103 protein-coding genes, 20 pseudogenes and 1 riboswitch (1 of these 124 cut by a window edge) are annotated in these 111,229 nt (G+C 69.1%); of the genes and pseudogenes, 66 read left to right on the top strand and 57 right to left on the bottom strand.

Annotated elements, in window-relative coordinates:
- Together EDD90_RS54360 and EDD90_RS54355 are read right to left on the bottom strand one after the other, a co-directional pair.
- Positions 1-153, bottom strand: the start of a protein-coding gene (locus tag EDD90_RS54360; RefSeq protein WP_123982829.1) for a hypothetical protein. 1,950 nt of this gene lie to the left of the window's left edge; the window shows 153 of its 2,103 coding nt (coding positions 1-153); the start codon lies at positions 151-153; its stop codon lies off the left edge, out of view.
- 76 nt (positions 154-229) lie between these two features.
- Complete coding sequence (locus EDD90_RS54355) at positions 230-523, bottom strand: lactococcin 972 family bacteriocin (RefSeq protein ID WP_123982827.1); 294 nt, start codon at positions 521-523, stop codon at positions 230-232.
- Between the two features lie 377 nt (positions 524-900).
- On the opposite strand from EDD90_RS54355, the gene EDD90_RS54350 reads away from it, so the two are divergent.
- From EDD90_RS54350 to EDD90_RS54335, 4 genes are all read left to right on the top strand, one after another.
- Positions 901-2,325, top strand: coding sequence for a glycosyltransferase family 39 protein (locus EDD90_RS54350; RefSeq protein WP_123982825.1), 1,425 nt, complete (start codon positions 901-903; stop codon positions 2,323-2,325).
- A gap of 286 nt (positions 2,326-2,611) precedes the next feature.
- On the top strand, positions 2,612-3,085 hold the full coding sequence (locus tag EDD90_RS54345) for a transposase (protein ID WP_221305242.1): 474 nt from the start codon (positions 2,612-2,614) through the stop codon (positions 3,083-3,085).
- A gap of 304 nt (positions 3,086-3,389) precedes the next feature.
- Positions 3,390-4,472, top strand: coding sequence for an alpha/beta fold hydrolase (locus EDD90_RS54340; RefSeq protein WP_185149738.1), 1,083 nt, complete (start codon positions 3,390-3,392; stop codon positions 4,470-4,472).
- A 240-nt stretch (positions 4,473-4,712) separates the two neighbouring features.
- A complete protein-coding gene (locus EDD90_RS54335; protein ID WP_185149744.1) occupies positions 4,713-5,327 on the top strand; it encodes a hypothetical protein in 615 nt (204 codons plus the stop codon).
- On the opposite strand, the pseudogene EDD90_RS54330 reads toward EDD90_RS54335, so the two are convergent.
- Positions 5,290-5,610, bottom strand: a pseudogene (locus EDD90_RS54330) (helix-turn-helix domain-containing protein); the annotation flags it as partial. The gene EDD90_RS54335 and the pseudogene EDD90_RS54330 overlap by 38 nt on opposite strands.
- A gap of 50 nt (positions 5,611-5,660) precedes the next feature.
- On the opposite strand from EDD90_RS54330, the gene tnpA reads away from it, so the two are divergent.
- Positions 5,661-6,089, top strand: coding sequence for an IS200/IS605 family transposase (gene tnpA, locus EDD90_RS54325; RefSeq protein ID WP_123982820.1), 429 nt, complete (start codon positions 5,661-5,663; stop codon positions 6,087-6,089).
- A 251-nt stretch (positions 6,090-6,340) separates the two neighbouring features.
- On the opposite strand, the gene EDD90_RS54320 is transcribed toward tnpA, so the two are convergent.
- Positions 6,341-6,835, bottom strand: coding sequence for an NUDIX hydrolase (locus tag EDD90_RS54320; RefSeq protein WP_123982818.1), 495 nt, complete (start codon positions 6,833-6,835; stop codon positions 6,341-6,343).
- A 189-nt stretch (positions 6,836-7,024) separates the two neighbouring features.
- Between EDD90_RS54320 and EDD90_RS54315 the strand changes: the two genes are divergently transcribed.
- A complete protein-coding gene (locus tag EDD90_RS54315; RefSeq protein WP_260328869.1) occupies positions 7,025-7,333 on the top strand; it encodes a hypothetical protein in 309 nt (102 codons plus the stop codon).
- A 77-nt stretch (positions 7,334-7,410) separates the two neighbouring features.
- On the opposite strand, the gene EDD90_RS54310 is transcribed toward EDD90_RS54315, so the two are convergent.
- The gene (locus tag EDD90_RS54310; protein ID WP_123982816.1) at positions 7,411-9,558 is read right to left on the bottom strand and encodes a hypothetical protein; all 2,148 of its coding nucleotides are present in this window, start codon (positions 9,556-9,558) and stop codon (positions 7,411-7,413) included.
- Between EDD90_RS54310 and EDD90_RS54305 the strand changes: the two genes are divergently transcribed.
- Both EDD90_RS54305 and EDD90_RS54300 read left to right on the top strand, forming a co-directional pair.
- Positions 9,557-10,066, top strand: a complete 510-nt coding sequence (locus EDD90_RS54305; RefSeq protein ID WP_123982814.1) for a hypothetical protein — start codon at positions 9,557-9,559, stop codon at positions 10,064-10,066. The genes EDD90_RS54310 and EDD90_RS54305 overlap by 2 nt on opposite strands.
- Positions 10,063-10,671, top strand: a complete 609-nt coding sequence (locus tag EDD90_RS54300; protein WP_123982812.1) for a hypothetical protein — start codon at positions 10,063-10,065, stop codon at positions 10,669-10,671. The genes EDD90_RS54305 and EDD90_RS54300 overlap by 4 nt, the downstream gene beginning before the upstream one ends.
- Positions 10,672-10,911: 240 nt before the next feature.
- Here the strand turns inward: EDD90_RS54300 and EDD90_RS54295 are convergent, their stop codons facing one another.
- Complete coding sequence (locus tag EDD90_RS54295; RefSeq protein WP_123982810.1) at positions 10,912-11,562, bottom strand: response regulator transcription factor; 651 nt, start codon at positions 11,560-11,562, stop codon at positions 10,912-10,914.
- Positions 11,550-12,833, bottom strand: a complete 1,284-nt coding sequence (locus EDD90_RS54290; protein ID WP_123982808.1) for a sensor histidine kinase — start codon at positions 12,831-12,833, stop codon at positions 11,550-11,552. The genes EDD90_RS54295 and EDD90_RS54290 overlap by 13 nt, the downstream gene beginning before the upstream one ends.
- Positions 12,834-12,968: 135 nt before the next feature.
- Here EDD90_RS54290 and EDD90_RS54285 point away from each other — a divergent pair, with 135 nt between their 5' ends.
- The 3 genes and pseudogenes from EDD90_RS54285 to EDD90_RS59410 form a co-directional block, all read left to right on the top strand.
- A complete protein-coding gene (locus tag EDD90_RS54285) occupies positions 12,969-13,484 on the top strand; it encodes a hypothetical protein (RefSeq protein WP_123982806.1) in 516 nt (171 codons plus the stop codon).
- A 53-nt stretch (positions 13,485-13,537) separates the two neighbouring features.
- A complete protein-coding gene (locus tag EDD90_RS54280) occupies positions 13,538-14,254 on the top strand; it encodes a class I SAM-dependent methyltransferase (RefSeq protein WP_123982804.1) in 717 nt (238 codons plus the stop codon).
- 353 nt (positions 14,255-14,607) lie between these two features.
- Positions 14,608-14,715: pseudogene (locus tag EDD90_RS59410) on the top strand (IS5/IS1182 family transposase); the annotation flags it as partial.
- A gap of 651 nt (positions 14,716-15,366) precedes the next feature.
- Here the strand turns inward: EDD90_RS59410 and EDD90_RS54270 are convergent.
- Both EDD90_RS54270 and EDD90_RS54265 read right to left on the bottom strand, forming a co-directional pair.
- Complete coding sequence (locus EDD90_RS54270) at positions 15,367-15,924, bottom strand: hypothetical protein (protein ID WP_123982800.1); 558 nt, start codon at positions 15,922-15,924, stop codon at positions 15,367-15,369.
- Between the two features lie 315 nt (positions 15,925-16,239).
- Positions 16,240-16,872: an RICIN domain-containing protein gene (locus EDD90_RS54265; RefSeq protein WP_185149737.1), complete on the bottom strand. Its 633-nt coding sequence runs from the start codon at positions 16,870-16,872 to the stop codon at positions 16,240-16,242.
- A gap of 283 nt (positions 16,873-17,155) precedes the next feature.
- On the opposite strand from EDD90_RS54265, the gene EDD90_RS54260 reads away from it, so the two are divergent.
- A complete protein-coding gene (locus EDD90_RS54260) occupies positions 17,156-18,724 on the top strand; it encodes a helix-turn-helix domain-containing protein (RefSeq protein WP_260328868.1) in 1,569 nt (522 codons plus the stop codon).
- A gap of 46 nt (positions 18,725-18,770) precedes the next feature.
- On the opposite strand, the gene EDD90_RS54255 is transcribed toward EDD90_RS54260, so the two are convergent.
- A complete protein-coding gene (locus EDD90_RS54255; protein WP_123982796.1) occupies positions 18,771-19,580 on the bottom strand; it encodes a hypothetical protein in 810 nt (269 codons plus the stop codon).
- A 416-nt stretch (positions 19,581-19,996) separates the two neighbouring features.
- Here EDD90_RS54255 and EDD90_RS54250 point away from each other — a divergent pair, with 416 nt between their 5' ends.
- Positions 19,997-20,647: a GNAT family N-acetyltransferase gene (locus EDD90_RS54250; RefSeq protein WP_260328867.1), complete on the top strand. Its 651-nt coding sequence runs from the start codon at positions 19,997-19,999 to the stop codon at positions 20,645-20,647.
- Between the two features lie 264 nt (positions 20,648-20,911).
- Here the strand turns inward: EDD90_RS54250 and EDD90_RS54245 are convergent.
- The 3 genes and pseudogenes from EDD90_RS54245 to EDD90_RS58385 form a co-directional block, all read right to left on the bottom strand.
- Positions 20,912-21,252, bottom strand: a pseudogene (locus tag EDD90_RS54245) (5-methyltetrahydropteroyltriglutamate--homocysteine S-methyltransferase); the annotation flags it as partial.
- Positions 21,253-21,426: 174 nt separating this feature from the next.
- Positions 21,427-21,617, bottom strand: a riboswitch (cobalamin riboswitch).
- An 89-nt stretch (positions 21,618-21,706) separates the two neighbouring features.
- The gene (locus EDD90_RS54240; RefSeq protein ID WP_123982792.1) at positions 21,707-22,306 is read right to left on the bottom strand and encodes a cation transporter; all 600 of its coding nucleotides are present in this window, start codon (positions 22,304-22,306) and stop codon (positions 21,707-21,709) included.
- 100 nt (positions 22,307-22,406) lie between these two features.
- Positions 22,407-22,597, bottom strand: a pseudogene (locus EDD90_RS58385) (restriction endonuclease); the annotation flags it as partial.
- A gap of 39 nt (positions 22,598-22,636) precedes the next feature.
- On the opposite strand from EDD90_RS58385, the pseudogene EDD90_RS54230 reads away from it, so the two are divergent.
- The 4 genes and pseudogenes from EDD90_RS54230 to EDD90_RS58370 all read left to right on the top strand — a co-directional run.
- A pseudogene (locus EDD90_RS54230) lies at positions 22,637-22,863 on the top strand (site-specific integrase); the annotation flags it as partial.
- 99 nt (positions 22,864-22,962) lie between these two features.
- Positions 22,963-23,655, top strand: coding sequence for a hypothetical protein (locus tag EDD90_RS58380; RefSeq protein WP_260328866.1), 693 nt, complete (start codon positions 22,963-22,965; stop codon positions 23,653-23,655).
- Positions 23,656-23,667: 12 nt separating this feature from the next.
- Positions 23,668-23,814, top strand: a pseudogene (locus tag EDD90_RS58375) (hypothetical protein); the annotation flags it as partial.
- The gene (locus EDD90_RS58370) at positions 23,788-24,321 is read left to right on the top strand and encodes a GH32 C-terminal domain-containing protein (protein ID WP_260328876.1); all 534 of its coding nucleotides are present in this window, start codon (positions 23,788-23,790) and stop codon (positions 24,319-24,321) included. The pseudogene EDD90_RS58375 and the gene EDD90_RS58370, both read left to right, overlap by 27 nt.
- A 197-nt stretch (positions 24,322-24,518) precedes the next feature.
- Here the strand turns inward: EDD90_RS58370 and EDD90_RS54220 are convergent, their stop codons facing one another.
- The gene (locus EDD90_RS54220; RefSeq protein WP_260328865.1) at positions 24,519-25,589 is read right to left on the bottom strand and encodes a carbohydrate kinase; all 1,071 of its coding nucleotides are present in this window, start codon (positions 25,587-25,589) and stop codon (positions 24,519-24,521) included.
- The gene (locus EDD90_RS54215; protein ID WP_123982790.1) at positions 25,582-26,640 is read right to left on the bottom strand and encodes a LacI family DNA-binding transcriptional regulator; all 1,059 of its coding nucleotides are present in this window, start codon (positions 26,638-26,640) and stop codon (positions 25,582-25,584) included. Before EDD90_RS54215 ends, EDD90_RS54220 begins: the two co-directional genes overlap by 8 nt.
- A gap of 147 nt (positions 26,641-26,787) precedes the next feature.
- Between EDD90_RS54215 and EDD90_RS54210 the strand changes: the two genes are divergently transcribed.
- The 4 genes from EDD90_RS54210 to EDD90_RS54195 all read left to right on the top strand — a co-directional run bounded on the left by EDD90_RS54210 (position 26,788) and on the right by EDD90_RS54195 (position 30,871).
- Positions 26,788-27,924 (top strand): substrate-binding domain-containing protein, encoded by a 1,137-nt coding sequence (locus EDD90_RS54210; RefSeq protein WP_123982788.1) that lies wholly within the window; start codon positions 26,788-26,790, stop codon positions 27,922-27,924.
- A 103-nt stretch (positions 27,925-28,027) separates the two neighbouring features.
- Complete coding sequence (locus tag EDD90_RS54205; RefSeq protein WP_123982786.1) at positions 28,028-29,062, top strand: ABC transporter permease; 1,035 nt, start codon at positions 28,028-28,030, stop codon at positions 29,060-29,062.
- Positions 29,059-29,841 carry an ATP-binding cassette domain-containing protein gene (locus EDD90_RS54200; RefSeq protein ID WP_123982784.1) on the top strand — a complete coding sequence of 261 codons (783 nt, stop codon included), beginning with the start codon at positions 29,059-29,061 and terminating at the stop codon, positions 29,839-29,841. The genes EDD90_RS54205 and EDD90_RS54200 overlap by 4 nt, the downstream gene beginning before the upstream one ends.
- A gap of 16 nt (positions 29,842-29,857) precedes the next feature.
- Positions 29,858-30,871 (top strand): aldose 1-epimerase, encoded by a 1,014-nt coding sequence (locus tag EDD90_RS54195; RefSeq protein ID WP_123982782.1) that lies wholly within the window; start codon positions 29,858-29,860, stop codon positions 30,869-30,871.
- A 280-nt stretch (positions 30,872-31,151) separates the two neighbouring features.
- Here EDD90_RS54195 and EDD90_RS54190 read toward each other — a convergent pair whose 3' ends face one another.
- Entirely contained in the window at positions 31,152-32,057 is a 906-nt protein-coding gene (locus EDD90_RS54190) for a helix-turn-helix transcriptional regulator (RefSeq protein WP_123982780.1), read from the bottom strand.
- Between the two features lie 221 nt (positions 32,058-32,278).
- Between EDD90_RS54190 and EDD90_RS54185 the strand changes: the two genes are divergently transcribed.
- The 5 genes and pseudogenes from EDD90_RS54185 to EDD90_RS54170 all read left to right on the top strand — a co-directional run bounded on the left by EDD90_RS54185 (position 32,279) and on the right by EDD90_RS54170 (position 34,870).
- Positions 32,279-33,154 (top strand): helix-turn-helix transcriptional regulator, encoded by an 876-nt coding sequence (locus EDD90_RS54185; RefSeq protein ID WP_123982778.1) that lies wholly within the window; start codon positions 32,279-32,281, stop codon positions 33,152-33,154.
- Positions 33,155-33,280: 126 nt separating this feature from the next.
- Positions 33,281-33,855 (top strand): annotated as a pseudogene (locus EDD90_RS54180) (SDR family NAD(P)-dependent oxidoreductase).
- A 116-nt stretch (positions 33,856-33,971) separates the two neighbouring features.
- Positions 33,972-34,343, top strand: coding sequence for an SDR family oxidoreductase (locus tag EDD90_RS54175; protein ID WP_260328864.1), 372 nt, complete (start codon positions 33,972-33,974; stop codon positions 34,341-34,343).
- Between the two features lie 13 nt (positions 34,344-34,356).
- A complete protein-coding gene (locus EDD90_RS58365; RefSeq protein WP_260328863.1) occupies positions 34,357-34,482 on the top strand; it encodes a hypothetical protein in 126 nt (41 codons plus the stop codon).
- Positions 34,483-34,534: 52 nt separating this feature from the next.
- Positions 34,535-34,870: a hypothetical protein gene (locus tag EDD90_RS54170; protein WP_123982776.1), complete on the top strand. Its 336-nt coding sequence runs from the start codon at positions 34,535-34,537 to the stop codon at positions 34,868-34,870.
- Between the two features lie 43 nt (positions 34,871-34,913).
- Here EDD90_RS54170 and EDD90_RS54165 read toward each other — a convergent pair whose 3' ends face one another.
- A complete protein-coding gene (locus EDD90_RS54165; protein WP_123982774.1) occupies positions 34,914-37,814 on the bottom strand; it encodes an MGH1-like glycoside hydrolase domain-containing protein in 2,901 nt (966 codons plus the stop codon).
- Between the two features lie 594 nt (positions 37,815-38,408).
- Between EDD90_RS54165 and EDD90_RS54160 the strand changes: the two genes are divergently transcribed.
- On the top strand, positions 38,409-40,028 hold the full coding sequence (locus EDD90_RS54160) for a glycoside hydrolase family 76 protein (protein ID WP_260328875.1): 1,620 nt from the start codon (positions 38,409-38,411) through the stop codon (positions 40,026-40,028).
- A gap of 208 nt (positions 40,029-40,236) precedes the next feature.
- Here the strand turns inward: EDD90_RS54160 and EDD90_RS54155 are convergent, their stop codons facing one another.
- From EDD90_RS54155 to EDD90_RS54145, 3 genes and pseudogenes are all read right to left on the bottom strand, one after another.
- On the bottom strand, positions 40,237-40,452 hold the full coding sequence (locus EDD90_RS54155) for a hypothetical protein (protein WP_123982770.1): 216 nt from the start codon (positions 40,450-40,452) through the stop codon (positions 40,237-40,239).
- A 79-nt stretch (positions 40,453-40,531) separates the two neighbouring features.
- Positions 40,532-41,923, bottom strand: a complete 1,392-nt coding sequence (locus EDD90_RS54150) for an amidohydrolase family protein (protein WP_123982768.1) — start codon at positions 41,921-41,923, stop codon at positions 40,532-40,534.
- Positions 41,920-42,470, bottom strand: a pseudogene (locus EDD90_RS54145) (Atu4866 domain-containing protein). Before EDD90_RS54145 ends, EDD90_RS54150 begins: the two are co-directional and overlap by 4 nt.
- 546 nt (positions 42,471-43,016) lie before the next feature.
- On the opposite strand from EDD90_RS54145, the gene EDD90_RS54140 reads away from it, so the two are divergent.
- Positions 43,017-43,307, top strand: a complete 291-nt coding sequence (locus EDD90_RS54140; RefSeq protein ID WP_123982766.1) for an Atu4866 domain-containing protein — start codon at positions 43,017-43,019, stop codon at positions 43,305-43,307.
- A gap of 221 nt (positions 43,308-43,528) precedes the next feature.
- On the opposite strand, the gene EDD90_RS54135 is transcribed toward EDD90_RS54140, so the two are convergent.
- Together EDD90_RS54135 and EDD90_RS54130 are read right to left on the bottom strand one after the other, a co-directional pair.
- A complete protein-coding gene (locus EDD90_RS54135) occupies positions 43,529-44,635 on the bottom strand; it encodes a glycoside hydrolase family 19 protein (protein ID WP_221305241.1) in 1,107 nt (368 codons plus the stop codon).
- Positions 44,636-45,047: 412 nt separating this feature from the next.
- The gene (locus tag EDD90_RS54130) at positions 45,048-45,251 is read right to left on the bottom strand and encodes a hypothetical protein (protein WP_123982764.1); all 204 of its coding nucleotides are present in this window, start codon (positions 45,249-45,251) and stop codon (positions 45,048-45,050) included.
- 269 nt (positions 45,252-45,520) lie between these two features.
- Here EDD90_RS54130 and EDD90_RS56230 point away from each other — a divergent pair, with 269 nt between their 5' ends.
- A complete protein-coding gene (locus EDD90_RS56230) occupies positions 45,521-45,667 on the top strand; it encodes a hypothetical protein (protein WP_185149736.1) in 147 nt (48 codons plus the stop codon).
- A 680-nt stretch (positions 45,668-46,347) separates the two neighbouring features.
- Positions 46,348-47,028 carry an SMI1/KNR4 family protein gene (locus EDD90_RS54115; RefSeq protein WP_123982762.1) on the top strand — a complete coding sequence of 227 codons (681 nt, stop codon included), beginning with the start codon at positions 46,348-46,350 and terminating at the stop codon, positions 47,026-47,028.
- Positions 47,029-47,982: 954 nt separating this feature from the next.
- Here the strand turns inward: EDD90_RS54115 and EDD90_RS54110 are convergent.
- From EDD90_RS54110 to EDD90_RS54100, 3 genes are all read right to left on the bottom strand, one after another.
- Positions 47,983-48,390, bottom strand: coding sequence for a hypothetical protein (locus EDD90_RS54110; RefSeq protein WP_123982760.1), 408 nt, complete (start codon positions 48,388-48,390; stop codon positions 47,983-47,985).
- Between the two features lie 62 nt (positions 48,391-48,452).
- Positions 48,453-48,692, bottom strand: coding sequence for a hypothetical protein (locus EDD90_RS59405; RefSeq protein ID WP_123982758.1), 240 nt, complete (start codon positions 48,690-48,692; stop codon positions 48,453-48,455).
- 73 nt (positions 48,693-48,765) lie between these two features.
- Positions 48,766-49,776 carry a DUF6215 domain-containing protein gene (locus EDD90_RS54100; protein ID WP_123982865.1) on the bottom strand — a complete coding sequence of 337 codons (1,011 nt, stop codon included), beginning with the start codon at positions 49,774-49,776 and terminating at the stop codon, positions 48,766-48,768.
- A gap of 344 nt (positions 49,777-50,120) precedes the next feature.
- Between EDD90_RS54100 and EDD90_RS54095 the strand changes: the two are divergent.
- A pseudogene (locus tag EDD90_RS54095) lies at positions 50,121-50,415 on the top strand (transposase); the annotation flags it as partial.
- 19 nt (positions 50,416-50,434) lie between these two features.
- Here the strand turns inward: EDD90_RS54095 and EDD90_RS54090 are convergent.
- On the bottom strand, positions 50,435-51,088 hold the full coding sequence (locus EDD90_RS54090) for a helix-turn-helix transcriptional regulator (RefSeq protein WP_123982756.1): 654 nt from the start codon (positions 51,086-51,088) through the stop codon (positions 50,435-50,437).
- Between the two features lie 69 nt (positions 51,089-51,157).
- On the opposite strand from EDD90_RS54090, the gene EDD90_RS54085 reads away from it, so the two are divergent.
- The 6 genes from EDD90_RS54085 to EDD90_RS54060 all read left to right on the top strand — a co-directional run bounded on the left by EDD90_RS54085 (position 51,158) and on the right by EDD90_RS54060 (position 59,340).
- Positions 51,158-51,862, top strand: coding sequence for an ABC transporter ATP-binding protein (locus EDD90_RS54085; RefSeq protein ID WP_260328862.1), 705 nt, complete (start codon positions 51,158-51,160; stop codon positions 51,860-51,862).
- Positions 51,863-51,867: 5 nt separating this feature from the next.
- On the top strand, positions 51,868-54,690 hold the full coding sequence (locus EDD90_RS54080; protein WP_123982754.1) for an FtsX-like permease family protein: 2,823 nt from the start codon (positions 51,868-51,870) through the stop codon (positions 54,688-54,690).
- A 622-nt stretch (positions 54,691-55,312) separates the two neighbouring features.
- Positions 55,313-56,053 carry a class I SAM-dependent methyltransferase gene (locus EDD90_RS54070; RefSeq protein WP_123982750.1) on the top strand — a complete coding sequence of 247 codons (741 nt, stop codon included), beginning with the start codon at positions 55,313-55,315 and terminating at the stop codon, positions 56,051-56,053.
- A gap of 593 nt (positions 56,054-56,646) precedes the next feature.
- A complete protein-coding gene (locus EDD90_RS58355) occupies positions 56,647-56,808 on the top strand; it encodes a hypothetical protein (protein WP_260328861.1) in 162 nt (53 codons plus the stop codon).
- A 6-nt stretch (positions 56,809-56,814) separates the two neighbouring features.
- The gene (locus EDD90_RS54065) at positions 56,815-58,368 is read left to right on the top strand and encodes a HEAT repeat domain-containing protein (protein WP_260328860.1); all 1,554 of its coding nucleotides are present in this window, start codon (positions 56,815-56,817) and stop codon (positions 58,366-58,368) included.
- 18 nt (positions 58,369-58,386) lie between these two features.
- Positions 58,387-59,340 (top strand): DUF6924 domain-containing protein, encoded by a 954-nt coding sequence (locus EDD90_RS54060; RefSeq protein WP_123982748.1) that lies wholly within the window; start codon positions 58,387-58,389, stop codon positions 59,338-59,340.
- Between the two features lie 122 nt (positions 59,341-59,462).
- Here EDD90_RS54060 and imm45 read toward each other — a convergent pair whose 3' ends face one another.
- Positions 59,463-59,786, bottom strand: coding sequence for an Imm45 family immunity protein (imm45, locus tag EDD90_RS54055; protein ID WP_123982746.1), 324 nt, complete (start codon positions 59,784-59,786; stop codon positions 59,463-59,465).
- 588 nt (positions 59,787-60,374) lie between these two features.
- On the opposite strand from imm45, the gene EDD90_RS54050 reads away from it, so the two are divergent.
- Positions 60,375-61,526, top strand: coding sequence for an ATP-binding protein (locus EDD90_RS54050; protein WP_123982744.1), 1,152 nt, complete (start codon positions 60,375-60,377; stop codon positions 61,524-61,526).
- Positions 61,527-61,866: 340 nt separating this feature from the next.
- On the opposite strand, the gene EDD90_RS54045 is transcribed toward EDD90_RS54050, so the two are convergent.
- Positions 61,867-62,367, bottom strand: coding sequence for a GNAT family N-acetyltransferase (locus tag EDD90_RS54045; protein ID WP_123982742.1), 501 nt, complete (start codon positions 62,365-62,367; stop codon positions 61,867-61,869).
- A 220-nt stretch (positions 62,368-62,587) separates the two neighbouring features.
- Between EDD90_RS54045 and EDD90_RS59400 the strand changes: the two genes are divergently transcribed.
- A complete protein-coding gene (locus EDD90_RS59400; RefSeq protein ID WP_398929010.1) occupies positions 62,588-63,559 on the top strand; it encodes a hypothetical protein in 972 nt (323 codons plus the stop codon).
- Between the two features lie 214 nt (positions 63,560-63,773).
- Entirely contained in the window at positions 63,774-64,172 is a 399-nt protein-coding gene (locus tag EDD90_RS54030; protein ID WP_123982738.1) for a peptidase inhibitor family I36 protein, read from the top strand.
- Positions 64,173-64,556: 384 nt separating this feature from the next.
- Here EDD90_RS54030 and EDD90_RS54025 read toward each other — a convergent pair.
- A pseudogene (locus EDD90_RS54025) lies at positions 64,557-64,856 on the bottom strand (transposase family protein); the annotation flags it as partial.
- 300 nt (positions 64,857-65,156) lie between these two features.
- Here EDD90_RS54025 and EDD90_RS56225 point away from each other — a divergent pair.
- Positions 65,157-65,321, top strand: a complete 165-nt coding sequence (locus EDD90_RS56225; RefSeq protein WP_185149735.1) for a hypothetical protein — start codon at positions 65,157-65,159, stop codon at positions 65,319-65,321.
- 19 nt (positions 65,322-65,340) lie between these two features.
- Here the strand turns inward: EDD90_RS56225 and EDD90_RS54020 are convergent, their stop codons facing one another.
- From EDD90_RS54020 to EDD90_RS54010, 3 genes are read right to left on the bottom strand one after another with little or no spacing between them, the layout of a single operon-like run.
- Positions 65,341-65,634, bottom strand: a complete 294-nt coding sequence (locus EDD90_RS54020; protein ID WP_123982736.1) for a DUF1330 domain-containing protein — start codon at positions 65,632-65,634, stop codon at positions 65,341-65,343.
- A gap of 33 nt (positions 65,635-65,667) precedes the next feature.
- Positions 65,668-67,101, bottom strand: coding sequence for an MFS transporter (locus EDD90_RS54015; protein WP_123982734.1), 1,434 nt, complete (start codon positions 67,099-67,101; stop codon positions 65,668-65,670).
- A complete protein-coding gene (locus EDD90_RS54010; RefSeq protein ID WP_123982862.1) occupies positions 67,098-67,460 on the bottom strand; it encodes a MarR family winged helix-turn-helix transcriptional regulator in 363 nt (120 codons plus the stop codon). The genes EDD90_RS54015 and EDD90_RS54010 overlap by 4 nt, the downstream gene beginning before the upstream one ends.
- 135 nt (positions 67,461-67,595) lie before the next feature.
- On the opposite strand from EDD90_RS54010, the gene EDD90_RS54005 reads away from it, so the two are divergent.
- Together EDD90_RS54005 and EDD90_RS54000 are read left to right on the top strand one after the other, a co-directional pair.
- Positions 67,596-67,868, top strand: a complete 273-nt coding sequence (locus EDD90_RS54005) for a transposase (protein ID WP_123982732.1) — start codon at positions 67,596-67,598, stop codon at positions 67,866-67,868.
- 402 nt (positions 67,869-68,270) lie between these two features.
- On the top strand, positions 68,271-68,597 hold the full coding sequence (locus tag EDD90_RS54000; protein ID WP_123982730.1) for a hypothetical protein: 327 nt from the start codon (positions 68,271-68,273) through the stop codon (positions 68,595-68,597).
- Positions 68,598-69,148: 551 nt separating this feature from the next.
- Here EDD90_RS54000 and EDD90_RS53995 read toward each other — a convergent pair.
- The 6 genes and pseudogenes from EDD90_RS53995 to EDD90_RS58350 all read right to left on the bottom strand — a co-directional run bounded on the left by EDD90_RS53995 (position 69,149) and on the right by EDD90_RS58350 (position 72,556).
- Positions 69,149-69,541: a hypothetical protein gene (locus tag EDD90_RS53995; RefSeq protein ID WP_123982728.1), complete on the bottom strand. Its 393-nt coding sequence runs from the start codon at positions 69,539-69,541 to the stop codon at positions 69,149-69,151.
- Entirely contained in the window at positions 69,520-69,795 is a 276-nt protein-coding gene (locus tag EDD90_RS53990; protein WP_123982726.1) for a hypothetical protein, read from the bottom strand. The genes EDD90_RS53995 and EDD90_RS53990 overlap by 22 nt, the downstream gene beginning before the upstream one ends.
- 103 nt (positions 69,796-69,898) lie before the next feature.
- Positions 69,899-70,555 carry a rod shape-determining protein gene (locus tag EDD90_RS53985; RefSeq protein ID WP_185149734.1) on the bottom strand — a complete coding sequence of 219 codons (657 nt, stop codon included), beginning with the start codon at positions 70,553-70,555 and terminating at the stop codon, positions 69,899-69,901.
- Between the two features lie 384 nt (positions 70,556-70,939).
- Positions 70,940-71,308 (bottom strand): annotated as a pseudogene (locus tag EDD90_RS53980) (transposase family protein); the annotation flags it as partial.
- A gap of 87 nt (positions 71,309-71,395) precedes the next feature.
- Complete coding sequence (locus tag EDD90_RS53975; RefSeq protein WP_185149733.1) at positions 71,396-71,851, bottom strand: 3'-5' exonuclease; 456 nt, start codon at positions 71,849-71,851, stop codon at positions 71,396-71,398.
- Positions 71,852-72,427: 576 nt separating this feature from the next.
- The gene (locus tag EDD90_RS58350) at positions 72,428-72,556 is read right to left on the bottom strand and encodes a hypothetical protein (protein WP_260328858.1); all 129 of its coding nucleotides are present in this window, start codon (positions 72,554-72,556) and stop codon (positions 72,428-72,430) included.
- Between the two features lie 302 nt (positions 72,557-72,858).
- On the opposite strand from EDD90_RS58350, the gene EDD90_RS53970 reads away from it, so the two are divergent.
- Positions 72,859-73,305 carry a peptidoglycan-binding protein gene (locus tag EDD90_RS53970; protein WP_123982721.1) on the top strand — a complete coding sequence of 149 codons (447 nt, stop codon included), beginning with the start codon at positions 72,859-72,861 and terminating at the stop codon, positions 73,303-73,305.
- Positions 73,306-73,455: 150 nt separating this feature from the next.
- Here EDD90_RS53970 and EDD90_RS53965 read toward each other — a convergent pair whose 3' ends face one another.
- Positions 73,456-73,710: a hypothetical protein gene (locus EDD90_RS53965; RefSeq protein ID WP_123982719.1), complete on the bottom strand. Its 255-nt coding sequence runs from the start codon at positions 73,708-73,710 to the stop codon at positions 73,456-73,458.
- Positions 73,711-73,913: 203 nt separating this feature from the next.
- Entirely contained in the window at positions 73,914-74,213 is a 300-nt protein-coding gene (locus EDD90_RS53960) for a hypothetical protein (protein ID WP_123982717.1), read from the bottom strand.
- 306 nt (positions 74,214-74,519) lie between these two features.
- On the opposite strand from EDD90_RS53960, the gene EDD90_RS53955 reads away from it, so the two are divergent.
- Positions 74,520-76,142 (top strand): ISL3 family transposase, encoded by a 1,623-nt coding sequence (locus EDD90_RS53955; RefSeq protein WP_123982715.1) that lies wholly within the window; start codon positions 74,520-74,522, stop codon positions 76,140-76,142.
- Positions 76,143-76,187: 45 nt separating this feature from the next.
- Positions 76,188-76,427: pseudogene (locus tag EDD90_RS53950) on the top strand (transposase); the annotation flags it as partial.
- Positions 76,428-76,738: 311 nt separating this feature from the next.
- Here EDD90_RS53950 and EDD90_RS53945 read toward each other — a convergent pair.
- Positions 76,739-77,704, bottom strand: a complete 966-nt coding sequence (locus tag EDD90_RS53945; protein WP_123982712.1) for a YafY family protein — start codon at positions 77,702-77,704, stop codon at positions 76,739-76,741.
- A 92-nt stretch (positions 77,705-77,796) separates the two neighbouring features.
- On the opposite strand from EDD90_RS53945, the gene EDD90_RS53940 reads away from it, so the two are divergent.
- From EDD90_RS53940 to EDD90_RS59395, 4 genes and pseudogenes are all read left to right on the top strand, one after another.
- Positions 77,797-78,162 carry a VOC family protein gene (locus EDD90_RS53940; protein WP_123982711.1) on the top strand — a complete coding sequence of 122 codons (366 nt, stop codon included), beginning with the start codon at positions 77,797-77,799 and terminating at the stop codon, positions 78,160-78,162.
- 71 nt (positions 78,163-78,233) lie between these two features.
- Positions 78,234-78,335, top strand: a pseudogene (locus EDD90_RS53935) (IS481 family transposase); the annotation flags it as partial.
- A 151-nt stretch (positions 78,336-78,486) separates the two neighbouring features.
- A complete protein-coding gene (locus EDD90_RS53930; RefSeq protein ID WP_221305243.1) occupies positions 78,487-79,899 on the top strand; it encodes an NF041680 family putative transposase in 1,413 nt (470 codons plus the stop codon).
- Positions 79,900-79,918: 19 nt separating this feature from the next.
- Positions 79,919-80,137, top strand: a pseudogene (locus tag EDD90_RS59395) (helix-turn-helix domain-containing protein); the annotation flags it as partial.
- A 264-nt stretch (positions 80,138-80,401) separates the two neighbouring features.
- On the opposite strand, the gene EDD90_RS59390 reads toward EDD90_RS59395, so the two are convergent.
- Positions 80,402-80,737, bottom strand: coding sequence for a hypothetical protein (locus EDD90_RS59390; protein ID WP_398928997.1), 336 nt, complete (start codon positions 80,735-80,737; stop codon positions 80,402-80,404).
- A gap of 772 nt (positions 80,738-81,509) precedes the next feature.
- Here EDD90_RS59390 and EDD90_RS53915 point away from each other — a divergent pair.
- Positions 81,510-82,031, top strand: coding sequence for a hypothetical protein (locus EDD90_RS53915; RefSeq protein ID WP_123982709.1), 522 nt, complete (start codon positions 81,510-81,512; stop codon positions 82,029-82,031).
- A 282-nt stretch (positions 82,032-82,313) separates the two neighbouring features.
- On the opposite strand, the pseudogene EDD90_RS53910 reads toward EDD90_RS53915, so the two are convergent.
- The 3 genes and pseudogenes from EDD90_RS53910 to EDD90_RS53900 form a co-directional block, all read right to left on the bottom strand.
- A pseudogene (locus tag EDD90_RS53910) lies at positions 82,314-83,444 on the bottom strand (IS701 family transposase); the annotation flags it as partial.
- Between the two features lie 136 nt (positions 83,445-83,580).
- Entirely contained in the window at positions 83,581-83,820 is a 240-nt protein-coding gene (locus tag EDD90_RS53905) for a hypothetical protein (protein ID WP_123982707.1), read from the bottom strand.
- A 56-nt stretch (positions 83,821-83,876) separates the two neighbouring features.
- A complete protein-coding gene (locus tag EDD90_RS53900; protein WP_123982705.1) occupies positions 83,877-84,320 on the bottom strand; it encodes a DUF3291 domain-containing protein in 444 nt (147 codons plus the stop codon).
- Between the two features lie 120 nt (positions 84,321-84,440).
- On the opposite strand from EDD90_RS53900, the gene EDD90_RS53895 reads away from it, so the two are divergent.
- The gene (locus EDD90_RS53895) at positions 84,441-85,067 is read left to right on the top strand and encodes a MerR family transcriptional regulator (protein ID WP_123982703.1); all 627 of its coding nucleotides are present in this window, start codon (positions 84,441-84,443) and stop codon (positions 85,065-85,067) included.
- A gap of 565 nt (positions 85,068-85,632) precedes the next feature.
- Here EDD90_RS53895 and EDD90_RS53885 read toward each other — a convergent pair.
- Together EDD90_RS53885 and EDD90_RS53880 are read right to left on the bottom strand one after the other, a co-directional pair.
- Entirely contained in the window at positions 85,633-86,847 is a 1,215-nt protein-coding gene (locus EDD90_RS53885; RefSeq protein WP_260328857.1) for an IS701 family transposase, read from the bottom strand.
- A gap of 75 nt (positions 86,848-86,922) precedes the next feature.
- On the bottom strand, positions 86,923-87,345 hold the full coding sequence (locus tag EDD90_RS53880; protein WP_123982701.1) for an ester cyclase: 423 nt from the start codon (positions 87,343-87,345) through the stop codon (positions 86,923-86,925).
- 106 nt (positions 87,346-87,451) lie between these two features.
- On the opposite strand from EDD90_RS53880, the gene EDD90_RS53875 reads away from it, so the two are divergent.
- Positions 87,452-88,066: a TetR/AcrR family transcriptional regulator gene (locus tag EDD90_RS53875; protein ID WP_123982699.1), complete on the top strand. Its 615-nt coding sequence runs from the start codon at positions 87,452-87,454 to the stop codon at positions 88,064-88,066.
- 356 nt (positions 88,067-88,422) lie between these two features.
- Positions 88,423-88,566: pseudogene (locus EDD90_RS53870) on the top strand (AAA family ATPase); the annotation flags it as partial.
- Positions 88,567-88,941: 375 nt separating this feature from the next.
- Here EDD90_RS53870 and EDD90_RS53865 read toward each other — a convergent pair.
- Positions 88,942-89,772: a class I SAM-dependent methyltransferase gene (locus EDD90_RS53865; protein WP_185149731.1), complete on the bottom strand. Its 831-nt coding sequence runs from the start codon at positions 89,770-89,772 to the stop codon at positions 88,942-88,944.
- A 73-nt stretch (positions 89,773-89,845) separates the two neighbouring features.
- Between EDD90_RS53865 and EDD90_RS53860 the strand changes: the two genes are divergently transcribed.
- The 3 genes from EDD90_RS53860 to EDD90_RS59385 all read left to right on the top strand — a co-directional run bounded on the left by EDD90_RS53860 (position 89,846) and on the right by EDD90_RS59385 (position 91,443).
- Positions 89,846-90,433 carry a TetR/AcrR family transcriptional regulator gene (locus EDD90_RS53860; protein ID WP_123982697.1) on the top strand — a complete coding sequence of 196 codons (588 nt, stop codon included), beginning with the start codon at positions 89,846-89,848 and terminating at the stop codon, positions 90,431-90,433.
- Between the two features lie 540 nt (positions 90,434-90,973).
- Positions 90,974-91,201, top strand: a complete 228-nt coding sequence (locus tag EDD90_RS53855; protein ID WP_123982695.1) for a hypothetical protein — start codon at positions 90,974-90,976, stop codon at positions 91,199-91,201.
- On the top strand, positions 91,171-91,443 hold the full coding sequence (locus tag EDD90_RS59385; protein ID WP_398929057.1) for a DUF6192 family protein: 273 nt from the start codon (positions 91,171-91,173) through the stop codon (positions 91,441-91,443). The genes EDD90_RS53855 and EDD90_RS59385 overlap by 31 nt, the downstream gene beginning before the upstream one ends.
- A 157-nt stretch (positions 91,444-91,600) precedes the next feature.
- Here EDD90_RS59385 and EDD90_RS53850 read toward each other — a convergent pair whose 3' ends face one another.
- Both EDD90_RS53850 and EDD90_RS53845 read right to left on the bottom strand, forming a co-directional pair.
- Positions 91,601-92,719 (bottom strand): acyl-CoA desaturase, encoded by a 1,119-nt coding sequence (locus EDD90_RS53850; RefSeq protein ID WP_123982693.1) that lies wholly within the window; start codon positions 92,717-92,719, stop codon positions 91,601-91,603.
- A 7-nt stretch (positions 92,720-92,726) separates the two neighbouring features.
- Positions 92,727-93,782, bottom strand: a complete 1,056-nt coding sequence (locus tag EDD90_RS53845) for a ferredoxin reductase (protein WP_123982692.1) — start codon at positions 93,780-93,782, stop codon at positions 92,727-92,729.
- Positions 93,783-93,868: 86 nt separating this feature from the next.
- On the opposite strand from EDD90_RS53845, the gene EDD90_RS53840 reads away from it, so the two are divergent.
- Together EDD90_RS53840 and EDD90_RS53835 are read left to right on the top strand one after the other, a co-directional pair.
- Positions 93,869-95,008: a CdaR family transcriptional regulator gene (locus EDD90_RS53840; RefSeq protein WP_123982690.1), complete on the top strand. Its 1,140-nt coding sequence runs from the start codon at positions 93,869-93,871 to the stop codon at positions 95,006-95,008.
- A 276-nt stretch (positions 95,009-95,284) separates the two neighbouring features.
- Positions 95,285-95,837 (top strand): annotated as a pseudogene (locus EDD90_RS53835) (hypothetical protein).
- Here the strand turns inward: EDD90_RS53835 and EDD90_RS53830 are convergent.
- Complete coding sequence (locus EDD90_RS53830) at positions 95,794-96,252, bottom strand: transposase (RefSeq protein ID WP_260328856.1); 459 nt, start codon at positions 96,250-96,252, stop codon at positions 95,794-95,796. The pseudogene EDD90_RS53835 and the gene EDD90_RS53830 sit on opposite strands and share 44 nt — an antisense overlap.
- A 537-nt stretch (positions 96,253-96,789) precedes the next feature.
- On the opposite strand from EDD90_RS53830, the gene ltrA reads away from it, so the two are divergent.
- Positions 96,790-98,055, top strand: coding sequence for a group II intron reverse transcriptase/maturase (gene ltrA, locus EDD90_RS53825; RefSeq protein WP_123978653.1), 1,266 nt, complete (start codon positions 96,790-96,792; stop codon positions 98,053-98,055).
- Between the two features lie 294 nt (positions 98,056-98,349).
- Here ltrA and EDD90_RS58335 read toward each other — a convergent pair.
- A pseudogene (locus tag EDD90_RS58335) lies at positions 98,350-98,466 on the bottom strand (transposase); the annotation flags it as partial.
- A gap of 486 nt (positions 98,467-98,952) precedes the next feature.
- Here EDD90_RS58335 and EDD90_RS53815 point away from each other — a divergent pair.
- From EDD90_RS53815 to EDD90_RS53790, 5 genes and pseudogenes are all read left to right on the top strand, one after another.
- Positions 98,953-100,365, top strand: a complete 1,413-nt coding sequence (locus EDD90_RS53815) for an NF041680 family putative transposase (protein ID WP_221305243.1) — start codon at positions 98,953-98,955, stop codon at positions 100,363-100,365.
- A gap of 113 nt (positions 100,366-100,478) precedes the next feature.
- Positions 100,479-102,185: an IS1182 family transposase gene (locus EDD90_RS53810; protein WP_260328855.1), complete on the top strand. Its 1,707-nt coding sequence runs from the start codon at positions 100,479-100,481 to the stop codon at positions 102,183-102,185.
- 67 nt (positions 102,186-102,252) lie between these two features.
- Positions 102,253-102,827: pseudogene (locus EDD90_RS53805) on the top strand (IS607 family transposase).
- Entirely contained in the window at positions 102,820-104,637 is a 1,818-nt protein-coding gene (locus tag EDD90_RS53800; RefSeq protein WP_398928985.1) for an IS200/IS605 family accessory protein TnpB-related protein, read from the top strand. Before EDD90_RS53805 ends, EDD90_RS53800 begins: the two are co-directional and overlap by 8 nt.
- A gap of 270 nt (positions 104,638-104,907) precedes the next feature.
- Positions 104,908-105,246, top strand: coding sequence for a co-chaperone YbbN (locus tag EDD90_RS53790; RefSeq protein WP_123982682.1), 339 nt, complete (start codon positions 104,908-104,910; stop codon positions 105,244-105,246).
- A gap of 96 nt (positions 105,247-105,342) precedes the next feature.
- Here EDD90_RS53790 and EDD90_RS53785 read toward each other — a convergent pair whose 3' ends face one another.
- The 5 genes and pseudogenes from EDD90_RS53785 to EDD90_RS53760 all read right to left on the bottom strand — a co-directional run.
- Positions 105,343-105,531: a hypothetical protein gene (locus tag EDD90_RS53785; RefSeq protein WP_123982680.1), complete on the bottom strand. Its 189-nt coding sequence runs from the start codon at positions 105,529-105,531 to the stop codon at positions 105,343-105,345.
- Between the two features lie 208 nt (positions 105,532-105,739).
- Entirely contained in the window at positions 105,740-106,837 is a 1,098-nt protein-coding gene (locus tag EDD90_RS53780) for an alpha/beta fold hydrolase (protein ID WP_260328853.1), read from the bottom strand.
- A 129-nt stretch (positions 106,838-106,966) separates the two neighbouring features.
- Positions 106,967-108,070, bottom strand: coding sequence for a DUF1648 domain-containing protein (locus EDD90_RS53775; RefSeq protein ID WP_123982677.1), 1,104 nt, complete (start codon positions 108,068-108,070; stop codon positions 106,967-106,969).
- Entirely contained in the window at positions 108,067-108,507 is a 441-nt protein-coding gene (locus EDD90_RS53770; RefSeq protein WP_123982675.1) for a GntR family transcriptional regulator, read from the bottom strand. The genes EDD90_RS53775 and EDD90_RS53770 overlap by 4 nt, the downstream gene beginning before the upstream one ends.
- Before the next feature lie 405 nt (positions 108,508-108,912).
- Positions 108,913-109,337: pseudogene (locus EDD90_RS53760) on the bottom strand (transposase); the annotation flags it as partial.
- Positions 109,338-109,675: 338 nt separating this feature from the next.
- Here EDD90_RS53760 and EDD90_RS53755 point away from each other — a divergent pair.
- On the top strand, positions 109,676-111,157 hold the full coding sequence (locus tag EDD90_RS53755; protein ID WP_123982673.1) for a glycoside hydrolase family 3 N-terminal domain-containing protein: 1,482 nt from the start codon (positions 109,676-109,678) through the stop codon (positions 111,155-111,157).
- The last annotated feature ends 72 nt before the right edge of the window (positions 111,158-111,229 follow it).

Below are 111,229 nucleotides of genomic sequence, written 5' to 3'. Positions count from 1 at the left end.
TCCGCTTTTTGACCCGTCGGAGTCGATGACCTCGACCAGGGCCGAATTTCCCAGTACTCCGGTCTCGTCCAGGCCGCGTACGAAAAGAAAGGACAGCGCTGCGGCGAAGACCAGGACCGCGGCGTGGACGAATCTTGTGCCTCGATGCAGCATCTGATACCGATCCAGTTCAGTCCATAGGAAGAACGGCCGTGGGGGCGGGTGGCACCCGCCCCCACGGCCGTGCCGATCAGCAGCTCGGGTCGTAGTAGTACGAGATGCCGCCGCCGTTCTTGGTGCCCGATGCCAGCGACCACTGGCCCGGGGTAGTGCAGCCGCTCTTGAAGGACACGCTGCCGATCTTCACGGACGAAGCGTGCCAGTTCGACGGATGCTTGTAGTTCGACCACGCCGTGTTGGCGCCCTGGTCGTAGCTCCACTTTCCGCCGGACACGTCGACCGTCGTGGCGATTGCCGGAGTTGCCGCAGCGAAAATGATGGCAGCGGACGCGACGGCAGCCTTGACCACGTTTCTCCTGTGCATGGTGAAACACCTCTCACTGTGAGTTTCCCGTGGGCTTGCTGTGCACGGTTGAAAACTCTGAACGGGATGTGATCGCGACGCAACAACCCGATCATTCCGCGGTGCCGAGTTGGCTTAAAAGCGGCGGTTCACAAGGTAAAGCTGTCGCAAATCAGGTGGGGATCAAATTTGGACAGTGGCGTGAATGAATGGGTTGCGCCTGGGTTCGGAACAGGTACAACAACCCCCGGGCCAGGGCATTTAACCAAGGTGCTACGGTGCACAGTCGGCCGGTGACTTGTGACGGGCCACCCCTTCGACGACCGCTTCGGGAGCCCTTTTTCATGTCGACTGGCCGAAAGTCAGCGGCGGTATTCCGCTTTTCCCGGCCCGGAGCAATGCCCCACGTCTGGCTGCTGCCGCTGCTGTGGACATGCGCCTTCGGCATGTGGGGGCTGGCACGCCAGAACAGTGTGTGGCGGGACGAGGCCGCGACCTGGCAGGTGGCCCAGCGCTCCACGGCCGACATCTGGCACATGCTGGGGAACATCGACGTGGTCCACGGCCTCTACTACCTACTGATGCATGTGCTGTTCGAGTGCTTCGGTCCCAGCACCACGACCCTGCGGATGCCCTCGGTGCTGGCCACCGCGGTCGCGGCGGTCTGCGTGGCCGTGATCGGCCGCCGCCTGGCCGGCGCCTGGGCGGGCCTGGCCGGCGCAATGACGCTCGGACTGCTGCCGGCCGTGCAGTTCTACCTTCAGGAGGGGCGGCCGTACGCGCTGGTGGCGGCGGGGGCCGGCATCTCCACTCTGCTCCTCGTGACCGCCATCCAGCGCCGGGTTCCCGCGCGCCACTGGGTCGCCTACGGCATCGCCGTCCTCCTCATGGGCCTGCTGAACTGGCTTTCGCTCATGATTCTGACGGCGCATCTGGTCACCCTGCTCTGGAGCCGGGCCAGCCGTGCGGTCCTGGTCCGGTGGGCGGTGGCGGCCGGGTGCGCCACGGTCGGTGTGCTGCCGCTGATCGTGTTCAGCAGCGGCCAGTCCACCCAGGTGTCGTGGATACCGCCGCTGACCTGGCACATGCTGATCGGCCCCGGGGTGCTGCTGGCGATCGGCGGTGTCTGCGCGCTGCCGGACCGGGCACGGACGGGGCGGTTGTCGGCGGCGGCCGTGGGGTTGCCGCTGCTGGGACTGCCGCAGCTCGGCCTCGTCGCGCTGTCCCTGGTCCAGCCGCTGTTCCTGGACCGCTACGTCCTTTACAGCATGCTGGGCCTGGCGCTGCTGATCGGGGCGGCCGTCGGCGCGGCGGTACGGGCGGCCGCACCCCGCTTCCCGGCGGCGTCGGGATGGATCCTTCCCGTGGTGCTCGCGGTGGCCATGTCGGCCCTGCTCCCACAGTCACTGGCGAAGCGGTCCCCGGGAAGCAGGGTGGACGACGTCCTGGCGGTGGCCTCGGACGTACGGCATCTGAAGCGGACCGGAAACGCGGTGCTCTTCGTGCCCGCGGCCCGCAGGGACACCGAGTCCGTCTCGCCGGACGCCTTCGCGGGCCTGCGGGACATAGCCCTGATGGAGAGCCCGGAGAGGTCCGGCACCCTGAAGGGGGTGGAGGCGGCGCCGGATCGCATACGCGCCGCGATGCTCGCCGAGCGCCGCATACTCCTGGTGACCGACGTACCCCGGGTGGCCCGCCCGGTGACGGCCGCCCGGGACCGGGTGAAGACCCAGGTCCTGCGGGAGTACTTCACCCCGGTGGCCGACGAACAGATCCGCGGCCGCAGGGTCACGGTGTACGAACGCCGGGCGCCACGGCGGTAGCCGATCCGCCGCGACTCACGGCTGCGGACACGGGCGGGTGCGGGGCGCGGCGGTGGTGGCGTCATGAGTTCGGGCCGGGTGGTGCCGGTGGTTCGTGCGGTGTGGCTGGTGAGGACGAATCGGTTGGGTGTCACCTGTCCTTCATCTGAGTGCAGGCCTGCCGTCCCTGGGTGACCCTTGAGGGCATCCGATCCGGGCAGTTGGAAGTTCAGGAGCGGATCCGCGACCTGTTACGCGACAAGACCCGGCGTGCTGACGGCTGCAGTGCAGAGCCGACCGTGGGGTCGTGATCGACGCGCATAGCGCGAAGACTTCGGCGAACCTGGCCGAGACCAGCCAGGGCGTTGATGCCAACAAGAAGGTGAAAGGATGCAAGCGGCACCTGATCACCGTCACGCTCGGCCTGGTGCCGGCCGTCCTCGTCACCGCCGCGAACGTGCACGACATCGCAGGCGGCAAGCACCTTCTCGACGACCTGGCCGCCGCGGCCCATCCGAGCATGACCAAGAGCGTCAGCGTGGAAGTGCTCCAGCGACCACGGACGCAAGGGTTCGAGCCCCTGCCGAAGTGGTGGGTGATCGAGCGGCCCTTCGGCGGGCTGATGCAACACCACCGCCTGGCACGAGACTACGAAGCTCTCCCGCAGAGATCCCGGACAATGATCCACTGGGCGATGGCCGGCAAAATGTCCCGCGAAACCACCGGAGAATCCATACCAACCTGGCGAATCGCAACGGACATCCCGCTCGTATCTGCGTGAACACTGATCAGATGCGCTCTTGATGGGGGCGTACGAATGTCGCAGGGGGAGTCAACGCGCCTGCGTGTGCTTTCCGATAATGATGCTCGCGTACTGCCGAAGCCCCGTTCTGACCGACAGCCGCGGGGAGTTGCTCCTCCCGCGGGAGTACGCGCGCTGACGACTCCCGGTGGATGATCTCGGTCCCGCGTGGGGCGATTCTGTGGGGGTGGGTGCGGCAAGCGTTCTGTGTCTTGCCGCCTCTGCATCATCCGTGACCGTGGCAGTCGTGGGGACTGCCGGCGAGGACAGACAGGAAACCGACGTGGATACCGACTTGCAGCCCGGGCCGAGCAAGCCTCCGCCAGCGGATTCCGACCCCGCACTGCGCACATCACCACCGCGGCGTCGTCTGAGGATCAGGCGGTGGCTGCGACGTGCAGCGTTCGGCTGTGCCGTCCTGCTGGCCGTCGTCACCACGGCCTCCTTCACCTACAACGCCTTCACCGCAGGTCGCGCCGCACGCCCTCAGGGGCTGCGGTACATCCAGGCGGCCGATATCCGTACCCGCTACCAGACATGGGGTACGACCGGCTCGCCCATCGTCCTCGTCCACGGTGCCTTCGAGCAGGTGGACACCTGGTCACGACTGGCACCGCTCCTCGCGCACGATCACCGGGTCTACGCGCTCGATCTGACCGGGGACGGCTACAGCCAACGCCGCGGTCCCTACACCGTCGACCATTTCACCCGGCAACTCCTCGGCTTCCTCGGCGCCATGCACCTTGGCGCGCCGGGCGAGCGTCCCCTGCTGGTGGGCCACTCCAGCGGAGCCGCAGTCGTCGCAGAGGCGGCACTGCGCGCCCCGGGACGGATCGGGAGTGTGATGCTGCTCGACGGAGACGCCTTGGACACCGGCGCCGGTCCACCATCAGCCCTCAAATACCTGCTGATCGATCCCTACCGCACCAGCCTGTTGCGCATCGGCCTCCGGACAGACTGGCTGATCCGGTCCATATACGACGCCCAGTGCGGACCGGCCTGTCCGCGTCTCGACGCCGCCGGACTGGATCAGTGGCGTCGGCCGCTGCAGGTGCCGGGCGCCGAGGGGGCACTGTGGAGCATGCTCGGCCAGGGTGTGCCCGGTATCCCGGCGAACCAGGTGGCTCGTCTCGCCGCCCTCCACATCCCCAAGTCGGTCGTGTTCGGTGCGCAGGACGACGTGTTCAGCAAGAACACCCCGCAGCAGACCGCCCGGCGCATCGGCGCACCGTCCCCCACCCTCATACCTCGCGCCCGCCACCTGACCATGATCTCCAGCCCTCACGAGGTCGCGGCAGCCGTGGAAGCCCTGGCGGGCATACATCCCGCCGTGCCGCAAAGTGGCGCCGGCGCGGGACGCCAGTAGGCAAGGCCGACAACACACCACGGGAGGACCGGCGCTCGCGCCGAGCAAGAAGACGGAACTCGCTCGGGGATCTTGTGGGGGCACCGCGTACTGCGTGCCCGGTATCCAGAGAGATGATGACACCAGGTCGCAGCGGTGACAGGCGTGGTCCGCGCTGCGCCGTACACCGAGTTTGCCGTCGTCGGCGTGGCAGGGACGGCAGCGGTGCGGTCGGCGAAGAGGCGTGGGAGGGGAGTTCAGGTGGTCATACGGCGCAGGAGCGTTGTCTCGGCTGGTGTCTGCACCCTGCTCGCTGGGGTCTCGCTGTCCTGCGACGAAGGCTCCGCGCCCGCACGGGGGCCGGTGACGGACCTGATCGAGGGCCGGGACTGGGCCCACTTCGCCGGGGCGAAGCCGACGCGCTCAGGAGTTCGCATCACACGCCTCGACCGACGCATCACACAACAGGACGGCAGCGGTGGGCAGCCCAATCCGCCGGTGAACCTACGTGGTCCCCGCCTCGCGTTCAGAGGCGACATCCGGATCGAGGCACGCCTGACACGTCTGGACGGCACGGACGCCTACCTGCATCTGTACGGTGAGACTCCCGTCGTGTACGACGAATGGCGTCAGGAGCGGCGCGGCGTGCGGATCGGTGTGGCCGGCGGGCGGGTCCGATTCGACCGCTGGGACGGGGACTCGGACAAGCCCGCCATGACCCGTACCTTCGGCAAGGGCTTCGGGGAGGACGTCCGCCTCGCCGTCGAAGTGCGGGGGAACAGGCTGGTCCTGGAGGCCGACGGGGACATCGTGGGCATTGTTCCGGGGCGGGACGTCTTCGAAAGCGCGGATAGCCGGGCGTCTCACCGGACTTGACCCGACGGAAGAACGCGGCGAACGCCTTGTCAAGACGACGCAGGGTGGCCTGGTGCGAGCTGAAGGACCAGCGGCCCTGACGCTCCGGGTCGAACGCCCGGACATCCTTGAGCTGCGCCGACTGGCTGCCGTACTTGACGCTGGTTTTCGACGGGCGCCGCCAGGCGTCACGCCGCTCCTGCAAGGCCCCGTTGTAAAGGGAGCAGTGATCCCTCAGCATCTCGGACAGCGTCTGCGTCTGGCGGACGGTGGGCCGCAGGAGGAACTTGTACGCACGGATCATCCAACCCACCCCCTCCGGTCAAGTCCTCTCGATCCTAATACCCTTGGCGCATGTCACCACGGTGGGAACCAGATCCCGACATCAGACGGGGAAACCACGTCATCCACAACCTCCACGCCCACTTGGTATTCGTCACCAAATATCGGCGCGAGATCTTCAACGACGACATGCTGACGCGCTGCGAGGAGATCATGCGGGACGTGTGCCAGTCCTTCGAAGCCGAGCTGCGGGAGTTCAACGGCGAAGGCGATCACGTCCACCTGCTCGTGCACTACCCGCCGAAAATCGCCCTGTCCAAACTCGTCAACAGCCTCAAGGGCGTCAGCTCCCGCTACCTGCGCGCGGAGTACACCGGCCGGATCAACCGGATCGGCACAGGCTCGGTGTTCTGGTCCCCGTCGTATTTCGCGGGGTCCTGCGGCGGCGCACCACTGAGCATCGTCAAGGACTACATCGAGAGCCAGAAGCGGCCGGCCTGACCGTCACCCCAAAGAGCAGAGAACTCCGGCGCTTCGCGCCTCCGGGCCGAGGATCGCATTCCCGCCCGGCCTGAAGACCGGAATTCCCTGCGAAGACCAAGGGACGGAGGGCCGCGCCGGATTCCCACTTCTTCGAAAAGGCGTCCTTCTCGCCTGACGATGCGCAGCCGGGATACGGACCCGCAGCAGATCTGGAGCCCGGCTGCCCGACCACACGACCGGACCCGGAAGGCGTGACGGGCCGGTTCGCCTCACAGGCCGAGCAGCACCGGCTCCTCCGGAGCTCCTGAGGTGATCAATGAGCCCAGAGGTCCGGCGAGGTCCCGGGGAGAGAACAGGTCAAGACCGTGATAACCGGCGACGTCTCGCAAGGACCACCACTTCAGCCCGGTGATGTTCTCGGCCGCGAGTTCGTCGTCGGACATGGTCCCGCGAGGCTCGAACTGCGCAGTGCGCACGAGGAAGTAGTCATTGACCACGCCGTCGTAGCCCGCTGCGTGACCCGGCGCCACGACCTCCTGGTGCCAGACATGCGGCGGGTCTGTCTCGATCATGAGACCGACCTCTTCCCGCACTTCGCGACGCAACGCGCCGAGCGGCGTCTCACCTCGTTCGATCCCTCCGCCGGGAGTCGCCCACACGACTGTCCCCGCCGGGTCCGGGATCGCAAATCGGCACAGGAGGATGCGGTCATCTTCGTCGAGGATGATCGCGCGAACGGAATGACGCAGATTCACAGACGGCATCCGGAAAGCCTAGCCGTCGCTGCCAGAGCGTCAGTAACTCACCGTGACGGGTCGCGGAACTTGTGTCGGACGCCGAGCAGCGACTGCACTCGCGTTTCGCAGTGCCTCCTGCTCGGCGGGCAATCGCCCGATGCTGCCGGCGTCGGGGATGATCGAGGAAGGGCCTGGGCGTGATGGAGGGACGACGGGATGGCGATCAGCGGGCTTCATCCGGAGAGGACTGCTCGGCTTGAGGCGCTCGTCAACGAGTGCCGGCCGCTGCTGACGGGTGATGGCGGGAAGGCTGCTGTGCAGCGGCTGCTGAGTGAGCGCCGAGTCGAGGTACTCGATGCGGTGATGATCACGCGCGAGCTACGTGGGGTGGGTCCCGAAGCCCTTGGCGAGGCGAAGACCATCGTCCTGACGAGTCCAGGCAGGGGGCGCGAACTGCGGGTGCATGAGCAGTTCATGGATGCCGTCGAGCGGAATGGCGACCAAGGTGACCAAGCGGGCATCTGATCTGGGCCCTCTCTTTGGGATCTTCCTGGGCGCGCGGCGTTGGGCACCGGCAAGATCCGAAAGAGAGGACCTGGGCCTCAGGCGACCCGGTCGAGGACAGACGCCAGCGCGGCGCGCAGCTGTTCGTCCTCGCGGATCATCGCGTGGTCGGACCCGGAGACGACCAGGCGGCGGTCCCCGGTGGCGAGCGCGGCCAGCCGGTCGTGCTGCTCCGGCGTCAGGGCGGCGGCGCCGAGCGCCCGCAGGGCCTCGCAGGCGCCCTTGAGATCGGCGCGGGTCTCGGCCGAGTGCAGCACCGCCTCGGCGAGGCGGGCGCGGTCGAGGTCGGCCGGATCGGCGACGGCGAGCAGTCCGAGGACGGCCGAGGGTGCTTGGGCCGGGTCGTCGAGGAGAGCTTGGAGCCGAGCGGTCAGCGGGCGCCCGGCCGGGCCGAGCACGGCGATCTCGCGGGCGGCGCGGGCGGCCGTCCAGTGGAACCACCGCCGGCCCTCGCTTCTGTCGAACACCGAGGCCAGCACCGGGACGACCTCGGCCGCCGCACCGGTGATCCGCCACAGGGCGAGAGCCAGGGCGAGGTCGGTGTCCACCTCCGGCGTGGTGTCGCGGTCGATGGTGCGGCCGAGCGCCGTCCGCAGGGCCGGGGTGAGGCGGGCGGCCGCCGGGCCGAGGTCGGCCAAGACGCGGGCGGCTTCTCCGCCGCCGCGCGCACCGGTGGCGAGCGCCGCCTCGGCGGCGGCGAACAGCGGCCCGGTCTCGCCGGTCAGCTCGTGCAGTGCCTGCGCCACCAACAGCTTCCGGGCGTCGGCTCGCAGGGCGGTGGCGGTCTGCTCGCGCTGCTCCGGCCCGATGCCGGCGGCGACGGCGGTGATCGCGGTGGCCGCGTACTGGAACCGGGGCAGGACGGCGCACAGTTCGGGCAGCGCCTCGACGGCCTGTGGGCCCCATTGCCGCAGCAGGTGGACCAGTTGGGCGGTGTCGTTGTGGTCCTCGGTCGTCGAGCAACCGCAGTCCTTGCACCCCTCGGGACGCTCCAGCACCTTGGTGGCCAGGCGAGCGCGGACCGCAGCGAAGAGTTCCGGGTCGAACGGGAAGGGCGCATCGGCCGGAGCGTGGGAGCCGGCGGCGCACTGCATGGCGCGGGGGCGCCGGCCGAGGGCCCGGGCCAGCAGCGGGGCGGCGGCCTGCGGCGCCACCAGGACGAGCGCGGCGAGGGCCTGGTCGGCCGCCTCGTCGTCCGGCTGCGCGGCGAGTTCGACGAGGACGGGCGCGGCCTCAGCGGCCGCCGGGCCGATCTTGCCCAGCAGTTGGGCGGCCGCCCAGTCGGCGGCGAGCGGGGCGATCGCGGGGATCAGCCGCTGCGGAGCGCTGCGGGACAGGGTGCAGGCGCGGTCGGCCGCCCACAGGGCCTCGGCCCGCACCTCGGGACGCTCGTCACGCAGCGCGGCGTCGAGCAACGCGAGGGCACTCTCGCGGTCGGCGTCGGTGTCCCGCCCCAGCAGGATCCCGACGACAGTGCGCAGCGGCTCCCGGTGCTCGTCCGCGTAGCCGGACCTGGCCGTCTCGCGCGCGGGCAACAGGCCGAGGACGGCGTCGCGGTGCGCGGCGAGCCACGGCTCCTCGGCGTCCAACGCGGCGAACACGGCGGCCAGGCGCAGCGGCGCGGGCGTGTCCGGGCCGAGCAGGGCGCGGGCCTCGGCGACGGCGCCCGTGCGGTCCAACCGGCCGTACGCGGTGAGGAGTTCGGCCCGGACTGCGGGCTCGGTCTCGGCAGCCAGGCGGGCCCGGACGGCGGGCAGGGCGGTGCAGATGTCCCGGGTGTGGCCGACCGTCCAGCCGGCCGCCTGCCGGACGGCGGCGTCCTCATCGGCCAGCAGCGTTATGAGCAATGGCAGTTGGGCGGTCACGGCGGCCCGGACGGCACCCGGCTCGACGCCGTATTCGTCCTCGCTCTCGGCGAGACAGCCGAGCAGCCGAAGCGCGTCGACGGTCTGCCGGCCGGAGGCGGCGATGCGGGCGAGGTACGGGGCGGCGTCCACGCTGGCCGCGTACACGGTGCCCTGGTGCACGATCGAGCCGTACAGCTCGTCCAGCGCCTCCTCGGCGTCCGCACCGCCCTCGGCGAAGGTGCGCAACAACCCGGGCAGGTCCTCGGCGGGGCCGTAGGCGTGGTTGACGGTGGCCCAGGGGTGGGCGTCGAGCCCGGCGAGGGCGGTGAGGAGCTCCATGGCCGTGATCTTCGCAGGGACCTCTGACATCCGCTCAGACCAGGTGCCGCAGGTAGGCCTCGGGCCGTTGGAGGCCCAGCGGCGCGGCCTGGTCGCCGACGGCACCACGACAACCGAGCGCATCACGGCCATCTGCGACGGCGTCGGGCCGGGCAGCGCCGGGTGGCTCGGCGAACAGGTCGACCGCTCCGCGCTCCTGCGCACCGCCGCCTGCGCCCAGGCGATCCACGACCTTGCCGCCATCGATGCCCTGGCACCTGGCCGGCTCATCAGCCAGGCCCTGGCTGCCCTCGGCGTCCTCGACGACGTCCGGCACCGCTGGACCACCGGCACCCGCCCACCGTCACCGCCACCCTCGGCCCGGCGCGGCCCCTCTGCCGGCCCGCCGCCTGCGCAGATCCGCGCGGCCCGCGCCCGCAGCACGCCACCTGCTCCAGCACCGCCCCCTTCACCCGCCACGTCTCCCGCCGCACCGCCCGCCCGTCCACCGGCCCGGAGTCCCGCATGAACCAGCCACCCACCGTGTCCGCCCACCTGCACTACCTGGCCGACGCGTTCGAAGACCTCTCCCAGCGCCTGCCGCTCGCCTACAGCGCGCCGGGACCGGACGTGCAGCACCTGTCCGGCGCCCTCACCGAGCTCGCCACGCTGCTCCCCCTGGTGACCGCCCAAGGCCAGGACGTCCGTGTGGCTATGGCCGCCGGCGCTCCGGCTGCCCGCAAAGCTCACGCCCGTACCGCGACGGACCTCGCCCACACCGTCGCCGCCGCTGGCGGCGCGATCAACGCTCTCGGCGGCGCCCAGGCCGATCAGCTCTTCATCGACCACTTCACCTCGGCCTACGCCAACCCGCGCGCCAACGCCGACTTCGCCCGGAACCGGATCGCCCCCCCCACCTCACCGCCGCCCGCACAGCCCTGGCCGAAGCCACCAGCATGCTGCGCAGCGGCGCCAGGAGCGGGGACCTCGACGAGCAGCGCGTTCTCGCCGCACGAAAACGCAGCCCGCAGACGGTCTCGGCCGCTCCCGGCCAATCCTCCCCACCTCCGGCCGAATCCCCCGCACCGGCGCCGCCGAACCCGGGACGAAGGCGCTGACGCGACGCCGCCCTGACATCACGTCTGCTCCGGACATCGGCCGACCGGCCCGAGCCACCCCGCCCAACCCCCGAAGACTGCGAATACACCAGCGCTGACCGGCCCCACCCATGCCGTGGCCCTGCGCACCACGGCCACCGCCTTCGACGCCCACCGCGGCAAAGCCTGGTGAAGAGCACGGGTCCGAAGGCGCCGCATTCCCCACCAAATGGCGATCAGCACCATTGTCGACTGGGCATACGGGCAGGATCGCGCACTATGCGGTCGCAACGCCCAGGAAGCGCAGCACCGCCAGGACGCGGCGGTGGTCGGCGTCGGCCTTGGGCAGGTCGAGCTTGGTGAAGATGCTGTTGATGTGCTTGGCGACCGCGCTCTCGCTCACCACCAGCTCGGCGGCGATGCCGGAGTTGGACCGGCCGCCCGCCATCAGCTCCAGCACCTCCCGCTCGCGCGGCGTCAGCCGGTCGAGCGGATCGCTGTGCCGGCGCAGCAGCAGCTGCGCGACGACCTGCGGGTCGAGCGCGGTGCCGCCGGCCGCCACCCGGCGTACCGCCTCGGCGAACTCCTCGACGTCGGCGACCCGCTGCTTGAGCAGATAGCCGACGCCCGAGGTGTTGGCGGCGAGCAGATCGGCCGCGTACCGCTCCTCCACGTACTGCGACAGCAGGAGCACGGCGGTACGCGGGTACTGGCGGCGGATCACCAGCGCGGCGCGCACTCCCTCGTCGGTAAAGCCGGGCGGCATGCGCACGTCGACCACGGCGATGTCGGGCCGGTGCTCCTCGACGGCCGCCAGCAGCCCTTCTGCGTCGGCGACTTGCGCGCACATCTCGAAGCCGGCCGCCTCCAGCACCTTGACCACGCCGATGCGCAGCAAGAGGGAATCCTCGGCGATCACGGCGCGCACGGCAGCTCCACGGTGATGACGGTCGGCCCCCCGGCGGGGCTGCGGCAGGAAAACGTGCCGTCGACGGACGCGACGCGCTTGGCGAGCCCGGCGAGCCCGGTGCCGCCGGCCGCCGCGAGATCCGCGCCGCCCGCTCCGTCGTCCGCGACGACCACCAGCAGTGTCTCCCCGATCCGCTCCACGGTCACGTCCGCCCGGGTCGCCTGGGCGTGTTTGACCACGTTCGTCAGGGCTTCGGAGACCACGAAGTACGCGACGGCCTCGACCGTGGGTGAGGGGCGCTGCGGCAGGTCCACCGCCACGCGCACCGGGATCGGGAGGCGGGCGGCGACCCCGGACAGCGCGGCGTCGAGGCCGCGGTCCTCAAGGACGGCCGGATGCAGACCGCGCACCAGGTTGTTCAGCTCGGCGATCGCCTCCTTCGCCTCGCGGTGCGCCTCGTCGATCACCTTGCGGGCGTCCTCCGGCAGGTCGCCGAGGGTGGACCTGGCCAGGCCCAGGTTGACGGCGAGCGAGACGAGGCGCTGCTGCGCGCCGTCGTGCAGGTCGCGCTCGATCCGCCGCCGCTCGGTGTCGGCGGCGTCGAGCACTCCGGCCCGGCTCTCGGCGAGGTCGGCGACCCGGCGGGCCAGCTTCTCCGTGCGGCTCGGGCCGAGCAGGACCTCGGCCGCCCGGGTCTCCAGCCGCACCAGAGCGCCGGTCAGCCGGGGCCCGAGGAACAGCAGGGCGAGACCGCCGGCGGTGATGTACGCGGCCTGCGTGGTGTGCCCGACGTCGGTGACCCGCCACTGCGGGGGCAGCGCCCAGATCCACACGTAGATGGAGGCGGCCACGAGAGCGACGGCCCAGACGGCGAGGACGGCGAGGTCCAGGACGGCGAACAGCGGACCCGCCACGGCGTGGTAGCAGACCTGCCGCCACAAGGCCCGCGTGGTCAGCCGGCGCACCGCCGACTTCCAGTTGCGTCCCGGCCCGGGTACGGCGGGGCGCGGGAGGTCCTTGGCGACGAGCGCCCGGTAGCGCCGCCGCTGCCCGACGGTCAGCAGGGGTGTCACCACGAGCGTGAGCAGCACGGGCAGCGCCACGAGCGTGAGCAGCACGGGCAGCGGAGTCGGGGCCGGCACCAACGCCGCCATCGTGCCGAGCAGCCAGAGCCACAGTGGCACCACGGCGAGGTGGAGCGGCAGGCCGGCGGCGACGAGCGCGGTCCGGTGTCCCGCCCTGCGGAACGGCCGGCCCAGCACCAGCTGCAGCCACGTCGTGAGTTGCATGCGTCAAACGGTAAAGCCGCAGGCCATCCCCGTGCCATGACGCTCCCGCCCGGTTCGGGGGTGCACTTATCTCCACCCCGGGTCGGAACCCTGCGTGACTGACGGCGCCCTGCTGTGCGGCGGAGGGTGGAGCACGTGAAGGGGAGAGCCGGCGGGGAGCGGGGGAAGACGATGCGTCAACTGGATTTGTGCGATGCGGAAGTGGCCAGCGCCGAGGACTTCGGCGGCGCCGAGGTCATCCCGCTCCACGAAGAGGCGGAGGAGCCGCGCCCGGCGCGGGGCATGCGGCGGGCCGGGGGGCTGCTGGTCGCCTGCGGGCTCGCCCTGCTGCCGTGGCTGTACGTGCTGGCCACCGGCCTGCCGGCCACCGCGACCGCGGCGCACTGGCCGGTCGCCTGGGTCGGGCTCGACGCGCTGGAGGCGCTCGGCCTGATCGCCACCGGCCTCCTCGCCGCCCGCGGCGACCGGCGGCACGCCCTGACAGCCGCCGCGACTGCGACGCTGCTTGTGGTGGACGCCTGGTTCGACACCACGACCGCGGCCCCGGGCGGCGACTTCGCCACCGCGGTCGCCATGGCGCTCGGCGCCGAGCTGCCGCTCGCCGCGCTGTGCGGCCGGCTGGCGCTGCGGGCGTTGAGCCGGCCCGCGTGACGCCGACCGCCCGACTACGTACCACGGACCGAATCGATCCACCGGAGAACACCATGCACCGCATCACCACCGCCCCCGTCGCCCCGATCCCGGCCCGGACCCGCTGGGCGGTCGCCGCCGGCGCGGGCGCCGCGTTGGCCGCCGCCTGGTGGTTGGGCGACACGGCGCCCTATCCGTACGCCCAACGCGGCCTGCTCGACGTGCCGTTGCCGTTCCTGACAGCCGACCGGATGGACGCCGTACTGCGGCCGCGGCCGGGGGAGCGGATCCTGGAGATCGGCCCGGGGACAGGCCTGCAGTCGCTGCACGTCGCCCCGCAGCTCGGGCCGGAGGGACGGCTCGATGTGCTCGACATCCAGCAGGAGATGCTCGACCACGTGATGTGCCGCGCAGAGCGCGACGGCCTGGCGACGATCACGCCCACCCGCTCGGACGCACGTGAACTGCCCTACGCCGACGGGACATTCGACGCCGTATACGCCGTGGCCGCGCTCGGCGAGATCCCCGAGCCGGATCGGGTACTGCGCGAGGTGGCACGGGTGCTGGCACCAGGCGGGCGGCTGGTGATCGGCGAGTTCTTCGACCGGCACTGGATCCCCTTCGGCCGGCTGCACCGGCTCGCCGACGCCGCAGGCCTCCTCTTGACCGAGCGCCGCGGCCCAAGCCCGGCATACCTCGCCCGCTTCCGACCCTGCGGAGCCCACGCGCCCGTTCGCCAGGGCGAGCACCTCGCCGACGGCGACCGGGAAAGCGACGACGGGAAAGCGTGAGCACCACACGCAGGGACCGCGATCACCGAGCTGAACAACCTGGTGCGCGGTAGGCCGCTCCAAGAGGCGAGAGGGACACTGACCCGGCGAACACGACAGACTGGGACAACAGGGCCTCCCCGCACTCCGGTGACTCGACATCTCCGGGTTGTGCAGGAGGCCCTTCCTCCATGCGCCGGCCGGTACGCGATCACCCGAACGGGACCGAGAATCGAACCCCTGTCCGACCCCCACGCCCCGAGATCGCTTTGATCGCGGCTTTTTGGAGGTCCTAACGGAAGTTGTTGATCATGTGACTATTGGCCTGCAGGCTCGTTGGTCTGGTCGCGGGGAATCGTCAGTCGCGGCCGTGGATTGTGTCGGATGAACTGTGGTCGCTGATTGAGCCGTTGCTGCCCGAACAGGGTCCGAAGCTGGTCGAGGGCAGACCTCGGGTGCCGGACCGGCAGGCCTTGTGTGGGGATGGTGTCCCGCCGAGTGGTGTAGCAGCGATCAACGCATAGCCCCTGGTCATGGGGCGGCCATCGCGCAACTCACCGAGTAGAGAGGCTCGTTGAAGCGAGAGGTGACGCGATGGCCTTGTCCCCGCATGACTTACTCCGGCTGATGGAGTCACTGCGTACGGCGGACGGAATCGAGTTGGTCCGTGCCCTGGCCCAGCGGATCCTGCAGGAACTCAGCGAGGCGCATGCCTGACCGGGCTGCCGGCGCGGGAGCGGAACAAGACACCGCGGCGCCGAGTACGGAGTCCTCGTGGAGGGCGACTGGGGCGGCGAGGTGGTAGCCGACTGGTCAGCGTCGCTGCCGCTGGTGAGTAGTTTCAGAGGACCGCTGCTGATCGGTTGTGGAAGCTGACCCGCCCCGGACAACCAGCAGGACAAGCACAGTTGCCACGGGCCCCGGCCCTGGGCGCGGTGGTCCGGTGAGCCGGGGCACGCTCGGGTCCCCCCGGTCCTGTGCGTGATCTCGGTGACGTTCCTCGGTACGTCGGTGCGGATCGTCTGCTCACACACCAACGGGAAGGCGCCTGAGCTGCGTGGTGGGCTCAAGGGGGCGGCGCGGCGGTTCAGGCAGCTGTCATGACTCGGTGTGCCCCGCACCGTCAAAGATCTCTAGCAGATGCTCTGGCTGTCGAGGGCGGCATCCCACCCGCCTCCCGGGTCGCCTCCGGTCGAGTACTGGTGCCAGTCGGAGTCGAAGAACACGCTGTTCTCCTGGCTGCCGTCGGAGTAGGCGGTACGTACCCAGCCCCGAGCTTGGAAGGACTTGGGCGCCGGGTAGCTGTCGATGGCCTGGGTCGCACTCACGACGCCGTACCAGCGCTTGAATCCGTTGGAGTCACCGTGTGAGACGACGTGCCCGTTCTGGTCGACGAGGTCGACCGCGAGCCACCAACCCGGGCCCGACGGGAAGTGGCAGTCCATGCTGTTGTAGTCGACGTCCAACTCCGCCCAGGTGGACCGTTGACACGAGTCGTAGTAGAGCGTGATCGTTCCCAGCGTCCAACCGTCCCTGCTGTCGGTCAGCGTGCGCGAGCCGACCATAGCGCTGGAGCCGCAGGCGTGGGCCGGCGGGGATGATGCCACAACCCCGAGGCAGGTCATCGGCAGTACAACCGCGGCGGCGAGCGCCAGCCGGGTTGTTCCGATCAAAGGTACGAAAGAGGGCACGGTCGTGCTCCTTGGCTGACGAAGGGCCCCCGGTCCGTGTCAGGCCCGGGGGAGGGGAGTGGGTGCAGGGAGAGCCGCAGTAGCTGTAGGAGGCGTTGTTGCAGCTGAGCTGTGAGGTGCCAGGCGTGGTCACGCTCGACGGCGGCACACAGCGAGGACGGCAGCGCCAGCTACCTGCATCGGCTGGGCCTGGAGGAGCGCAGCGGCAAGCAACCGTGGCACCAGGAGGCCCGCAGCGCCGAGGCCAGGGCCGGCGCGCAGGTCATCATGCACGGCCGAGGGCAGCCGGCACAGCCACTGCCCTGCGGGTGGCGGTCAGGTCCAGTTCCAGTTCTGGGGCGCGTCCCCGTGCCGCCCGTCCGGGAGGGTCGGGGAGTAGTAGTCCCAGACCAGAACGGGGTCCCCGTTCTGCGACGGGTCGGTGCCGCCGTAGTTCTTGGCGTCCATGAAATCGAAACTGCCTCCGGAGTCGGAGCTGCTCTGCAGTCGTGCCCACCCGTCGTAGTCACCGGAGAGCTGGTACCAGACCTGGTTCGCCTCGGGCTGTCCGTTCTGGGTGATGCAGTGCCACAGCTGGACCAGGTGTCCCTTGTAGTCGTTGGGGATGTTGTCGTAAGTGCCACCACTGATGTCCATGTCCAGACACAGGCCGCTGCGCTGGTTGGTGATGGTGAACGCGGGTACGCCACTGGGGGTACGGACAGGGTGGAAGATCCACCCCTGCTGCGCCTGACCGTTGCAGACCCACATCTGCACCTTGTCACCGTCCTTCGACGGATCCTGGTGCGGGTCGCCGGGCGCGTAGGCAGCGTCCAGGCACATGTTGCTCGCGTAGGGCGTGTGAAGCTGCCAGTTCCCCGGGCTCGCGTGGGCCGTCCCCATACCCACGTCGACCATGACCAGCGCTGCCATCGCCGCCACGGCACTGAGTTTGACGGTCTTCCCCATGTTTCCCCCTGTATCGGACAGAATTCGGCGAGCGGTCGTTCGCCTGTGCACGCATGCGGTGCTACGCCTGGTACTCCCGGCCGGATCGCCCCCGCGCACTGCCGGGCCCGGCGTCGGACGGGCACGGCAGAGACTACGGCGGATGAAGGCGGCGCGAAGGACGCCGTTGCACAGTGAGGCGGTCCCTCTGGTGCCAGACCGCACAGCGAGCCCCTCTGTCCGCCTGGCAGAGCCCGGGATACGCTCCGGCCGAACGGATTCGGCAGTCTCTCGGGGGAGTGACATGCACGGTCATGATCCGCGTACGGCCACGGCGGCACCGGGACAGGCTCGGCGGGCCGACGACGTGCTGGACATGCAGCGCGCGGCTCGAATGGGTGGCAGCGCGCTGCTGCTCCGCTGGCTGGCCGGCCGTACCGGGGCCGCCGTCCTCCTGGCGAACCGCTCGGGCGCCCCCGCCGCCCCGCCCCCGCAGCCCCTCGGCAGGGCCGAGCACGATCTCGTACTGCACGGGATCCGGGAGGCCTCCGCGCGAGGGCTCAGGTCCGTGACCCTCGACGAGCAAGACCTCACCTGCGTCGTCCTTCCTCTCGACGGCCCACCAGGCGTCCGTGCGCCCTTTCTCGCGGCCGTGGTGGCACGGCCGATCCCACCCGGCCTGCTGCTCCTGCTCGCGGATGCCGCATCCGGCCTCAGCCTGTGCTGGCAACTGGAGCGGACCCGGCAGCAGCAGCGTCGGCTCCGGGACGCCGACGCGCGGATCCGGGAGGCCGTCGTGCACCTGCTGATGAACGGTCAGGTGGCCACCGCACGCCTGGTCGCGGGGGCACTGCGGCCCGCGCTGCCCGACGTGATGCGGATCTACGTCATCGAGGGACCGCACACGATACGCAGGGCAGTCGCGGACACGTGGGCCAAGGCGGTCGACGGTGCGTGGGTTGTGCCGTGTCCTGTGTACGCAAACCATCTGGTGGTACTTGCGCCGGCCGACTGCGGGACTCACGCTGCTATGGCCGTCGAGCCGGTCTGGCCCCGCTCGGTGGCGGAGACCTGCTGCATCGGGGTGAGTGACCCGGTGCCCTTACGGGACACCGCCACCGGCTACGCGCAGGCCTTCCACGCCTTGGCCGCTGCACGTCACAGTGCTGAGCGGCGTGCGTCGTTCGCGGGCCACCCCGACCTGGCGCTCACCATCGGGCCGGCCGCGGAGGCCTGGGCGGCGGTCTTCCTCGCGCCGCTGCGTGCCTACCATGCGCGGCGTCCGCAGGACCCGGACAGCGCGGAGCTGCTGGCCACCGCCGCGTCATGGCTCAGTTTCTCCTCCAAGGCGACGACCCATCTCAAGATCCACCGCAACACCCTGGCGGCGCGTCTCACGCTTGTGCAGAGGTTAATGGGTCTTGACCTGGAGCGGCTGCCCGACCAGGCTGCACTGGCTCTCGCACTTCGCGTGATCGGCGCGGGCATCCGCTCCGGCCCGGAGCACCGCACATCAGATGCCGGGGGAAGGGCGCCCTCCTTGGACGGACTCCTTGCGCTGCCCCACGTCGTGATGTGGGCGCAACGACAGTTCCGTCCCGTACGAGCGCCGGGTGTCCCGGCCTCGATCGCGCAGACGCTCACCACCTGGCTTCGCCTCGATGGACGTATCGTTCCGACGGCTGCCGCGCTGTCCGTCTCGGCATCGGCGGTACGCAAGCGCCTGGAACGGAGCGAGGCATTGCTCCAACGCTCCCTGCTGCGTTCCCCGAGTGCCGTCCACGACCAGTGGCTGGCACAGCGGGCTCTTGACTTGGCCGAGCGGAGCGCAGCCCCGCCTGCCGCTTCGTCGGCCACTACCGCGGGCACATAACCCCGCCGCGGTCTCCAGAAGCTTTGTCGCAACCTCTTTCGGCAGGTCACCATAGGTGAGCTGAGCTGATGCCGTGGACAACTGCCTCTGGTGTCCGGGCCGGCTTGGCCGACGGTCTACCGGTGCTTCGCCCGGTGAATGCGGTAGGAGACGTAGAGTCGTCCTGGCTCGTGTGCGACGGGTCGCGGTCAACCAGCGGCCAGGGCTGGTCGGCGGTCGTGCTGGTGCCGCTGACGGGTGCGGTGGGGGTGCCGTTCCAGGTCCACGCCGCCGCGTTGGCGGGATCGCCGGTCGAGCCGACCACCACTCGGGTCTGGGTGCAGGGGATACCGACACATGTCAGGAAGGCACCGTAGAGGGTGCCGTCGCGGCCGTAGTCGACGGTCTGGTCGGCTGGAGCGTTCGTGTCGTCGCTGAGACCCGGTGCCGGGATGCTCTTCCTGTTCGCCCAGGACGTGCCGCCGTCCGTCGAGTAGAGCAGGTCGGCGTTGCCGCTGCCCCACTGCATGTTGTCGAACCGGCTGATGACGATCTTGTCGGTGTCGGCCGGGTTGACCGCGATGGAAGGCTCGCCTCGGCCGTTGGGAAGACCGGAGAGGGCGCTCGCGTCGACGACGGTCACCGGAGCGGCACCCACCCTCGGCCGCGGCAGTCCTCCGGCCGGGGTCCGCGCGGCCGTCGGGGCGTTCCGTGCGGAGTGGCTCGCCGACGTCTTCGGGGCGCCGTCCGCCCAGGCCCGCGAAGGCGACAGGGCCAGCGGTACCGAGGTCAGACCGAGCGAGATGGCGGCGGCGAGAACTCGTCTCGCCGCGGTCGGCGCATGCCGCAACGCAGGCACAGGTCTTCGGGGTGGCACGGGCGGGTCTCCTCATCGGATGAGCGGTTCATCGGACACGCGATCGGGCATGCGGGTCGGCTGACAGGGTGCCGACGGCCACGGGCCGGTCGGTGTCGGCGGCACTGCCGAACCACTCGCATGCCTGTGCGAACCACCCGCCTGGAGCAGTTGTCGCGTACGAGCGCTCCGCCGCTCGAAGAGTGAGCCGATGTGGGCCTTTTCCCGCCGTCGCCGAGGCCGTTCCCTAACGCCACTTCACCCCCTCTGAAGTCCTTGCGGGACAGCGCGGGTTCCCTGCTGATGCGCACAGGATGCGCTCCGTTGGCCAGGTGCCGAGAGCGCCCAAGGGATCGGTTCGGTCGGGTCTGGCGATTCCCTCAGCTCGCTGATGTAATAGATCCATGGCTGCTTCATCGCTTACATGTGCGTCTGTCGTGGAGGACTGGGTCTCCGGCTGGGTGGTCTCGCGCGGTGCGTCCGATCCCGTGGCGCGGCCGTGGGGCTGGACCATTGACGTCGGACAGGTGACCCAGGTGTCGCGGCACGTAGTTGTCGACGCGGACGAGGTGCGCGTGCGCGAGGCCGCCGCACAGGCGCGGGGGGAGGGGTGGTGGCTCAAGGTTTTCCTGCCTGAGCCGTGCGAGGCGCCGGAGGCGCAGGTCTGCGCATGGCTCGGACCGGAGTGGGCGGCCGACGAGGCGGCATTCCTGATGTCCGTCGAGCTGGCGGCGGTCACGCCCGGAACGCTCCCACCCGGCTACGTGCTGCGCACCTGGACCCGGGGCGAGGTCGTCCGCGTGCTGATCGCGGCTCCCGACGGATCGCTTGCCGCGCGCGGGCAGATGGGCGTGGCGGGGGAGGTGGCGGTGGCGGACCAGATCCTCGCCACCCCGGCCCACCGGCGTCGCGGCCTTGGCTCCGTCGTCATGCGCGCGCTCCAGCAGCAGGCTCTGGCCTCGGGCGCCTCCCGCGCCGTCCTCGGTGCGACGACCCAAGGTCGCGCCCTGTACGAGTCGCTCGGCTGGCGCACCCACACGGCCTTCCTCAGCCTCTGCCGCACCACAGGGCCGACGGACTCCCAGTAGAAGGCCAGCGGTTCGGGGAGCGGGATCGGCACCTGACGCAGGCCCTCCCGCACCAAGTGGGGGAGGACTTCGAGGGCTGCGTCCATGGCGTATTCCAGCGCGGCAGCGTCGGGGAACGTGTCGATGTCGAGGGCGTCGGTCCACTTGAGGGCTCGCATCGGGCCGGCATCGAGAAGCTGTAGAGGGGCCGCCCCCACTCACGCCGCCGCCCCTCTCTCGACTCTCTCGCAATGGAAGGAAACGACCGGATCGTCCCGACACGGACGCGGTGTCCTGGGCGCCGCGGGCCATGGCGAAGTAGCCATCGAGGGCGTCGGCGTCGATCGCGGCGTGATGCCGGGCGGGGATCGCGCCGACCATAAGGGTGGTGTCGAGGACCTGGTCATAGTACGAGAAGTCACTGGTCGGGACCTCGTGGACGTCGGCGTCGGCCAGCTGCCCCCAGTTGGCACGGCGAATGCCGGTGGCCGTCTGCCGGAAGGCGTCGGCGGTGACGCGGCCCTTCCAGTAGCCTCGATCGCCTTCTTCAGTTCCCGGTTCGGGCCCTGGCGGGGCTAACCGTGGACGGTGGCCCGTACTGCCGCGGCTGCGGACTCGGCTGTCACGAAACTCTCCTTCGCGAGCTCTGGACGAGAGCGACCCCGGAGACCAAGGGAGCGGAAGCGCGAAGGAAAGACAGACCGGACGAGCCACACGACACGCGTGCCCGCCTGATATGTGCGCCGACCCGCCCACGAGGTCACCGCGATCTCCGCGCACGGCGGTCCGCGCGCGGGCAATGGCAGTTCTTTGGACTCACGAGCACGCCTGGTTCTCGTACGAGGAACCTACCGGCCGTCGCTTCCCAGACCCGTCGCTTCCGGGACGAGGGCGTGTGGCGGCGGTCGTTCTCGCTCACCGCTGCGGGGCTGTCCCGGATTCCCACAGGGTTCCCTCTTGCGACGCGCAGCCTGGCGGGCAGGGCGAACCAGCTGCGCGGTCAGCCTCTACACGGGCAGAGCGGGTGGGCGACCCTGAAAGCCCTGGACACCTGCGGCATCGTGGAGTTGACGCTGAGGGTCAGTGGTCGCCGGAGAAGATCTCGCGGACCTCTCGGACCGCGTAGTACACGAGGACGTATCCGGCGACGGGGTCGGCCCACCACCAGCCGAGGGCGGCGTTCAGTACGAGGCCGAGGAGGACGGCGGCGGCCAGCAGCCCGTCGATCAGGGTCACCCGTCCCTCGGTGCGCAGCACGGGGTTGTCGAGCGCCGCGCCGGTGTGGGCCTTGCCGGCGGCGAGAGCGAACATGACGGCGGCGGTGACCGCGGTCCACACGATGCCCAGAGGCGAGTGTCCGGCGTGATGTCCGGTGGCCAGGACCACGGTGGACTGCACGAGCAGGTAGACGGCCAGGGCCGCGAAGGCGAAGCCGATCAGCCGCAGGCCCCGGCGCTGACGCTCCTCACCGGTGCCGGACAGCTCCCACACGACGACGGTCGACGCGCCGATCTCGATCAGGGAATCCAGGCCGAACCCGGCCAGCGCGACCGACCGGGCCCGCAGGGCGGCGACAGCGAGGACGACGATGCCGACCACGTTCCAGCCGAGAGTGGCGTACTCCAGAGCGAAGCCCCGGCGGAGCAGGGCGGCGCGGGTCGTGTCGTCCGGGATACTCACCGGTGGAGTCTCTCACTCCGTGCACGGTGCGGGAGAGCGCGAGGGCAGAGCCGACAGGGCCGCCTTGCCGGGGTGCGCGGCTGTGGACCGGGTTGCCCTGTCAGGGGCAGGCGTCCGATCCTGCGCCGCCGGCTGGGCGTGGGGTGCCGTGGAAGACCTGGCGTGCGTGCCAGACGCGGTGGGCTGCGCTATGGGGCGGACGTTCGGCTGAGGGCCGATCAGTGGGCGGCCCGCGAGAGTTATGACGTGTTCGCGGGCGGTGGGGCTGTGGCCCACGAAGTGCCGCGAGACAGCGGCTGGTGTCATCCCATACGGAAGGCGGGCGAGCGATGGACTTCGTCGCGCAAGGACGGCTTCCGCGTGCTGCGTCACACGTACGCCTCGGTCATCTCGAAGCGGGCGAGTCCGTGGTCACCCTGGCCTGCTGGCTCGGTCACTCCAGCCCGACCAGCACGCTGGACCACTACGCCCAGTTCATGCCCGAGGCAGGCGGGAAGGGGCGCAGTGCCATCGACACCCTGCTCGACCGGACTTCCTCAGTCGCCGTGGCCGCGTAGAGGGAAAGAGCCACCAAGGCCCTTGAGCGAGGAGGGGCGCAGTACCGCTGCGCCCCTCCTCGGCGTTCTGCCGGTCAAGTGGATGAGGCGCGACGGTCAGTGGGGAGGACCGACTGGACCACCACCGGCGACGCCTTCGGCACCGGACCGGCCCAGGGAACCCTGCCCAACCAGCAGCAGGTCACCGGCTACCTGGGCAACGGACTGGTCAACAGCTACCTGAACGGCGACGCCACCACAGGCACCCTGATCTCGCCGACCTTCACCATCGACAAGAAGTACCTGGACTTCCTCATCGGCGGCGGCTACCACGCCGCGAGCTCCGACGCGCCCACGCCCGTCGAACTCGTCGTCGACGGCAAGGTGGTGCGCTGCGCCACCGGAGCCAACGCCGAGGCTCTGAACTGGGCCTCGTGGGATCTTTCCGATCTGCAGGGCAAGCAGGCCCAGATCAGGGTCGTGGACGCCAACACCGGCGGCTGGGGCCACATCAACTTCGACCAGGTCGTCCTGTCCGACACCCAGGCACAACCCCACTCCAACGAGACCGGCGTCAACCTTCTCGTGGACGGTAAGATCGTGCAGAGCGCTACCGGCGCCAACTCCAAGAACCTGGACTGGGCCTCCTTCAACACCACCGCCTACAAGGGCAAGCAGGTCCAGCTCCAGATCGTCGACGCCAACACCGGCGGCTGGGGACACGTCCTCGCCGACCAGTTCACCGCCGCCGACAAGCCGGCGCAGTCGGTCACCCAGCGCGCCCACTGGCTCGACTACGGCCAGGACTTCTAAGCCGCGAACAGCTTCAACGACGTCCCCGGCGGCCGACGCGTCATGATCGTCTGGATGAACAGCTGGAACTACGGCGGGAGCATCCCCACCAGCCCCTGGCGCAGCGCCGACACCTTCCCACGCCAGTTCTCCCTGCGAACCGTCAACGGCAAGACCCAGCTGGTCCAGCAGTCGGTCGGCGAGCTGAAAGTCCTGCGCGGCACCGAAACCGATGTCCCGGCGACCACCGTCACCAACACAACCACCCCGCTCGGTGTCCACGGCAGCACCCTGGAACTCAAGGCCGACCTGACCCCGGGCACCGCCGACCGCTTCGGCCTGGACGTCCGCACCGGCGCCGGACAGCGCACCCGCATCGGCTACGACACCACCACCGGCGAGGTCTACCTCGACCGCACCGCTTCCGGCGCGACCGACTTCGACCCCACCTTCTCCAGCACCGAACACGCCCCGCTCGCACTCGGCGGCAAGCCCCTGCGCCTGCACGTCCTCGTCGACGCATCGTCGGTCGAGGTCTACGCCGAGAACGCGCGTGGCGAACAGGTCGTCCTCACCGACCAGATCTTGCCCGACCCCTCCAGCACCGGCGTCGACCTCTTCGCCGACAACGGCACCGCCAAGCTCAGCAGCCTGAAGGCGTGGAGACTCGCATCCATCTGGAAGTGACCCATCCCGGGGTGTGCTGCGCGGCACGTCGAGGCCGCGCAGCACACCCGGTCGGCCCACGAACGCGTCGAGGGGCCTTCTGACATCGGTTTCGGCTTCGAGAGCCGTACCGAACGCCAGAAGGCCCCTCGACGCTGCTCCCAAGCCGCAGTTGTTGCCCTTCGGCCGGCTCTGCTGACGCAGCCGTTCGGGTCGGGTCAGCGAGCGCCCTGGGCGGCCTCCAGCGGCCGGCTCCCTGAGCCTGCCGGGTCGGTGCCGTCGGGGAAGGCGAGGTCCGTCTCCTCAAGGGGTGCGTCGGCGGGAAGGTGGGGCCGCGGGCGTGCGGTGGGCGGATCGGCGCCCATGCGCTCGCAGGTGAGCGCCGAGACCAGCACCGCGTCGTCGACGGCGGCCGCCAGCACGGTCGCGGTGGCGGCCGCGACGGACTCCGGCGTGTGCAGTCCGCGGCGGAGCAGGCCACCCAGCAGTCCGGAGGTGAAGGCGTCGCCCGCGCCGACGGTGTCCACCACCGTGACCTTCCGGCCGGGGCGAGTCACGCTTTGCGCACGTGTGGGGAAGGCGTGAGCTCCGTCGGGGCCGTCGGTGATGACGACCAGGAGCGCGCCGAGTTCCAGCCAGCGGGCGGCGACCTGCTCGATCGGGGTGTCCGGGTAGAGCCACTCGACGTCCTCGCGGCTCGCCTTGACGATGTGGGCGACGCCCACGCTGCGTTCGACGGCCTGCCTGCCGCGCGCCGGGTCGCCCAGCAGGACGGGGCGGACGTTGGGGTCGTAGCTGATCAGCGTCGTACCACTGGCGCGCAGCCGTTGGACGGTGGCGTGGATGTGCTCACTGGCCGGTGATGTCCAGGAGGCGACCGAGCCGAAGTGGAGTACGGCGGTGTCCGGAGGGACGTGGGCGGTCTCCGTCTCGGTCCACTGCCAGTCCGCGGTGCCGTCCAGGTAGAAGTCGTAGCTCGCACGCCCCTCCGCGTCCATGGAGACGACGGCCAGCGTGGTGGGTTCGGTTGCCGCCGGGGCGTATGTCAGGTCGATGTCCTCGGCGGTCGCGTGGGCGCGCAGGATCCGGCCGAAGGCGTTGTCGGCCAGCCGTGCCATGAGGGCGGAGCGGTGTCCCAGCCGGGCCAGGCCGACGGCGACGTTGAACGGGCTGCCGCCGGGCCGGGCGCGGTAGTCGCCGGGGGCGTCGAGCTGGACCAGATCGATGAGGGCCTCGCCGATCACGGTCACGGCCGGGAGCAGTCCCGCCTGCTGGATCGCTTCAGTCATGGCGGTGGCCTCCGGGTGCGATTTCGCCGGAGCCCCGCTGGATCAGCCGGGTCGGCATAGTGACGGTACGGGCGGGTGACGTGTCGCCGTCCAGCCTGGAGAAGAGCATTTCGGCGGCCGTCCTGCCCAGGTGCTCGACGTCCTGGGCGATGACGGAGATGCCTGGGCTGAGGATGTCGGCCAGCGGGAAGTCGTCGAAGCCCACGTGGGCGACGGTGTCCTGCAGACCGAGGGCGCGCAGCGCTCGGACGGCCCCTATGGTGACGAAGTTCTGGCTGGTGAACAGTGCGGTGGGCGGGTCCGGCAGCGCCAGCAGCTGCTCGGCGGCGGTGATGGCGGCCTGCTCGCTGGACCCCGTGTGCCGGACGATGTCGTCGTCGTAGTCGATGTGTGCGACTTCCAGGGCGTGCCGGTAGCCGTCGAAGCGCTGGGCGGCGGTGGGGATGGAGGCGCGGTCGCCGAGGTAGGCGATGCGGCGGTGGCCGGTTTTGAGCAGGTGGTTGACGGCGGCGATGGCGCCCTGCCGGTTGTCGGAGACGACGGCGTCCGCGTCGAGCAGGCCGGCCTCCCGGTCGACGAAGACCAGGTGGGTGCCGGTGTGCTGCTCGCTGATCAGGTAGCTCTGGTCGCGTCCCGCGGGGACGATCACGAGTCCGTCGACCCGGCGGTCGATGAGCGCTTGGGCCAGCTCCCGTTCGCGCGCCGGGTCCTCGTCCAGGCTGCCGACCAGTACGAGCACTCCGCGTTCCCGGGCCACGTTCTCGACGGTGCGGGTCAGGGCGGCGGAGAACGGGTTTGCCGCGTCCTCGACGAGCATGCCGATGGTGGCGGTACGACCGTCGCCGCGGCGCAGACTGCTGGCGGTCAGGTTGGGACGGTAGCCCAGTTGGTCGGCGGCCGCGCGGACCCTGGCGACGATCGCCGGGTCGACGGTGGGAACGCCGTTGACCACGCGCGAGACCGTCTTGATGGCCACGCCGGCCAGCGCCGCGACCTCACGCATGGTGGGGCGGGCGCGGGCTGGCCGGGGCGGCGGCTCATCTTGAGTCATCGTTGTCTCCAACCGGTTGCGCGTTACCGTCTCGTTGCGGATGCATGTTTATCAGTGTCTTGACGCGCTCGTCCATGGGGGACCAATATCCCCGTCAGTCAACGTTGTCTCGGCATCGGCCGACGACGGTCCCGGAAGGAATTCCGCATGAACATGCCAATCAAGCAGGTGCCGGGCCGCCGGAGTCGGCGCACCACCGCGGCGATGACGGTCGGGCTCACCGTGTGCCTCACGGCGGCTCTGGGAGCGTGCGGCTCCGGCTCCGGAAGCTCCTCGTCCGCGTCGGGCGGTTCGACCTCCGGCGGCACGGTGGGTGTCTCGCTGATCCTGAAGACCCTCACCAACCCGTACTTCGTCAGCATGGAGAAGGACGCCAAGACCCAGGCCGCCAAGGACAACGTGAACCTCACGGTGGCGGCGGGTAACGCCGACGGCGACACCCAGACCCAGATCACCGCCATCGACAATGCGATAGCGCGCGGCGACAAGGGCATCCTCATCACCACCAACGGTGACGCGGTGAACGCCGCCCTCGGCCGGGCCAAGCAGGCCGGCCTGTTCGTGATCGCCCTGGACACCGCGCCGAACCCGGCCAGCACCGCGGACATCACCTACGCCACCGACAACGAGCAGGCGGGCAAGCTCATCGGGCAGTACGCGGCGGCGGCCCTCGGCGGCAAGCCTGCCGTCATCGCCATGCTCGACCTGTTCAACAACCAGGTCGTCTCCGTCGACATCAACCGTGACCACGGCTTCCTGGAGGGCATGGGCATCGACCCGGGCAGCAAGACCGAGAACGGCAAGGAAGCCAAGTCCGGCAAGTACACCGGCGGCAAGGGCGGCACGTACAAGGTCGTCTGTCACCAGCCGACCCAGGGCGCCATCGACGGCGGCCGCACCGCAATGGAGAACTGCCTGTCGGCCAACCCGGACATCAACGTCGTCTACGCGATCAACGAGCCCGCGGGTGAGGGCGCATACAACGCGCTGAAGGCGGCCGGCAAGGAGAAGCAGGCCGCGATCTACGCGATCGACGGCAGCTGCTCCGGCCTGAAGAACGTCACCAGTGGTGAGTTCGCCGCCGACGCGGTGCAGTACCCGGGCAAGATGGCGGCCCTCGGCGTCAGCTCGATCGCCAAGCTGGCGCGCGGCGGCAGCAAGCCCAGCGTGACCAGTGGCAAGACGTTCTTCGACACCGGCACCGCGCTCGCGGCCACGAAGTCCCTGTCCGGCCTGACCGTGCAGTCGCCGACGCAGGCCGCCTCCGCCTGCTGGGGCAGCTGACACCGACCGGGTGCGACGCCGGAAGCCGTCACGGCACCGGCGTCGCACCCGCACCACACGAGCCCATGAGCCCGTACCAGGGAAGAAACCGGAAGGATCCCCTGTGACCACCCACGTGGACAGTCAAGCCACACCGGCAGCGGCGGAGGAGTTCCTCAACCGGCCTGCCACTCTCAGCCAGCGCATCCACTCGGTGCTGCACCGCCAGCCGGCGCTCAGCCCGGCGATCGTCCTGGTGCTCGCCGCTGTGGTGTTCTCGCTGGTGAACGAGCGCTTCTATGCGTTGCAGAACCTCTCGCTGGTCGCCCAGCAGGTGGCCGTTGTCGGTTCGCTCGCCGTCGGGCAGACGGTCATCATCCTCACCGCGGGCATCGATCTGTCGATCGGCGCGGTGATGGTGCTCTCCTCGCTGTTGATGTCGAAGCTGGTCGCGGACAACCACTGGCCCGGTGTGTTCGCTCTGCTGGCCGGGGCGGTCGCCGCGATAGCCGCCCAGGCCGTCAACGGGTTCCTGGTGACCAAGGTCAAGCTGCCACCGTTCATCGTCACCCTGGGCACTCTGAGCGTATTCACCGCGATCACCCTCATCTATGCCAAGGGCCAGACGGTGGCGCTGCAGCCGGGCAACATTCTGCTGTGGAGCGGACAGACCGTCTCTCTCGGGCAGTTGAACCTGACCAATGGTGTCCTCCTCATGATCGCCCTGTATGCGGTGATCGGCTACGCCCTGCGCTACACCGCCTGGGGGCGCCACCTCTACGCAGTCGGCGACGACATCGAGGCCTCCCGGCTGGCCGGTATCTCCGTCAACCGGGTGCTGCTGAGCGCCTACATGGTGGGCGGCTTCGCCATCGCCGTGGGCGCCTGGATCCTGGTCGGCCGGGTCGGCGGCGGTGACCCCAACAGCGGTCTGAACGCGAACCTGCAGTCCATCACCGCGGTGGTGATCGGCGGCACCAGCCTGTTCGGCGGCCGCGGGGTGGTCTTCGGCTCGCTGATCGGCGCGCTGATCGTCCAGGTCTTCGTCAACGGCCTCGCGCTGGCCGGCATCGACCCCAACTACCAAGTCCTGGCAGTCGGCATCCTGGTGATCGCGGCTGTCTCCGTCGACCAGTGGATCCGGAGTGTGAAGTCGTGACGACCGCCACCGCCCCCGTTCTCGAGGCCAAGGGCCTGGTCAAGCTCTTCGGCAGGGTCGTCGGCCTGAACAGCGTCGACCTCACCCTCCACCCCGGCGAGGTCCTCGCCGTCATCGGCGACAACGGCGCCGGCAAGTCCACGCTGATCAAGTGCCTGTCGGGGGCTCTGGTCCCGGACCAGGGCAGCCTTCTGGTCGACGGCAAGGAGGTGCATTTCAAGCGCCCGCAGGACGCCCGCGACGCCGGCATCGAGACCGTTTACCAGACCCTCGCCGTCGCCCCCGCCCTGGACATCGCCAGCAACCTCTTCCTGGCTCGCGAGATCCGGCGCAAGGGCATCCTCGGCTCGGTGTTCCGCATGCTCGACACCGGCGAGATGAAGAAGCAGGCCGCCGACCACATGAAGCGGCTGGGCATCGGCACGCTGCAGAACATCAGCCAGGCCGTGGAGACCCTCTCCGGTGGTCAGCGCCAGTCCGTGGCGGTCGCCCGCACCGCGGCCTTCGGCGGCCGGGTGGTGATTCTCGACGAACCCACCGCCGCGCTCGGTGTCCGTGAGACCGGCCAGGTCCTCAAGCTCGTCCGCGACCTGCGCGACCAGGGTCTCGGCGTCATCCTCATCAGCCACAACATGCCCAACGTCTTCGAGGTCGCCGACCGCATCCACATCCAGCGCCTCGGCGCCTGCGCCGGCGTCATCACCCCCGAGTCGCACTCCATGGAGGACGCGGTGGCCATCATGACGGGCGCGAAGAAGCTCGCCCCCGAAGCGAGCTGAAGGGAACGGCACGGGAGTGACCGCCGAGTACCGGATCACCGAGAGCCGCCTCGGCGGCGAACCCACCCTCGTCGTCACCGCACCGGACGACCGGGTACGCGCCGTCCTCGCCCTGCGCGGCGCGACGCTGCTGAGCTGGCAGGTCAGCAACGAAGTCAACGGCCGGCTGACGGAGTTGACGGACGGCTATCGCGACGAGAAGGAACTCCTGGCACAGGACGGCGTACGCGCCGGCCTGCTGGCCCCCTTCCCCAACCGCATCGCCGACGCCCGCTACCACTACGACGGCCACGACCACGACCTGCTGCCCGGCCGCCGCACGGACCGTCTGATCTACCACGGCTTCGCCCGAGAGGCGTCGTTCGAGCTCGCCCGCGCCACCACGACACCCGACTCCGCCCGCCTGCTCCTGCACACCACGAGCATCAGGCCGGGCAAGTACCCCGGCTACCCCTTCGCCCTCGACCTCACCGTCGCATACACGCTCACCGCCGACGAGTTGGGCGTCGAGATCCGCGCGACGAACCTGGGCGACACCACCGCCCCCTACGCAGCGGGCTGGCACCCGTACTTCACCCTGTCCCGCCCCATCGACGACCTGACCCTGCACATCCCAGCGCACACCCTGATCCGCACCGACGCATCCCTCATCCCGCTTCCCGGCGAGGACGCCCGGCTCCCCCTGGGCGACCGCCCCACCATGGACTTCCGTACGCCACGACGGCTGGGCGACGCGGTAATCGACGCCTGCTACGCGGACCTCACCCCCGGCCCCACCGGCAGGATCGAGACGATCCTGACCGACTCGGCGACCGGCGAGGAACTGCGCGTCTGGCAGCACAGCGGCTGTATGCACGTCTTCACCGGCGACACCCTGGCCCGCGACCGCCGCGCCTCCATCGCCCTCGAACCCGTCGAGACGATGACCAACGCCTTCAACCGCCCGGACCAGACCGCCGCCCTCGCCCTCGAACCCGGCCGAAGCCGCGCATTCGCCTTCGGCGTCAGGTACGTGCCCCCAGGAAGCTGACATTTGCGCTGGACGGTCCGACGCCGGACGCCAAGGGCGTCGGACCGGCCACCGAACCAGACGCGGCGTCCGTGACCAACCTCCACGGATGGAACACCTGGCCACACGGCCGGACTGTGGCCTGTGGAACATGGTCTTTTGACGGCAGACGGGGAAGTCCTATCAGTCGTGCAGCGATTGGAAGCGAGCGGGCGCTGGCCTGGGACTTCGCAAGGAAATGCGTGCTGACCTGCGGGAACTCCTCCCCGTAATTCTCACGGGTCAACGCCGTTTCCCAGGCTCATGTGCCCTCGCTTGCGTCTCCGCAGTCTGGCCCGCCACGTGGACACGAGGGAGAGGACCGCGGCCACAGGCTTCGTTCGGTGCCCTGCCTCGCGGCCATGGCCCTCAGCGTCTCGAAGGCGGTCGCCGTCGGGCCGGCCAGCTCGGCCTGATAGACCACCAGCTGCTGGTGCGGGGCTCCGTTGACCGTGAAGGCCGCGAACCTGATACGCAGGTCCCCGACCTGGGGGTGCTTGAGGTGCTTGCCCTCCTGGGACTTGCCCTTGACGTCGTGCAGTTGCCAGAGCGCGGCGAACTCCTCGCTCCGGGCCGACAGTTCCGCGACGACCTCGGCGATGCGGGCGGATTCGGGGTCATGGCCGTAGGCGGCCCTGATCTCGGCGACACAGGAGTGCGCGGCCCGCTCCCACTCCTGGTAGAAGCTGCGCCCCGCCGGGTCCACGAACATCATCCGGGCGAGGTTGTCGAACTTCTCGAAACCGCTGTGCAGGGCTGTGGCCAGGGAGTTGCCCGCCATGATGTCGAGGGCCGGGCCCACGACGAAGGCCGGAGTGTGGTCCCATCCGTCCATCAGCTGCAGCAACTGCGCGCTGACGTCGGCTTCGCCCCGGTGGTGCAGGCGCTGCGAGGTGGCCAGGCAGAGGCGGTTGAGGTGGTCGGTGGACTCCGCGTCCAGTTTCAGTGCGTGCGCGGCGGCATCGACGACTTGTGGGGACGGGCTGTTCTCGCGTCCCTGTTCCAGCCTGATGTAGTAGTCGGAGCTGACTCCCGCGAGCAGCGCGACTTCCTCTCTGCGCAGTCCCGGTACCCGGCGTCGTCCGTGTTCGGGGAGACCGACGTCGTGCGGCTTCAGGGCCTCTCTGCGGGCTCGGAGAAAATCACCCAAAGGCGTCCCATTGCTCATGCGGCAAGACTAGATGGATTTCGACCGATGAGAAGCGCCGATCACGCAATATCACGGATGGTTGCGTCATGATCGCAGAGGGTGGGGTCGGGGAGGGAGAGGGAGACCGAAAAGCGGGCCGTGGTCCGTCGCGGCCCTGCCGTGTTGGCCCGTAATCCTGGGTGCAATGCACCCACCGTCGGCGGGACTTTTCCGGGTGTTTTCCGCCTAGCCTCGATGACATGGAAAACGACACGCACTTTGACCCGGTGGAAGGGCTGGGTGAGTTTCTCCGCACCCGCAGGGAACGCCTGAGCCCCGCGGCGGCGGGACTGCCTGCCGCCGGCCGGCGAAGGGTGCCCGGCCTGCGGCGCGACGAGGTCGCGACACTCGCCGGGGTCAGCCTGAGCTACTACAGCCGGCTGGAGCAGGGCCGCGAGCTCAGCCCCTCGCCCAGGGTCATCCAGGCCATGGCCCGCGTGCTGCAACTCGGTGACGAGGACAAGCGGGCGCTCTTCCGGCTCGCCCTGCCCGGCGGCCGCCGTACCAAGGCACCCGGCCGGGTCGAGCGGGTCCGGCCGCACCTGCGGCAGCTGATCGAGAGCTGGACCCTGACGCCGGCCTTCATCATCGGCCACGCCCAGGACCTGCTGGCCACCAACGCACTCGCCGACGCCCTCTACCGCGACTTCGCGGAGCACGACAACGTCCTGCGCATGCTCTTCCTGGACCCCGCGGGGAAGACCTTCTACCGCAGTCCGGAGCGGGCCAGGCACCGGGCGGTCGCCGACCTTCAGCAGACCGCCGCGAGCACCCCGCAGGATCCCCGCATCCTGGAGTTGGTGGGTGAGCTGTCGGTGCGCAGCGGCGAGTTCCGGGCGCTGTGGGCACGCGAGTACACCCGGGTCCCGCCTTACGAGATCAAGCAGGTCCACCACTCGGTCGTGGGCGACCTGGAGCTGCGGCACGAAGCCCTCAACATCCGCAGCGTCCCGGGACAGCAGCTCGTCGTCCTACAGGCTGAGCCGGGCTCGCCCTCCGCCGACGGGCTGGCTCTGCTGGGCTCCGTCAGCGCGCCCGGGGTGCCGCACCGGCAGAACCCCGCGCGCGGCACCTGAGCGTCACCCTGGGTGCAGATCTCCCAGGAAAACCGCTGCCTTCATATCACCGGGGAGGAGGCACAGACTCGAATACGTCAACAGGAAATCTCCTCGAAGGGGAAAAGAACGAAGGAGGTTTTTCCCATGGCTACGTGGTTTGTCACCGGTGCCTCCCGCGGAATCGGCGCGGAAATTGCCCGTGCCGCTCTGGCAGGCGGTAACAATGTCGTGGTCGCCGTACGAAATCCGGAGAGCGTACCGGACGATCTGAAGAATTCCGAAAAGGTCTTCGCGGTCGCCTTGGACGTCACGGACAACGACAGCATTCCGCAGGCGGTCGAGGCGGCTGTGGAGCGGTTCGGCGGCATCGACGTCCTGGTGAACAACGCCGGCCGCGGCCTGCTGGGCGCGCTGGAGGAGATCATCGACGCGGAGGCCCGCTCGCTGTTCGACCTCAACGTCTTCGGTTGATCAACGTCACCCGCGCCGTGCTGCCCGTGATGCGCAAGCAGGTCCGGGCCAACCACGCCCAGCTCGGCGACCCCGTCAAGGGCGCCGCCCTCATCGCCGAGGTGGCCGCCGCCGAGAAGCTGCCCACCCATCTCTACCTGGGGCGCGACACGCTGGAGCGGCTCGACGTCAAGTACCGGCAGGTGCAGGACGACCTCGCTCCGTGGCGCGAGAAGTCCGCGGCCACCGCGCACGACGACGCCGCCTGACCGCTGACGCTCCGCCGGGTGCCCGACCTGTCCGACCCGGCGGACCCGTTCGGGCACCCGGAGCTTCCCGCCGTCCCCGCTCACCCTCCTGTGATCAAAGAGATCGAGCTTCTGTGATGTCTGCTGCCCTGCTCACCGGTACCCCCTCGCCGGCCGTGTCGCCGTGGTCTCCGGCGCCTCCAGCCCTTACGAAGTTCTCCGTCTGCTCCGGCACCAAGGCGTACATCAGCCACCTCACCCGGCTGCTGCGCGTCGAGCTCGGCCCCAAGATGGTCCGTGTGGCCACCATCGAGCCCGGCATGGTCGACACCGAGCTTCCCGACCACGTCACCGACCCTGACGCCTCCAAGCTGGTGGCCGACCTCATCCACGACATCGACGTTCTGCAGAGTGCCGACATCGCCGAGACCGTCGCCTTCATGGCCGCCGTCCCTCGTCGCGTCAACCTCACCGAGATCACCATCCTGCCCACCGCCCGGGCCATCTGACGTTCGCTCCGGCGTGGCGGGGAAGAGCAGCCCAGCGCTGTCCGCCCCCGCCACGCGCCTCGCGCCGGCCGGCCAGATCGGCCCGTTCTTCTACGCCTACGGCCGGCTCGGTGAGCTGCGGGCCCCGCGGCACCTCTGAGATTCCTCAAGTCGCTTGGCGCGCGCCGGTCATGGCCGTCAGGCTGACGCTCATGACAGGAATCACGGGACTGAGCAGGAAGAACACCTTCGTGCTGACCGTCCGAGACACGGACGAGGCCGCGGCGGCCCTGCGCCAGGCGCTGGCGAACGCCTCGCCGGAGGAACGCCCGGGCCTGGAACGCGCCGTCGCACTCGTGGAGTCCACCGCCGGCGCCACCGAGGCCCGACTGCGCGCCCGCTGGGTCCGCTCCCGGCTGGCCGCCGCCGGCTTCACCGGGGACGTCGGCTCGGTCGCCGCCGTGAAGGCGCTACGTCAGGCGGAGCCGAGACTGAGCCTGCTCGCGGCGGTACAACTGCAGAAGGAGGCGGTGGCTCACCCCGAATGATCCGGCAGCCCGCCCGACGGACTCGGGCGGGCTGCCGGAGGATTCAGGAAGTGAGGTAGCAGCCCTTCCGCACGCCAGGCAGCGGGTCCGTGCCGCCGAATGCCACGGTCGTGCAAGCGGTGCCGCCGGTGAACGTCCGGTAGACGAAGGTGCCCCGGGCGCCGTAGGCCACGGTCTGCTGTCCGCTGGAGGCACAGGTCCCGGTTTCGTCCGAGCAGTTCGTGGCGTAACCGGCCGGGCCGCCGGTGGCGGTGTAGCAGGCTTTGGACTCGCCGGGGATCGGGTCGCCGAACCTCGCGTCGGTGCACGGGGTGTCGCCGGTCGCCGTCAGCGTGGTGAACGCTCCGAACGCGCCGTACATCACCGGCTGTCCGGCGGCGGCCGAACAAGTGCCGTTCTGATCAGCGCACTTGGTCCAGCCCCCGGCCGGCGCCCCGGCGGACGGCAGGTAGCAGGACTTGGCGACCCCGTCGACGGGATCGCCGAAGTGGGCGTTGGAGCAGGTGACGGACCCGTTGGTGATCTGGTGCACGAAGTTGCCGTTGGCGCCGTAGACCACGTCACGGTTGTAGCCGGGTACGGCACAGGTCCCGTTCTCGGCCGCGCAGACGGTGTAGCCGGGCGGACCGCCCGCGTCGGCGACGTAGCAGGACTTGACAAGATTCGGCGCCGGGTCGCCGTCGAAGGAGTCGTTCGTGCAGGCGGTGCTGTCGGTCACGGTCTTGTACGTGTAGGCCCCGGCGCCGTAGGCCACCGAGCGGGTGCCGCTGAAGGAGCAGGCGCCGCCCTCGCCCGCGCACCGGGTGTAGCCCGCGCGCAGCGTGCCGGTGGTGGCCGGGTCGGCGGACGGGGCCGGGTTGCCGAGGCCGGTCGCGGTCACGTTGTAGCTGCCCGGGGCGACGCCGGTGAGGTAGACGTAGGTGTCGTCCTGGCTCGCGCCGGTGATGCCGGAGGCGGGCGTGAAGGTTCCGTTGCTCCAGACGACGGTGCCGTTCACGGAGACCGAGACGTCGCCGCCGTCGAACTTCGGGACGCCGATCCGGCCGCTGGTGCCGGACGGGCTGGTCAGGTGCGCCGAGTAGGTGCCGGCGGCGGGGTCGCGGGACCAGGAGGCGTCGACGGCGCCCTGGGGCAGGGTGATACGCCCCTCGGCGCTGGTCAGGTCGCCGGGGTGCGGGACGAAGCGGTAGGCGCCCGTCGCCGACTCGGGTGCGGTGCCCAGCACGTCGAAGGTGAGCGTGGAGGTGGGGGCCGAGGACCAGCCGTGGGCCAGGCTCATGAACGAACCGCCGTAGGCCAGGCCGCCGTCAGCCTTGACGCCCTCCCAGAAGGTGCTCTTCGTGCCGATGTCGCTGTCGAGCATGTGGCCCCAGGTGCGCCGGATCTGGTCGAGGGCGGTGTAGTCGTCGTTCGCCGTGAAGCGGGCGTTGAGCTCCATACCGCCCGCGAACGGCGAGACGTTGCCGCCCCATTCGGGGGTGGTGGGGCCGTACGCGCCCCAGTTCCTCCCGAGCCCAGCGACGACGCTCCGCGCCTTGGCCGCCGAATCGGTCAATCCGTACCAGACCGCGAGGGAGTTGCCGTCCTGCGGGTACAGACCGCTGGTGGGGTTGTCCTTGTACATGCCCTTCGAGCCGTCCCACAGCCGGGAGTTGGCCGCGGCCTTGATCGCGTCCGCCTCGCCGGTCCAGCTCGCGGCGAGTGCGCTGTCGCCCTCGGCCGTGGCCAGGGTCGCGCCGCCCTTGAGCGCGGCGTAGAGCAGCGCGTTGGCGGAGATGTTCTCACCGCCCTGACCGACGCGGGCCCAGTCCTGGGTGCGGGTCACGTCGAGCAGGTTGTGGCCGTCGATCTTGTTGGTGATGAAGGCCATCCCGCGCTTGTAGTTGGCCCATTCGGAGTCCAGCCACGTCCGGTCGGCGGTGTACGTGTAGTACGTCGACGTGCCCAGCAGCGTCCAGGTGTGGTAGGTGTCCGAGCCGGTGAGGTTGAACGGCGGCCCCGACCACGGGATTTCGCCGTCCGCCGACTGCGCGTCGTACATCGTCGTGAGCGCGTTGCGGGTCGAGGTGAGGTCGCCCGAGTACGCGTACTGCGTGGGTCCGGCGATGCCCATGTCGCCGGGCCACACTGTGCGGTCGCGCTTGGCGCCGTCGACCAGGACGGAGTCGCCCACGCCGACGGTCGCGCCGTTGTCCCAGGCCGAGGCCGGCGGGGGCCAGGCGCGGCCCTGGTCCGGGGCGATCGTGTCGAGCTGCACCGTGTAGGCCCCGGCGTACCAGATGCGGTTGAGCAGGTCGTCGCTGGAGTGGAAGTAGTTGGGGTAGTCGGCCGGGTCCGACTTCCCGGGTGCCGCGGTGAAGGCGAGACTGACGCCCTTGAGGTCCACCCAGCCAGAGGTGTCCAGGAAGACGGTCAAATAGCGAAATCCGCCACGGAGTTGAGCGGTGGGGACGGTGTAGGTGCCGCCCGCGGGGGCCGTGGCGTAGAGGGCGCCGTCTTCGCCGTCGCGGCCGCTGCTGCGGTCGCTGTTGTTTCCCACGTTCAGGGACGACTCGCTGAAGGCCAGGCCGACCCGTTGCCCGCTGTCACTCGTACTCCCGAAGGATAACGTTGTCAGGCCGCCGACCTCTTTGCCGAAGTCGAGGGTGACGGCCGACTGAGAGCCGGAGATCCGGGTCGGCTGTCCGCTCAGCACGTTCTGCGGGTTCGCGACGCTGCCGGACGTCCGGTAGACGGCGGTCGGCTTGAGGGTGCGTGAGGTCGGCGAGTAGTTCAGGGGGTCGACCGCCGCGGTCCGGGCGTCCGGCGGGGTCTCCTTGGCGGACATCGGTACGGCTTCGGTGGCGGGGACCGGGCCCGTGGCGAGCACGGTGGCCGCGAGGACGGCGAGACCGAGCAGATGGTGCCGGCCCGGCGGTCTGCTCAGTGGTGAGCGACGGCGCATGGAGACCTCCTGGGTGGGGGCGCGGGTGCCTGGAAACGCAGCATCTGAAACGATTCAAAAACGTGCCGTGCGAAGCCCCGTGTCTGTTGCGGCAGCTGGACGCACGAGGAACCTCGCCGAAGTTCCACCGATGATGGGCGCCCGAAAACCGGGTGTCAACCCGTCACGGCCGTCTCTCAACTCCCATGGAACGATGCGCCCTTGCGGCATTGACAGGGCCTCGCCAAGCCGGTTCACTGCCTCGCAGACCGGTATGGACCAGTGCCTCGATTCGGGCCGGGCCCGGCCGGAGCCCTCGGCCCCCGTCACGCGCACCGACCGTCATCCCCCATCGTGAAATCGAGGCGAGCCCCGGTGCACTCACGCCGCTCGGACATCGTTGTCATACCACGCCTTCTCGGCCTTCTCCTCGCGGCCGCGCTCGCGTTCGCCGCCCTGGTGCCGGCCGCGCCCCCCGCGTCCGCCGCCACCCAGGTCTGCGTCCTGACCTGTGACACGCTCGACCCTTCGCAGGCCCGGCAGGAGACCTTCCCGGTACCGGACAAGGACCTCAACGGCCGCCGCCTGGAACTGCACGTGTCCGACGCGGACGACATGGCGTGGGCCAGCATCGACGACGGCGTGACCGGGGACTCGGTGTGGCTGGACCGCTCCTGGGACGGCGGCGCCACCTGGGAGGGACTGCTCGGCAAGGCCAGCATCCCGGGCACCTGGACCGGCACCAGGACGCTGATGTACAACATCACCGACCCCCGAAACCATCGCCGTGGCCTGGTCCGGGCCTGCGGCGACGCGTCCGGGGTCGGCTGCACGAACTGGGTCTACCCCACCGCCTGCGACACCCTCTGCGACGGCACGAGCGCGGACCGGGCGGCCGGCGACGACCTGCCGGTACCGTCCACCACCCTCTACGGCCGCACCATCCGGCTCCACGTCGACCAGCAGAACTCCATGGCCTGGGCGAGCATCGACAGCGGCGGCGCCGGTGACGAGATCTGGCTGGACCGCTCCTGGGACGGCGGCTCGACCTGGCCGGACGGCTCCTCCCTCGGCCGTACGTCCACCCCGTCCGGAGCCACCGGCACCCGTACCGCGATGTACGCCACTCGCGACCCGCGCGGCCTCCTCTACGGCGGCGCGGTCCGCGCCTGTGGCCGGGAGGCGAGCCACAACGAGGGCAGCTGCACCGCATGGGTCAGGCCCGCACCGACCAGGGCGCGCGCGGCGGCGGACACCCTGATGACCTCGTACGACCCCTACAACGGCTGGTGGCCGAGCAGTTGGTGGAACTCGGCCGCCACCCTCACCGCCCTCATCGACTTCGCGAAGACCACCGGCACGCACGACTACGACTGGGTCATCGCGCGCACCTTCGACCAGAACAAGGGCGCCTTCGCCGCCGGGGTGCGCAGTTCGGACGCGATCGAGGGCGACTTCATCAGCCGTTCCATCGACGACTCGGGCTGGTGGGCCATCGCCTGGATCGACGCGTACGACCACACCGGCGACGCCCGGTATCTCAACGAGGCGGTGACCATCACCAACTACGTCCAGCAGTACTGGGACACCGGCACCTGCGCTGGTGGCGTCTGGTGGGACCGTGAGCGGACCTACAAGAACGCGGTGACGAACGGGCAGTACCTGTGGCTGACCACCGCACTGCACCAGCGTATCCCGGGCGACACCGTGTGGCTCCAGCGGGCGACCACGGCCGCGGCCTGGTACAGGGCGAGCGGGATGATCAACTCTTCGGGGCTCGTGAACGACGGGCTTACCTCGGCCTGCGCCAACAACGGTTCCACCGTTTGGAGTTACAACCAGGGGCTGGCCATCGGCGGCTTCACCGAACTGTGGAAGTCGACCGGTGACAGCTCCCTGCTGACCTCCGCGCGGACCCTGGCCGATGCCGCGGTCGGCAACTCGGCACTGACCGTCGGCGGAGTGCTCACCGAGTCCTGCGACGTCGGCTCGGCGTCCTGCGACGACAACCAGAAGCAGTTCAAGGGCGTCTTCATGCGGAACCTCGCCGACCTGGCGACCGCCACCGGCTCCAGTACGTACCGGAGTTACGTGCAGAAGCAGGCGGACACCCTGTGGGCGCAGGACCGGACCTCCCTCAACGCCCTCGGCGAGCGCTGGGCCGGCACCAGCCCGAACCAGACCGACTGGCGGACCCAGGCGAGTGCCCTGGGGGCGCTCACCGCCGCCGGGTGAGGACGCTACCGGTGTGCGGCACGTGCAGGATCCCGCACAACGCCTCCCGGTCCGGCAGCTCATTCAACACGATCCACGGCGACGTCCCTACGCCCGGACGGACGCTCAACTCCCGCCTCAGACACGGTAACCAGGACCGATCCACCTCACTGTGCCAGCCGTTGCGAGCGCCCTCACAAGTGCGTCGGGCCGTTGTGCGGGCGAGGGGTTATTCGGTGCCGTGGTGGCGTAGTGCGGGCAGGCCACCCAGGGCGAATGCCGCTGCGACGGCCCGCAGGATGCCGCCGAAGCCGAAGCCGAAGCCGAAGCCGAAGCCGAAGCCGAAGCCGAAGCCGAAGCCGAAGCCGAAGCCGAAGCCGAAGCCGAAGCCGAAGCCGCTCAGCGCGCCCATGAGCTGCGGGCCCAGGCTGGCGCCGATGAACATGCTGCATCCTTAGAGTGCGACGGCGGTGCCGCGGGCGTGCGGGGCGGCCGGGGGACCACGGAACGGGGTGGGACAACGCTTAGACGGCCGGGGTGTTGAGTACGTACTCGCGCGAGGCGTGCACCTCGTCGCGCAGGGCGGCCAGGTCGACGTCGAGGACCTGTCCGGCCCACTTGCGGGGCTCGCCGTTGATGAGGACGGCGCTGATGTTGCGGGCGTCGGAGCCCAGCACGATCGTGCCGATCGGGTCGTTGAGCGGCATGTTGTTGAGGTCCTCGGCCCGGATGACCAGGAGGTCGGCCTTCTTGCCCGGGGTGAGTGAACCGGTGACGTCGGCCAGGCCGTTGGCGCGGGCGCCCTGGAGCGTGGCGAAGTCGAGGACGTCGTGGGTGGTGATGCGGGAGGGCTGCCGGTCGGTGCCGTACGCGGCGTTGACCGCGCGCATCCGCTGGATGGCGTGCAGGGCCCGCATCTGGGTGAACATGTCGCTGGCCAGGGCGACTTCGACGTCGATGCTCAGTCCGGGGCGGATGCCGACGGACAGGGCCTCGTCGACGGCGGGGATCGCGGTCTCCAGTCCGATCTGGGCATCGGAGGTCGGGGCGAGGGCCACGGTGGTGCCGGACTCGCCCATCGCCCGCCACGCCTCGGGGGTCAGCCCGGTGGAGTGGATGAGGGTGACGTCGGGGCCGAGGATGCCGTCCTTGGCCCAGCGCAGGACCGCGTCGGACGAGGCGGTGCCGAAGACGGCGTCCACGCTCACCCCGATGCCCAGTTCCTGGGCGACACGGGCGAGTTCGGGGCCGTAGGCGAGCGCCGGTCCGGCGATCTCGGCGGTGGCCAGGGTCGCCAGGCGCAGCGTGAGCAGTTGGTGGTCGCTGCTGAAGTACTGCTCCTTGAGGCGGGTCAGGTCGCCGGGCCACTGCCGGTCCCAGTCGCCGAAGTGCGGGCCCATGGAGGCGTGCACGCCACGGATGCCGGTGTCGCGCAGCGCCTCGACGGCGGCGTCGGAGTGCTGGTGGGTACGGGAGTTGTGGGAGAAGTCGAGCATGGTCGTGATGCCGCTGTCGATCGCGGTCAGTGCGGCCAGTCTGGTGCCGATGTACATGTCCTGGGGCCGGTAGACGGTGGCGTAGCCGGCGAGGGTGGCCATCACGTAGCCGCCGAGGTCGTCGACGTTCGGCATGATCCGGCGCAGCTGGGCCTCCCAGGCGTGCCGGTGGGTGTCGACGAAGCCGGGGGCCAGGATCGTGCCGGTGGCGTCGACGACCACGGCGTCCGCCGCGTCGAGTCGGCGGCCGACGGCGGTGATCGTGTCGCCCGAGACGAGGAGGTCGGCGCCGTCGACGACACCGAGGCCGGGGTCCATGGTGACGACGGTCGCGCCGGTGAACAGGATGCGCCGCCGGTCGGCGGGCCGGCGCCGGAGCTCTTCGAGGACGGCGGCGCTGGTGGTGTCGTTGAGGTTCATGAGGCTGTTCTTTCGGTACGGCGTGGAAAGCAGACGGGGACGGGGACGGGGTGTAAGCCGAGCTTCATGACGTAGCCCGCGTGGTGGAGTTCGTCGCACTGGAACTCGCCGTAGGCCCAGAAGCCGAGGTCGTCCAGGTAGCCGATGCGCTCGCCGTCGATCCAGTAGCGGCCCTGGTAGGCGTGCGGGCGGCCGCCCCGGTCTCGTCGTAGCGGCCGTCGGCGCTCAGTTCCTGGTGCAGGAAGTCGTTCCGGTCGATCCAGACACCGACACACGGGCTGCCGGTCAGGTTCTCCGCGTCCGGGATGCCCGTCTCGGGTGCGGTGGCCCGGCCGGGGACGTCGGTGCCGGCCCACAGCACCGGTCGGCCCGCCGAGACGAGGGCGCGGACCCGTTCCGGGTGGGCCAGCAGGGTGGCCACCGCGCTCGGCAAGTCGTCGGCGAGTTCGTCGGGCACCACCAGGAAGTTGGTGGTGTTGCCCGGGGCCAGCGTCGCGACGTACTCCGAGCGGTGGCCGCGGCCGCCTGCCGGCGCGATGGCGTCCATGACGACGGTCGTGCCGGTGGCGCCCACGACGATGGCGTTGTCGTCACCAGCCGCGGTGACGATGCCGGGGCCGACGCCCACGATCAGCGGGCCGACGAACAGGATGTCGGCGCCGACCCTCGCCCCGATCAGCGGGTCAATCGTCAGGATCCGGTCATTCGTGAACAGGACGGGACGCCTCTCGTCGTTCGAGAGCATCGCGTCGAGGGCCTCGAGGTTCCAGCTCACGGTGTCGGTGTCGGTGTCGGTGATGGTCATGGTCATGGCCATGGTCATTGCGTGCTCCTCGGTGGAGTCGCCTCATCGGGGTGTCCGCTGCGGGAGTGAGCGTCGACGCGGGTCCGAGGCGAGTGTCCGACGGCTACGGCAGCCGCCTGACCATCAGGTTCGTCGCGCGGCGGAACCGGAACCAGGCCGCTCTGTCCCTAGGTGTCGGGCACCCACGATCCGGCCGGCCCACGATGCTGGGTGCGCGGCACCCAGGAAGCCCTCACCTGGGGAGACGGCGGCCTGGTCGCCACCGGCCGCCGGGCCGATCGTAGAGGCATGACCAGCAACGAAACGCCCCGCGACCCGCACCCGTACGTCGGGATGTGGGTGACCGCCGACGGGTTCATCCGCCAGGAACTGCTGCCGAACGGCCGCTACGACGAGGCCCGCGGCAGCCGCCGGAGCGCTTATACCGGCAGCTACACCGTCACCGGCAACCATCTCGACTACGTCGACGACACCGGCTTCACCGCCACCGGCGACATCCGCGACGGTGTCCTGTACCACGAGCACCTGGTGCTCTACTGCGAGGGCGACGAGCACGCCGGGCGGGAAAACCGGCCATGACCGAGGTCCACGAGCAGATGACCGCCTCCACCACCGCACCGGAGCGGAGGTCGGTTTCCGTTCCGTACCGCTCCGGTGCCGCGCACCGAGACGCTGACCGTCAGCTGCGCGGGTCCCTGGTTGCCGCTGCCGTCGTCCTCGGCGTTCTCGGCGCCGCCGCCGGTGCCCGTGACGGTGCCTTCAGAAGGCTTGACGGCCGGACGTTCCCATGAGGGGAGCGGTCAGCAGGTGAGGTTGGAGCCTGCGGGGACGCCGAGGATGGAGGTGAAGGAGAGGTAGTCGTTGACGCGGTCCTGCATCTCGGCGGTGTTGCCGCCGTTGCACTCGATGCTGCCGTTGATGCTGCGGATGGTCTCGCCGAAGCCCGCGCCGTTGACCATGGCGTTGTGTCCGGTCATGGTGCCGGGGCCGGTCTGGGTGTTCCAGTACCAGAGGCCGGTCTTCCAGGAGATCGCCGAGTCGGAGGCGACCAGGCCGGGGTTGTCCAGCAGGTCGACGCCGAGGGCGTCACCGGCGGCTTTGTAGTTGAAGTTCCAGCTGAGCTGCATCGGGCCGCGTCCGTAGTAGGCGTAGGTGCCGGCGGGGCAGCCGTAGGGCTCGCTCGCGCAGTAGTTCCCGGACTGGTCGACCTCGTTGATGTAGACGAGGCCGCTGGTCTCGTGGTCCACGTTGGCCAGGAACGCCGCGGCCTCCTGCTTCTGCACGGTGGTGCTGCCGGTGGTGGCGAAGCCGGGGTAGGCGCTGAGCGCGGCCACCAGGCCGCTGTAGGTGTAGAAGGAGTTCCGGTTCGGGAACATCTGGTTGAACTGGGCTTCGCTGACCACGAATCCGCCGGTGCCGCCGCCCGTGCCTCCGCCACCGGAGCCTCCGGTGCAGGTGTAGGGGGACCAGTACCAGGTGCTGATGGTGGGGTCGTATCCGGGGTTGTCGTGGGTGGCGATGTAGTACCGGCCATTGGGGGTGTACTGCACGATGGCACCGGTCGTGTAGGACTGTCCGGCCACCCAGGCGGGGTAGTCGCAGGTGCCGCCGGTGCTTCCTCCGCCGGAGCCGCCGCAGGCTCCTTGGTCGGCCCAGACCTCGGCGACACCGGGCGTCTCGCCCTGTGTCCACCACTTGGCCTGCCAGTTGTCGCCGTTGTAGGAAGCGGTCATGCCGCCGGTGTAGACCGCGCCGGAGCTCCAGGCCGTGGCGCAGTCCGCCGCCGCCGCGGGGCTCGCGGTGCCGAGGACGGTGAACGCGCCGAGGAGACCGGCCAGGAGGGAGAGTATTGTCAGGTACCTGACATAAGCAGCTCGGTGAGACCTGCGGGGCATGGTTGTGCTCATGCGCCACTCCAGAGGTAGGGGGTGAGTGGTACCCCAGCAGCAAAGCCTGATTGGTCCAGACCAGTCAAGGGTCGGGTAAGGACTTTTGTCAGGGCATGGGCAGTAGGTGCTTCCCTCGCCCTGTGACTGGACTGCAGGCGGATCGCGGACGGCTCGGGATCCGCGTCTTCTCTGGGCGCCGTCAAGGGGCTTGTCTCATGGCCGGCGCGGGCGATCCCTGCCGGGCTGCGCTCAAGCCATCGGCGTGTCCCGAGGAGGTCTCGCCACCAAGATCCATCTTTTCCGGGATGTTGTTCAGCTGTACCGGGCTGCCCAGTGCTGCGGCGCCGGCCGGCAGCGGGAGGGCGGTGTTCTTGGGCGCCTTGGGGCCGCGCCTTGTGTCTGTCTTCGGCGTCCTGGATGTGCCCTCGGCTCAACCGGTGAGCCCGCCGACTCCGACAACCGTGATCATCAGGCCGAGGACGGCCACGACGGCGACGGAGGCCACGGGTAGCCAAGGCATCAGTCGGTCGCCCCCCCGTTGGCGGAGTCCTGCCAGGCTCGTCCGGGCGCTCACCAGGATCAGGCCCAGGCCGACCAAGACGCCGGGCAGACCGATGCTGAACGCGACGATCATGGTCAGGCTCAGCGTGGTACAGCCCAGCCCGATGGCCGGAAGAAGGACAGCCAGGGCCTCGGGGCAGGGGGTGATCCCCCCCGGACGCGCCCATGGCATGACGGCCGGGTGATGGTGGTGATGCCCGCTGTGGCCGTGGCCGTGGCCGTGGCCGTGGCTGTGGCTGTGGCTGTGGCCCTCGTGGTGATGGTGTTCGTGCTCCTGGTCGTTGGCGGTCGGCCGCTGCCGCTACCTGCGGTCTGGCGATCGCGCGGGAGGCCGATGGCCCGGTGCAGGTCAGGGCGGTCGGCGAGCGGCTGGGTCTGGACGCCTCGGTGCGCGGCAGGCTGGAGCCGCTGCGGGCGAAGACGACCAAGCTCGCCAACCGCGGCTGGCTGCGCAAACGCCCCGACGGGCGGTTCTCGGCGCGCCTATGACTACGCGCTGAGGCCGTAACCGGCGGTCCCTCGGCGGGAGTTGAGCATTGTGTGAAGAAAAGCAAGCATCCCGTCGAGGGCCTTGACGAACTTGTCTGCACCGCCCGCCTGCCGCTGTCGAGCGCCACCTTGAACTACCTCGCCGACTTGATACGCGGCCGTCTGAAGCGGATCGGTTACCGGTGGCGGGCGCTGTCCACGGGGAAGATCGCGGGCATCGTGCCGGCGGTGTTGCGCTGTGATCAGCGGCCCGGTGATCTGGCGGGCAGGAACGGGATGCACCGCACCACCGTGCGGCGCCTTCGCGGACATGGTGGCGGGCTCACCCCGGAGCAAGGAGTACGCGAAGACGGGCCCGGAACAGATGCTGCTCCTACTGAGCGGTCCAAACGGTCTGACCGATGAGGGAGCCCGAGCCGCCGATGCGGGCGACACCGGCGGTAATGAGAACGCGCGGGCCACGTTCGGTACATCGGTCCGTCTCGTCTGCATGGACGGTGGCCACCGGGCCGGCCTGCGTGGCCAGCCACGCCGGGTGACGGCAGGATCTGCGACTCCGCATGGCTCCTGCCCGGCACGGACCGGGGGCTTGAGCTGTTTTGCGTGAGGTGCCGAGGGGCGGGGGACTGTCCCACAGAGGCAGGACCCTCGATGTCGGTGGCGGCACGTACGGTCTGCGTATGACGCATCAGTGGTGGGTGGACGTACGTCAGCGGGTCGAGGCGACCGGTGCAGGCCCTGCGGGCAGCAAGGTCTTCGGGGCATTGGGGCACCAGTGGGTCCTGGAGGACCCGCTGGCCCGTGGCGAGCTTGCCGAACTCGAGGCTCAGATAGGCGTGCGGCTGCCGGAGGAGTACCGGGATTTCCTGCTCCATGTCAGCGCGGGCGGCGCCGGTCCCGCGTACGGTCTGTTCCCGGTCCGGCGCGTGCAGGGCCGTTGGCGCTGGGAGGGCGACGGCGCGGACCTGGCTGACTCGTCAAGACTTGACGAGCCGTTTCCTGACCAGGGTCCGGACCCGGAACTGCTCAACGATCTTCTTGCCCAGTGCCCCGAGGAAGAGGACTTCGTTGATATGGAGGACTTCGATGCCGCTATGGAGGCGTGGGACGAGCGATGGGAGACCGTCATGTTCGCACCGGGGCGTACCGCCGGTGCGATGGTGATCTCCCACTTGGGCTGCGCGCAGAGAGAGTGGCTGATCATCAGCGGCAGCCACCGCGGCACGATCTGGTCCGACTGCCGGGTAGACGACGTCGACCTCGCCCCGCTCCTCGACGGTGACGGCACGCCGGTGAGGTTCGCTCGCTGGTACACCGACTGGCTGGAGAAAGCCGAACGTACGGCCCTGCCGACACCGTAGGTCGCCTACTGTGCGTGGTGGTCGACCGAACGGGCCGAGCGGCGCGCCAACTTACCTTGCTGGCGGCCTGACTCCGGTCCTTCGTACGATCGGGAGGCCCGGAGGCCTGGGCGTGACTCCGGAGCGCACACGCCGTAGGCGTGGCCTTGGACTGGCTGGCCGCCCAGCGCCCTGCGACGACACAACGCCGACGTCACAAGCCCGAGCCGCGCGGCCACGAATGCCTGTCCACCACCAGCGAAGACCTGGAAGGCGGGGCATTGACGGAACGCGCCGCTGATGCCCGGCCGTGCATGGCTGGGCGAATGGGTTGTCAAGTCGGCGCGCGGTCGGAGCCGCTGTGGCTGCCGTGGGCGCAGTGGTCGGCTGGGTTATGCGGGATCTGCGGTCCCCGGGGGACTGCTGCGGGGATGGCAACAGGCCGGGGGGAGGAAGCCGGGACATGCTCATGTATTCACTGCTGAATGCCGGGCTGTGATGTCGTTGGTTCCGCCACCGGGCTGGCAGGACCGACGGCCTGGCAGCGGGATCAGCCGACCTTGGCCGGGCCTTCACCGTGCCCAGCTGCCGGCAAGCCGGTGGGAGTCGGTGCAAGTCTTCGTCCACCTGCCGAATACGACTCGTTGGAGGCGACGGTGACTCAGTTCTCCTCCTCGCGCTCGGCCAGGACTGGCACAGCAGGTCGGCGCCGGGCTCGGCCTCCGCGTTCGCCGTACTCTGCGACGAGGACTTGTCCGGCCGATCATGTGACAGAGCCGGCTGGAGATGGCCGCCTTGCCTGTTTGCTCAGCGGCTACAGAGGCGCCAATTCCACCCTGCCGGTGAACCGGCCACCCACTTGATCAGCGAGCCAATGGACGCGGGCGATCTGGTCGCTGTTCCGGTCCCGGGCGTGCACGTGGATGGTGTGATCCTGCGACGGCTCGTCCTGGTAGAGGTCCCGGGAATTCACTGTCAGCGTGAGGTACGCGTACTTCTGCGAGATCGCCTCCAGTCCTGCTTCGGGAACCGCAGGCCATGCGTCCAGATCCCACCGAACCGCCGCGGGATCTGGCCCAGAGCGGCGACGAAGGGCTCGGCGCGGTCCAGCGGACGACCCCAGTCGAAGACTCGTATGGGCAGGCAGTCTGCAGGGTCGTCACCGGCCTCCGACGAGCCGTGCTCCTCGCCGGCCGACGCCCACCATCTGAGGTCGGGCAGTACGTGAAGTACCTGCGCCAAGACCTGCGGCGACCTGATCACAGCTTCGAAGTCGACCTCTGCCTGATCGATGTCTGCCTTGCTCAGCAAGGTACGCACCGCACGTATAGCTTCAGTCAGGTCGGTGGTTGTGAGGACAGCAGCCGCGGCAGAGTTGCTCATGCCGGAATCATAAGACGGCGCTCGCAAACGGGCCCGAGCGGCTTCTGACCTACTCGCATCCATCAGGACCGGAGCCACACTGCATGAGGCGCTTGCGTGACGGTGCCAAGGAAGACGTAACCGCGCTTGTCGTGCCGGGTGGCCACCGTTCGGGAGCGCGCCAGACGGTTGATCGCCCGTTCCGCGGTAATGCGTTTCTCGTAACTGTCTTCGTCCGCCTGCCGATGATCCCGCCACCGGCCGCAATGTTCACTGCCCTCCGGCAGGAACGCCAGCAGCCGTTCCTGCTCTGCATCCGTCAAAACACCCCGCCTCCTGCCCGCAACAACGACCCGGACATGGAGGTCACATGATCGCCCGGACAGCTCCTAGCACTTACTGGACAGTCCGTTCGGGGATCCTCGGGAGAACCTTCTGAGCGATGCCGAGAAGGGCGCTGTCGTCCGGGAGGGCTCCGGACGTGCTCCACACGGTGATCTCGCAGTAGCCGCCCCGGTCATTACGGTCCAGGGCCACGGACAGCGTCCGGGCCAAAGGGCCTTGTTCGACGGGTCCGCCGGACCCCCCACTCCCGAGACTGATCTCGAACTTCATGGTGTGATCCGAGGAGAAGACCGCGGGCCGACCGAGAACCGTGAGCGGCTTGATGTCCTGCTCATCCCCGAACTTCATCAGTTTCACGTACTGGTCGGTCGAGAGCTCGTTGTAAGTGGCCGAGACATTCACGGTGTACGTGTCGAACGCGACCTCGGCCTCCGGCCGGGCGACCTTCCCATTCGTCAGAGGAGCGGTGTTGCTGGTGCCGGAAGCAGTGGTTGCGGTCTCTCCAGGCGTTCCAAGGAGCTCGGCCAAGTCCGGCCGGTTGAGCGCCTTGCACAGCTCTTCACCGGTCACAGGCTGGGGCGTCTGCTTGTAGGCCTTCGGCAGCTCCTCGTGTTCCCCGCCCGAACACGAAGCGGATTCCGGGGTGCTGTCGGCGGACGGCATCACGTGTGGGGCCACCCACAGCGCGGCCCCGAGTGCCCCGAACACGGCCACGGCCGCGACGGCCTGGCCCCACGCGTTGTGGTCCTTCTCCGGATCGTCCGGGCCGGGACGCGGCCCGGTTCCGGCCTGGGCCTGGGGCGGGGCCTGGGGAGCAGCACCGACCGCTGCGCCGTCCGGGGAGGTTGCCGGACCAAGGTTGCGGCGTGCGCGCAGGGCTCGGACCACTGTGTGTACGCGTATTGCGGTGAACACGAGGAACACCACGCCGAGACCGGCGGCGACCCGATCGTGATCGCGGACGGCGAGATACATGATCCGTACGCCGAGAACGGACCCGACCGCGATGAGCAGGGGCTCGCGGACCCAGAACGGCAGGAGACGGAGGAGGAAACCGAGCATCCGGCGATCCCACCAGAACAAGACCACATCCGCCGTGGTGGAAGCCACAGTTCCGCGCGGTGGCCGGTCAAGCATCGCGGACAGGGCGAACGTCCCTGCGGCGCAGGCGTGTTCCAGCGCGGTCGAGCCCGGCATCGCACCGGGTTTGCGCACCAGCGCTGCCAGGTAGTGGTCCTGAGCCTCCCCTCGTAGCGTGGAGACCGTGACCGGAGGGATAGTTGAGGGTCGTGGGATCCAGGAAACGCGAGGGCGGTGACCGGAGCTGACCTTCATGGCGCGGGCCGAGCCCGGGGGGAAGCCGAGGCCGGAACAGGACGCACTTGCCGTCCTTCGCGTCCCATTAGGCTTACTCCTCTCACGCCAACCGGGCCCACCTGCGAAACGCCGTATCAAGGCGGTCATCCCGGTGAAGAAGGACCAAGCCGCCAACCGCAGGAAGAAAGGAAGCCGGGGCGACAGGCCTGTCACCCACGACGCTGATCTCTACCGTGACCGCAACACGGTCGAGCGGGCCATCAACAGGATGAAGGACTGGCGGGGCATCGCGACCCGCAATGACAAGACACCGATAGCTACCTCGCAGGACTCCATCTCCGGGCGGCAGCCATCTGGATCAGCGGCCTCCAGAAACCCAATTGATCACAACCGAAGTCAGTCCTTAGGCGGATCGGGTCCGGTGGCCGTTCGTTCCGTCGGAGTCGGAGTCGGAGTCGGAGTCGGAGTCGGAGTCGGAGTCGGAGTCGGACGCGCCGTGCGCTTGCGCCTGCTCACCCGCCTGCGCGCTCTGTGCCGCGGCGATCGGCCCCAGGTGCCGGGCGGCGCTGTCCAGCAGTCCGAGGTCGGCCTTGGTATGCGCGATGGCGGCGTCGATCAGAATGGCTACCAGCGGCTCGTCGGTGTGGGCCCGGCGCTGCCGGGCCAGCCCCGCGAGTTCGGACAGGTAGGTCTGCCGCTGCGCCTCGATCAGCGTGGTCAGCGCCTTCGGGCCCAGGGCGGCGGCGCCGAGGAGCTTCAGGAACAACTCGTCCCGGAAGCCGCCGACCCTTACCCAGGACGTGGTCGCCCACGTACGCAACTCGGCCTCGCCGGCTTCGGTGAGCGTGTACAGGTTCTTGTCGGGCCGGTCGGCCTGGGTTACCTGCGAGCGGGAGACGTAGCCGTCACGGACCAGCCGTTCGAGGATCTGGTACAGGTGACCGATGTTGAGGCCACCCCACTGGGGGCCGATGGTCTCCTCGAACCGGGCCTTGAGTTCGTATCCGTGGTTCGGCCGCTGGGTCAGCAGCGCGAGCACGGCGTGGTGGAGCGGCATGTACCTCCCTTCTACGTTGTGACAACATACCCCTGCATTGTGACAATGTATGAGGGCGAGGCTGTATCTATGGCTGTGAGCGTGGCGCTGCGCGGGGTGAGTCGCCGGTACCCCGGGCTGACCGCTCTGGACGGGGTGGACCTGGAGGTCGCGGCAGGCGAGGTGGTGATGCTGACCGGGCCTTCCGGTGCCGGCAAGTCCACAGTGCTGCACCTGACGGGCGGCATGGACCGGCCCGACGAGGGGCACGTCGAGATCGACGGGACCGAGCTGGTGTCCCGGAACCTGGATGCCCACCGGCGGCGCATCGGCTTCGTCTTCCAGCGCTTCCACCTGTTGCCCGCCCTGACGGTGCTGGACAACGTGCTCGCCCCCGTACTGCCGCGCAGAGTGGACTTCGACCGACGCGAGCGCGGCAGGGAACTGCTCGAAGCGGTCGGCCTCGCGGACCGGTCCGATGCACTGCCCTCGCAGTTGTCGGGCGGCCAGCAGCAACGCGTCGCTGTCGCACGTGCGTTGGTCAACCGGCCGGGACTCCTGCTGGCCGATGAGCCGACGGGCAACCTGGACAGCGTCATCGGACGGGAGATCATCGACCTGCTGATGTCGCTGCGCGAGCGGTACGGGATGACGATGCTGATCGCCACCCATGACGCGGAGGTCGCCGCCAACGGAGACCGGATCGTGCGTCTGCAGGACGGCAGGATCACCTCCGATGAGTGCGTCACGCCGTCCGGCGACGTGCTGAACCGGCTGGGGGGCCTGCGCCCGTGATAACGATGATCCTTGATCAGCTCCGGCGGCGGCGCGGGCGAGCGCTGGCCCTGGCGGCCGGGATCCTGGTGGCGGCGACCAGCTTCACCCTGCTGACCGCGACGGTGAGCACGAGCAGAGCGACCACCGTGGGTACGGTACGGAAGAACGCACGGTCCGCCTACGATGTCCTGGTGCGTCCGCCCCATGCGCAGACGGACGTCGAGCTGCAGAGCGGAATGGTCGCGCCGAACTTCCTGTCCGGCACGTTCGGCGGTATCACCATGGACCAGTACCGGCGCATCCGCGCCATGGCCGGGGTCGACGTGGCCGCACCGGTCGCCAACATCGGCTACCTCATGGTGGCGACCACCGTCAGCGTGGACGTGTCCCGTTTCCTGGACAGCCAGGCGTCCCGGCAGATCCTGCGCCTGCGCCCGACACTCACGGCAGGGCTGGGCACCTACCGCACATCCGACGAGTACGTGTACCTCACCCGCAGCCCCCTGACATCGGGCTCGTCCCCGGACAAGGTCTTCCAGTCCGACACCCTGGAAAAGGGCGCACTCGACAAGAGCACTCAGCGATACCAGCTGACGGGGAAGTACGACGTCTGCTTCTACTTCAACCGGGACAAGTCCGAGCAGACCGAGTTCAACCTGGAACTGCCGCTGAAGCCGAACATCATCGCCGAGGACCTCAGGGAGAAGTCGCCGTTCGACCCGGACCTGAGCTCACTGATGAGCTGTCAGTCCGGGCGGGGCAAGGCCACGATCGGCGTTCCGGTCGCCTACCCCGTACTGCTGTCCGCCATCGACCCGGCGGCCGAGGACCGGCTGGTGGGCCTCGGCGGCAGCGTCACCTCGGGCCGCATGATCACCGAGCGGGACAAGCCATGGGTGCTGTCCTCCGCGAAGAGCGTTCATGGACAGCGTGACTCCTACATCCCGGCGATGCTCAGCACCAGGCCGGTGACCGCCGGGAAGCTGACTGCCTCCGTCGAGCGGCTCGACATCGGCGACCCGGCCAAACTCCCCTCCGAACTGGGCAATCCGACAGCCGACAGTTTCGTCCGCGGCCTGCACGGCACCCAGGTGGGGCATGTCGGCGTCGACCTGAGCAAGGGCTATCGCAAGGCGCTGGGCGAGGACTCCTTCGACACCGACGTCTACTGGACGGTCGGCCCGGTCGCGTACCGCCGCACGGCCGGCGGTGACCTCGCCGTCGAGGCCCAGCAGCCCCAGAAGCCCGGCCTGTGGGTGACCAACGGGGACCAACAGCCGTTTCCGTATGTTCCCGAGGAGAACCAGGGCAAGCAGTACCGGAAGGTGACCAGCCACGCCTCCACGAACTGTATCGGTCTCGGATCCTGCGACGGTGTCGACTCCGGACGCCTGCCCAACCCCTTCGTCCAGCTGGTCGGCCGCTACGACACCGGCAGGCTGCCCGGTTTCTCGCCCTTGTCCGACGCACCGCTGGAGACCTACCAGGCACCGCAGGTCACCGGCGCGGACGACGCCACCCGCAAGGCCCTCCACGACAAGCCGCTGCGGCCCGACCGCAACCTCGGCGGCTACGTCAGCCAGCCGCCCACCATGCTGACGACGATGGACTCCATCACCGCGCTCACCAAGAGCCGCCGGGTGCCGAGCCTGCAGGACAAGGCGCCGGTCAGCGCGATCAGGATCCGGGTTGCAGGAGTGACCGGCGTCGACACCGCCTCCCGGGCGCGGGTGAACGCCGTGGCAGGGGCGATCCGGGCCGCCTACCCACGACTCCAGGTCGACGTCACCGTCGGCAGCTCACCCGCCCCGCGGACAGTGGCCCTGAACGCCTCGGCGCATGTGACGGAGCGCTGGGTCGCCAAGGGGGTGGCGCTGCGGATCCTCAGGGCGGTGGACACGAAGAGCGCGGTGCTGTTCGTGCTGGTCCTCGTCGTGTGCGCGCTCTTCCTCGGACAGGCGGCGCTGGCCTCGGTGCGCTCACGCCGCACGGAGATCGGCACACTGCGCTGCCTGGGCTGGAGCGGTGGCGAGGTACTCCGTCTGGTCCTCGGCGAACTTGTGCTGATCGGCCTCGCCGCCGGAGCCGCGGGCGCGGTGCTCGCATATGTGCTGGGCCGGATGCTGGGACAGCCCGATGCCGGCGGCAAGTCGCTGCTCGTGCTGCCGGTTGCGCTGCTCCTGGCCACTGCGGCGGGCCTGATCCCCGCCTGGCTCGCCACCCGCCTCGGGCCGATGGAAGCCGTCCGGCCCCCGGTGACGGCCGTCCGCCGCGCGCGCCCGGTGCGTTCGGTTGCCGCACTGGCCGTGTTCAATCTGCTGCGGGTACGGGGTCGCACACTGCTGGGCGCGGCAGGACTGGCGCTGGGCGTGGCCGCCTTCACCGTGCTGCTCGCCCTGACACTGGCCTTCCGTGGCGAGGTGGCCGGGTCACTGCTCGGCAGCGCCGTGGTGGCACAGGCACGCGATGCCGACTACCTCAGCGTGGCACTGTCCCTGCTGCTGGGCGCCGCCGGTGCCATCGACGTCCTGGTCCTCTCGCAGCGCGAGCGCGCGGCCGACCTCGCCGTGCTGCGGGCGACCGGCTGGACCCATCGCGAACTGGCCCTGCTGACCGTTTATGAGGGGATCGGACTGGCGCTGCTGGGCGGCCTGTCAGGCGCGGTGGCCGGCCTGGTCGCGGTGGTCTCACTCGGCCAGGGCCTGCTGCACGGCCGCCTCCTCGCGGTCGCCGGCGCCGCGCTGCTGGCCACGCTGGCCGCGACCGCCCTGGTGTGCGCGGCACTGACTCTGCCGATCCGAGGCCTCTCCCGCATCGCCCCTGCCCGTCTCCTGGCCGCCGACTGACACCCGCAGGCGTTTCCTCCCTGAGCCCGTCACCCCTCTCCGCCGAGGTGACGGGCCCGGCAACGACGGGAGTGGGCGTCAGCCGACGGTCCAGTCGCCGAGCCGGCGGGCGCGACGGCGATGCCGAGGGCTCCGCAGGCCGTGCCGCACATGAGCGCCACGGCCGCCTTGGACTGGTGGTCGAGCGGCATGTGTGGCACGGGTCAGGCAGGCCTCGGTGGCGTGCCGGCGAAGGCCTCGTCGGAGTGTTCCAGGCAGGGGAGCCTCGCGAGGGTCTGCCGCAGCGGGGCCGCCTTGATGTACGGCGATCCGTAGATGGCTCATATCAACGGCCGGGCGTTGACTGGGCGACTGCGGCGTGGAACGGCCCGTGGTCGTCCCCAGCACCAGGCCGTTTCTGATGGCTTTCGCTGGGTGGGTGGACCAGTGCTCGGGCTGGGCAGGTGCGTGTCTTGGTGGGGTGACATGAGCTCACGGACGTGCAGTGGCAGAAGTTCGAGCCGTTACTGCCTGCCAACGCCAAGCCCGGCGGGCAGTGGGCCGATTACCGCGCAGTAGTCGAGGGCCGGCCAGTGCCTTAATCGTGTTGACCGCCCCCGGCAGGCAGTGCTGGAGTCGGCACGTGGACAGCATCCCCGCCAACCGGCGGCTCTGGAACCAGATCAGCAGCGCCTACCAGCACAAGCACGACCCGCAAATCGGCGCCGCACCCCGGCTGTGGGGCATGTACTCCATCCCCGACGCGCACCTGCACGCCCTGGGCGACGTCACCGGAAAGCGCGTCCTCGAACTCGGCTGCGGCGCTGGCCAGTGGTCCAGGGCGCTCGCCGCCGAGGGCGCCACCGTGGTCGGACTCGACCTGTCCGAAGCCCAACTCGCCGCAGCGGCCCACGCGATGGGAGCGGCCCGCTACCCGCTGGTGCAAGGCGCCGCCGAACAACTCCCCTTCGCCGCCGAGAGCTTCGACCTGGTGTTCTGCGACTTCGGCGGGCTCAGCTGGGCGCCCCCGCACCTGGCCGTCCCGGAGGCCGCACGCGTCCTGGGCCGAGGCGGGCGCCTGGTGTTCAACGTCGCCAGCCCATGGTTCGAAGCTTGCTACGACGAAGCCGCCAGCCGCGTCACCACGACGCTGCAGCAGGACTACTTCGGGCTGAACACCATCGCCGAGGGCGACGGCGCGACCAGCTATCAGCTCACCTACGGCGACTGGGTCAAGGTCCTGCGCGGCGCCGGTCTCATCATCGACGACCTCATCGAGCCGCGGCCCGAACTCGGAACACCCAACGGCTACAACGAAACCGACCCACCCGACTGGGCACACCGCTGGCCGGCGGAACTGCTCTGGGTGACCCACAAACCGTAAGTTCCACCACGCCGAGACGTGAAGGCATCCCCTCGCCGGACAGGCCCTAGGTGAACTGCCCCTCGCCTGAACGTGATCGTCCCGCTCTCCGGGCCGTCGGACACCAACGGGACGGCTCTCGCTTTCAATTGCTCCCGCCGGGAACGGCTTCTGTTGTCAGTGGTGCCTGGCATGGTTCGGGTCATGTTCGACGGACTGCATGACATCGACTGGGCGTCGATGGAGCACGCGTACGGCTCGGCCGAGGAGGTGCCGGCGCTGCTGTGGGCGCTGTGTTCCCCGGACGCGGGGGAACGCAGCCAGGCTCTCGACCGCTTCCACGGTGCGGTTCACCACCAGGGCGACGTGTACCCGTGCACAGCAGCCAGTCTGCCCTTCCTGTTCGAGCTGGCCGCCGACGGCGCCACGCCTGACCGGGCCGCCGTGCTCACGCTGGTGGTCAGCATCGGCCGGGAGTCCCTCGACCGGGGCTTCGGGGACGACGGCACCGAGATCGAGTACTACCCCCCCCGACAGGCTGCGCGCAGGCCGTCGCCTTCCTGCGCGAGCGGGGTGCGGAGTTCGCCGAACTCGCCCGCGACGCCGACCCCGACGTGCGCCTGGCCGCGATTCCCGGGCTCGGGCTCTTCCTCGACAACACCGACCGGGCCGCCGCCGTGCTGCGCGAGCGGCTGGCCGCCGAGCAAGCTGTCGCGGCGCGGCTGCGGATCGTGGAGGCGGCGGCCGCCCTCGCACTGCGCCTGCCGGCGGCCTGACAGCAGGTGGTGGACTGGCTTGGCAGGCTCGCCGCCGACCCGGCCCAGGGCCCGGTGACCCGGCTCGCGGCCGTGGTCCAGCGGGTCCGCTGCGCTCCGGACGAGATCGGCGAGGACGTCGTGCCGACTGCCGTCGGCCTGCTGCGCGAGAGTGCCCATGCCCTACCCGTGCGGCGGATCGCACCGGCTCCCAGCCGCCCGGCGGCACCCACGCCCGGAGTTGCGCCCCAGATCGTCGCCGCCTTCGAGGATCTCGACCGGCGCACGCGCGTGTACGCACCGACCACCATCCTGCTGCGCTCGTTCCACGAAGCCCTGGGCGCCCGGGTGCCAGAGCGCACCGTGGTACTGGCCGAGCAGCTGAGCAGCCCCGACCCCGGCTCGCGCCTGGACGCGATCCGTATGAGCGGGGAGCTGATGCGTACCTGGCGCGGGGACCACACCCGCCTCCTCCTGCTGGTCGCTGACCAGCTCACCACGGACGACCAGGAGGTCGCCGCCGAGGCCGCGGCCGTCCTGGAGGCCTGCCACCCGATCGCCGCCCCGGCCAGGGAGGCACTCGCCGCGCACATCGAGGCACAACGCACGGCGCACGGCCCTCACATATGGGCCACACCGCAGGCGCTGCTGCGCAGAAGCCACCAGGAAGCTGTCCGGGCCCTGGCGCGCCTAGGCGACGCACGCGCGCTGCCGAGCCTACTGGCCGCGCTGGACAGCGACGCCGACGCCTGGCGGGCGATCCAGGTCGCCGGGCATCTGCCGCAGGCAGCCCACGAGTTGGTGCCCCGCCTCTGCGACCACCTGCGCCGGATCGACCTCTCCCGGCGACGGACCGAGATGAGCGCCAGCGCGATCCTCTCCGCGCTGGCCGTGCTCGGCGACCCGGCTGCGGTTGTCGTGGTGGCGGACATGCTCGGCGCCGCCGTGCGCATGGGGCGGCACAACATCACGCAATCAGCCCTGAAGACACTGGGCGGGTTCGGCCCGGCGGCAGCCGGCGCACAGGACTCGATCCGGTCGCTGACCACCGCCACCGACGCACATGTACGCCCTGCGGCCGTCGCCGCGCTGTGGGCCGTCGGCGGTGACCTGGCCGAGGCCATGCCGCTCCTGCTCGGCCTCCTCGACAGCCACATCACCTTCCACATCGGTGATGCGGCCGATCTGCTCGGCGAGATAGGCCCGCCCGCCTCCATCGCGCTGCCGCGCCTGCGGGACCTTCTGACGCACGACTACGAATGGGTCCGGGTGCATTGCGCTGCCGCACTGTGGGAGATCGGCGGCGAGGCCGAGGCACCAGCCGTCCTGGACGCCCTGCTGCAGGTCATGACCGAGAACCCAGCGACGGCCAACCACGTCGTGACCTGCCTGGACCGCATGGGCTCCCTCGCGGCTCCGGCCCTGCCCCTGCTCCGCGAGCAACTGGCGCTGCCCCGGCGCGGCGGCAGGTTCCAGAGCATCGACGACGACGAGGAACTCCAGCGGGTCGGCCGTACACTCATCGCCCGCCTCGCCACACCCGACGAGTTCGCCGCCCTCGTCGACGACTACCTCATCTGACACCGCCGAAGGAGAGACATGTCCTTTCCCGAACTTCCTCAGCCGGCGCCCGGTGAGGTGCTGTTGCTCTGCACGTGCTACGAGGACGGCAGGGCGCTGTGGGGCGGGCTCCACGACGAGATCGGGGCCTGCCGGGAAGACGGCAGGCTCGTCCTCGGGGGCAGTGGGGTGCGGCTGCGTATGGTCGAGGACAGCGGATGGGACTACCTGCATGGGGGAAACATCCCGGCGCTTGTTCCCGGCAGCAGTCCCGTGCCGCCGGTCGTCGTCCTGGCGGACATCCCGGTGGTGTACGGCGGGGGCGGGCCGCTGCTGGTGGACCTGGCGGCGATACCCGGGCGCGGCGTCCGGGTCCCTTCGGCCCGGCTCGGCGAGATCCTCGCCGATCTGCTGGGCGGCGCGCTCGCCTTCGACGACCTGGTGCGCGACATGGACCGGTGCGGAATGTACCAGGGCGACGGTGGCCGGCCGGCTTTCCCCACGCCCACGTCCACGCCGACGCCGACGCGCCGGTCCTTCCCGTCACTTCCCTCCACCACCACAGCCCTGCTGGTCCGCACCTGCTACGACGACGAGGCAGGTTGGCAAACCCTGCTCGGCGAACTGGGCGGGACTGACGCAGACGGCTGGGTCGGCGCGGACCTGGACCCGGACGAGATCGACGTGGAGCACTACCCGTTGACAGCGCTGGTCGTCGACAACCCCGCCTTCGAAGGCCTCCAGCCGGGCCAGGTCCCGGCGCTCGTCCCGCCGGAGGAACACACCACGCTGGTCGCGCTCGCCGACGCCCGGACCTTTGCCGAGCCCGGACGACCGCTGACCGTCGTCGACCTGTACGACTGCCCGGGGCAGCAGGCCGTCCTTCCATGCCGCGAGGTCGGTTCGTTGGCGTGCAACCTGGAGATCGCCAACATGGACTTCTACGAGTTCGTCGCCGAGGAGGGCATAAAGCCGTGGTGGGAGGGAGCCTGAGAGGGCGCGCAGATGGGTGCCGGGGGAGGGCAGATAGGGCAGGCCCAGGTAGGTGATCATGGATTTGCCGCGCTCCGTGACCACCGGGGTGACCTGTCGGCCGCTCATGGCTGCCCGTGCTGCTACGACGACGAGTAGCTGGTACGGACGAGAACCTGCTCAGGGTCGGTCTCCGCGTACACCTTTGCCGTCCAGTTGTCGCGCAGCCATGAGGCGGACAGTGCCCATGGCTGCCCCGCCGCATACGCCTCGTCCGGCAGGAACACCACCCACAGCCCGGCCTTGTAGCCGGTGGTCACGATCAGACCCATCCGCTCGTCTGCACCCGGTGGCAACTCCGCGAGCATGAACTCGACAGTGTCCTCGTACGGCCACCGGGCCGGGAGGTGGAAGACGGCTCCACGTGAAATCTCCTCCGGATGTTCGCTCAGCCGGATCCACTCCATGGCCAGGATGCTATCGAGCCTGTCCCCACCGGGGCGCTTCACTCCGTGCCGCAGCCGGGTTGCGCGGTGCCGAGTTCGCTACGCGCCATGGAGGCGACCAAGCGGAGGGGTGAGGCCGCCGCGTACTCTAGCCAGGCCCTGGCCTCGTCGGTTTCCACTGCCCTGAGACCGAGGTCGGTGGGCCGGACAGACGGCCGCGCCATCGGGCAGCTCGTTCTCCGCGGTATTCGCGCCGCCGCGTGCGGCGGCCTCGTCCACCGCGGTGAGCCTGGCCGGTGAGGTGCGGGGTGTACCTGCGTGGCGGCCCATCGCGGACGGATGGGGTGAGACGGCATACGCGCCGCGTCACGTGAGGGAATTGGTGGCCTCAGGGACGCGCGGAACGGGGTCGTGCGGAGCTTTCACGGGGCCTTGGCCACGCGACGGACACAAGGCGCGCTCCCGGGATCGACGCTTCCCCCGCAGGTGCCGACCCGCCCGTCTACGGCCTCGATGAAGAGCCTCTGACCTGGTGTTTTCTTGGATTCCTCATAGGCTGTGGAGATCTGCCGGACGCCCGTGGGAGGGGTCTTCGTGAGTGGGGAAGGCATGCTGTACGACGCTGCCGACATCGAGGTGCTGGAGGGCCTGGAGGCCGTTCGCAAGCGGCCCGGGATGTGGGTCGGCTCGACCGGTGAACGCGGGTTGCACGAGATGGTGTTCGAGGTCGTCGGCCGGGCGGTGAACGGGGTTCTGGTCGCCGGCGGCGGCTGCGTCGACGTCACGCTCACACCCGACGGCGGCGTGCGAGTGGCGGACGACGGAGTGGAGGTTCCCTTCGAGGACGCCGTGGAGGGCGGTGCCCTGGGCCTCGAAGCTCTGCTGACGAGCCTACGGGCCGGACCGGAGCCCGATGGCAGGCACATGGCGCTCTTGGGTCACTTCGGTGTGGGGCTCTGCGTCGCCAATGCCCTGTCCAGTCGGCTGACGGCCGAGGCGCGCTGCGGGGGAGTCCGTCGGGTTCAGGAGCACGCCCGTGGCGTCGCTCTGGCCCCGCCTGCGACCGTGGGCCCCGCGAGCACAAGCGGGACGACCGTCGCCTTCTGGCCGGACGCCGACATCTTCGAGACGACGTGGTGCTCGTTCGCCGTGCTGGCGGAACGCTTCCGGCAAGTTGCCTTCCTCAACCGGGGCTTGGAGATCTCGCTGACCGACGAACGCCCGGCCGGAGGAGCCCGCAAGATGAGGTTCCGGTGCCCGGAGGGGGTACGGGACTTCGTGGCGGCCCTCCACGCCGAGACGGACGCGGTCCTGGAGCCGGACGTCATCGCCTTCGAGCGAGAGGACCCGCGGATGGCGGGCACGATGGAGGTCGCCCTCATGTGGGGCAGCTCGCGCGAGGAGCGGTTGCGCAGCTTCGCCAACAGCCGGTTCACCCGCGAGGGCGGCGCTCACGTGGACGGCTTCCGCGACGGGGTGGGTGCAGCGGTCACCGACTGGGCACGCAGACGGGGCCTGTTGACGGCGCAGGACGCCAGCCCCGGCGTCGACCGGATCGGCGAGGGCCTCACCGCAGTCGTGTCGGTGAAGCTGGACCACCCCGAGTTCCTCGGGCCCGTCCGCGGTCGGCTCGGCGGCGACGAGGTGCGCGCCTGCGTCGGGGAGGCTGTCCAAGAACATCTCGGCGCCTGGTTCGAGGCGCGCCCGGACCGGGCGGCGGCGATGGTCGACCGGATCATCCGGGACCGGCACCGGGAATGATCGGCGGCGGATGCCCTGCGCGGCGAACCATGCCGAGTGGGCGGGGACGCGGGGGCCGCGACCGCACGGCGTGGGCCGCCCGAAGGCCAGGAGTGCGGGTTCAGGGCGACCGTTCATGGTGGGCCCATCAAACCGTGCTGCTCGGTGTACTGGACGACGTCCTCACAGGTACGGCGGCAACATCATCGAAACCGGCAGCGAGTCCTACCGCCTTGCCCACATCAAGGTCCGCCAGCAGGTCGCAGCCTCCTGACCTATCCCGGCCGACCTGGTCTCGGTTCGGGCGACCCGGTCCGCCGGGGCCACTTCCCCGGTCGCAGTCAAGCGAGCGAAATGTGTCCTACGGCAGCGAGCGTGTGAGCCACACCAGTTCACCACTGTCTTCGGTCGAGACGTGGTCGCGCTGGAACCCAAGCTTTTCGAGAACGCGAAACGACGGCGCGTTCCAGGGGCGCACCGTCGACCAGAGCCGTTTCCGCTCAGTCGTGATCGCCGCATCGAGCACCGCGAACGCCGCCTTGGTGGCATAGCCCTGTCCGTGCATGCGCCGGAACAGTTCATAGGCGATCTCCGGCTCGTCAACGGAAGCCCGACCGGCAGTGAGCCCGCAGTACCCGATGAAGTCGCCCACATCGCGGCGGATGACGGGCAGCAGAGCAATCCCTGTCAGTGCCGACGCAGCGCGCTGGTCCTCGATCATCCGGCGGTTGTCCTCGATGGACGGCATACCACCACCCCGTTCAGCGACGAGGGCGCGATGGGCGTCGATGTCGGGCTCGGTCCACTGACGCAACGTCATCCGAGCGGTGTCGAGTCGGAGCGGCATCGGCGAATACGGCATGGCGACACCCTACCGACGCCCCCGGGGCCGGAACTTCACCTCGCTGGGGTGGGGCCAATCGACTTGTTCACAGCAGGCCCTGAAGATCGCACATCGGGGCCAAAGGACCCGTTCCACTGGGTCCAGAAGACTCGTTCGAGGCCAGACCGAGAACAGTGCACGCCGTGGGAGGAACTGCGCCAGGCCCGCCTCGCCCGGCTCGCCGCTCGGCCGTCGCCTGATGGCCCCTCACCGTGGTCCGCGTCGCGCCCGGATTGACTTCACAGACGCTGCCGCGAAACAGGCGGAGTCCATCACCAACGAGGCGGAACTCCACGACCTGGACCGCACCCTGGTCGTCATCTTTGTCGACCCCGAAATCGGCGAGCCGATCGCCGGCGGCACCGCCGGCCCGCAGCTGCGCCAGTACACCGACGAAGTCGAGCAGGGCAGATGGGGGAGGCCTGCGGGCTCGGCTCGAACCGCGTCCTGCGCCATCTGTCCGTCCTGGACTGGACATCGCTTTGCTCAGCCGATCAGTCTGCAGACCGGCGGTGTGCAGCCGAGGCGACAGGGGCCCGCCGGGGCCGCCCTGTCGCCCTCGCCGCATTGTGCTGCCCCTGGCAGCGCACGTCGGTCCCGCTGCGGATGCGGACACGGGCCCGCATCGACGAACGTCGCATCCTGCCCACCCTCGGGCCGGCCGGGCGTCTCGCTGATCAGCGACCGGCGCGACCTGAGCCGCGCCCTCAAATACCTCTACGAAGCCGCCGGGGCCCCTTCGCTCCGCGAGATCAGAGACAAGAGCGGCAACCCCCACGCCCTGTCACTCAGCAGCCTCCGCCGGATGGTCTTGCGCATCACCAGGTCTGTCGACGAACGGCAGCTGCTGGCCATCGTCCACGGGTGCGGCATCACTGATCAGGACGACCTGTGGAGGGCCGCCTGGACCAAGGTCTCCAGCAGGGGCAGCATCGACCTCGGCCCGGACCTCGCCGTGGCGATGCTGGAGGGTTTCCATCGCGGGCAGAACCTGGCGATCAAGGCGTACGCGGCGAGGGCGGTGACCGGGAGGCACCGTTCGGTCCCGGCTGAGACACGTGACGAGCAGTCGGGAGGCGGGGCCCAGAGACCAGTTCGGCAATTGCAGGACAGGCGCTTCAAAATCGCGAAAATGACTCTGCCGGAAAACGAGAAACGCACCGCCAGCTGATTCCGAAGAATGGGTCGGAGCCGTAAGAATATCGGCCCCGATGGCCCACACGTTCGAGTCGTGCCCGATCGGACCATCTCCCTTCGCGACCGAGGGCCGAGTTGAACGTGGGACTCGACGAAGGGCGAGATCACCGGGATGGCTCTCGCGCCGTTACTTTCAGTCGCATTAGCGTCATGGAGTGGCAGAACGTCTTTTGTCTCAGGAGGCTGATGTGAGACGTCGGTTTGCTATGGCGCTGGGTATCGCCGTGGCCGCTACGGGCCTGATGGCCACGGGCGCACAGGCGGAGGCGAAGGCCGACACGAGAGTGATCTACGGTGCGGGAGCCGCAGCGTGCCCATCCCACTACTTCTGCCTCTACGAGCACATCGACTACAACGGCTCTGGGAACGGACGGATTCTGCTGACCCAGTCGAGCGTGCCGGACCTCCGGCTGTACGGGTTCAACGACGTCGCCTCGTCGGTGATCAACAACACGGCCGACTTCGTGGTGGTCTACAAGAACGTCCACTACAAGGGGCTTCAGCGCGCCTTTGCGCCAAGCCAACGGGCGGGCAGCCTCGTCGGTACGGGCCTCAACGACGGAATCTCCTCGGTACGAGTCTTCTGACACGGCTACGCGACAGCCGACGGGGCCCGTGAGTTGACCTGCCGGTCAACCGCGGGTCCGGGGGTGTTGGACCAGTGGCTTTGACCCGGCAACCACACGGTGACGTCGGAAGACCTTTTCAGGGTGGGGTCCTGGTGGGGCGTCACGGTGCCACACGGTGTCCCGGGGCCGTCTCCGGAGCCGGACCGCTCCGTGCCCTGGTAGGGGCTGCCTCCGGCATCCTGCAAGACGGTCGCTTACCGGCACGGATGAGCGTGTACAGCGCGCTGTACGAGCTTCATGCCGACCCGTAGCAGAACTTATCCCGCAGGGCCGCCAATGGTGGACACGTTCCCGCTCCCGCCATGGAAAACGACCGTAGAACACAGTGAGCCCTTCCCAACCTCAGGCAGACGAGGCCAGGTGGATGGCCAGGACCGCCTTCACGATGTCGGTGATGCGGGTCGTGCTGCAGCGGAGTTTCCGCAGCAGGCGCCACTGCTTCAAGGTGGCTGTGGCCTGCTCCCCGACGGCGCGGATCCGTGCGTGGGAGACGCTGACGGCCCGTTGACCGGCGGACAGCGTGTCCCACCGGCTGCGGTGGGGAACGCGGATCGTGCCCCGCGCGCCCTGGTAGCCCTTGTCGGCTCAGCAGCGGATGCCCGCGCCGGCCAAGGCGTCGACGATGCCATGCGCGCGGGCCGCGGGCATGCCAACGCATCGGTGCCGCTGGAGCCGCCGGATCGGTCGCGCTCTCCTGAGGTACGTGCTGATCGGTCTCTGCTTAGATCTCCGCATGACGGACTGGTCTCAGCTTCACCATGCATACGGGACCGCGGAAGACATTCCCGGCCTGCTCGACGCAGTCGGCCCGGACCCGCAGGATCCAGGCTGGGACGCCCTGGCCTCCCGCCTGTACCACCAGGGCGGCGTCTACGAGGCTAGTACGCCGCCCTGGTGGTACAGGCGGAGAAGGCCCGACCGTGGTCACTCGCTGAACGGCGCATGGCGCTCTACTTGGCCAGCCAGATCGTGGCCAGTCGCGACATCCGGGACGAGGTCGTGGATCCCTTCGTCATCCACTCTGCAGTGATCGCCGAACTGCTGGCGCTGACAGAGCAAGCACTGGGTGACCCAGCCCTCGCCGTTGACTCCCTGAGCCTTCAGTGAAGGTCCGACTGGACCTCGGTCAGTCGATGCCTTCGACGATGCGGAAGTCGCGTTCGACGCCGTCGGAGAGGGCGACCAGCGCCTCCTGGTAGGCCGCGCTCTCGCGCGTCGCGACGGCCTGCTCGAAGCTGTCGAACTCGATCAGGACGGTGCGCTCGGCGATTCCGGCGTCATGCGCCACTACCCGACCGCCACGGACGAGGACCCGGCCGCCCCCGGCCTCGACGGCCAGGCGGGCCAGCTTGTTGTAGGCAGCCAGCTTCTCAGGATCTGAAATGGTGCGGTAGACGCTGACCCAGTAGCCCTTGGGCATGGAACCTCCAGTGTTGGGATGAGTGCATCTGACTTACGCGTTGGTCTCGGACGAGCGTCGGCGGGCGAGAGCGAGGCTTGTCAGCGTCGTGATCGCCATGGCGCCGATGCCGACCAGCGCCGCGGTGGTGTAGGCGCTGTCGTCGGGGAAGAGGTGGCCGGGGCCGGTGCCCGCGGCGAGGATCAGGCCGCCGATGGCGCTGCCCAGGGAGTACCCGACGCTGCGGACGACGTAGTTGAAGCTCATGGCGCTCGACGTCTCGCTCTTGGGGGTGACGGCCAGGATGACGCCGGGCATCGCGGCCGAGAAGCCGCCGACGCCGAAGCCGAGCACGCCCATCGCCGCGAACAGTTCGGCCAGGTCCGACCGGGCCGCCGCGAACAGGGCGAACCCGCCGCCGACCACGACGGCGCTGGCGGCCAGGAGCAGGGGGTCGGCGATCCGCGTCCGGACCCGCGGCGTGAGCTTGCCGGCGACGAACCCCAGCACCGAGAACGGGATGAGGACCAGCCCGGCGACGAAGGTCGTCAGCCCGAAGCCGTAGCCGGCGCCGTGCGGCGTCTGCGCGTACCGGGTGATGAGCGTGAGCAGGAGGTACATGCCGATCCCGCCGACGAACATGGCGAGGTTCGCCCCGGCGACCGCCGGGTGCCGCACCGCCCGCACATCGACCAGGGGCGTCGTGCTGCGCAGTTCGATGACGGCCCAGACGCAGAGCAGCACCACCGTGACGACGGCGAGGCCCGCCGCCACGGCGAGGTGCCGGCTCCACAGATTCCGTTCGCCGGCGAGGAGCAGCACCAGGAGCAGCGCAGCGGCCAGGACGACCGCGCCTGCCACGTCCACGTGGGCGGAGCGGCCTTCGGGGGCTTCGGGCATGGAGCGCCACGCGGTCAGGAGGGCGGCGGCGGTGACGACCAGGCCGAGGCCGTAGGCGGCCCGTACCCCGCCGAGCTCGGCGAGCAGTGCGGCCAGCGGGTAGCCGACGCCGGCCCCGATGATCGAGACCACCGAGATCAGGGCGATCACGGCCGCGCTGCGCTCCTCGGGGAGGTGGTCCCGGGCCACGCCCATCATCAGCGCCGTCAGCCCGAGCCCGACGCCCTGGGCCGCCCTGCCGGCCAGCAGCCACGCGAACGGCAGCGGCAGCACGGTGAGCGCGCTGCCGGCGACGACGACCGCCAGCGTGGCGAGGATCGTGGACCGCCGGTGCGGGCCGGCTCCGAGTCGGCCCAGGACCGGGGTGGCGACGGCGCCGCTGAGCAGTGCGACGGTCAGCGTCCACTGCGCGCTGCCGAGCGAGACGTGGAACGAGGTCGCCACGCTGGTGATGAGCGGCGTCCCGAGGCTGGCGACCGCCGCCACGACCAGAGCGATGAACATCAGAGCGGGGACCAGCAGCCGCGCCTCGGAACGCGCCACCGGGAATGTCTTCACCGCGACCCTGCCGACCGGCTGCCCGGTCACTGCTTCGGGCCTTCGCGGTCCTGGCTTTCGAGCTCTGCCAGATGCTTCAGCGCCGGAAGGGCCGCCACCAGTGCCTCGACCTCGTCGCCGCTGAGCTCACCGATCAACCGCTCGAACGCGCGGACGCCCGCCTGGTGCCGCGTCAGGACATAGGAGGCGCCGGCCTCGGTCAGGCACACCAGCGTGACCCGCTTGTCGGACGCGTCGCCCCGCCGCTCGACCAGGCCGGACTCCTCCATCACTCGGACCAGAGCGGTCATCGCGGGCTGGGTGACGCCTTCGACCGCGGCCAGATCGGTGATGCGCCGCGGGCCGGTCCGGTCCAGGGTGGCCAGGGTGGCGGCGGACGTCAGGCTCATGTCCCGGGGCAGGCGTCTCGCGGCCCTGGTGGCCAGGCCGTAGAGGGCTGCCCCGATGGCGGCGGACGCGCCAGGAGCGGTGTCTTGACGACTCATGCTCGAAGCATAGCATTTTTATATTCATAGTCTATGTAAATGGACTGGCGCCGGCTCTACGGACTGCGCTCGGGGGCCGAGGGCAGCATCGAGGAGTTCGTGGACGGCCACCGCGGACGCCGGTGCCGCGACCGCGGCCTCGCGAAGACGCACGTCCAGCACGTCCTGACCGCACTCGCGATCAACGTCGAGCGGCTGAGCCTTCAAGAACCCGCCGACGGCCCCAACCGGCCGCGCCCGCCCACGGCGTTCCAGCAGCACCTCGACAAACGAGGACCGCCCCGGCCCCTGTGGTGGAGGCAGGGTAAATGACCCCGAACCTCAAGATTCCCGACAGAGTGGCTCACTGACTACGGTGCATTCCCGGACTTGCCGAACCGATCGGGGGAGCGCAGGTCCGGCGTCGTCCCGCACTGCCACGGACCATCGGCTGGTTGCATGCCCCAGACAGGGAGCATTCGCCGTTCGGCATCATGCTGTGGCGGTCTGCGGTTTGAGTGAGTGTCAGGTCCATCATGCCTGCTCGGACGCGGTTTGCGGTAGGACGGAGCGCACGTTCGTTCAGGCTTGTCCCAGGTGCTGGCCAGCCCGCAGACTCGTCGTCATCCACTTTCCGACGTCCGTGTCGGCATCCGTTCTCGGGTGTCGACGCGTTCGTCGTGCTGTCTCGTCATGGGACGGGTGCGGTGAGGGTGGTGGAGCGAAGGGGGATCGATGGATCAGGACATGGTCATGCGGGCGAGGGTCCAGTTGCTCAGTGCCAACCGGCGGGTGGTTCGCGGCGTCGAGGGCTTGCGGATCTACCGCCTGCTGACGCAGGTAGAGCCGGAGGTGTACGGGTCGAAGCTGGCGTACGTTCTGGTGGAGGTCAGCGCGTCGTCGCTGGTGCGGGAGCTGCCAGAGCAGCGGCTGGCGCTTTTGGATGAGGCGGTTGCGGTGGCATCGGCTCTGGATGCCGCGAATCCCTACCGCACCACGGTGCTGGCGAAGGCGTTTGCCGCCAGGCGGGAACTCGAGGGGCGGCAGACAGATGCGACCTGAGATGGGTGCCCGTGCGCCGAGGTGCCCCAGCGGGCTGTAACAACTCAGTCGCCTACGGCTGACAAGGAGGGCCCGCACGGAAAGTGAGGCGTCCGCGATGTCGTCGGCGGCGACCAGGCTGTACGCCTCGTGGAACCCTCGGGGCGCCGTCGGCGCCCCGAGCACGAGCCGGGCCGCGATGCCTCACGTCACCGGTGGTGCGTCGAGGCCAAGAGGGGGCGCACCACCGGCTGCTGCCGCGTACCTTCAGGTCAGCCTGGTCCGTCACCCATTTCCGCCGTGGTGACGGGCCAGAAGTCTGCTCAGCAGGTGAGGACGACGAGGCACTCGGCGAGTGCCCTCTGCTTGCTGTCTGTGCCCCGCTGCGTACGACGACGTGAGCAGGTCGATCGTATGTGAGGCCAACGCCGTCAATGGCAGATTGAGTTGGGACGAAGGGCGGTGTTTCGTGCGGGGTGCCAGGCGGCAGATGCCGAGACGGGAACAAGGCCGATGCCGCGGGCCACGTCGCCGATCAAGCGGCGTGGCTGCGGGCCGTCAGCCGAGTCGGCTCACCTGCCCCGAGGCGGCCAGTGCTCCCGCGCCCTGGCCGCACTGAAACCGATCGAGGCGACGAGCAGGGCCTGCACCACGGCGATCAGGGCGGACAGCGTCCAGAGCCATTCGGGATGGCCGGGCGGCGGGCCGGCACGGACGCCGTACCTCCCCCGGGGATCGACGGTGACGGTGATGTGGTCACCGACAGCGAGGTCCCCCGCGCCGATGGCGCCGAGCGGGTGGTGGGAGGCGTCCGCCAGGATCGCTTCCGTTCCGGCATCGAACGGGCTGGCGCTGCCCTCCAGAGCCGTCACGACCGCCCGGACGGGTCGGCCACGCTCGTGCAACGCCTGGTCCTTCAGGACGATCCACCCCACGAACATGGTCACAGCGACGCAGATGGCCACCGCGATCTCCGTACCTGCGCGCTCTCCTCTGTGTTCTCCGTCCGAAAGTCGTACAGGACGAACGCCAACCCCATCAGACCCCCCACCAACACCACCCCGACGAAGCCCATGACGAGCGTGTTCCGCCATCCGACGGGCGTCAGCGACGCACCGTAGACGAGGCCGAACGCAATCGCCGTCAGCGCCGCGCTGGCCGGCACCGCGAGTGCCGCCCACGAAAACCGCACGAGCCACCTCCGCCCGGTAGTGCTCACCGGTTCCTCCCCAAGTCTGTTCCGGTGTGATGCCCACCCTTGGTGTGGTGATCGGCCCGCGGAAGCGGCACAAGTCCCGGCCCGGGGCGCTTCGCATGGGGGTTTACCTGTCGTCGGCGTTCAGATCACGTGGTGGCCGCAGGCCGAGCTTCTCCAGCAGCTGCAACTTCTCTGCAAGGTCGGTGCGGTGCTCGGCGATGACGGGGGCAGGCGGCTTCTCGGCGAGCACACGGGCCACCCCGTCGAGCAGGACCTGGGGGCGGTGAAGCCCTGCCTTCGGTTCGACCACCCGACGAGCGGGCAGCCCGGTCAGATCCGTCAGGTGGTCCTCCGCTCCCGGCACGTGCGGGCCGGTCAGCAGCAGCCCGTCGGCGGCCGCCTGCCGGACGGTCTCCGGCGGCGCTTCACGCAGCACCTGCTCCACGAGGCCCATCACCGGCTGGTAGGCAGGGGCCACGACGGCGCGCAGTTCGGCCGGCGACAAGGTGACCTTGCCCGGCTGCGGAGGGAAGACACGATCCTCGGTGATCATCGACCCGTAGACGGGCCCGGGCACCGTTGACGATGGAGCGAAAACGCTGCCGTGAACGACGGCGGCCCACGCCTGCTCCAGGCTGGCATCGAGCCGGTGCTCGGCCCGCAGATGCTCGACCACCGCCTGGGCCAGACCTCGCGTACCACCGGTCGCCAGATCACCGGCGATCGCCTCGCGCCCGGCGACGACAGCGACCGAGGTGCGTAGCCCGTCCTGGTGCACCACGACACACGCGGCCGGCACCGGCCAGGGCGGCCACTGTCTCGTCCACCACCGTGACCACCGCCGCCGGCCACAGCTCCTGGACCTTGTCCACGGCCGGCTGCACGCCGGGGTGTGCACCGGCTCCGGGTGCCACGAGGACCACCGTCCCGATCGGCGCCCACAGCTGCGCCGGCTGCGGCACACCGGCCAGGACGTGCGCCGCAAGCGATGCATCCGCCCCCGGGCCCGGATTCCAGGCCAGCTCCAACACCACCTGCGAGTAACGGCCGCTGCGCCCCGTCACCTGCACTCGTATCGCGTTCAGAGCCCACCAGAGCACGCGGCCACCTCGCACCGTTTTCCGTGCGGCGATCTTAGATGATTGACGACATTCAGTGAGATCTTTCAGCGCTGCCGTTGCAAGGCGAGGACGGCCGCGGAGATGGACGACATTCGATTCGGACTGCACCGGAACCTGCGGAAGATCCGCCACGACGTCAGTCGTGCACCGCCGCGTTCGACCGGCGCCCGTTGGGTGGACAGTGCTCGGTTGACTGCTTGCTGGGTGGGCGTGAGGTCGCGTCTTGGCAGGCGTCTGAGGAGTGTCGTCACCCACGGGCCGTCTCCCACGTAGGCACGGTCGGCGAGGACCGGAACGCCCTGGCGTTCGCGGATCCGGATGATCCGGTGGGCGCGGGCCGCAGTGAGGTCGTGCGTGCGGCCGTGCAGCGTCGGTGAGATCCAGAGCAGTCGTCCGGCCGGGTCGGTCACCACCCCGGTCAGGGCGTGGGGCCTGCACTCACCACGGTTGCCGCCGCCGGTTCGGCGTGCCCGAGCAAACCCCGGGCCGTCCGAACACGGTTACGGCTGCACCAGCCGTCGGTTCGGCTCCGAGTTTCCTTCGGAAAACGCGAACCCACGGCTTTTTACCAGGGAGCGCATGACATCCAGCGCCGTGCACGCGTCGCCAAGGCCACGGTGGCCACCGGTCAGCGGCAGGAAGTCCCGCAGGCCCTCCCAGTCACAACGCTTGCACGTGATACACCCCCAGGATCCGCGGCCGCTCAGGTGATGCGGATTGGCGCCCACGCGCTGGCAGTCGGCCACGGCAACGGTCTTGTCGTACTCCGCGTTGCAGGCGAGGATCTTCCATCCGCCGGTGACCCGCAGCACCTCTGGCAGCACCTGGTCCCACGTCGGCGCACCCGCGACCATCGCGTCACTCGCGCCATGAACGGCCAAGGCGCCGGAGGTCACCGGCGTCTGCGGATTGACCAGCGTCTCCAGGAGAACCTCCCCAGTGGCGGCATCCACCACCGCGACCTCCTTCACCCGCCCCACAGGTCATGCGTCTCGGCGTCCAGCAGGCAGGCCACGCCGGGCTGCAGCATCTGCCGCGCTCAGTGGATGGCCTCACCCTGCGCGCTGCGTAGTTGGATGCCGTCGGCGAAACGGGACGCGACCGGGTTGTTGACGAGTAGCGCGGCGATGTCGTCCCGCGACGGGGTGTCGTCCGGGCCCGGCTCCCCGTCGATGGGCCAGAGGTTGTCGAGGTTGGCGAAGCGCGTCCAGACCGGCAGGTCGAAGGTATCGCGCAGGTCGTCGACGAAGGCGCGGACGACAGCGGCCCGCTTCGGCGCCAGCTGGGCGAGGGCCCCGCACTGGGGACGGCCACCCGGGCTTGGTCGCCCGCACCGCCTCCCAGTCCACCCCGGGAATGCCCTTGAGAGCGTCCAGGTCCCTGGCCCGGAACATCGGTACCTCGACCACCTTCCGATCGACTCGGCCGCCCGACCACACCGTGCGGCGCTCGTGGCTGACCGGCGTCAGCCATCCGGCCTCGATGCAGTAGTTCAGGTCCGACGCCGGATCTCCGGGTGCTGCGCAGCCAGCTCAGGTCGCAGCATCCGCGCGGCCAGGACGTCCGCTGCCGGCGAGCCGCTCGGCGTCCTCAAGCGCCCACCGCCCGAACCGGCCAGGTGTGATGCCCTGGTCGTTGGCGGCCTTCTCGAACTCGGTCACCTCCCTGCCGCACCGGCCGGCCGCCTCATCCGTCCGGGCCGAGGCTAGAAGCCACGCGACCGCTCGGCCACGAGTCCCTCGAGCGCCGCGCACATCGCCGCGGTCGGGGAGCTCTTGTGCTTTGCTTTCCCACCTGTCTCCCGTTCGGAACCGACAATATGGCCTGAAGTAAGTCATACGAGAAATCAGGTCGCATTTTCTCAAGATTTGGGCGCCCGCCCCTGGCACGCTTTGGGGCGGCGCGGACGGCCCCTGCGGGCGGTCGCGCCAAAGCCTGCACAGTCGATCGGAAAGAGGGAGCAATGCGATCTTCTCTGGCCAGGGCACTCGTTGCCGCGACTGCCGTCGTCGGCATTGCCGCTGGAGGTCTTGCGGGTGCGAGTGCGAGCGTGGCGGCCCCCCAACAGGCCACCAAGCCCGCGGTCAGCAGCCGGCAGATCCTCGCGGTGAACAATCTCGGCCTGGACACAGCCCGGGCCAAGAACTGGCAGAGCTGCCTGAACGCCTGGCACTTCAACGCCGGTAACGAGGACGGACAACTGGGCACCAACAGCTGGATGGCGGCACAGAGGATGCTCAACGCCTGGGGCTACAACGCCGGTGACGTCGACGGAGTCGTCGGCCCCAACACGATCACGGCGCTGCAGAAGTTCCTCAACGCCGTCGGCGAGAACGCCGGCACCCCCGACGGGATCGCCGGACCGCAGACCAGGGCCGCGTTCTGGAATTACAACGCCACGGGCTGCTGAGCCGATCCCGCAGGGTGCGTCGTGCCGGTCGAGCAGCGAACCGGCTGCTCGACCGGCACGGAACCGGACGCCGGCTTCCGAGTCGAACTCACCGACTGCCCCGCCAGGATTTCGGGTTCAACCGATTCCACATAAGTGAACGGCTCACCTTTACACCTCGTTGAAACCACGCGACGCGTCGTAGATGTCAGCCTCGATAACGACCACGAAGAAGCCCGTCACGACGTAGTGGACCATTACGCGGTCTTCCCAGGCCACGCGCGTCACAGTGTCGGACCGGTAGGCTAGGTGACTGTCGGCGCCTTCCGGATCAGCTGTGATCCTGTCGACAAGCCGCAGGAACTTCTCCCGATCTGCGGTCGGCATGTAGTCACGGAACCGCACAACCTGCTCGGTGAACTGCACGCGTCTCTTCATCGAGCGGGATTCTATGGACACGGCGCAGGGCCCCGCATGGAATATCGGTGGGGGCTACGACGGCGGATCGGGCCAGTCGGGAGGTGGTGACGTAGCCGTCGTGGCGTGCTGGACCGCGCGCAAACCCCGTCTGTGTGCCGACATCCGAAGTGATGCCGCTGAGTGGCACCCTCTCCCGCGGTCGCGACCCCTCACGGGTGGATCGGGGGCAGTTTCCGGCGCTTTCGGCTGCGGTGACCGTTGCGGTACGTGTCCCGGTCGCGGGCCAGCAGGAGGTAGCCCACGATACTGAGTGCCGCACAGCAGCCGGCGAGGATGACGCCGAGTGGCTGGCGGTCACCGGTCAGAGAGTTTGCCGCATGTATCAACTGCGCTGCCCCGAGGGCGAGTCCGCCCCACCCCGCGAGGGTGCTGGCGCGCCTGCGGTGTTGCCGCCGGACGAACCACATGCCCATGGCAAGGCAGATGACACCACCAGCGCCGAAAGCCACCGCAATGAACATCCCCGCCTCCGGGGGGAAGCGTACCGGTCCGGAAGACGGAGCAGGAGTGCGCGCCGACGGTCACTTCGGGGGTGGTGGGCGGCGTGCCCGACAGATCACCTGAAGGCGGGGCGATGGTCAGCACTCCGGTGGGGAATCGTGACTACGGGGGTGGGGAATCATCTGACGCTGATCACACAGATCCTGGGGAATTTTCGGCTCTGTCGGCGATCTTGTGATGTCTCGCGGTTGAGCTGGGCATATAGCGGGTGTGCGATTCAGGGGGTTTGGGGCGGTTGCTACCGCATTTAGCTGATGTGGTGGTGGAGTCGGCCAGGCGTACCGCCGAGGGCGGTCACGTTACGTGCGTCCTGCTCGTCGTTGCCAGCGAGATGTACGGGGTGCCGGATGCCGTCATGGAGGGTGCACGGCCGCTACGTCCGCCGGTTGTCCGATGCGCCACTCGGCGGCGCGGCCGTCGTGATCGAGCTGACCGTGCGTCGGTTCAAATGCCTCAACTCGGCCTGTCCGGCAGTGACGTTCGCCGAGCAGATCCCCGGGCTGGCCAGCCCGCATGCCCGTTACACCCCACTGCTGCGCGCCGCGCTCACCTCCATCGCGCTCTTCCTGGCCGGACGCCCCGGGGCCAGGCTGGCCGCCGCGTTGAAGATCCGGGTCGGCAAGGACACGCTCCTCAACCTTCTGCGCGCGATACCCGACCCGCCTGACCAAGGCGTACGGGTCCTCGGTGTCGACGACTTCGCCCTGCTCAAAGGCAATACCTACGCCACCCTCCTGGTCGACTTGGAGGCCCGCCGCCCGCTCGATGTCCTGCCCGGTCGGGACGCCGATCCGCTGGCCGACTGGCTGCGTGGCCATCCCGAGGTGGCAGTCATCTGCCGCGATCGGGCCGGCGCATACGCCGAAGGCGCGCGTTCCGGCGCTCCCCAGGCACAACAGGTCGCGGACGCCTGGCACTTGTGGCGCAACCTCGCTGAGGCCGTGGAGAAGACCGTCGGCTCTCACCACCCGTGCATCCGGACCGCGTTCGCCACGCCCCCGGTCACTGAGGAGCCGCCCGTGAAGTCCCTGGTCACTGCGGTGCCGCCAGTCGAAGCCGAGCCGTTCGAACCACCCGACGGCACGCTCGATGTCCTGGGGAAACCGCGGCGGCTGGTCCCGCGCACGACGGAGCGGTACGAAGCAGCGCAACACCGGCTGGCTGCGGGGATGTCACTGTCCGCGATCCGCCGCGAGCTGCGGCTCGACCACTCCACCGTGCGGCGCTTCGCCCGCGCCCAGAGCCTGGACGAGCTCCTGGTCAAAGCCGTCAACCGCGCCTCGATCCTGGACATCCACAAGCCCTATCTGCACCAGCGGTGGAACGAGGGCTGCCACGACATTCCCCAGCTCCACCGCGAACTGCGCGAGCAGGGCTTCACCGGCGACATCCAGAGCGTGCGCCGCTACTTCCGCCCCTTCAAGAAGCCCCATAGCCCCAGGCCAAAGCACCCTTCGGCGCCGCAACCCAAACCGCGGCCGGCGCCCAAGCCCCGCCGAGTGGTGCGCTGGATCATGACGAACCCCGGACACCTCTCGGACGCCGATGCGACAGAGCTCAAGGAGATCAGGGCCGCTTGCCCGCACCTCGACGCTGTTGCACGCCACGTCCGCGCCTTCGCCGACATGATGCGCGACCTCCGCGGCGATCAACTCCCAGCCTGGATGGACCGGGTCACCCAGGACGAACTGCCCGCCCTGCACTCGCTGGTCAACGGCATACGCCGAGACTTCGACGCTGTCACCGCCGTCCTCAACAGCCCATGGAGTTCCGGCCAGGTTGAAGGCCATGTCTGCAGAGTCAAGCTCCTCAAGCGCATCGGGTTCGGCCGCGCCAAACTCGACCTGCTCCGCCAACGCATCCTGCACAGCCCATGATCCTGGCAGCGTCACAAGATCGCCGACAGAGCCCCCGAACCGGTGCAGTTCTGGCTGGCGAACCTGCCCTCCGGCATGCCGCTGGCCACTCTGGTGCGGCTCGCCAAGCTGCGCTGGCGCATCGAGCACGACTACCGCGAGATGAAACAGGCCCTGGGACTGGCCCACTTCGAGGGCCGCACCTGGAGCGGCTGGCACCACCACGTCACCCTCGTCTCCGCCGCCCACGCCTTCTGCACCCTGCGACGACTGGCACAAGACCCAAAAGGCGCGGCGCAGGACTGAGCCTCTACCAAGTGGTCCGCAAACTGCAGACCCTCCTCGCCACCTGGACCGGCGTCTGCCCCACCTGCCACCGCGACATACCCACACCACTACGAATCTGACCAAGCCCTACTAGCTTTGGACGCGGCCCACGGTCTGGCGGATGGCCGAGCGCGTGCCGCTCTGCTGCGCAACCTTGGCGAAGCCTTACGTGACGGCGGCAGTGACGTGGGCAGGGCCACGGAGTCCTTCAGGGAAGCGGTCGCTCTCCTCCAAAACTCGGGCGACGCACACGGCGGGAGCGACGCCCTGGGCAACCTAGTTGTTGCGGTTCAGGGCGTTGGTGACGGCGCATAGTGCTGGGCAAGACTGGTGGCGAGGTCGCGGAGGTGAGCCGTGGCTTCGGTGGGGCCGTGCACAGTGATGGCGCTCCCGAACGGCAGTAGTGCTCGCACGTCCTCCAGATGCAGGAAGCGGATTGTTACCTTGCGGCCGGTGGCGGATTCTTCATGGTCGTCCCGGACGAGTCGTAGGCCAAAGATCCGTTGCGCTCGCTCGATCTGGGTCTGGTCGATGGTGGCGCTGACCTCTATCGCGTGGTTGTTTTCCCACTGAGCAACGAGCGCTGCAGCGACGGTGGCCAGGGTCTGGCTCTCGCGGATCCGTCGTGGCTGGTCGACTTCTTTCCACGTCGTGATCCGTTCGAGTCGGTACATTCGTGGCACTCGGGCACAGTCGGCGACGAGGTACCAGATGCCGGCCTTGGCGAACAGCCCGTAGGGATCCACGACCAGGTCGCGTGGGCATGACTCGCGTGTGCTGTCGTACTCGATCCGTAGCCGGCGACCTCGCCGCACCGCGCCGATCAGCGAAGCCGGAGTCGTGCCGAAAGCTCGTGCCTGACGCCAGGGGCGGCTGTCCACGTGCACTACGTCGGTGAGCCGTAGGAGTTCATGAACTCGACGTGGCTGTGTAGCGGCAATCTTGGAGAGCGCGCGCTGGCTTTCGACCGATGCGTTGAGCTCCGCACGTTGCTTCTCATCCAGCCCGGTGAGCGACAGATGATCACGCTCGCCCGGTGTGAGTCGCGTGAGGTCGAGTCCGGATCCGGGCAGCATGGTCACGCCTCCGAGGCGGCCCCGGTGCGCGGTCACCGGCAGACCGGCGTCGCGGAGCCAGTTCAGATCTCGGGTGATGGTTCGAAGGGACACCCCGAGCGCTGAGGCGAGTTCCTGTGTGGTCACGGCATCCCTCGATTTGAGGAGGAGCATCAGGGTGAAGAAGCGGTCTGGGGTCACGCACCAATTTTTTCAGGAATTGCGACACGATGCGGCGCATATCCCGGTCAGGCTGGTGGATGCGTACCTACCTCCTGTGAGAAGGAACAGCCGTGACCACATCCGTCGTGTCCATCGTCTACGTGACCGATGCTCCCGCCGCAGCTCGCTTCTACGGCGACCTCCTCGGCATGGGCCCCTCGTTCGAGACTGCGGGATACATCACCTTCGACCTCGGGCCGGGCGCTGACCTCGGTCTGTGGTCCGGCCAGTTCGAGCGTCTGTCACCGGACGTCCCGCGCACCAGTGAGGTTTGCCTGGCCATCGACGGTGGACCCGACGAGGTCAGCGCGACCTTCGAGCAGTGGAAGTCCAAGGGGGTCACGATCCTGCGCGAGCCTCATGATGCGGGGTTCGGGCTGACCTTCCTCGCAGCCGATCCTGACGGGAACCGTATCCGCGTCGCACCGCAGGACTGAAAGGCCGCAATGCGGCAGGCGCGCACGACAGGTGTCGCGCCTGCCGTCGTCCGACTTCGAGAGGACGACGAGTGCCCCACGCGAAGGCGCCCCTGAGCGTCGAGGGCCGTAGGCGGCTCGTGAAGCGGTGCCAGACACGTCCCATCGCCCACGTCGCCGCTGAGCTTGGCATTTATCCTCGCTGGTCACTCGACCTGCTGATCTTGGTGTGTTCCTGAGACAGCAGGGCGGCCGTTCTTCACGCTTCGAGGTGTCGAGCAACGTCGCGTGAAGGAACGGCCGCTGGTGAAGAGTCTTGCCGCTGAACAGTCTGCTGAGGCCGCGTTGGGCATCCTGTCCCACTTTCGTGTCCAGTTCTACGACTGCCTTTACAGCCGTGCGGATGCGCTCTTCGAGCTCACCGACGCAGTGCTGTGTGCCGATGGTCCGGTCACCTCGCTGGTCGAGCTGACGCTCACGGCCGAGCACCGGCGCGGGCACGGGGCGATGTACGACGCGGTCAACCACGGCTGGCTGGAGCCGCGCCGCCTGCGCAGGCTGCTGGCCTCCACCCCGCTGCCGCGTGCCGCCGACGGGCGGATCGTCCTCGCCGTGGACGTGAGCAACTGGCTGCGCCCTGATGCCCCGACCAGTCCGGAGTTGCTGTTCTGCCATGTCTACGGGCGGGGCCGCAGCGCCGATCAGTTCATCCCCGGCTGGCCCTACTCCTTCGTGGCCGCTCTGGAAACAGGACGGACCTCCTGGACAGCCGTGCTGGACGCGATCCGGCTCGGGCCGGCCGACGACGCCACCGCAATCACCGCCGCCCAGCTGCGTGAGGTGGTCACCCGGCTGGTGCACGCCGGGCAGTGGCGGCCGGGCGATGAGGACATCCTCGTCGTCATGGACTCCGGCTACGACGTGACCCGCCTCGCCTACGTCCTGGCCGACCTGCCCGTCGAGCTGGTCGGCCGGCTGCGCTCGGACCGGGTCATGCTCCGGGATGCCGGGCCGCGTCGCTCCACCCCGCGTGGCGGGCAGCCCCGCAAGCACGGCGGGGTCCTCACCTTCTCCAACCCGGAGTCCTGGCACACCCCTGACCAGGCCACGACGTGCGACACCACCCGCTACGGCACGGCCGAAGCCCTCGCCTGGGACCGGATGCACCCCCGATTGCAGGCCCGTGGCCCCTGGCTCGACCACTGCGGTGAACTCCCTTTGATCCACGGCACGTTGATCCGTCTGAAGGTCGAGTACCTGCCTGGTGACCGCGACCCCAAGCCGGTGTGGCTGTGGTCCTCGCGCACCGGCATGACCGGCGAGGACGTCGACGTCCGCTGGCAGGCGTTCCTCCGCAGATTCGATCTTGAACATACCTTCCGGCTGTTCAAGCAGACCCTCGGCTGGACTGTCCCCAAGGTCCGCGATCCACACACGGCCGACCTGTGGACCTGGCTGATCATCGCCGCCCACACCCAACTCCGCCTTGCCCGGCCCCTCGCCGAGGACCTCCGCCGCCCCTGGGAACGGCCCTCCGAGCCGCGCCGGCTCACCCCTGCCCGGGTCCGCCGGGGGTTCCGCCACCTCCGCGTGAAAACCGCCCGTCCCGCCGACGTGCCCAGACCCTCCAAGCCAGGGCCCGGACGCCCACTCGGCTCGAAGAACCGCAGGCCAGCCCCACGTCACGAGCCGGGGAAGACCGTGAAACGAATCGAAACCCTCACCGAACACGTCCGCCTGAAACAGCAGCGAGGTTAATGATCAAGCTGAGACGGGTATCTCTCGCGCATGCACCGGCAAGTGGGTAAATCGCTGGCGGCTGCACGGTGATGCGGGATTGCAAGACCGGCCGTCGAGTCCGCACCGGAGTCCGAACGCGACTCCAGCAGGGGTCATCGAGCAGATCGAGTCCTGGCGCCGCGAGCACAAGTGGTCCGCGCAACGGATCACCGACGAACTTGTCAGTATCGGTTTTGTGATCGACCGGCGAACTGTCAGCCGACACCTGACCCGGCTCGGCCCCGGCAAACGCCGCTTCACCGACCCAGGCGGTGAGAACAACCGGAAGCCGGGGAAGATCACTGCCTGCCGGCCCGGACACATGGTGCTCCTGGACGTGAAGAAGGTCGGCCGGATCCCTGATGGCGGCGGGTGGCGGATCCATGGCCGGGACAGCGATCAGGCCAAGGTCGCCAGTCGGGCGAAGTCGGCCGGGGCGAAGCGTGGCTACGTCTACCTGCGCTCCGTCGTCGATGGTTTGTCACGGCTCGCCTACACAGAACCGCTCGGTGATGTGAAGGGCGCGACGGCTGCTGCTTTCCTTGCCCGGGCGAAGGTCTGGTTCGCCGCCCACGGCATCAACCACATCCACCGGGTCGTCACCGACAATGGCGCTTGCTACCGCTCCGGCGACTTTGCCCGCATCGTCGGGCAAGGCACCCGGCATCAGAGAACCAAGCCATACACACCTCGGAACAACGGGAAGGTGGAGCGCTACCAGCGCGTCACGGCCGCGGAAGTCCTCGTGTTCGCGCAGAAGATCGCGGTGCGGACCGAGGACGGCACGAACGAGCCCGTGGCGAGGGTCCACCACCACGTCGTATACCTACGACAGCGCAGACCGGCCGACCACCAGCGGCACGGTGTACGACGCCTTCGACCGCACCACGACCCAGGCGTCCGGTGCGACGATCGGCTACCACACCAACGATCTCGTCCGCCAGCAGACCTCCGGCACCAACCGGCAGATTTGGAACCGGGACGCGACCCGGCACCTGGACGCGACACTTCCTCCGTCCGCTACGGCTGGCTCGGCGGCAAGCAGCGTTCCAGCGAGACGGTCACCGGAGCCACCCTCATGGGCGTGCGCCTCTACGACCGCGCACGGGACGCTTCCTGTCCGTCGACCCCGTACCCGGCGGCAGCGCCAACGCGTACGAATACTGCGGAGGCGACCCGCTCGATCGCTACGACCTGGACGGGCGATTCTGGCGGGGCCTGTGGCACGGTGTCCGGAGAGTGCGTCGCTGGACAGTCAAGCATCGGTCGGGTATTGCCAGCTTCGCGGGTTATGTGTCCATCGGAGTGTGTGCCTTCACAGCAGGCGGCGGCTGCGCTATCGCGGGTGGAACAGCATTCGCTGCATCGGTGCACAAGAGCGGGTACGACAACGGAATATTCCAGCGACACAGCAGGCACAGGCGATGGAGAAGCTTTGCCGGGGGACTTGCTTGCGACTACGTATTCAGCAAGTTCCGAGGGCTGCATCACGGATTGACGCACAGCATCGGGTGGAGAACTGCAGCGGGGCGTAAACTCCGAGGACATCACGCGGCCTGGAGTGCCGCATGGCAATGGATCGGTGATCGATGACCATCCCCAACCTGGGCCCCCTGGAGTTTGTCTCAGGCGAGTGGATCGTCGGTGACTCGACCGCCCCCAAGAGCAAGTATTTCAAGCTCGATCGGAACGGACTCAGCTACTGGGTCCAGGGGGTGCGGGCCGAGACGATCCCGTGGTCGCGGTTCATGAACCTCGGCCTTTCGATCCAGGCCAGCCGGCTGAGCAACTCCGGAACACTCGCACGGATCACGGATCTGGCTCTCTCCCTCACGGGGAGCTCCCGCCACGGTGGAGGAGAGGCGTACTTCACCGCGACACTGCGAAGTCCCTATGAGGACTGGAATGCGCATTACACACGCGCCGCCACAAAATACGGCAGACGTGAAATCCGTCTGGCCCAAGCGTTTTTCGCGCAAGTGGTGAAGTGCGGACGCGCAGATAAGCTCGGAGACCCTCAATGGGTTGCCGCAGCGGTTGAAAAGATTGCAGGCATCACAGCCGAATCTCGAAACATCGACGGCGCCGTGGGGGAGATCGTAAGCAGCTAGTACTCCAGCAGCACTTTGACGTTTTCCCTGTTCAGGGGCGGTCTGGGTGAGTGTAGAGGGCTGATGACCGGCCTGTGATCTCTTTCCCGGGCCGCCCCTCGATCGTGTGCAGCCGCCGCTGATAGTGGCAGCGGCGAGCGACCGCTTGGCGTCGTCTGCGCCAGTGTGACCATCTCAGTGCGCGTGCACTGATGAGGGGCTGGTGAGCGGCGAGGGGTGAGTGGCCAGTTGCCAGGAGCCGCCGAACTTCTGCCACGGTGAGGGGCGCAAGGCAGGAACCGTTTCTGCTGCCCCTTTTGCCGCGGCGTCGGCGGCCATGGCGGCCAGGAACGCATGCGCCAGTATGGCCAGCGTGATGTGCCGCATCCAGCCGGTATAGCGGCGGACTTCGTACTGGTCGAGGCCGCACTCGTTCTTCGCGGCCTGGAAGGCTTCCTCGATGGCCCAGCGCGTCCCGGCGACGCGGACCAGACGCTCGACCGTGGTGCCGAGCGGTGCGTAACAGAGGTAGCAGGCGATCTCCTCGGGCTTGCTGATGCTGCGGCGGGCCAGTGCCCACCGCTGGTGGGTGGGCATCTCGCCGTCGAAGTCCTCGATGGAGGTGATCTGCAGGGCGGCCCAGTGGTAGAAGCGCGGGCCCTTGGCGCCGTCACCGCACGAACGTTGCTCCCACGCTTCCTCGGGTGCCTGGGAGAAGAGGTGGTCGATGCGTCCGAAGTGGGGCACCTGCTGAGACTTGGGGACCGCGAGCACATAGCCCAGGCCGGTCTCCTCCAGCATGCGGCGCAGCCGCCACTCCTGGCCGTAGGCGGCGTCCGCGGTCACCCAGGCGATCGGCAGCGGCGAGGCGATCGCCCGCAGCACCATGGCCTTGGCCAGGTCGGGTTTGGTGGCGAAGGTCCGCTCGTTGGGGATGTGCGCGGCGCGGCATCGGTCGCGGTCGTCGGTCCAGGACTTGGGCAGGTACAACGCGCGGTCGACCAGGGCGCGTCCGCGGGTGGTGGCGTAGGCGGCGAACACGCCGATCTGGCAGTTCTCGGTGCGGCCGGCGGTGCCGGAGTATTGGCGCTGCACACCGGCCGAGGTGGTGCCCTTCTTGAGGAAGCCGGTGTCGTCGAGGATGAGGATTCCGTCGGGCTCGCCGAGCCGTTCGGCTACGTAGTGCTGGCGGTCGTCGCGGAGTTCGTCGGCGTCCCAGCGTGCGCCGTTAAGGAGCCGCTGGAGACGGTCGGGTGTGCGGTGTCCGGCGTACTCGGCCAGCTGCCAGCCGTTCTTTCGGCCGACCGGGCCCAGGAGTCCACGGACGTAGTCACGCATCCTGCGACGCGGCTCGACACGCCTGAAGCGGTGGCCGGTACGCAGGAACAGTTCCTCGAGTTCGTCGTTCCAGATCTCAACTGCACGCTCGTCGATCACGTCGGGAGGCTGCCCGGACCGCTGCCACTATCAGCGGCGGCTGCACACGATCGAGGGGCGGCCCGGGAAAGAGATCACAGGCCGGTCATCAGCCCTCTACACTCACCCAAACCGCCCCTGAACAGGGAAAACGTCAAAGTGCTGCTGGAGTACTAGCACTCCAGCCGTAGATCGTGATCTTCATGTCCGGTCCGTGACTTGTCGGAGGTAATGGCTGGCCAGCACTCGGGCTTGATGACGGCGTCGCCAGGCCGACCATGAAGATGGGCACGCTGCACGCGACGATCGCGAGGCACAGCGGCACCCTTCGTCGCTCGCGCGCCAGGGCGATCGGGGAGTCGTCCAGGGCCGGGCTTTCCTCGGACAGCGTCATGTCAGTACGTCTCCTGGGGAGATGAAGAGCCGGTTCAGGGGAGGGGCGGGGGAGTGTCAGGCGGATCCGGGTCCGGCATCCGAGGGTCCGCGCTCGCCGGTGGCATCGGCGCGCTCCTGCTCGGCGAGCCGCCGCCGGGCGTCCGCCCAGTCGAGGGGGAGTTCCGAGGCCGGAAGCTCCCAGAACGTGAAGACCGAGCCGCTCGTCGTGGACCGCAGCCCGGTCATGATCGAGCGGTGCGGTTCGGTCTTCGCGTACGTGTAGAGGGCCCGCTTGTCCTCCCAGGCCGACAGCGTCCAGAAGGTGCGCTTGAACGGCTGGGCGACGAGCGTGGCGCCGTACGCGCCGGGCGCGCTCTTCACCTGCTTCCAGGCGGCCAGGGACCGCAGGAAGAAACGCGGTACGTCACGGAAGGAACGGACCTCGAAGCGCGAGGCCATGACGAACGCCCGCGAGTTTGGTGCGGGCGCGTCGACGGTGGTCCAGGGGAGCGTGGGCATGATGGCGCCTTCTTCCGCAGGGGCAGGACGAGGGACGGAGGCCCGGGGGAGCAAATTGGATACCTCCACTATCCATGTTAGACAGTGGAGGTATCCAATGACCAGAGCGGAGCCGACCCGATGCGCATGTCCGAGCTGAGCCGCCTCAGCGGAGTCTCCGTCACGACGATCAAGTACTACCTCCGCGAGGGGCTGCTCCCGGCCGGCCGGCAACTGTCCGCGACCCAGGCCGAGTACGACGGGAACCATCTGCGCAGGCTCCGTCTGATCCGCGTGCTGACCGGCGTCCGGGGGCTGTCCGTCAGTGCCACCCGGGAGGCCCTGGGAGCCCTGGCGGAGCACGCAGGCGACACCCATCGCCTGCTCGGTCTCACCCTCGGTTCGATCGGGCCCGCCGGGGATGCGGCGGAGGACTCCACCGAACGGACCGAAGTCGACGCGCTCGTGGAGGAGTTGGGCTGGGACGTCCACGGGTCGGCGCCCGCGCGGGCGACCCTGGCCGAGACCCTGGGCTCGCTGCGCGACCTCGGTGTCCCGTTCGACCGGAACGCGCTCGTCTCGTACGCCCGGCTGGCCGAACGGACCGCGGTGCTCGACCTCGGCCAACTGGACCGAATCGACGACCCGCTGGAACTGGCCGAGCGCGCGCTGCTGCTCACGGTCCTGCTCGAACCCGCGCTGATGGCGCTGCGCCGCATGGCCCAGGAGAACGAGTCGGCGCGGCGCCACGGGGGTGGTCGTCGTTGATCGGACCGTCGTCGTTGACGCGACGGTCGCCATGGGGCGGACGGTGTGGTTCGGGCGGTGCTGACCGGGGGCGCCCGTCAGGCGGTGGTCGCGATCAGCGCGGATCCTCCGGGAGGCAGCTGAGCAGGGCGTTCACACCGTCGTGGTCGAGGACGGAGGCGCCCAGGGCCACGGTCATCACGGCCAGCAGATGCACGGCTCCCGGGAGGTCCGCGTCGGCGGCGCGGGTCAGGGCCCCGGACCGTCTGCCCGAAGGCGAACTCGTAGTGCGGGGTAGCCGCCGTGGCAGCCTGCTCGGCGGCCCGGCCCACGTCACGGGCCGCGGGCTGGGCGGTCAGGGTGAGGCGCAGGGTGACCTCCATGACGACACAGAGACAGGTGTACGTGTCGTCGAGGGCGGTCTCGTCCAGGGTGTCCAGAGCCGTGGCGACCGCCCGCGCGTCGCCGTCGGGGTACCCGCGCAGCAGGAGCAACGCGGTGTGCCGGGCGGGGCGGGGGCCGGTGATCCGGTCTCAGACGACGGGTGCCGTGAACAGGCCCTGGATCTCGTTGCAGGTGAATGGGATCAGCAAGATCGGGGCGGGACGGCGGGTGTGCTCGTCGGCACGGACAACCGCGAGGAAGGTGCGGGCGAGGTAACCCAACGCGACCACGAGGTGAAGCGGCAGACCTGGTGCAGCTGGATCTCCTTGCAGGTGAGCGGAATGAGGGCATCGGGTGCGGGGCGGGTGGGCTCGTCTGCGCGGATGACGGCGAGGAAGGCGTGCGCGAGCATGGCGAGGGTCACCCAGCGTGACCAGGAGGTGTAGCGGTGGACCTGGTGCTCGTCGAGTGCTGCCAGGCCCTTGCCGGACTGGAAGAACTCCTCCACTCTCCATCTTGATCCAGCGACTCGGACCAGCACGCTCAGCGGCACAGGTGCAGGCGAGTAGCAGCGGTAGTAGGCGAGTTCGCCGGTGCTGCGGTTGCGGCGGATCAGCAGCTGACGACGCCCGGGGCGGGGGTCGGGAAGGCCGATGAATGCCCAGTCGTAGAAGCGGTGCCCCTTGGCCCCGGCTCCTGCGGAGAGCTTCTGCCAGGCCCGCTTGGGCACTTTCTTGGCCAGGATGTCCGCACGGAACTTCCCTGCACCAGTGGTGACTTCGTGTGAGCAGGCCACCGCGAGGACATAGCCGGTGCCACGTTCCTCCAGTGCGGTTCGCAGCTTCGGGTTGGCGCCGTAGACCTCGTCACCGGCAACCCCTGCGGCCTGGTGGCCGGAGTCCAGGAACCGGGCGACCATGCGAGCGGCCAGTTCCGGCTTGATGGCGAAGGTGGTTTCCTCGGCAAGGCCCGCGGCGCGGCAGCGGTCGGGGTCGGAGGTCCAGGAGTGGGGAACGTAGAGTTCCCGGTCCACTGCCGCGTGGCCGTGCCGACCTGCGTAGACCAGGTAGACGGCGACTTGGGAGTTTTCGATCCGGCCGGCGGTGCCGGTGTACTGGCGCTGGACGCCGACCGTCTCCACGCCCTTCTTCACGTCGCCGGTCTCGTCGACGACCAGCACCGCTTGGTGGTCGTGCAGGTGTTCCACCACGTAGGCGCGTATGTCGTCGCGGACCTGATCGGCATCCCACTTGGCCCTGCCCAGCAGGTGCTGCATGCCGTCCGGTGTCGTGTCGCCGGCCCACTCGGCGATGGTCCAGCAGTTCTTGCTCGGCAGGTCGGACAGCAGTCCGAGCACCAACTTCCTCATCCGGCGCCGGGGTTCGACCCGGGCGAACCGACCCGCGACCCGGCCCATGAGTATCCTGCCATCGGGCGAGGTTCCCGTCGGGCGTGGCGGTCATCATCTGGCCACCAGACGCGAGAGGTTCCTTCACAGGCCCAACTGATCGCGCATCGCGTCGGCGTCGCGCAGGGCCCAGTGCTCGATGATGCGGCCGTTGCGGACGCGGACCATGTCCATGCTGAGGACCTCGTAGCGTCGGCCGGAATCCGTGTGGGTGCCCCGGCTTGTGTACCGGTTGACGGAGGTGTCGCCGGAGACGACGTTCTGCTCGATCGTCACCGAGACATCGTGGAACGCGCTGCTCGCACTCATCCGTTCCCACTTCTGTCGCCAGGCGTCGCGTCCCCGGTGATCGCCCTGGGTGCCTCCCCGGTGGTCGACGACCTCAGGGTCGATCAGTTCCAGGGCGTCTTCGAGCCGCCCTTCCAGGATCTGCGCGTAGCTCTCGACGACGCGCCGGTGAATCTCTCCCGGTCCTGGGCGCGTGGTGTCTTCTGCTCCCTGCAGCATGCGGAATCTCCTCTGGTGGGGATACGCGAGACAGCAACTGGGGAGCTCCCCGCTTGCCGAGTTCGGCTACCGTAACCGGGGAAGTCCCCGATTAACAAGGAGGGTCATGCCATCGCAGAGCGCCGGGCCTGCACCGCGTCCGGAACCCCAGCGTCGTCGTCGCGCGGACGCTCAGCGAAACTACGACCTGCTCGTGGCCGCGGCCAGGGACGTCTTCCACGACCACGGCGTCGACGCCCCGCTCGACGACATCGCCCGCCGGGCCGGCGTCGGCAACGCCACGATGTATCGACACTTCCCGACACGCCGCGAACTGATCATCGCCGTCTACTCCGAGGAAGTGGCCGAGCTCTGCACCCGGAGCCAGTCCCTGCTGGCCGAGGACCTTCCCGGCGACGCCCTCTTCGGCTGGCTCCAGGACTTCATTGCACACGTGGCGGCCAAGCGGGAACTGGCGCTGTCGATCACCGATGACCGCACAGGCCAGCGCTCCGCGCTGTTCGACCGCTGGCACCAATCGATGCACACAGCCGCGTCCGCACTGCTGACCCGGGCGCAAAGCGCCGGTGCTGTCCGCGCCGACCTCAATGCATCGGAACTACTCGCCCTGGCCAACGGGATCGCACTGACCACCACGGACGCCTCTCAAGCAGAGCGCCTCGTCCTCCTGATCAGACAGGGCACGGACACCCCCTCGACACCGGCCGACAGCATCCACTGAAAGCGCCAAGCGCGACGCCGGCTTCCGCTGCGCCGTCGAAACACGCACCCCCGCTACATTCCCCACCGCCAGGCCGTTGACCAGGAGAAATACAGAAGTCCGGCTGGAGTACTAGGCCCGACGCGCGGCGGCCTGCCGTTTCACTCGGCAGGCTGCCCTCCTTCTCAGTGACTCATGACGAGCGCGTGGACTCGCTGCCGTGAGGATGGCCAACTCTTCAAGACCGCTGAACTGGGTACTAACCTCGATCCTTGTGCTGGCAGCGACCGACGGGCTTTACGCGGACCTCAGGAACGGGATACGGCCAGGTGGCAGTGACAACTCTTGTGCGGGAACAAGTGTCAGCCCCAGATGCCTGGGCCAACCCGTTCACTAACCCTCGGCTCTGCACGGCCATCGTCGACCGGCTCACTTTCAACGGCACGATCATCGAGACCGGCACCGACGCTCACCGCATCGCTCAGACCTCAGTCAAGGCCGAACAGGCCGCCACGCGCTGAACAGGACCCATCTTCCAATTACGTGGACCAGGAGGTGGGTCACATTCTGCTCCTCGCCTCCGGGCTGATCGGCGATGCATAGCGCTCCTTCGAGCCGGAAGCCTCCCGCAACCAGTCGCCGAGTACGGCAACGTCCCTTTCGGTGAGGCCGATACCGGAATCGACATGGTGGAGGAAGGCTTTCCCTCGGTGGTGCGCCGGCACCCAAGAGCGATCGAGATCGGCAATCGAGTCGTCGACCCGGATGAACGGGCGTTCTTCCGCAGATTGGACGACGGCGCGGGGCTTCCAGCTCAGCGCGCTGGCCTTATAGTCCTCCGCGTCGCGGAGCTCATGAGTCTGCCCGCGCGTGGCGACGTCCGACGTTTGCGGTGGTCAGGCCGTATGGGAGCGGGTCGAGGTGATCACGACGGATGTGTAGGGCATGGTGGCGTACCCGCCGAGCTTGTCGATCGCGGTTCCGGCGCCGTCCAGGACCTGCGCCATTTTGTCTGCGGGGAGTTGGGTGAGGCCGCCGAAGGTGGGGAGCTGGTCGAGCCACTCTTCTCGGGAGTAGGTGCGCTCCCAGGTGAAGCGCCACTGTTCCGGCTCGCTGAAGCTGCCGGTCTGCCGGATCCCGTCGGCGATTTTCGCGAACAGGGGCTGGTAGGCGTCCACGGCCGATCGTCCTAGCAGGGCGGGGTTGAACGGGGAATCGGGGGCGACCCGTTGGAGTGCTTCGGCGAGGGCGTCGATCACTTCGGCCGGGAGCTGGAGGACGTGGTGGAAGGGGGCGAGTCGGCCGCCGGGCCGGAGTACCTGGGCCGCCTTGGCCGCGCCGGCGACGGGGTCCACCCAGTGCCAGGCGGTGCCGGCGATGACCGCGTCGAACTGCCGCCCGGCCGGCTGCCAGTCCTCGAACCTGGCGACCTCGACCTCGATGCGGCTGCGTCGCGCGAAGGCGGCCATGCGCTCGTCGGGCTCGACACCGAGCACCGTGCAGCCGGCCGCCTGGAATTGCCGGGCCTCGATGCCGGTCCCGGCTCCGACATCGAGAACGTGCCGACCGGGGCTTGCCGCGATGATCCTGTCCACCAGGGCCTGGGGATACGGCGGTCGGGCGCGGTCGTAGCGTTCGGCGTCCACTCCGAACGACTCGGCCGTCTGCCGGTGGCGGTGAGGCTCGGGGCCGGACTTGTCCGGCTGTCCCTGCGATAAAGTGGGCATGCGCCCACACTAATGGGCGGTTGCCCACTTGTTAAGGCGGGGCGGCGCGGAAAGGAAGACAATGCCGTCAGGGGTGCACATACACAACGTGCGCGGCCAGTTGTTCGAAGCCGCCGAGCGCGTCCTGCTTCGGGACGGGCCCGACGCGTTGACCAGCCGGGCGGTCACGGAGGAGGCGAACTGCGCCAAAGGTGTGCTGCACCGGCACTTCACCGACTTCGACGCCTTCCTGGCGGAGCTGGTCCTCGACCGTGTCCGCAGCATCGGGGACCGAACTACGACTCTGCGCGCGGCGGCCGGCACCGGGAGCGTGGTGGACAACCTCGTCGACGCACTGCAGGATCTGTTCGGGCCGGTCACGGTGGCAGTCGTCGCGCTCATCACCTTCCGCGACGGCCTCCGCGCCCGGCTGCGCGAGGCCGGGCTGATCGGCATCCCACTGGCTGTGCAAGGCACCGCTATGATCGCCACCTATCTCACCGCCGAGCGGGAGTTGGGGCGCCTGGCCGGCGACGCCGACATCGACACACTCGCCCCCACCCTCGTCGGGGCCGGGCACCTGCTGTTCGCCGACCGGGCGAGCGCCCCACCGCAGACCACCGCCATCCGCAAGATGGTGACCACCGTCATCGCCGTCGCCTTGCGACCACCTCAGCCGTGACCTGAGTGCCCGGTTCCGGAATCGCTGAAGCGATCTCTTTGCGGGCCTGGCCTGGTGGGGTGGTTGATGGTGACGGCTGGATGTCGGTCCGGTACTGCCCGGCTTGTGGGGAACGGCTTCGGCTGGACGCCGGCCCAGGGGCGCGGTTCTGTTCGGCGGTGTGTCGCTCCGGGCAGTGGCGCCACGTCCGTCGGGTATGGGCAAGGGGGGCGGCCTTGCGGAAGGCGCGCGATGCCGCAGGGTGTCCGTCGTGCGGGACGCGGTGGACACTTGGGGTGGAGCGTCCGGGGGGACTGTCTGTTGCTCACCACGGTGCCGTACGAGGGCCTGGCGGAAGCGGCAGAAAGCGTCCGGAGCGGCGTCACAGTGACGCTGTTCTGAACACCCGTTTTATCCAAGTCATTCCGATATTGACTGAGTTGACGTCGCGCCTTGTTGGCGATCGCGCGGCGGGAGGACTCTCCGGAGAGAGCAAGGGGTCGCGGGTTCGTTGCGGCCCGGAGTACCGCGCCCGGCCCCGCGCAAGGGGTGGTGATCACCATGCCTGCGAACGTCGGCCAGGTCACTCGGCAGCGTTATGACGAGAACGTCGCTGGGGACCGGCAACTGGTCGCCCGGATCGGCCGGGCCATGTTCACGATCGGCGGCCACGCCGCGGAGATCGAGCCGATGCGTCCGCAGGGCGGTTCGTCGCCGCGCAGCGACGACGAGTTCTTCGGGGTCCGGCGTCGCTCCAGATATACGCGGACGACATCGGCATATCGCTGAGCACGGTCCTCAACTACCGTTTCACGTCTCATCGTTGGCCAGCTGCGCAGCGTCGCGAGGGTGTGTCGCACAAGGTCCACTCGATCCTGGCATCGGTCCGGGACGGCGCCGAGCGGTCCGCCGCCGCCGTCCCGACCGGCCCGGAACGGTCCAGGAGAAGGTGGAGCGCGTCCGGCCGACGTCACCGACCGGGACGCCGCCCGCGAAGTCCCTTTCCGGCTGCACCGTGGAACAGGCACTGAGCTCCTGGCACATGTCCGGGCAGCGCAGCCGGACACCGGGCTGCCCGGATCCCGTGTCGTACGGTCTGATGTCGCGGCCGCCCACCGTCCGCAACGGATCTCACCGGACCCGGCGGTGCCGCCGGTGCGGCCGAAAGATCTGAACCAGTACCGGGAATCAGGCAGCGACGAGCTCCTGCTCGCGGTCCGGCGTCTTGACCTTCGGCTTCTTGTTCGGCAGCGAGAGCCGGAAGACCTTGCGCCACGCGGAGAACACCTGCTTGGGCAGCGGCCCGGTGACGTACTCCAGCTCGTACTTCTCGAACAGCGCGCGCACCTTCACCGCGACCTCGGCGTACCGGTTGCTCGGCAGGTCCGGGAACAGGTGGTGCTCGATCTGGTGCGACAGGTTGCCCGTCATGAAGTGCATGGCCCTGCTGCCGCTGATGTTCGCCGAGCCCATCATCTGGCGCAGGTACCACTGGCCGCGCGTCTCGCCCTTGATCGACCGGCGCTCGAAAACCTGCACGCCCTCGGGGAAGTGCCCACACATGATCACCGAGTGGGACCAGATGTTGCGGACCAGGTTCGCGGTGAACGTGGCGCCGAGCGTGGTGAGGAACGACGGGCCCGACAGCAGCGGGTGGATCACGTAGTCCTTGAGCACCTGCTTGCGGATCTTGCGGCCCACGGCCTTGGCCCGCGCGCGGAACTCCGGGTTCTTGCGGCGGCGCTTGTGCAGGTTCTTGCCGAGCTCCAGGTCGTACGCTGCGATGCCGTATTCGAAGAAGCAGGCGTTGATGAAGTTCCACAGTGGCTGGCCGAGGTGGAACGGGTGCCACTTCTGGTCCTCGTCGACGCGCATGATGCCGTAGCCGAGGTCGTTGTCCTTGCCGATCACGTTGGTGTACGTGTGGTGCAGCTCGTTGTGGGAGTGCTTCCACTGGTCGGCCGGCGAGACGTGATCCCACTCCCAGGTGGTGGAGTGGATCTTCGGGTCCCGCATCCAGTCCCACTGGCCGTGCAGGATGTTGTGGCCGATCTCCATGTTGTCCATGATCTTCGCCACGGACAGACCGGCGGTGCCGATCAGCCACGCGGGCGGGAAGATCGAGAACAGCAGCACGCCCCGGCTGACCAGTTCGAGCTTGCGCTGCGCCGAGATGACCTTGCGGATGTAGGCGGCGTCCTTCTCGCCGCGGGTGGCGATCACCTCGTCACGGATCGCATCCAGCTCGCGGCCGAGCTCCTCGATCTGCTCCGCGGTCAGGTGGGCGGTGGGGTCGATGGCGGTCAAGGTGTTCCTACCGTTCGATGTCGCAGGGGCCCGCCGCGGCGGACACACAGGTCTGGATGAGGACGCCGGGCTCGGCCTCGGTGATCTCGCCGGTGCGCAGGTCGCGGACGGCGCCCGCCTTGAGCGGCGTGATGCAGCCGAAGCAGATGCCCATGCGGCACCCGGAGGGCATGAGCACGCCGGCCTCCTCGCCGATGTCCAGCAACGGCGTGGCGCCGTCCGCATCGACGGTCTTGCCGGTGGCGCTGAACGTGACCTCGCCGCCGTCGCCGGCGACGACGACGCTGGGGCGGAAGCGTTCGGTGTGCAGGCGCTCTTGGACGCCGTGCTCGCTCCAGTGCTCTTCGGCGGCGTCGAGCAGGCCTGCGGGCCCGCAAGCCCAGGTCTCGCGCTCTGCCCAGTCGGGCACGAGTTCGTCGAGACGGGCGATGTCGAGCATGCCGTCTGTGTCGGTGTGCACCTCGGCGAGCCGCAGCTTCGTGTCCGCGACCAGGCCGTGCAGTTCGTCGCGGAAGATCACGTCTTGCGGCTGTGGCGCGCAGTGGACCATGACGACGTCGTCGAACTCGGTGTCGCGCAGCATGCCCATCACGGGCGTGATGCCGCTGCCGGCCGTCAGATAGAGCACCTTGGCCGGCTTGGCCTGCGGCAGCACGAAGTCACCGGTCGCCTGGTCGAGCTGGATCAGCGTGCCCGGAGTCGCCCTGCGGACCAGGTGGTTGCTGACCTTGCCGTCCGGGATCGCCTTCACGGTGATCGTGACACGGCCGTCCTGGCGGTTCGTCGGCGAGGTGATGGAGTAGGCACGCCACAGGCGCACCCCGTCGACGTCGACCCCGATCCGCACGTACTGACCGGCTGTGTGGCCGCGCCATCCCCGTCCCGGTCTGATCACGATGGTCGCGGCGTCACCCGTCTCGGGGTGCACGGCCTCGATGCGCCCGCGCAGGTCGGCGCCCGCACGCAGCGGGCTGACCAGGTCGAGGTAGTCCGACGGCAGCAGCGGCGTCGTGACCATCTCCAGCAGTTTCCACGCCCTGCTGCGGAGGGCTGTACTCGTCATGGCTCCAGCTTGCTGTGCCTCAGGGCGTAAGGTCCTAACCGCAGGACGTAAATCTGGACGGCAGAATTGTTCGCAGGGAATAAGACGTGAACCATGTGATCCGGAGGGCCAGCGAACTGGCCCTGGATGAGACGACGGTCACCGTACTTCGGGCTGGGCTGAAGGCCACCGCCGACGAGGTCGTCCAGGCGATCATCGACGAGGTCCCTCCCTACGCCAACGCCCTTACGGGCCACATGGGCGCCACCATCCGCCGAGCCGTCCGCACCGCCCTGGGGCACTATCTGGACCTCGCGAGCGGGAACGCCACGGGCGGCGACGGCGGTGACGCTGCCTACGAGCTCGGCCGCGGCGAGGTCCGCGACGGCCGTTCGATGGACGCTCTGCTCAGCGCCTACCGCGTCGGTGCCCGCGTGGCCTGGCGATGCCTGGCAGCGGGGGCCGTACCCGCAGGTCTGCCGGCCGCCGAGGTCGCCAAGTTCGCCGAGCTGACCTTCGCCTACATCGACGAGCTCTCCGCCGCGAGCGCCGCGGGCCACGCCGACGAACTGGCCGCCCGGGGCCGGGATCACGAGCGTCACCTGGAGCACCTGGCCCGCGACCTCCTCGCCGGAGCGAGCCCGGACGTGCTGTTGGTCTCTGCTCAACGGGCCGGATGGCAGCCTCCGGTTTCGCTGACCGCGGTCCTGCTGCCCGCCGCCCAGGCCCGGCCCGCCTACCGCGCGTTCGACCCCAGCACCCTCGTCCTCGACGATCTGCCGGACGCCACCGGTGTGCTGCTCGTCCCCGATGCCGACCGGTCACATCTCTTGCGGCAGCTGACCGACCGCACCGCCGTGGTCGGCCCGGCCCGGCCATGGACGCGTGCGTCCGCCTCGTACGCACGAGCCGTACGCGCGCGCTCCCTCTCCTCTGATATTCGCGACACCGAGGACCACCTGCCCGAGCTGGTGCTGAGCGCCGACGTGAACGCGTTCGCAGACCTGCGTGCCCGAGCCCTTGCACCGTTGCGGACCTTGCCTGTCGCGACGGCACGGCGGCTGGAGGAGACGTTGCGGGAGTGGCTGCTGCACCAGGGCAGGCGGGACGAGGTGGCGGCGGCGTTGTTCGTCCATCCCCAGACAGTCCGGTACCGGATGTCGCAGCTGCGGGAGCTGTTTCCGGATCTCGCATCGCCACACCGGGTCCTTGAACTGACGCTGGCGGTCGGTCTTCGGTTCAGCTGACGCGTACTTCGACCGTCCACGACCGCGTCCGTGTGCGGTCCAGGAATCGTGCCTCGTTCCCGGTGCCGTCAGCTGGCTCATGCGGCCCGGGTAAGAGCGGTATCAGCCGGCAGAGACCGGGGGTCAGAAGCTGCTCTCACATAAGTGTCCATGAGTGTCTTTTAGAAGCTGTTGTCTTTCCGGGCTTGAGGACGGCGTTTTCGCTGGTCGGGCGTAGGGTCGGTGATCCTGTGGGAGTGGTGGTCTGTCGTGTCGCCGCTGCTGTGGAGGTCATGGATGCCGTCGGTCGTGGGGCTGCTGGAACAGCGTGAGCTCGTGGCTCGCCGTCGCGTGGACGAGCTGCGGGAGGAGGCCGACCGCGTCCAGGCCGAATTGGCCGTGGCCGAGCGGGACTGGAAGGAATGGGCCATCGCTCGCTCGCGGGTGGGCGAGGTGCTTGCCCCGGCAGACGAGACCGGGCATGGCCACGACCAGGCCGACCGGACAGCACCGACCGCCGACGGGCAGGCCGAGGAGGCATCGTCAACGCCGGAAGCGGCGAAGGCGAAGTCGCAGGTGCCGGTGGTGGCGTGAAGGGCTTGTGTGGTCGGCGTTGTCGGTGGACTACCAGCGCATCCTCAAGGCGCTCGCGGACCGGGCCCGGCTCGGGCAGGGGCCGCTGACCTGCCAGGAGATGGCTGCTTTGTTCGGTATGGACGTGGTTCCGGCGCGGGTGGAGGCGCTGAGGTCGAAGGCGAAACGCCTGGTCGCGCGAGGCTGGCTGGCCGAGCCGGCACCGGGCCGGTTCACGCTCGCCCGCGGCGTGAGCGGGCCAGGCGGCGGGTCATGAGCAGGGTCATCGACCAGTAGATCATCGCCTCGGCGCTGGTGGTGCGGCGTTCGAAGTCGCGCGCCAGGCGGCGGGTGCGCATCAGGTGGGCGAAGAGGCGCTCGACGATCCACCGCTTGGGCAGCACCACGAAGCCGCGCATGTCGTCGCTGCGCTTGACGATCGCCAACACCAGCGCGAACGTGGCCAGGCAGTACTCGACGAGGCTGCCGGTGTAGCCGCCGTCCGCCCAGACCAGGGCCAACCGGTGGTGCGCGTCGGCGACTTGTCGCAGCAGGACCTGAGCGGCGGCGCGGTCACCGGCATCCGCGCTCGTGACCATCACGCCCAGCAGCAGGCCGAGCGTGTCGACCACGACGTGCCGCTTGCGCGTGTGTCCTGAACGCGAAAGGGAGTTGATGGTAGCGAACTTCAAATAGCGGTGCTGTGCGGGAGATGAAGGTTTGGCCCTTCGAAGCCGCCCTGCGGGGGGAGGCTTCAAACCGCCTCATGCTGCGTTGGCTGAAGACCGTCGTGGTGAGCGATGAGGAAAAGGCGCCGTTGAAGGCGTCAGGTGGGGACCGGGAAGACGAACGCAAGTGAATCGCTGTTGACGTGTCGAAATGGCAACAGACGACATCGAAACCGGGGAGTACGCAAATCCCCGGGATGAGTCTGGCGGGTGCCCGTTTATTGGCCAGGCGGTGTCCGGCATGGAGGCGACGTGAGCCTGGTCTGCCGCTCTCGCATGGAACAGGAGAAGGCAGTGCCCGATACTCTCCGCCGGAACGGGTGGGGGAGAGGGAGTGCTCCGAGCAGACGCAACTGTGAGGGGTCGAGTACCGATGCGGGTCCTGCTGGCGGACCGGTCCGTAGTAGTGCTGAGGCCCCTGTAACGGGGGCGGAGCGAAGGGACCGGGCCGCTCGTGACTGTGTTGATCGCATCAACCGGAAGTCCTCCGGGAGGAGTGGGATGAGCCAGTTGAAGTCTCGGATCAAGCCGTTCGATATCTCGAAGCGGGAGGTTATAAAGGCATGGGAGGAAGTCAGGGCTAACAAGGGTGCGCCGGGTGTGGACGGGCAGAGTATCGAGGACTTCGAGAAGGACCTGAAGAACAACCTCTACAAGGTCTGGAATCGAATGTCGTCGGGCTCTTACTTCCCGCCTCCGGTGCGCGCGGTGGAGATCCCGAAGCCACACGGCGGAGGCACGAGAATGCTCGGCATTCCCGCTGTCTCGGATCGGGTGGCGCAGACCGTGGTGGCCCGGCATCTCATGCTGAGGGTGGAACCGGTTTTCCATCCGGACAGCTACGGATACCGGCCCGGACGATCTGCCCTGGACGCGGTGGGGAAATGCCGGGAACGCTGCTGGAAACGGAACTGGGTGGTCGAGCTCGACATCCGGAAGTTCTTCGACAGCGTGCCCTGGGACCTGCTTGTCAAGGCGGTGGAGATCCATACGGATGCCGTCTGGGTGAAGTTGTACGTGCGTAGGTGGCTCGCCGCCCCGCTCGCCATGCCCGACGGCACCCTGCACCAGCGGGAGCGTGGGACGCCACAGGGCGCCCCGGTGTCTCCCGTCCTGGCAAACCTGTTCCTGCACTACGCGTTCGACACCTGGATGGCCCGGGAGTACCCGACCGTGCAGTTCGAACGCTACGCGGACGACGCCGTGCTGCACTGCGTCTCCGAGGGCCAGGCCCGCAAGGTCCTGGCGGCGCTGGAGGACAGGATGGCCGAGGTCGGGCTGCAACTGCACCCGGACAAGACCCGGATTGTCTACTGCAGGGACGGCTCACGCCACGGCTCGTACGAGCATGAGGCGTTCAGCTTCCTCGGGTACACGTTCCGCGCCAGGAGAAGCCGGAGTCGGCACGGGAACCAGTTCCTTTCGTTCGAGCCGGCGATCAGCAGGGAGGCTCTGACCAGGATCGGGCGGGAGGTGCGGTCATGGCGCCTGCACCGCCGGTCCGACCTGACCTTCGGCGAGCTCGCCCGACGGATCAATCCGATGGTGGCGGGCTGGCTCAACTACTACGGCCGGTTCCGGCCGTGGGAGCTGCACTCCTTCGTCATGCGCATCAACGCCTACCTGGTGCGCTGGATCCGCAAGAAGTACCGACGGCTCGCGGGCAAACGGAAGGCGCTGGCGAAGCTTCGGGAAATCGCGCAGCGGTACCCCCGCATGCTCGCCCACTGGCGCTTTTCGCCCACGCAGGGAGCCCTGTTGATCTGAGATCAGAGCGGCAAGAGCCGTGTAACGGGAGACTGTTACGCACGGTTCTGTGAGGGCCGGGAGGTGAGATCCCTCCCGGCTACTCGACCCGTTGATCTGTTTGCCGCCGTCAAAGCCGCGGCTGTCGGCGCCGACGACGGCGTCCGCCTTGACCGACTGCGAGTCGATCACACCCGCACTCGGCTCCGCGTCCCGGCCCAGCCTCATCCGGACCCGGGCGCGCAGCCGGTCATGGAACTCCTTGACCAGGGCGTGGTCGCGCCAGCGGCGGAAGAAGGCATACACCCGGTCCCACGGTGGGAAGTCGACCGGCATCGCCCGCCACTTGATGCCGTTGTCAACGAGATAGCGGATCGCATCGAGCACCGCGCGGTGGCAATACCCCTCCGGCCGGCCGCCCCGCCCGCGCATCCAGCCCGGCGTCGGCAGCAGCGGCCGGACCTCAGCCCACTCCTCGTCCGTCATGTCCGTCGGGTACCGGCGCTGCCGTTCAGGCCGGTCAGCCGCGTTGCCGTACACGTGCGCGAGGCAATCACACGATGGAGCGGCCGAGTTGGACTGCCCGGCCATCGACACGGAAGACTGCGGCACCGGGGCCTCCTGCTGCTCTATGGATTCGACACCCACGAGCTGTTCAGGAGGCCCCTTCCTCATGCCCTCGCCAGGGCAGGATCACCCGACCGGGAACCCGCGTTCGACCGCCACCACTCAAGATCGAAAAGACAACAGCTACTTAGCTTGGCATTTATCCTCGCTGGTCACTCGACCTGCTGATCTTGGTGTGTTCCTGAGACAGCAGGGCGGCCGTTCTTCACGCTTCGAGGTGTCGAGCAACGTCGCGTGAAGGAACGGCCGCTGGTGAAGAGTCTTGCCGCTGAACAGTCTGCTGAGGCCGCGTTGGGCATCCTGTCCCACTTTCGTGTCCAGTTCTACGACTGCCTTTACAGCCGTGCGGATGCGCTCTTCGAGCTCACCGACGCAGTGCTGTGTGCCGATGGTCCGGTCACCTCGCTGGTCGAGCTGACGCTCACGGCCGAGCACCGGCGCGGGCACGGGGCGATGTACGACGCGGTCAACCACGGCTGGCTGGAGCCGCGCCGCCTGCGCAGGCTGCTGGCCTCCACCCCGCTGCCGCGTGCCGCCGACGGGCGGATCGTCCTCGCCGTGGACGTGAGCAACTGGCTGCGCCCTGATGCCCCGACCAGTCCGGAGTTGCTGTTCTGCCATGTCTACGGGCGGGGCCGCAGCGCCGATCAGTTCATCCCCGGCTGGCCCTACTCCTTCGTGGCCGCTCTGGAAACAGGACGGACCTCCTGGACAGCCGTGCTGGACGCGATCCGGCTCGGGCCGGCCGACGACGCCACCGCAATCACCGCCGCCCAGCTGCGTGAGGTGGTCACCCGGCTGGTGCACGCCGGGCAGTGGCGGCCGGGCGATGAGGACATCCTCGTCGTCATGGACTCCGGCTACGACGTGACCCGCCTCGCCTACGTCCTGGCCGACCTGCCCGTCGAGCTGGTCGGCCGGCTGCGCTCGGACCGGGTCATGCTCCGGGATGCCGGGCCGCGTCGCTCCACCCCGCGTGGCGGGCAGCCCCGCAAGCACGGCGGGGTCCTCACCTTCTCCAACCCGGAGTCCTGGCACACCCCTGACCAGGCCACGACGTGCGACACCACCCGCTACGGCACGGCCGAAGCCCTCGCCTGGGACCGGATGCACCCCCGATTGCAGGCCCGTGGCCCCTGGCTCGACCACTGCGGTGAACTCCCTTTGATCCACGGCACGTTGATCCGTCTGAAGGTCGAGTACCTGCCTGGTGACCGCGACCCCAAGCCGGTGTGGCTGTGGTCCTCGCGCACCGGCATGACCGGCGAGGACGTCGACGTCCGCTGGCAGGCGTTCCTCCGCAGATTCGATCTTGAACATACCTTCCGGCTGTTCAAGCAGACCCTCGGCTGGACTGTCCCCAAGGTCCGCGATCCACACACGGCCGACCTGTGGACCTGGCTGATCATCGCCGCCCACACCCAACTCCGCCTTGCCCGGCCCCTCGCCGAGGACCTCCGCCGCCCCTGGGAACGGCCCTCCGAGCCGCGCCGGCTCACCCCTGCCCGGGTCCGCCGGGGGTTCCGCCACCTCCGCGTGAAAACCGCCCGTCCCGCCGACGTGCCCAGACCCTCCAAGCCAGGGCCCGGACGCCCACTCGGCTCGAAGAACCGCAGGCCAGCCCCACGTCACGAGCCGGGGAAGACCGTGAAACGAATCGAAACCCTCACCGAACACGTCCGCCTGAAACAGCAGCGAGGTTAATGATCAAGCTTAGCTTGACTCTGTCGGGGATCTTGGAGTTTCCCGGTGCGGCAGCTTGGTCGACGGGGATGATCGGGGAGTTCCGCCGACCGTTGCAGCTGTCGAGGTGCCCGTTGTCCCTGCGCCCCCGTTCCGGTGAGCATGTTCCGCCTCTGACCGCGCGGGTCGCGCGGGCGAGCAACCCGGGCGGCACGACGGCGATATGGGTGCGGGACCGGCTGGACGGGCTGTGGCGCGACGAGGACTTCGCGGACTGGTACCCCAGGGACGGGCGTCCGGGGCTCTCGCCCGCTCAGCTGGCCACCGTCTGTGTGCTGCAGTTCCTGCTCGGGCTGTCGGACAGGCAGGCCGCCGAGGCGGTCCGCTGCCGCATCGACTTCAAGTACGCGATGGCCATGGAGCTGGACGATCCCGGCTTCCACCACAGTGTGCTGGGCGACTTCCGTGATCGTCTCGCCGAGGACGGCCGTGCCGACCGCCTCCTCGACCTCGCACTGGCCCGCCTGAAGGAGGCCGGACTGGTGCGCGAGCGCACCACGCAGCGCACCGACTCCACGCACATCCTGGCCGCGGTGCGTGACCTGACCCGCCTGGAGCTGGTCACCGAGGCGGTTCGCGCCGCACTCGAAGAGGTCGCAGGCATCTCACCTCATCTGCTGGACGAGCTGGTCGACCAGGGCTGGGGGCTGCGCTACGGCCGGCCGGTCCGCCTGGGGAAGAACCCCACCAAGCCCATGACCAGGATTCTTGCCACCGGAAACGACGCCGTCCGGCTTCTGGAACACCTCCACCGCTACGGAGCGGACCGCATGTCCGGTCCTCGCATCCAGGCTCTGCGGCAGATCATGGTGCAGAACTATAACCGTGACGCCGCGGGACACCTGCGCTGGCGCACCGCCGAGAAGGAAGGCGGGGCGGGTCTGCCGCCGTCGTCAAGGGCGATCGTCTCGCCCTACGACACCTCGGCCCGCTACGCGAGGCACGGACACATCATCAGCTGGAAGGGGTTCGCCGCTCATCTGACCGAGACCTGTGCTGCCGACGGCCCCAACGTGATCACGGATGTCGCCACCACCGCGGCCACCACCCACGACAGCCAGGTCCTGCCCGGCATCCACACCCGCCTCGCCCGACGCGGCCTGCTGCCCGCCGAGCACCTCGTCGACGCCGGCTACACCTCTCTGCCCCACCTGGAACAAGCCGCCCGTGAACACCAGGTCACCGTCTCCGGGCCGCTGCGCAGCAACCCCACCCGCCAACACCGCCGAGGCGAGGGCTTCGCCCGGGACGACTTCCACATCGACTACGACAAGCAGCAGGTCACCTGCCCCCAGGGACAGGTCAGCGCAGGCTGGCACGGCCCCTACCCGACCTCCTCGCCCACCGCGGCCCCGCTGATCGTGGCCAGGTTCACCAAGAGCCAGTGCCGTCCCTGCCCGGCCCGCACGCAGTGCACCAGCACCGCCGACAGCGCCCGCACCGTGGGATTTCCCCCACGAGAGCTCCGTGACCTGCAACTCCGCGTCCGCGCCGAACAGCAGACGCCCGAGTGGAAGGCCCGATACGCGGTCCGCTCCGGAGTGGAAGGCACGGTCAACGAGTTCGCCCGCGGACACGGCATGCGGCGCTGCCGCTACCGAGGACAGGGAAAGGTCCACGTCCAGCACGTGTTGACGGCCATCGCCGTCAACATCGAGCGCCTCGGCGGACTGTCACCGGCTGAGGAAGCCCCCACACCCCGCCGACCGACTGCCTTCCAGAACTACCTCGACCAGCGCGAGATCCCTCGCCCGAAGTCCTGGCGAACCCTGGGCAGTTGACTCCGCCGACACCAAGATCCCCGACAGAGTCAAGCTTAGTTGTCGCGGGTGTTGTACGGTCTTGCGTATGAACCTGATGGAATGGGCGCGCGCAGGGGATCGCCCCGCGTACCGCGTATCGCTGGTTCTGTGAGGGCACATTGCCGGTACCTGTGGAACGCGTGGGACCGCGCACGATCCTGGTGACATCGATGCGAACACCTCACCCTCCGTGACCGGCGGTGTAGGTCTGTATGCCCGCATCTCCTCGCACGATCAGAAGCCGGACCTGGAGCGGCAGACCGCTCGCCTGTCGGCATGGGCGGCAAGGCCGGGCAGAAGGTCGTGCGGATCGAATCCGAGATCGCCTCGGGCATGAACGGGTGCCGCGCGAAGGCGAAGCGACTGCTGGCCGACCCGGCGGTGACCACGGTTGTGATCGAGCACAAAGACCGCCTCGGACGGATGAATGTGGAGCTGATCGAGGCCGCCCTGTCCGCGACTGGTCGCCGACTCGTCGTCCTCGATGACGGCGAAGTTGAAGACGACCTGGTCCGGGACATGGTGGAGGTGCTCACGTCGTTCTGCGCCCGCCTGTACGGCCGCCGGTCGGCGATGAACCGGGCGAGGAAGGCTCTCGAAGCGGCGGCTGCCGATGAGTGAGCCGAAGAAGAAGCTCCGCACCATCGACGCGCCGTTCGTCGCGCTCGGGCCGTCCGGGGTGGCGATACGCGACCGCCTCAAGCACCTCACCGACGTGGACGACAAGGTGTTGCGGCTGGTCGGTGAACACCTCGGACGCCTTGCCTCGCTGGACATCAAGAACCGCTGCGCTGACGGCCTGGACCACGACAGCGACACGTGGGCCGCCCGGAAGCAGGGCCTGACGGCCGATTCCTCATCCCGGTGGGCCGGTTCGATCACGAAGGCCACTCACGATCAGTGGGCGCTTTCCCGCCGCTGCCAGCTCGCCCACATCCAAGGGCTTGAGGCTGGTGTGCGGACGCTGATGCACCGCCTCTCCCAGCCGATCGGGGAGAAGGGAACCAAACGGGCACCCGGCGGATACCGCAGTCGGGCCGAGTGGTTCCAGAAGTCGCGCCGTCTGACGACCCTGGAACACCGCCTGGACGTGGCCCGCGCTGAGCGTGAGACCGGTGTCGTGCACGTCGTGCGCGGCGGCCGGCGCCTCCTCAACAACCGTCACAACCTCGAAGCCGCCCAGCTCACCGCCGAGCAGTGGCGTGAGCGGTGGGAAGCCCAACGGTGGTTCCTCGCCGCCGACGGCGAGTCCGGCAAACGCTTCGGCAACGAGACCATCCGCGTCACACCGGATGGCGAGGTCAGCATCAAGCTGCCCGCCCCGCTCGCCCACTTGGCCAACAGCAAGCACGGTCGGTACGTCCTCGCCACCCGCGTGCAGTTCCAGCACAGGGGAGCCGACTGGCGCGACCGGATCGAAGACAACCGGGCCGTGGCCTACCGCATCCACCTGGACGTGGAGCGGGGCCGCTGGTACCTGACAGCGTCGTGGACACGGCCCGTTGTCCAGACGATCCCGCTTCAGACGGCGCGGTCTGAGGGCATGGTCGGCGTGGACACCAACGCCGACCACTTCGCCGCCTACCGGCTCGACCGGCACGGCAACCCGGTCGGCGACCGCAAGCGGTTCTTCTACGACCTGTCCGGCCGCGCAGACCACCGTGACGCCCAGGTCCGGCAGGCCATCAGCCAGTTGCTGCACTGGGCAGACCGGTGCGGCGTCAAAGCCATCGGCCTGGAGAACCTGGACTTCGCCACCGAGAAGACCCGTGAGAAGCACGGTAGACGTAAGCGCTTCAGGCAGATCATCTCCGGCATCCCCACCGGCAAGCTCAAGGCCCGGCTCGTGTCCATGGCGTCCGAACACGGTCTGTCGATCGTCGCCGTGGACCCGGCGTACACATCGATGTGGGGCGATCAGCACTGGAAGAAGCCCCTCACCTCGAAGAAACGAAAAATGTCCCGTCACGATGCCGCTGGCATCGCGATCGGGCGACGCGCCCTCGGGCACCCGGTCCGGCGACGGACGGCACCGCTCCCGCAGTACCAGAGCGATGCTGCGGGGCATCGGACCGCCCAGGCCAGACCAGGCGCACGAGGGCGTGAGGAAACCCGCCCACCCGTCACGGAGCGTGCACACGATGCACGCAGCCGGACGGGGACACAGCGAACGCGGGAGACCAGCGCATCGAAACACCGTTCGGGACGCGCGCAGTTCCAGGAGCTGACAGCAAATGTCACTCCTGCACACTGTTCAGGAACGGTTGATGCGAAGACCGGACAAGGCCTCGGGAAGCCCGTCGGGAGCGCTGTCTCTGAGAAGCGCGGTGGCGGATACGGCTCGACTGGATCTGGTGGACGATGCGCACCGGCCCGCTCGTCGACGCGCTCATCGAGCATCTGGTCGGCGATCTGGACTGCTGTGCCCTGAAGACGGCTTTCATGTCGTCGTGGAGGGCGCTGTCCCGGCACGAGCTGACCCACGGGCGCGCGGCGGGCTGCAGCTGGGTGACCGTGGGGCGGCCAGGCCGGGTCACCAGGGGCGGGGGGTCGGGCCGTTCGCGCCGGGAACCACCGTGGTTCTGCGACGGCCCCGTGCCTCCCTTCTGACAGGTCAGCCGGACGACCGACCGGGCCGGCTCGGCACATCGCGCGAGGGATGATGGGGATGGAACGACGGAACGTGAGGTCAGGAGCTTCCATGACAAAGCGGGTTCACCGACCCCGTGAGGACGCGGAGTTCAATTTCATTCTCAGGATGAGCAGAGTTCCGGTCCTCGCATACTTCACCGGGACTTGGCCCAAGGCAATCGAGCCCTGCCGGGTGATGGACCTCGTCGTGGGTGGCATCGCCGACGACTACACGGGCCGCCTGACGGCCGTCCGCGCCGACATCACGCGTTGCCCGGCCGCAACCGAGCGATACGGGATCACCGGAGCCCCGTCCTACGTCCTGCTGAAGGGGGGAGAGGCGGTGGCGCACGGCACGGGGCCCATGACCACCGCCGAGGTACGGAAGTTCCTGGACGGCCAACTCTGAGCGGCCGCTGCGGCACGTGGACGCGACGCCCGTCAGGGTCTCACCCATAGGCGCTGCGCCGCCTGAGGCACCCTGGGGCTGAGACACCCCCACAGGTCACATAACGCCGTCGAGTGCGGTTGTGTTCGGCAGTTGGGCGGCGCCGGTGCGGACCTCGGGGAAGGACGGGAGGAGGCCCGTCCCCTGGCGGGAGTGCAGCACCAGGTGCCCGACGTCCGTCATGAACAGCGCCCGCCACCGGTCCCACTTCACCACGGCGGCCCATCCCTGGGGGTAGGGCGGCATCGGGTACAGGGGCGGCGGGCATCGGCTCCGGCAGCCTCCACATGGATCATGCGTTCCACGCGCACGGTCCTGGCCCACCGTGTCTGGGAACCGGTCCGCCGTGTCCTGGTGGTCACTTGTAGGCGGCGTCGTGGTCGGCGCGGTGATGGACCTAGCGGGGGAGCGATGCACAGCCGCGAGGGGCGATGCACGTATGGAGGAGGGTTCCTCAGCCCTGTGTGGCGTGCCGCCAGGGACGGACGAAGTCGTGGAGGCTCTGCTGCGCGGCTGGGGCGATGGCCGGGTCGTTGACCGGTGTGCCGATGGGGTGGAGGAGATGGTCGAGTCCGGCAAGGACCTGCAGTCCTGGGCCGGTGGTGCGGGCGGCGGCGAGGGCCGACAGCAGAGGAGGCATCGTCCGGCAGGGCACGTTGGTGTCCTCGGTGCCGCAGGTGATGAGCATGCGCGTGCCGTGCGCGATGCCTCGGGCGACGGACGGCGGATAGATGGCGTCATCGCTGCGGACGAAATCCGCGTTGACCGGTCCGAACATGCCCTTGAGCAGAGAGACCAGGGACGGCAGTAGCCCCGATGTGTCGACCGGGCGCTGGGCGCGAAAGTCCGCGATGGCCCTGGCTACACCCCGGTTGTTCAACCACGCCTGTTGCGCGGTGAGTTGCCCTGCCGCGAGGGCCTGGTTCAGTTCGGTCGCCAATTGCAGGCGGATCAGGTCCAGAAGCCGCATGTCCTGCGGGGCGATGAGCGCGAGCCCAGCAGGCTTCGGCTGTACGGCGCGGTCGACGAGGAGTGCTTGCAGGCCGCCCTCACTGTGCCCGACCACCAGCAGCGCGTGCGAATCGGCTTCAGGCTGGGCGCGCAGGGTGTTGTACGCGGCCACGGCCTGTCGCGTGTAGGCGGCCATGTCAGGAGCGCTGCTGCGTCCGCCCAGGCCCGTCCGCCCGGTGCCGTACTTGTCGAAACGCAGGGTCATCACGCCGTCGCCGCTGAGGACGCCGGCCATGAGGGCCAGGGTGTGGGGAGTGAAGCCGGGTGGCTCGTCGCCATTGCGGTCGGTCGGGCCGCTGCCGGGAAGCAGCAGCGCCGCGGCGAGCCTGCGGCCCGCGCGGTGGGCGGGTATGTGCAGCGTGCCGTACGCGGTGGTGCCGTCCGCGGTGAAGTGGACCTCACGGTCCACGGCGGATACGAGGGCGGCCCGGGGTGCCGCGGACGCCCGGGTCGTGCCTGACACCGGCCCGGCCGTGACGACGGCGACCGCCACAATGAGCACGGCGATCATCCTGCTGCGCCAGGGGGTGGGTAAACGCATGCTTTCTCCTCATGGGCTGAAGTTGTGAGAGAGGGTGAGAGAATCGGGGATGGTGGTTTGCTGGGTGCGGAGTCGGCGCGCCCTGGCCGGATGCCTGAGCAATGACCCGTCTGTCGTCGTCGGATGCGCTCAGCGGACGAGGAGCGGCACTGCGAGCGTGGGGGCCAGAATGAGCCCGAGCAGCAGCACGACACCCCGCGGGTTGCCGAAGTTGACGGTCCAGCCGATGCCGAACCGCTTCTGAACAAGCAGCGCGGGATCGGCCCGGTTGACGTATACCGAGCCGAGCAGACGCCAGTACTGGTCATCGTCGCGCCGCACCATGCCGGTGCTCTCTTCCGCCACTGCGCCGTCGTGGGCGGGCAGTCGGCTGCCCCCCTGGCCGGTGCGGACAGCAATACCGATTACCGCGACCAGCCCGGCCAGGATGGGCAGCAGAATCAGGGCCGGGGACACCCGCTGGCCCGAGTGCCACATCGCCCAAGCTCCGGCGAGCAACGAAAGGTTGGCGAACGCTGCCAGTAGCAGAAGGGAGATGGCGGTACGAACCGAGAAGCGACGGTGCCTGCGGGCGGAGTCGGCCGGCCGCGCCGGATCGAGATCCGCACGAGCCCGGAATGACAGCCAGGTCAGCGCCAAGAGCAGCACGGTGAGCGCGGCCTGCGTGAACACCGGGAAGAACGCGGTGCCGATCGACCTGGCGGCGAAGCGGTCAGCGCTGCCGGAGTCGGTGAAGTGCACGGGAATGCGGTCGGGCAGTGACGGATAGCGCAGGACGCCCACCAGTGTCGTACCGATGCAGATGAGCACTGCGGGGACGGCCCATATCCAGGGGAAGCGTTCCGGATCGGTACGCAGCGCGGTGTCCGCCACCACACCCTGGCGCAGCCCGCCGTACCAGTCCTCGCGCCGTTTGGCCGCCATGACCGCCACTCGTGCCCGGCTGTAGGCCGCTGTGCAGGCGGCAACGGTCAGCAGGGGAATGACGCCAGGCATGTCGAAGCGGAACACGGAGCTCACCAGGACTCCCACCGTGATCAGTACCGCACCGGACGCGGCGACCTGCCTCCGGTACCGTCTGCGTTGCTCGGCGATCCCTGGGGCGTCCGCCCGTGCATCAGGGCTCCGTACCCCGAAGGGCAAGGTCGGACTGGTGAGCGACGGCAGCCACCATGCCACTGCCGCAAGCACGGCAGGCATGAACACGTTGACCAACACGTCGGCACTGTTCATGAAGCTGAATCTCCTTGCTCTGCACCGGGGTTCGCGCTGGGTGAAGCGGGCGCGGGTGACGTGAACGAGACGAGGACGGAGCGGCAACTGTCCAGTACCGCCGGGTCGCCGGTCCCATGGGCGACCGCTTCGGCGAGCAGGGTCCGCAGCCTGGTCTCCCACTCGGCGGTGAAGCCCGGTTCGGGCGGACCGCTGCGGGTGTCGCGCTGCACCAGGGCGCCGCTCTTGCGGTTGACCCGCAGCAGTCCTTCGCGTCGCAGTAGGTCGTAGGCCTTGTTCACGGTGTGGAAGTTGATGCCCAGATCTACAGCGAGCTGCCGCGTCGAGGGCAGCGAGCTGCCTTCGACGAGCTGACCGGAGGCGATGGCCTCGACGATGCGGTCCCGGATCTGCTGGTAGATCGGCACCTCGCTGTCCATGTCGAGGCTGAGGATCATGTCCGCTCCCAGTGTTGCTCTGTTATAGCTTTTATAGAACACCAGGCGGCGCAGGGTCGAGAGGGCCGACGTCAAGAACGTGACAAAGGTGGCGCCGTCAGGCGAAGCCTCTGCTCACAGGCATTCACGTACACGTCGGAAGCGGCCGCGACAGGTGCGGTGAGAACGGCTCTGGCTCAATGGGATCAAACCCAACGACCGAAGAAGTGTCCTGTCGCAGCGCAGGCGGCAGGGACGCGCCGTGTGCCTTCGTTCTGATTTGTCGCGCAGGCCGCTGGCGGAGATCGTTGACTTCCAGATATGCCTGGACCAGGAGACCCGTCAGGCTTTTACCCGGGAGCTGGTGGCGGGACTGTTGAACGAGCGGTCCTGTCTCGCATTCGGTGGTGACGGAGCGGGCTGTTGTCCGAGGAGGATGCGGTGCCGGAGCAGGGTGAAGTCTGCTCGTCCGTGCACCTGGCGCGCGATCCGTTTGGTCTTGGTGTTGACGCCCTCGGTGGCGCCGTTGCTGTACGGAGGCGTGAGCCCGGCGATCACGGCGTCGATGTCCCGGCCCCGGTTGAAGGCGTGTTGGTGGGGCGGGTCTGCTGCTCTGACTTGGGTGATCCAGCGCGTGAGCGCATCGAGGTTGTCGGTGTGTGGCGTAAGGGGTGGGGCGAAGCCCCCGATGCCTGCGGCCGGTTGGGTCATAGGGCCTTGATCTCTTCGAAGGGGGCCAGGACGGGGACGCCGGGCTCTTCGGTTCGGCGTTTGCGCAGGTGCTCGCGATAGGGATCGACCAGGTTGGCACGGTACTGTTCACGGTCGACGCGGAGCGCCGGGCCCGGTCGGTGGCCTGTGCAAAGGAACGCAATGCCCTCCGAGGCCGGGTCCGTACGGGCCGGTCGGCTGCTGTCTTCTGCAGCAGGCCGTAGGCGAGTACCGGAAGCAGCCTGGTGCGCCCGCGAGCGAACCCTGTCGGTCCACACCGTCACCACCCATCCCACGTGAACTCTTCTACAGGCTCGCGGTCCTGGTGGCCAATGATGACGAGCTGGTGGGGCCTGGCAGCTGCACGTTGCCCGGAGGGCACCGAGTCGGATCGAGGTGGGTCGAGCGGGGCACGGTGGTGAATGGGTGAGTCATTTTCCTGTTGACTTTCGGCTCGATCAACCAGAGTATTCCAGGGGTGACACACGCCGACCCCCTGCCCGCCCGCGCAGCTCTCCCCGCCGACCTGGACGAGGCGGCCCATCGCTGCCTGGTCGCGGGATTCGAGGGCGCCACCGTCGTCCCCGACACGCTCAGACGGCTGATCGACCGGGGTCTCGGCGGGGTCATCCTGTTCACCCGCAACATCCGGGACGCGGATCAGGTGCGCCGGCTCACCGACACCCTGCGCGCCATCCGGCCCGACCTGCTGGTCGGCATCGACAACGAGGGCGGCGGCATCGGTCACCTGGTGACCGCGGGCGCTCCGGAGGTCCCCGGCAACTACGCGCTCGGCGTGGTCGACGACCCGGCCCTGACCGCGCGCTGCTCCGACGCGCTGGCCGGGCATCTGGCCGTGCTCGGCATCACCGCCTCGTACGCCCCCGTCGCGGACGTCCAGGGGCAGGCGGGCAATCCGATCGTGCGCACACGTGCCTTCGGCGACGACCCCGAGCGGGTTTCGCGGCACCTGCGCGCATGGATCGAGGCGACCGAGGCACGGGGCATCGCCTCCTGCGCCAAGCACTTCCCCGGGCACGGGGGCACCCTCACCGACAGCCACCACGAACTGGCGGTCGACCCGCGGCCGTACGAGGAACTCGACCTCGCACCCTTCCGGGCCGCGATCGCCGCGGGGGTGCCGATGCTGATGAGCGCGCACGTCGTGTTCCCGGCGCTCGACGAGGACCGTCCCGCGACGCTCAGCCGCCGGATCCTGAGCGACCTGCTCAGGTTCGAGCTCGGATTCGACGGGGTGCTCGTCAGCGACGCGCTGGAGATGAAGGCGATCGCCGACCGGTACGGGGAGGCGACCGGCGCGAGGATCGCGCTGGCCGCGGGGGCGGACCAGGTGATCGTGGCCGTGCCCGATCTCGGGGTAACGCTGGAGTGCCGGGACGCGGTGCTCGCGGCGCTGCGCTCCGGGGCGCTGGCCGAAGGACGGGTGCGGGAGGCGGCGGAGCGGGTGCGGAAGCTGTCCTCGCGGTATGCCGAGCCCTCTTCAGTGGTCGGTCCGTGGGACGCGCAGGCCGGGTTGGAGGCGGCTCGGCGGGCCGTGGGCGGGCAGGGTGTGCCGGTCGGGGTGACCGGGGCGTATGTCGTCGACCTGTTTCCGGCGCCGCATCCCGCGTTGAACTGGGGTGGGGAGGATCTGCCGGCCGCGGTGCGGGCAGTGGATCCTTCGGCCACGGGGACCGCGGTGACGGGGGAGCCGGCCGAGCCGGGGGCGCTGGTCGAGGTGATCCTGCGGCGGGCCGGGGACGGGCCGTTGGTCGTCGCCACCAGCGATGCCGGGCTGTACCCGTGGCAGGTCCGCTTGAGCGAAGCGCTGACGGCCCGGCGGCCCGACGGGATACGCGTCGCCACGGGTCTGCCGGAACGAGACGCGGTGGTGTGTTCTTACGGGCGCGGGAAGGTCAACCTGCGGGCGCTGGCGGAGGCGCTGGTCGGGGCGCGGTGACGTTCGCCGTCGGCCGGTGGGCCGCGCCCCCGCGGCGGACACCGCGGCCGGGCACGGACCCACACCTCTGAA

It is taken from the genome of Streptomyces sp. Ag109_O5-1, assembly GCF_003814875.1.
GTDB lineage: Bacteria > Actinomycetota > Actinomycetes > Streptomycetales > Streptomycetaceae > Streptomyces > Streptomyces sasae.
Note: the sequence above shows the minus strand (reverse complement) of the source record. Positions and strands in the feature narration are given on the sequence as shown.

Excerpts from the sequence above, each read along its gene's own strand:
- EDD90_RS54355 (WP_123982827.1), bottom strand. The coding sequence starts at position 523 with ATGCACAGGAGAAACGTGGTCAAGGCTGCCGTCGCGTCCGCTGCCATC.
- EDD90_RS54350 (WP_123982825.1), top strand. The coding sequence starts at position 901 with ATGCCCCACGTCTGGCTGCTGCCGCTGCTGTGGACATGCGCCTTCGGC.
- tnpA (WP_123982820.1), top strand. The coding sequence starts at position 5,661 with ATGTCACCACGGTGGGAACCAGATCCCGACATCAGACGGGGAAACCAC.
- EDD90_RS54320 (WP_123982818.1), bottom strand. The coding sequence starts at position 6,835 with ATGCCGTCTGTGAATCTGCGTCATTCCGTTCGCGCGATCATCCTCGAC.
- EDD90_RS54315 (WP_260328869.1), top strand. The coding sequence starts at position 7,025 with ATGGCGATCAGCGGGCTTCATCCGGAGAGGACTGCTCGGCTTGAGGCG.
- EDD90_RS54305 (WP_123982814.1), top strand. The coding sequence starts at position 9,557 with ATGGCCGTGATCTTCGCAGGGACCTCTGACATCCGCTCAGACCAGGTG.
- EDD90_RS54310 (WP_123982816.1), bottom strand. The coding sequence starts at position 9,558 with ATGGAGCTCCTCACCGCCCTCGCCGGGCTCGACGCCCACCCCTGGGCC.
- EDD90_RS54300 (WP_123982812.1), top strand. The coding sequence starts at position 10,063 with ATGAACCAGCCACCCACCGTGTCCGCCCACCTGCACTACCTGGCCGAC.
- EDD90_RS54290 (WP_123982808.1), bottom strand. The coding sequence starts at position 12,833 with ATGCAACTCACGACGTGGCTGCAGCTGGTGCTGGGCCGGCCGTTCCGC.
- EDD90_RS54280 (WP_123982804.1), top strand. The coding sequence starts at position 13,538 with ATGCACCGCATCACCACCGCCCCCGTCGCCCCGATCCCGGCCCGGACC.
- EDD90_RS54265 (WP_185149737.1), bottom strand. The coding sequence starts at position 16,872 with ATGGGGAAGACCGTCAAACTCAGTGCCGTGGCGGCGATGGCAGCGCTG.
- EDD90_RS54260 (WP_260328868.1), top strand. The coding sequence starts at position 17,156 with ATGCACGGTCATGATCCGCGTACGGCCACGGCGGCACCGGGACAGGCT.
- EDD90_RS54220 (WP_260328865.1), bottom strand. The coding sequence starts at position 25,589 with ATGACTGAAGCGATCCAGCAGGCGGGACTGCTCCCGGCCGTGACCGTG.
- EDD90_RS54215 (WP_123982790.1), bottom strand. The coding sequence starts at position 26,640 with ATGACTCAAGATGAGCCGCCGCCCCGGCCAGCCCGCGCCCGCCCCACC.
- EDD90_RS54210 (WP_123982788.1), top strand. The coding sequence starts at position 26,788 with ATGAACATGCCAATCAAGCAGGTGCCGGGCCGCCGGAGTCGGCGCACC.
- EDD90_RS54190 (WP_123982780.1), bottom strand. The coding sequence starts at position 32,057 with ATGAGCAATGGGACGCCTTTGGGTGATTTTCTCCGAGCCCGCAGAGAG.
- EDD90_RS54185 (WP_123982778.1), top strand. The coding sequence starts at position 32,279 with ATGGAAAACGACACGCACTTTGACCCGGTGGAAGGGCTGGGTGAGTTT.
- EDD90_RS54175 (WP_260328864.1), top strand. The coding sequence starts at position 33,972 with ATGTCTGCTGCCCTGCTCACCGGTACCCCCTCGCCGGCCGTGTCGCCG.
- EDD90_RS54170 (WP_123982776.1), top strand. The coding sequence starts at position 34,535 with ATGACAGGAATCACGGGACTGAGCAGGAAGAACACCTTCGTGCTGACC.
- EDD90_RS54165 (WP_123982774.1), bottom strand. The coding sequence starts at position 37,814 with ATGCGCCGTCGCTCACCACTGAGCAGACCGCCGGGCCGGCACCATCTG.
- EDD90_RS54160 (WP_260328875.1), top strand. The coding sequence starts at position 38,409 with ATGGCGTGGGCCAGCATCGACGACGGCGTGACCGGGGACTCGGTGTGG.
- EDD90_RS54155 (WP_123982770.1), bottom strand. The coding sequence starts at position 40,452 with ATGTTCATCGGCGCCAGCCTGGGCCCGCAGCTCATGGGCGCGCTGAGC.
- EDD90_RS54150 (WP_123982768.1), bottom strand. The coding sequence starts at position 41,923 with ATGAACCTCAACGACACCACCAGCGCCGCCGTCCTCGAAGAGCTCCGG.
- EDD90_RS54140 (WP_123982766.1), top strand. The coding sequence starts at position 43,017 with ATGACCAGCAACGAAACGCCCCGCGACCCGCACCCGTACGTCGGGATG.
- EDD90_RS54135 (WP_221305241.1), bottom strand. The coding sequence starts at position 44,635 with ATGAGCACAACCATGCCCCGCAGGTCTCACCGAGCTGCTTATGTCAGG.
- EDD90_RS54130 (WP_123982764.1), bottom strand. The coding sequence starts at position 45,251 with ATGATCGTCGCGTTCAGCATCGGTCTGCCCGGCGTCTTGGTCGGCCTG.
- EDD90_RS54115 (WP_123982762.1), top strand. The coding sequence starts at position 46,348 with ATGACGCATCAGTGGTGGGTGGACGTACGTCAGCGGGTCGAGGCGACC.
- EDD90_RS54110 (WP_123982760.1), bottom strand. The coding sequence starts at position 48,390 with ATGAGCAACTCTGCCGCGGCTGCTGTCCTCACAACCACCGACCTGACT.
- EDD90_RS54100 (WP_123982865.1), bottom strand. The coding sequence starts at position 49,776 with ATGCTCGGTTTCCTCCTCCGTCTCCTGCCGTTCTGGGTCCGCGAGCCC.
- EDD90_RS54090 (WP_123982756.1), bottom strand. The coding sequence starts at position 51,088 with ATGCCGCTCCACCACGCCGTGCTCGCGCTGCTGACCCAGCGGCCGAAC.
- EDD90_RS54085 (WP_260328862.1), top strand. The coding sequence starts at position 51,158 with ATGGCTGTGAGCGTGGCGCTGCGCGGGGTGAGTCGCCGGTACCCCGGG.
- EDD90_RS54080 (WP_123982754.1), top strand. The coding sequence starts at position 51,868 with ATGATCCTTGATCAGCTCCGGCGGCGGCGCGGGCGAGCGCTGGCCCTG.
- EDD90_RS54060 (WP_123982748.1), top strand. The coding sequence starts at position 58,387 with ATGTCCTTTCCCGAACTTCCTCAGCCGGCGCCCGGTGAGGTGCTGTTG.
- imm45 (WP_123982746.1), bottom strand. The coding sequence starts at position 59,786 with ATGGAGTGGATCCGGCTGAGCGAACATCCGGAGGAGATTTCACGTGGA.
- EDD90_RS54050 (WP_123982744.1), top strand. The coding sequence starts at position 60,375 with ATGCTGTACGACGCTGCCGACATCGAGGTGCTGGAGGGCCTGGAGGCC.
- EDD90_RS54045 (WP_123982742.1), bottom strand. The coding sequence starts at position 62,367 with ATGCCGTATTCGCCGATGCCGCTCCGACTCGACACCGCTCGGATGACG.
- EDD90_RS59400 (WP_398929010.1), top strand. The coding sequence starts at position 62,588 with ATGGCCCCTCACCGTGGTCCGCGTCGCGCCCGGATTGACTTCACAGAC.
- EDD90_RS56225 (WP_185149735.1), top strand. The coding sequence starts at position 65,157 with ATGGCGCTCTACTTGGCCAGCCAGATCGTGGCCAGTCGCGACATCCGG.
- EDD90_RS54020 (WP_123982736.1), bottom strand. The coding sequence starts at position 65,634 with ATGCCCAAGGGCTACTGGGTCAGCGTCTACCGCACCATTTCAGATCCT.
- EDD90_RS54010 (WP_123982862.1), bottom strand. The coding sequence starts at position 67,460 with ATGAGCCTGACGTCCGCCGCCACCCTGGCCACCCTGGACCGGACCGGC.
- EDD90_RS54005 (WP_123982732.1), top strand. The coding sequence starts at position 67,596 with ATGGACTGGCGCCGGCTCTACGGACTGCGCTCGGGGGCCGAGGGCAGC.
- EDD90_RS54000 (WP_123982730.1), top strand. The coding sequence starts at position 68,271 with ATGGATCAGGACATGGTCATGCGGGCGAGGGTCCAGTTGCTCAGTGCC.
- EDD90_RS53970 (WP_123982721.1), top strand. The coding sequence starts at position 72,859 with ATGCGATCTTCTCTGGCCAGGGCACTCGTTGCCGCGACTGCCGTCGTC.
- EDD90_RS53955 (WP_123982715.1), top strand. The coding sequence starts at position 74,520 with ATGTGGTGGTGGAGTCGGCCAGGCGTACCGCCGAGGGCGGTCACGTTA.
- EDD90_RS53915 (WP_123982709.1), top strand. The coding sequence starts at position 81,510 with ATGACCATCCCCAACCTGGGCCCCCTGGAGTTTGTCTCAGGCGAGTGG.
- EDD90_RS53905 (WP_123982707.1), bottom strand. The coding sequence starts at position 83,820 with ATGACGCTGTCCGAGGAAAGCCCGGCCCTGGACGACTCCCCGATCGCC.
- EDD90_RS53900 (WP_123982705.1), bottom strand. The coding sequence starts at position 84,320 with ATGCCCACGCTCCCCTGGACCACCGTCGACGCGCCCGCACCAAACTCG.
- EDD90_RS53895 (WP_123982703.1), top strand. The coding sequence starts at position 84,441 with ATGCGCATGTCCGAGCTGAGCCGCCTCAGCGGAGTCTCCGTCACGACG.
- EDD90_RS53885 (WP_260328857.1), bottom strand. The coding sequence starts at position 86,847 with ATGGGCCGGGTCGCGGGTCGGTTCGCCCGGGTCGAACCCCGGCGCCGG.
- EDD90_RS53880 (WP_123982701.1), bottom strand. The coding sequence starts at position 87,345 with ATGCTGCAGGGAGCAGAAGACACCACGCGCCCAGGACCGGGAGAGATT.
- EDD90_RS53875 (WP_123982699.1), top strand. The coding sequence starts at position 87,452 with ATGCCATCGCAGAGCGCCGGGCCTGCACCGCGTCCGGAACCCCAGCGT.
- EDD90_RS53865 (WP_185149731.1), bottom strand. The coding sequence starts at position 89,772 with ATGCCCACTTTATCGCAGGGACAGCCGGACAAGTCCGGCCCCGAGCCT.
- EDD90_RS53855 (WP_123982695.1), top strand. The coding sequence starts at position 90,974 with ATGCCTGCGAACGTCGGCCAGGTCACTCGGCAGCGTTATGACGAGAAC.
- EDD90_RS53845 (WP_123982692.1), bottom strand. The coding sequence starts at position 93,782 with ATGACGAGTACAGCCCTCCGCAGCAGGGCGTGGAAACTGCTGGAGATG.
- ltrA (WP_123978653.1), top strand. The coding sequence starts at position 96,790 with ATGAGCCAGTTGAAGTCTCGGATCAAGCCGTTCGATATCTCGAAGCGG.
- EDD90_RS53800 (WP_398928985.1), top strand. The coding sequence starts at position 102,820 with ATGAGTGAGCCGAAGAAGAAGCTCCGCACCATCGACGCGCCGTTCGTC.
- EDD90_RS53790 (WP_123982682.1), top strand. The coding sequence starts at position 104,908 with ATGACAAAGCGGGTTCACCGACCCCGTGAGGACGCGGAGTTCAATTTC.
- EDD90_RS53785 (WP_123982680.1), bottom strand. The coding sequence starts at position 105,531 with ATGCCGCCCTACCCCCAGGGATGGGCCGCCGTGGTGAAGTGGGACCGG.
- EDD90_RS53780 (WP_260328853.1), bottom strand. The coding sequence starts at position 106,837 with ATGCGTTTACCCACCCCCTGGCGCAGCAGGATGATCGCCGTGCTCATT.
- EDD90_RS53775 (WP_123982677.1), bottom strand. The coding sequence starts at position 108,070 with ATGAACAGTGCCGACGTGTTGGTCAACGTGTTCATGCCTGCCGTGCTT.
- EDD90_RS53770 (WP_123982675.1), bottom strand. The coding sequence starts at position 108,507 with ATGATCCTCAGCCTCGACATGGACAGCGAGGTGCCGATCTACCAGCAG.